Here is an 84010-nt window from a genome sequence, read left to right as displayed (position 1 = left end):
TATCGCAGCGTGCGGCCTGACGATGCCTCGATCCGCGAGGCGATGAAGAAGGTGGCGTCAGAGCGCCGCCGCTTCGGCTATCGCCGTATCCACGTCATGCTCGACCGGCAGGGGATCGTCATGAACCTGAAGAAGCTTCGACGTCTCTATCGGGAGGAAAAGCTGACGGTGCGCAAGCGTGGCGGCCGAAAGCGGGCCTTGGGAACGAGACGTCCTCTGGCTCTGCCGTCGCGTCCGGGCGAGCGCTGGAGCCTGGACTTCGTCAGCGATGCCTTCACCGACGGCCGCCGGTTCCGTGTTCTGGCGGTGGTCGACGACTTCACCCGTGAATGCCTGTGCCTGGTCGCCGACACATCCCTGTCGGGGGCACGGCTTGCCCGCGAACTGGATAGTCTCATCGCCAGACGCGGCAAACCGAGGACCATCGTCTCGGACAACGGCACGGAGATGACCAGCTTGGCCATCCTCAAATGGTGCCAGGAAGCAAAGGTCGACTGGCACTACATCGTGCCGGGCAAGCCGATGCAAAACGGCTTCGTCGAAAGCTTCAACGGCAGCTTCCGTGACGAGTGCCTCAACGAGACCCTGTTCTCGTCGCTCACCCAGGCCAGAGCCGCCATCAACGCATGGAAGGAGGATTACAACAGGAGCAGACCCCACTCGTCGCTGGGCAACATAACCCCCAGCGAGTTTGCAATGAGAATAGCTATGGAAAAACAGGCCGCATGAGGCCAGATTAGAAACCCGAGACTCTCCCGAAAACTGGAGGGAATTTGGGTCTCAGGTCATTCGGGCGAAGCCACGATTTCATCGACGACCGCGGGACGGGCCGAAAGATCCGTCACCAGAATGGGCGTTTTGTTGGGAACGCGGTCGAACAGATCGACGACATCCTGGTTGATCATCCGCACGCAGCCGGATGATACCGATTTTCCGATCGACCACCATTCCGGCGAGCCATGCACGCGATAGAGCGTATCCTCGCCATTCTGGAAAATGTAGAGCGCGCGGGCACCGAGCGGATTGTCGAGCCCCGGCGGCATGCCGCCCATGTCGGAACCATATTTGGCCAATTCCGGCTGCCGGCCGATCATCTCGTCGGGCGGTGTCCAGCGCGGCCATTTGCGCTTGTACTGGATCACGCCGCGTCCCGCCCAGGCAAAGCCCGCCCGCCCGAGGCCGACGCCGTAACGCATCGCCTGGCCACCGGGATAGGTGTAATAGAGGAAATGGCCGCCGGTATCGACGACGAGCGTTCCCGGCGCTTCGCCCGTCGGATCGACGACCATCTGGCGATGGAAGCGGGCAGGGACCTTCTGATAGGGAATGGCCGGCAGCGGGAACTGTTCATCAGGCTTGGCGGCATAGAGGAGAGCAGCTTCCGGATTTTCGGGCATCGACTGCACCACCGGCTTGATTTCAGCCCTGTTCTGGGTCGCGCAGCCGGCAAGCGTCATTGCCGCCGCCCCCGAACCCGCCATCAAAAAACCTCTCCGCGTCAAATACATACCAGCACGCCTTATCCATTTATATGTTGATAACGCGTCTGCCTTGGTTAAGGTTCCGGGCAAAATTGCGGATTGTTTGCAGCAGCCCTTGTTCTTGCACTAAAAACCGCGTGAATGAAACGTGATCGAACGTGCATGGCGGAGGAGGCAGTTTCATGCAGGCAGAACCATTCGACTATATCGTCGTCGGGGCCGGCAGCGCCGGCTGCGTGCTGGCCAACCGCCTCTCGGCCGATGGTCGGGCCCGCGTTCTGCTGCTCGAGGCCGGCGGGCGCGACAATTATCACTGGATCCATATTCCGGTCGGCTATCTCTACTGCATCAACAATCCGCGCACCGACTGGTGCTTCAAGACGGAGGCCGAAGCCGGTCTCAATGGCCGTTCGCTGCTCTATCCGCGCGGCCGCGTGCTGGGCGGCTCGTCCTCCATCAACGGCATGATCTACATGCGCGGCCAGGCGGCAGACTATGACCAGTGGCGCGATCTCGGCTGCACCGGCTGGGGCTGGGACGATGTGTTGCCTTTGTTCCGCAAATCGGAAGATTTCTATCGCGGCGCCAGCGACCTGCATGGCGCCGGCGGCGAATGGCGGGTGGAAAAGGCGCGCGTTCGCTGGGCGGTGCTCGAGGCTTTCCAGGAGGCGGCGGCGCAATTCGGCATTCCGAAGGTCGAGGATTTCAACACCGGGGACAATGAGGGATCGGGCTATTTCGATGTCAACCAGCGCTCCGGCATTCGCTGGAACACTTCCAAGGCCTTCCTCGGACCGGCCAGAAACCGCAAGAACCTGACGATCCTGACAGGCGCGCAGGCAAGGCGGCTGATCATCGAGGGCGGCGAGGTGAAGGGCGTCGCGTTCGATCATCAGGGCAGTGTGCGCCAGGCATTCGCCCGCCGCGAGACGGTTCTGAGCGCCGGCGCCATCGGCTCGCCGCAACTGCTCGAACTGTCGGGCATCGGCCCCGGCGCCGTGCTGCAGAAGGCCGGCATCGAAACGCTCTGCGATGTGCCGGCTGTGGGCGAGAACCTGCAGGATCATCTGCAGCTGCGGCTGGTCTTCAAGGTCACGGGCGTGCCGACCTTGAATGAGAAGGCGAGTTCGCTTTTCGGCAAGGCGGCCATCGGTCTCGAATATCTGCTCAAACGTTCCGGCCCGATGTCGATGGCGCCGAGCCAACTCGGCATCTTCACCCGTTCGGGGCCGGATGTCGAACGGGCCGATCTCGAATTCCATGTCCAGCCGGTATCGCTCGACAAGTTCGGCGATCCCGTCCATCCATTCCCGGCCATGACGGCGAGCGTCTGCAACCTCAGGCCGGAAAGCCGCGGCCATGTGCATGTGAAAAATGCCGATCCGCGCCAGGCGCCCGCCATTTCGCCCAACTATCTCGCGACCGAAGGCGACCGCGCCGTCGCCGTCCGTTCGATCCGCCTGGCGCGCGAGATTGCCAGACAGCCCGCCTTCGCCCGCTTCCAGCCGGAGGAATTCAAGCCCGGCCCAGCCTATGAAAGCGAGGCAGACCTGGTGCGCGCCGCTGGCGAAATCGGCACCACGATCTTCCATCCCACCGGCACGGCCCGCATGGGCTCGGATCGGCAAAGCGTGGTCGATCCGCGATTGAAACTGAGGGCGCTTGGCCGCCTGCGCATTGCCGATGCATCGGTGATGCCGACCATCACATCGGGCAACACCAATTCTCCTACCATCATGATCGCCGAAAAGGCCGCAGAGATGATCATCGTCGACAACCGCTGACCTCTCCCGTTCTTTGGCGGCACGCGCCGATTGAATTTTGATAAAGCGCTTTACAAGGTGAAAATCTCGCCTATCCTAGGCTGGAAATCATCTTGGGGAGCCTGCCTTGTCCTTACCGCCAGACCTTATCCTCAATGCTGCGGACGATTGCACGATCCGGCAGGACCTGACACTCGTCGCGCTCGGCAAGAGCCCGGCGGATCTTGCCATCCGCGTCGGCCGCCTTTTCAATGTCTATAGCCGCACCTGGGATCTCGACCGTGAAATCGTCATCAAGGGCCGCCGTATCGCCTTTGTCGGGCCGGCCGGCTCCTATCGTGGCGAAGTTCTCGAACGGGTCCACTATCCGGATCTCGCCGCCGTGCCGGGTTTCGGCGAAGTCCACAAACATATCGAAAGCTCGCATCTGACGCCGGAATTCGAGGCCGCCATGGTGCTGCCGCGCGGCAATACCTGGACCTGCGAGGCGAGCCACGAATTTGCCAATGTCAATGGCGGTCGCAACAGCGAATTCTGGCAGAGGGCGCGACGGCTCGGCGTCCCGCACAAGATCTTCATCCAGCCGGGTTCGGCGGTACCGCCTTCGGGCTGGGAAACATCCGGCGGCTATTATGGCTATAAGGAGCAGCGCGATTTTCTGGCCGGCGATCTTTCGGTGGTCAGCCTCGATGAGGTGATGGACTGGCCGGCGGTCTGGAATCCGGAGAACCCGTCCTACGAGCGGCTCTGGGGCATGATGCGGGCCACCGTCGAACAGCGCGGCGTCATCGAGGGGCATGGATCGGGTCTGGTCGAAGCGCATGATGCAAGCGCCTATGCCGCAGCAGGCCTCTCCTCCGACCATGAGGTCTGGACGCTCGACGAGGCCTGGGAGAAGCTCAATCGCGGCGTCTTCATCGAGATCCGGCCCTTCAACTATCCCGAAGTGCTGCCGGGCCTCATTGCACGCGGCCTTACCGACTGGTCCAACATCGCCTTCACCACCGATGACCGCAGCGCGTCCGATACGCTGCGCAAGGGGGCCTCCGATTATAATGTGCGGCACGCGATCGAACATGGCGTGCCGGCGGATATCGCCATTCAATGCGCCACCATCAATCCGGCCCGCCATATGCGCATCGATGCCTGGGTCGGGTCGATCACGCCGGGCCGCTATGCCGATATCGTGCTGCTCGATGATGTCGAGACAATCTCGATCGCAGCCGTCTATTCCGACGGCCAGAAAGTCTCGCAGGGCAAGACCTATCTCGGCCCGCTGCCGCGGATCGACTGGCCGGATTGGGCAAGCCGGACGATCAATCTCGGGCGCCGCCTCACGGCTGCCGATTTTTCAATTGCCGCCGCTCCTGGCCGCTCCAGCATGAAGGCAGCTGTGTTGCGTCCTTTCCATTGGAACGAGGAATTCCTCACCATGGATCTGCCTGTGGTCGATGGTGTCGTGGTGCGCGATACGGATCGCAAGATCACCAAATTCTCGGTCGTCGATCGTTATGCGGGTGATGGCAAGCTGGCATCGATGTTCTGGATCGGTTGTGGCCCTGCCGATGAGGAGACGGCGCTGGCCTGTTCGGTGGCGCATGATTCCCACAATATCTGGTCGATCGGCTCTTCCGATGAAGCCATGGCCATGGCAGTCAACCGGCTGGCGGAGACCGGCGGCGGCTGGGTGCTGGTGCATCGGGGCAGGATTGCCGCCGAGGTGCATTTCGAAATCGGCGGCCTGATGACGGCACGGCCGGCCGAAGCCCTCGACAAGGAAATGGGCGCCTTCCTCGAGATCGCCGATCAGGTCGAGTGGATGTACGAACCTTCCGCCAACAAGAACTGGATTCCGGGTTTTCCCGAACATCTCATCTTCGCGACACTGACCTGTGCGCCCTGGCGCTGGGTTCTCGTGGCGCCGCACGAAAAGGCACCGAATGGTTTCGTCAATGTCCAGACCGGACAGACGCATCCGATCGTCTGGTAATCACTCTCTCAAGGACTGAACATGAGCTTGAAAATTCTCCTCGCCGGCGAATCCTGGACATCGCTCGGCCTGCATCTCAAAGGTTTTTCCATCTATACGACCGGTTCCTATGAGGAAGGCGGAAAACCGCTGATCCGGGCCCTGGAAGCGGGCGGCATGGAGGTCACCTACATGCCGAACCATCTGGTGCCCGAACATTTCCCGACCACCGTCGAGGCGCTCAAGGTCTATGACGTGGTGATCCTGTCAGATATCGGTGCCGATACGTTTCTGCTGCACCCCGATACGCTGACGCGGTCGCTCCGGCGACCCAACACGCTCAAGGTCATTGCCGATTATGTCGCCGAAGGCGGCGGCCTGCTGATGGTCGGCGGCTTCATGAGCTTTTCCGGCTTCGGCGGCAATGCCTGCTATCACAACACCGTGCTTGCCGATGTGCTGCCAGTGAAGATGCTGGGACATGACGATCGCGTCGAATGCCCGGAAGGCATCAACCCGATCGTGACGATGGACCATCCGGTACTCGACGGGATCGACCGGCACTGGCCGCATTTCCTCGGCTACCAGCGACTGATCGCCAAGGATGCGTCCGTAACCCTGCTTGAACGCGGCGCCGATCCGTTCCTGGTCCTCGGCCAGCATGGCGGCGGCCGGGTCGCGGCTTTTGCGTCCGATTGCTCGCCGCACTGGGGCTCGCCGGAATTCGTCAACTGGCCCCAGTATGGACAGTTCTGGAGCCAGTTGACCCGTTGGTTGTCAGGAGAGGACTAAGCCAAAATCAGCTTGCCAGACGCCCGAGCTCCGACTTCTGCCGGTAATGGGCACCGAAACGGTTGGCGAGGAATGTGTCGAGGCTGATATCCTCCTGCCGCACGAAGCCCTTCTGCGGCAGGTTGCCCGTGGCCAGCATGTCGAGCACGGCGCAGATCGAGGCAGCCGTGGTGATCTGGATCGCGCTCATCATCTGGCCGGCAACCGGTGCGGCATAGACCTTGTTGGCATAGGTTTCCTGCAACAGTCGTCCATCCTTGCGGCCCGATACGGTCACGAAGATGATGACGACATCCTGCATGGTAGCGGGCAGTGAGTTTTCGAGAATATCTTTCAGAACCTCGCGCCGGTTCCTGAGGCCGAGATCGTTGAGCAGCGCCTTCATGATCGCCGCATGACCCGGGTAGCGGATGGTGCGGTAGTTCAGCGTCCGCACCTTGCCTTCGAGCGTTTCGCACAAAGTGCCAAGACCGCCCGACGTATTGAAGGCCTCGTAGGTAACGCCGTCGAGCGAGAATTCCTCGCGTTCTTCCATCGCCGGCACCTTGACCAGCCGGCCCTCGACGATCGCCTCGCAGGGTTCGATATACTCGTTGATGACGCCGTCGGTGCTCCAGGTGAGATTGTAGTTGAGCGCGTTGGACGGATATTGCGGCAGCGCACCGACCCGCATGCGCACGCTGTCGAGCGCATCGAAATGGCGGGCGAGATCATGGGCAACGATCGAGATGAAGCCGGGGGCAAGACCACATTGCGGAATGAAGGCGGTGCTGGCCGTCTCCGCGAGCGCGCGGACCTGCTGGGTGGAGCGGACATCTTCGGTCAGATCGAGATAATGGACGCCCGCCGATGCTGCGGCTTCGGCAATCGGGACCGTCAGATGGAAGGGAGCCGCACTCAGCACCGCAAACTTGCCGGAAAGGAAAGCACCGAGCGCATCTCTATTTTCGATATCGATTTCCGCCGTGTCGATCCGGCCCGGGCGGGCCACGGACGCCAGTTGTGCCGCGCTGCGATCCGCCACGGTCACATGGTAATCGCCGGTCTCGGCCAGCATTCTTGCAATGGTCGCACCGATCTTTCCGGCGCCGATGACAGCAATCTTTTTCATATTGGTTCCCCGCATGGTGTTGTGAATTGATTATCGCCAGGATGGCTGTTGATTCACAGCGCCAGATTGATAATTCCGCATCATCCGTTTAATCATATTGCCGACAATGGAGAGCAGAATGCCGATATCGGAGAAAGACAAGGATTTGCTGGCGCTCCTGAGCGAGAATGCCCGCATGCCGACGGCGCTGTTGGCCCGCAAGCTCGGCCTGTCGCGCACCACTGTGCAATCGCGCATCGAAAAACTGGAACGGGAAGGCGTGATCGCCGGTTACGGCGTCCGGCTGACCGATGCGTTCGAGAAGAACCTCGTCCGCGCACATGTTTCCATTCAACTGGCGCCGAAAGCGCTCTCCCGCGTCACCCAGGATCTGCATGCGCTGGCCAACGTGCGCTCGCTCCATTCGGTAAGCGGGACGTTCGATCTGATTGCGATCGTGACGGCGGATTCGATCGGCGATCTCGACCTCGTCATCGACCGGATCGGCGAAATCGACGGGGTGGAACGCACCCTGTCCTCGATCATTCTTTCGACCCGGATCAGCCGTTGATGGCCAAAGCCTGTCCTTTTCGGACCGGCGAGAAGGCATCGATCAGGCAGACAGCAAGGCCTTGAGGCGATCTGGTCCGGCCAGGAGATCGGCATCGGACGGCGTCATTCCCTTTGCCAGCAGACGCCGCGCCAGCATGTGGTCGGCGGGTCGGTTGACGCTATCGACGGCGATCAGCCGTCCTTCCGCAAAATGATAGACCGAAAACGCGCCGGCTTCCGGATCGCCGACGGTGAGAAACCGGTCCGGAGAAAAGGAAAGGCCCGCCATCTGCAGCTTCATCGGTCCCTGATCGGACCAGAACCAGGGCGTTTCGCTATAGGGTCCCGGTTCTTTCCCCATGATGATCTTGGCGACATGCTTGGCCTGATCGGAGGCATTCTGCACCGATTCCAGCCGGACTCGCCGACCGGCCTGCGCATGTGGATAGTTGGCGACATCACCGATCGCGAAGATTGCCGGATCGGAGGTCCGCAGTTCCGCATCGACGATAATGCCATTGTCGACGGCAAGCCCGGCATCGCGTGCCAACCCGTCATTGGGAAGGGCGCCGATACCGACCAGGACCAGATCGGCTTCAATCGCACGACCATCGGAAAGCCGCACCGATTTCACGCGGCCCCCTTCGCCCTCGAGTGCCGCAATTGCGGTACGGGTGAGGATTTCGATACCGAGGGCGCGATATTGCCGGTCGACATGGGCCGAAACCACTGGCGACACCGCCCGGCCGAGAATGGCGGGTGCCATTTCGATAACCGTCACGCGCTTGCCGAGCCCGGCGAAAGTGGCCGCTGCTTCAAGGCCGATGAAGCCACCGCCGATCACCACGATGTCCGAGGCTCTATCCATGGCCAGCCGCAACGCTTCGGCATCGGCCCGGTTGCGAATGGAATGGATACCATCAAGATCGTGACCGGGCAGGGAGAGGCGACGGTTTTCCGCACCGGTGGCGATCACCAGATGCGAATAGGAGAGTGCCGAACCGTCCACGAATGTCAGCCGATGCGCGACCGGATCGATCGCCGCCACCCGCCGCCCGAACAGGAGATCGATCCGGCTATCCGCATAGGCCTTCTCCGCCCGCAGGATCTGCGGCTCCTGGGCAGGGTCCTTCAAATAGGCCTTTGACAAGGGCGGCTTGTGATAGGGCAGGTCCGGCTCGTCGCTGACCAGATGAACCGGCCCCTCATAGCCTTCCTGCCGCAGGCTGAAACCAGCCTGGCTGCCGCCATGGCCGGCACCGAGAATGACGACGCCCGGCTCCATGGTCACGCCTCCGCGACGGTGACGGTCAAACCGTCAAGGGCCGCAGAGAGCTTGACCTGGCAGCCCAGCCGGCTGGTGGGACGAACATTGAGCGCCGTGAATTCCAGCGCGTCGGCTTCCATGGAGTCCGGTTCGGGAAGCTTTCCGTCATCATCTTCCGCGACATAGACATGGCAGGTTGCGCACATGCAGGAGCCACCACATTCGCCGATGATGCCATCAACGCCGGCCCGGGTTCCGGCCTGCATCAGGCTTTCGCCGTCAGCAAATTCCACAACGCGACGGGAGCCGTCGCGCTCGACAAAAATCACACTGCTCATCAGTCTGTCCTTCAGAGAAATTGACGGCCGCCATCAACAATCAGGGTCTGGCCGGTCACGAAAGCGGCGTCGCTCGATGCCAGGAACAACACCGCGCCGGCCATGTCCTCCGGCGTCGAGGCCCGCTTGAGGGCGCCGCGATTGACGCCATATTCGGCGGCGTTTTCCATCAGGCCAAGGCTTGCTTCGGTGAGGGTGAAACCCGGCGCGATGGCGTTGACGGTAATGTTATCGCCGCCGAGCTCGCGGGCGAGCGCACGTGTCATGGCAATGATCGCGCCTTTGGAGGAGACATAGTGCAGCCATTCGGGCGATCCGCTCATGACGGTTGCCGAAGAGACATTGACCACCGCCCCGGATTTCTGCGCCCGCATGGTCGGAGCCACGGCACGGGTCGCGAGCCAGGCACCCTTGACGTTGACGGCCATCACACGATCCCATTCGGCATCCGGAATGTCCTCAAATCCGCGCCGCTGAAGTCCGGCATAGATGGCGGCATTGTTGACGAGAACATCGATGCGGCCCTGCCAGCCGGTTGCCGCCGCAACGAGGGCATCGAGCGAGGCGCGGTCCGTCACATCGACAGCCACACCGATGGCGGCCCCGCCTTCGGCATTGATCATCGCCGCCGTCTCTTCGGCGCCGGCCCGGTTGATATCGGCTGCCACGACATTGGCGCCGGCAGCAGCGAAGGCAAGCGCAAAGGTGCGACCGAGACCGCCGCCCGCGCCGGTGATGATCACCGTCTTGCCTGAAAACCGATTATCCGTCATCGCATTGCCTCCACGTGCATCATGTCATCCAGCCAGGCCATGGCCTGGCCCTGCGCCACCAGCGCTTCGGCCATGGCGCGTCCATCCTTGGTCAGCATCTGCGGCAGCACGAAATCCTCAAGCATCGCGACCGTTTCCTTGGGTGGGGTGCCGAACCAACCGCAGATGGTCTTCACACCGTGGCTGGTGAACCGCCACAGCTTGTCGGCTTCCTTAACGATCTCGTCCTCGGGCGAAATCGCCTGCTTGCGCGTGTCATGCCCGTCGATGATGGCGAGAACCGTTTCGACATCGACGCCGGGAACGGCAAGCGCCTGGAGATGTGGCCGCGCAATCGCTACGCCTTCGATTTCATGCACGCGCTGAAGCTCGGGATATTTCGGTTTCGGCCCGACGGAATCGACAAGCTTGTCGGCCGGGATCGCCTTCCAGCCGACATCATGGAAGAGGATGGCCGTCAGCACCGTCGCCTCGTCGACCTCGGGACGCAGCCTCAGGAGCGCCCGCGCCAGCCGGTAGGAGATCAGCGTATGTTCGTCGTTCGACCGCACATCGAGATAGGGGCGGGCGGCACACCAGGTCGCGATATCGCGTGGCAGAAGCGCGCCGGACATCACAGGCCCTCCGCATAGGAGAGATAGATGCTCTTGTATTCAAGATAGGCCTCGATGCCGTAGCGGCCCTTCTCGCGCCCGAAACCGCTTTCCTTCATGCCGCCGAAGGGCATCGTGTGGCTCGAACGGTGGATATTGTTGACCCAGACCGAACCGGCCTCGATCTGTTCGGCCATGGTCAGCGCCGTGGCGAGGTTCTGCGAGAAAACGAACCCTGCCAGCCCATAGCGGGTCTGGTTGGCGAGGCGAAGCGCCTCGCGGCGATCATCAAACGGCATGATACCGAGCACCGGCCCGAAGGTTTCCTCGGTCATGACCAGCATCGAATGATCGGCATCAGCAATCAGCGTCGGTGGGAAGAACCAGCCCTTGTCGTAGAGCCCGCCGGTGAGCCTTTCGCCGCCGGTGAGGATGCGAGCACCCTTCGCGCGGGCATCGTCGCTCTGGCGCTCGGAATTGCGATAGATCTTCTCGTTGACAAGCGGCCCCATGGCGCAGGAAGCATCAAGCCCGTCGCCGACCTTGAGCCGGTCGACATGGGCCTTCAATCGGGTCAGGAAATCCTCATAGACCGGCCGCTCGACATAGCAGCGGTTGACGCGGTAGCAGAACTGGCCGGAATTGGCGAAAGCATGGCGGGCGATGGCCGCACTTGCGACTTCGAGATCGGCATCCGAACAGACGATGGCCGGGCTCTGTCCCCCGAGTTCGAGCGTGAGCCGCTTCATGGTCTGTACGGCGGCGGCGGCAATGGCCTTGCCGGCGGCCGTTCCACCGGTAAACGCAATCTTGCGCGGCACCGGATGTTCGATCATCGCCTTGCCGATGCCGGAACCGCGCCCGGTGACGACGTTGAAGACGCCGTTCGGATAACCGGCCCGGTGAAAAAGCTCGGCCAGCATCAGAGTGGAAAGCGGCGTATCCTCGGCGGGTTTTGCCACCATGGTGCAGCCAGCAATCAGGGCGGCGCCGAGCTTGAAGGTCAGAAGCGTGATCGGATAGTTGAACGGCGTGATCGCAACGACCACGCCCACCGGCTCGCGGGTCACCAGCATCTTCTCGCCGGCAACCGAAGTGATCGGCATTTCGGCGACCAGCCGCAGCCCTTCCTCCGCATAGACATCGAGAAGATCGGCCGAACGTTCGATTTCGGTGATCGCCGCGGCGAGCGGCCGGCCGAGTTCGAGCGTCAACGTGCGGCCGATTGCCGGTGCTTCGGCCCGCATCAGGGCAGCGGCTGCCTTCTGCAGGCGGGCCCGTTCAGCGACTGGTGTCCGCTTCCATGTTTCGAAAGCGCGCGCTGCAGCAGCAATGGCAATTTCCGCATCGGCCGCATCTCCGGTCGGCACCGTGTCGATGACCGCACCGGTGGTGGGGTTGATGACGTTCTGGCGCAAACCGGCCTGCGCCGCAACGAAGCCGCCGTCGATGAACATATCCATTGTGTCGTCCGCTCAGATGAGGTGAAGCATCAGGGCCTGGCGGGTAATCGCCAGTTCCTCGGTCGCCATTTTCAAGCCGGCTTCGGTTTCGAGTTGCGACAGTCCGGTCTTTTCGAGCCGATCGGCATATTGGTGCGGGTTCATCTTGAACCAGTCGCATGCCACCGAAACGCCGGTCACCGTGAAACGCCAGAGCTTGTCGGCATCGCGCACCAGCCGGTCGTTGAGGCTGCGAGGGTCCGGTCGCGTATCATGCCCATCGATAATCTCGCCGACGGCAACGATGACAGCTTCCGGCCAGCCGGTCTTTTCCAGCACCTCGCGCGACAGGCGCACGCCTTCGCTTTCATGCAGGAACCGGACATCCGACTGCATCATGTTGGGACCGAAACCCTTTTCGAAAATGTCGGTCTCGTCGATCGACCACCAGCCGATGTCATGCAACAGGATGGCGAGCGATACGATGTCCTCATCGGCTTCCGGATAGTGATCCAGAAGCTTGCGGGCGAAGGCATAGGAAAGCGGTATATGCACATCGTTCTTGCGCGCCCGCATATAGGGTTCGGAAGCGCGCCAGACGGCATCGTAACGGCCGGTCTTGAGGGAAATGTTCACGGGTTCGTCCTCGCAATCGTGGTCGTTGCGGGCCGGCTTGGTACCGGCCCGCAGGGATAAGCTGGCCTCAGGAGAGAATCTGGACTTCACCCGTGGCACCATCGACCCGGAGCATCTGTCCGGTCTTGATGGTCGAGGATGCGTTGCCGGTGCCGGTGACGGCTGGAAGTCCATATTCACGGCAGACGATCGCCGCATGGCTCATCATGCCGCCGATGTCGGTCACCGTCGCCCGGATCTTGCCGAACACCGGCGCCCAGGACGGGGCTGTGACAGGTGTGACCAGGATTTCGCCTTCCTCGATAAGCCCCAGTTCATCCGCCGAACGGATCACGCGGGCGCGACCTTCGGCGATACCGGGGGAGGCAGCCATACCGACCAGCTTGGACTTGTCCTTGCCGCCATCGAGCCAGCGGGCGATCGATTCCGAGGTGATGCCCCAGAGCATGATCGTGAAAGGCTCGGTTATGACGTCCGGCGGGTTGTTGAGCGCCGGCTGCGGCGGCTGGGTGGCGAGTGCCGAAAGGATTGCCTTGCGCTTGGCAATCACCTCCGGCCAGTAGACCGGGCCGATCGGTTCGCCGCCGACACCCCAGGCATTGCCGTAATCGAACAGCGCATCGCGCACTTCCTGGCGGTTGAGGAAGAACATGTCGTCGGCATTCTCCCAGAAGCCGGCCTGATGCAGGACAGCGCTCAACTGGCGCATCTTGCGCCAGAACACACCCATCGACCAATGTTCGATGTAGAAGTTGTGGTTTTCGACATAGGGGAACACGGTGCGGGCGAGTCCAAGCTTGCCTTCGAACACCGGCCGCAGCTCTTCCGGCAGAAGCTCGGCATATTCGGCTGTGATCCGGTCACGTTCCTTGGCGATCTTGGCGGTCGGCCGGTCGATTTCCTCGCCCTTTTCGAGCTTGCCGATATAGTCGCGGATATAGCCGAGGGGAATATCGAGGTTTTCGTTCCAGTATTTGTCGGTGGAATAGAAGCCGTTGCCGGAGGTGAAGTTGAACCAGGGGTCCTGGGCTTCGGTCCAGGCATCCAGCCATTCCTTGCCGTTGGCGGCAGCGGCGACATTCGCCAGAGCCTCTTCCACCGTTCCACTCTTCAGCGCATCGGCAACGCCGAGCCTGACGGCAAGTTTTGCGAGTTTCTTCAGCTCGTCATCCGGCCGGAAGAGATCAACATCCACGCCCTGAACCATCTTGGCGATCGCCTGGTCGGGAATGGTGGGGAACTGTTCCTTGAGGAAGCCGAAGAAATCGAGATAGGCGGCATAGCCGAGATTCAGGAACTCGAAGTGATACTGCCAGGTCTTGTAGAGAAGCTGGATCGCCCGGTCATAGGTCTCCATCATCTGGTAGGTATTGTCGAGGCCGACGCCGTCCTTGATCCAGTCGAGCGGCACCACATCCGGAAGCGGTTCGAATGTCAGCGCTTCCATGTCCGCGATGTTGGCGCGAACTTTCTTCATCCAGTTGTCGAGCAGCGCATCCCAGTTCTGGAAATAGTGGCCGGCCCGCTCCATGAAATGCGGCACGCGGCCGGCAATCTGGTCGGGCGGGACCGCCAGCGGGCTCATGTAGCAATAGCCATTGTGGATGCGGTAATCGACGCCGTTGGCCGGCGGGATCAGATAGTGCCGGGTATTGTACTGGCCCAGACACTTGACGGCGAATTCGACGGTGACGGTATCGAACGGCTTGAACGGGCTTGGCCAATGCTGGGAATCGCAGAACCAGAACTTGGCCTCCTCCTTGTCGCGGACCTTGTCGTTGAACAGCAGGTAATAGGGGTAAAGGTCCTCCCAACCTTCAGCACCCTCAGGGGCCTTGAGCGAATAGGGACTTGGGAATTTCATATGGCTGGTCACGGATCTCTCCTCCTGAATACCGTGTGAAATTGTCGTCAGTTCTTGGCCGTCAAGGGCGAAAGCAGCGTTCCGAGAACGCCTTCGATGCCCATCGAATAGGTCTTGGATGCGGATGGCGCCTTCTTCTGGCTCCAGACCGTTTCCGGCCGGCTCTGCAGGGCCACGAGGTTTTCGCCGTCCGGCAGGTCGGCGTCGATCGCCCATTCCACGTCCTGCGGGCAGCCCATTTTGCGTTCGAGCGACTTAGCGAGTTGCGCCACCTCGATCACCTGGGCATCCGTCAGCGAAGGCAGCGTGCGGCGTTCCGGCTCGATGACGCGATCGACGGTCTTGCGCAGCGCACGGTCTGCAACCAACTCATGATCCTTTTCGACGATGCGGCGTTTCGTGACCTGCATCATCACCTTCTCGACCACGAAATTGTCGGGCGTGATTTCACCGGAAACCACCGGCTCACCGAGACCGAAGGCGGAGTCGATGACGATCTTGGTGCGGTCGCCATTGATCGGATCGAGCGTCATCGCAACACCCGCGGCCTTGGCGTTGACCATCTTCTGCACGGCGACGCTCATCAGCACATCGAGCTGGCCGAGCTTGTTCTTGACGCGATAGGAAATGGCCCGCGCGTTGAAGAGGCTCGCCCAGCAGGCGCGAACCTGGGTCACGACATCATCGGCGCCGGTCACCCAGAGATAGGTATCCTGCTGGCCGGCAAAGGAGGCATCCGGCAGATCTTCCGCCGTTGCCGAGGATCGCACCGCAACCGGCAGGTCATTGTCCGGCGACATTTCGAGATAGGCAGCGCGGATGGCGGTTTCGATATGGGCCGGCAGCGGCGTCGAGCAGATCCGCTCGCGGATCGCGGCGGCCTTCAGCGCTTCGTCAGCGACATTGTCGACATCGATGCTGGCGATCATGGCGGCAAGGTCATCACGAAGACCCGGCGTTTCGAGAAACTCGCCATAGGCATCGGTCAGCACGGCAAATCCCGAAGGCACCGAAACGCCGGCTGCAATCATGCGGGCGAGGCTGGCGCATTTGCCACCCATGCGAGGATGGTCGGCTTCCGTGGCCTGGTCGAAGGCAAGGATATAGTGATTGTGGTTGGCTGTGGACATTTTCTCTCTCCCGGGGTCGGTACCGTTTGCCCGACCCCCTTATTATACAATTCGCTTCCGGTTTGGTCGGTCGCCTCCTCTTAAGCGACCGGCCACTCCACATGCAGTGCCGTCGGCACGCGGAACGAAATGTTGCGGACAAACTCGAACTTCTGGTCCGGCGACAGGCGCATGTTCGGCAGACGCCGTGTCAGTTCCTCGAGCATGATCGAGAATTCGAGCTTGGCAAGCTGCTGGCCGAGGCAAAAATGGATGCCATAGCCGAACGACAGATGATTGCGGGCATTGGCACGCTGGATGTCGAAATCGTTCGGATGATCGAACACCGTGTCGTCGCGGTTGGCCGATGCCATGATGACCAGCACATTCGAGTTGGCCGGAACCTTCACGCCGCCGATTTCCGTATCCTGGGTGGCGCGACGGCGCCAGGTGACGATCGAGGGGGTGAAGCGCAGGATTTCATCGACAGCGCCCGGGATGAGCGACGGATCGGCCACCATCGCGTCCCAGTTCTTGCGATGGGTCATAAGTTCGCGAACGCCATTGGCCATCAGCGTCGTCGTCGTCTCATGGCCTGCGAAAAGCACGCTATAGAGGACGCCGGCAATCTCCTCGTTGGTGATATCGGCGCCTTCCTGCTTCAACCGCACCAGGTCGCCCGGCAGGTCGTCGGCCGGATTGTCGTAGCGATCGCGCACGAGATCCTGGCAGTAGTTCCAGTATTCGACCATGTTGCGGGCATGCGGCAGCTGTTCTTCGTCGGTCAGATCGGCCCAGGTCAGAAGCGCGCGGCTGACGGCCCAGCGCTTGACCTTCGGCACGTCGCTGTCGGGAATACCGACAAGCTTGAAGAGCACCAATGCCGGCACGTCATAGGCGAATTCGGCAAAGAAATTGGCCTTGCCACGCTCGGCGAAAGCATCGATCGCGCGGGTAACGATTTCACGGATCTTCGGCTCGATCGATTTGAAACGACGCGGCCCGAAGCAGCTCTGGGCGAGCTTGCGGATCCGGGTGTGATCCGGCGGCACCCGTGCCGACAGGCCCGAATAGGCGGTGAACCCGCCCTGGCGCATGATTTCCTTGCCTTCCGCGCACATCGGGCGCAGCGGCGCCTGGGCATTGTCGGAGGCGAAGACCTGCCAGTTCTCGAACGTCGCCTTCACATCGGCATAGCGGGTCACGACATAGTAGCCGAGTTCTTCCGAATAGAAGACCGGGGCTTCCGCACGCGCCCATTCATAGAACGGGAACGGGTTTGATAGGTCGAAAGGGTTGAAATCGGCGGATGCATTCGAATAGGGACAGGTCCGCGCTGCGGTCATCGTCGCTGTCATTGTTTCCTCCCATGACAGAGGCCTCATGGCCAAAGATCATGATCAGAATAGGGGCATTTCTTTGGTTTTTCTTTAGGTCTTTAGGCCTATGTTTTCGTGCGGTTTTTGGCTTTCGTCAGGCCGACTTTCCCGCCTTCAGCGCCTGATAGGTCGCCTTCAGTCCTGCACTTTTCGGACGATCGTCGAAATGCGAAAGCGAGTCGATATAGAGTTTGAACTGGCGGTCGATCGCTTCCTGTCGGCCCTGGGCCGCGAAAATCCGCATCGCCTCTTCGTGCGCGATCTCGCAGAGTGGATCGATCGCAAGCGCCTTCTGGCAGTGGGCGAGGGCGGCGGAATAATCCTGCCGCTGGCGATAGATTGAGGCGGCGTTGCGCTGGACCTTGAAGAACATTTCCCGGAGCCAGTAGCGCTTGGACCAGCACCAGTCGCGCTCGTTGTCATCGGCATATTCGGCCGGAATATCGGCGAAGAGATCGCCGGTATAGAGCCGGTCGGCAGCCTGAAGACAGATCATCGCTTCGTCCGGCGCCCCGGCATTCATGTGGGTGGTCGACTGGCGGCACAATTGCTCGAAGGTGGAAATGTCGAGCCAGCTCTTGTCCGGCGGCACCAGCACGTAACGCGATGAATCGCGGATCAGATAACCGGAGCCCGATTTTTCCGCTCCCTGACCGAGTGCTTCGCGCAGATAGCGCACCGTGTGATAGAGCCGGTTGCGCGCCGCTTCGGCGCTGGCCGCCTCGGGCCAGAGCAGGTCGGCCAGCTCGTCGGCGCTCGCCCCATCGCCCCCCTTCTGCAGAAGATAGGCAAACAGGGTCTTGGTCTTGCGCGTTGCCCCGCCCGGCGTATCCCAGATGATCTGCGACCCGTTGTTGCGATAGACCCGTAATCGTCCGAGACAGCGGATCTTCCAGCGGTCACGGGCCTCAAGCCCGGCAATCGCCGGCTCCTCGGCCGCCCGCCTGAGAAGCCACATCGGGTCGGCACCTTCCGCCGCATGAATCTGGGCCCCATCGCTTCCGGGCGCAAGATCGGGGGAAAGTGCAGTAAGCCAGTGATCGACCTGCTGGCGCAGGGTCCCTCGGGTCAGCAGCATCGGCGGCAGCCAATGCGGGTTCTCGCGGATGCCAGCAGTCGACAGAATGCGGGGATGCCCCCTGAGCGCCGTCAGCATCTGTTCGTCGATCATCAGATTGCGATTGTAGAGCGATAGAACGGCCACCCCGGTCTCCCGGCTCAAGACGTCGACGATCTCCACCCATGTCTCGAAATTGGCTGTTGCCGAGTTGGTGGCCAGCGCCCAGCTCATGTCGATCACGAGCACCTTGGTTCGGCCGCTCTTGTCTTTGCCTGCGGTCGAGACCCAGCTGGAAATGCGGGAATAGACCGTGCGGAAGGAAATCGGCGAATCCAGAAAACCGGCTTCCTGGAAGGAAAGCAACGGCTGGCCGGCGGCCTTGCCGCGGCTGCCTTTCCGGCGAATAGGGCGCCAATGATCGGAGACGGCGAGGATTTCCGGCTCATCGGCAAGATGGCCGATAGCGGTCGTAAGATCTTTCGCCTGGCGTTCGAGCCCAGCCGAAAACATCGCAATATTGCGGTCACGACCGTCAGCCAAGACCCTCTCCCACCCGTGGTTCAATCAAGCGGAACTACTTGAAGCCGAAGATGGTGCTGAACGGCGGCCCGGTCAACAGCAACAAAGATGCATTTCACTCAGGGTCGGCGAGCGGTTCGAGAAGCTCGACATCATAGAGCTGGTCGATTGCAAAGACACGGCAGGCGGAAAGCCGCACGGGAACGACCTCGCCCGACAGATGCCGGACATTTGCCTTCTCACCGACATAGCTGCCGGCCTGAATCAGTCGCTCGAGGCGCCGGAGACGGCCTTCGTCATCGACGACATGCTCGGTCGACACCATTTCCTGCTGCTCGAGATTGTCCCAGTCGTCGCCGACAAGATCAAGATAGGCCCGGTTCACCGCGATGTAACGGGATGTATTGAAGCCGGCCGTTGAAATCGACAATGCCGATGGGTTCGCCTTGAAATAGGCAAACAGGATTTCCTTGATCAGATGTTCCGGACCGTGATCCGGCAAAGCAGCTCCCCCAACCGGAGCCGATCCTGTGCTCGGCTTGGCGCTCCGCCGCAGGCCCGCAAGGTAACGCCCGAACAGAAGAGCGGTCTGGGCATCGATGCGGGCAAAGGGCGTCGCGGCCGCCGACGGAACATCGCAGGCCCGGCCTTCAACGATCTTTCCGAGCGCGGAATGCTCATCAAAAACCAGCGTGATTGCTTCGATCCCCTCGGGCAGTTTTGCCGCGGGATACTCATCGAGAAACACATCGAGTTCGTCTCGATCCAGTACGATGATCCCGTGCATGGCCCCACCCATCTCCGGGCCTAACGATTCTAGGACCCGGCTTCCATATTGCTTCATTGCTTCGGCGAAGCACCCCTGCAGCGCCTGGCCTTATGTACTGCGACAGTCCATAGCCCGCAACAAACTTAAGATAGGGATAATATTGGCGGCCGGCGCGAACGACTGCCGACCGACGCGGCGGCCTCAGGTTGCAACGATATGAACGTTGCGCGGCAGGCCGGAGAGGATTTCCGGTCCATCGGCCCGCAGGATGACGATCTCCTCAAGCCGGATACCGAACCGGCCGGGTAGATAGATCCCGGGCTCGATCGAAAACACCATGCCCTCATCGAGGATGACATCGGATGTCGCGGTAATATAGGGTGGCTCATGGATATCGATCCCCAAGCCATGACCGGTGCGATGGACGAAGTACTCTCCATAGCCAGCGTCGGTGATGACGCCACGTGCCGCATCATCGACCACATGAGCCGGCACGCCGGGCCGCGCTGCCTTGAGCGCCGCCTGCACGGCCTTATCGACGATCGTATGGATTTCGCCATAGCCTTCGGGTGGCATGCCGACAACGGCCATGCGGGTGATGTCGGAGGGGAAGCCCTGCTTGCGGCCGCCAATATCGATGACGATCGCATCCCCCTCCTCGATCACCCGCTCGCTCGCCGAATGATGCGGGAACGCCCCATTGCCACCCGCGCCGACGATCCAGAATTGTGGTTGCGCCCCTTCCGAAGAGAAATGACCCTTTATGATATCGGCGACCTGGTTTTCGGTCATGCCCGGCTTGATACCGGCAAAGGCGGCCTGCATGGCACGGTCGGCGATCGCCGCATTCATCTTGAGTTTCTGATATTCCGCCGCATCCTTGCGCATGCGCAGGCCGCCGAGCGTCTCGGGTGTAAAGCTGCGTCGCGTATCCCCAGGCAGCGCATCGAGAAGCAGCAGCGCGAAATCGGCGCGCATGGTTTCGTCGAGCGCCACCAGACCCGGCGCCGTCGCGTCGATGGCGGAAAGCGCTTCAGATAGCGCCCTGGCTGGCCCTTCGGCATCCGACCAGTTGAAGAAGGCGATATCTGTGAATTCGCGCGTTCCCTCGGCATTGAGCGCCGGCATCAGAAAGGCCTCCTTTTCGGGACCGATCAGCAACAGGCAGGGACGTTCGTCCGGATGCGGATGAAAGCCGAGCACCCAGTCCATATGCGAGCCGGGTGCAATCGCCACCAGACCTGTTCCTGTCGATTTCATGCGTTCGCGCAGGGATTTGAGACGGCGTTCGGTCTGTTCGGACATCGGTGAATTCCTCGAAAAATGGGCTCGCAAAACTTGAACGACCCCCACCCGGATGGGTGGGGATCGCTCCGGGGAGGAAGGATGGATCAGGCGCCGACGCCGTAGATCTCGGCGGCACGCTCGGCGGAAATCAGGCCGTTGCGGATATCGCGATGAACGAGTTCCGGATCGCGGTCCTTGGGATCGCCGAGACCGCCACCATTGGCGGTGATAACACGGATCACGTCGCCCGCATTGACCGTAAGACCGGAGACGAAGGCGTAATCCTCCTCGCTGCCATCGGTCCGGATCACCTTGACATAGTTCGGCGAGCCTTCGCGGGCACCATCCACGGCCCATGGCGGGAACTTCGAGCGGGTATAGCCGGCCGTGAGGAACGAATTGTCGGCCCGGATGCGGTAATCCATCACGATGCCGCGGCCGCCGGTATGCCTGCCTTCGCCACCCGGTTCCATGTTGAGTTCCATACGGTCGACGATCAGCCCGTTGCGTGCCTCGTTGATCTCGGCCGGGCAATTGTAGGTCTCGCCATGGAAGCCGCAGAAGATTGCCGAATTGCCATCGCCCTGGCGGCTCGCGCCCCAGCCGCCGATCTGCGGTTCGATGATCGTGTACTGGCGACCGGTATCGGGATGGGTGCCGCCGATGAAGGTGCCGCAAACGGAAGCGAAATGGCCCGCGGCCAGTCGATCGGGCATATGCGGGGCGAGGCAACGCCACATGATGTCATAAACCCGGAGTTCGATCTCGTAATAGAAGCCGATCGGCGCCGGCTCCTTGGCATGGAAGACCGAACCTTCGCGCGTCAGGAGCTTGATCGGCCGGAACGACCCTTCGTTGGCCGGCGAATAGGGATCGGTCAGCGACTTGAAAATCATCTGGGCCGAAACCATCACGCCGTCGCGGCTTGTATTGACCGGATTGTTCGACTGGTCCGGATTGTCGCGCAGATCGACCTCGAATTCGGTATCGGTGATGCGGATCTTGACGTTGAAGATGCGGCCGTCATCCTGCTCTTCGGAGAGTTCGAACGTGCCTTTCGGCAGTTTCGCCAGCTCGCGCAGCGAAACCTGCTCGCCGTAATCGAGGAACTTCGTCATCGCCCGTTCGAAGGTCGCAACGCCGTATTTGCCGGCGATTTCCACCAGCCGGCGGGCGCCGATGCGGGCCGAGGCGATCGCCGCCCAGACATCGCCCTCGAGCACGTCCGGCATGCGCGAATTGACCTTGATGATCTCCATGACCGAGCGGATCGGCTCGCCCTTCGAGATGATCTTGATTGCCGGCAGCCGGAGCCCTTCCTGGAAGATTTCCGTGGCAAGGCCGGTGAGCGAACCCGGCGCCATGCCGCCGACATCGGAATTATGGGCGATATTGGCCGTCCAGGCGATGATGCGGCCATCGGCAAACACCGGCATGGCGATGACGATGTCGTTGAGATGGGTCACGCCACCGTAATAGGGGTCGTTGGTGGCAAACACATCGCCGGGTTCGATATCGCCCGGCTTGTCGAACTTGTCGACGATGACCTTCACCGCCTTGTCGAGCACGCCGATGAAGGCGGGAATGCCGGCGCCGGAGGAGGCGAGCGCGCCTTTGCCGTCGGTAATGCCGGTGCCCATGTCGAGCACTTCGTAGATGATCGAGCTCATCGCCGTCTTCTTGAAAACCGCGAACATTTCGTCCGCCGTCGCCTGCAGCGAGGCCTGGATGATTTCGAGCGTGATCGGATCGTCTGCAATCTCAGTCATGGATCTCTCCTCAGCCTGCAAGCGTGATGTGAATGTTGTTGTAGCCGTCGATTGCAACCGCGCTGCCCGGATGGATGACCACCGTGGTGCCCGGATCCTCGATCACCGCCGGACCCTTGAACTGCATGCCGGGTTCGAGCTTCGTGCCGTCGTAGATATCGGCTGCATGGACGCCTTCGAGCGCATAGTCGACATCGCGCTTGCCCTTGATCGCCGGGCTGGCATCGTTTGAACCGAGCGGCTTTTCCTGCATGGTCAGCTTGCCGACTTCGGCCGATGCGACCAGATGCATGCCGACCATCTCGACCGGCGCATCGAGCCGGTAGGTATATTCCTTTTCGTAGGCTTCGTGGAACGCCGCCTCGATCTCGCTGAGTTTGGCATCGGTCACCGGAACGTCGGCAATCAGCACCTCGGTCGTATGTTCCTGGTTCTGGTAGCGGAACTTGCCGTAACGCAGGAACTTGACCTTGCTCGCGTCAATGCCTTCCTCGCCGAACTGCTTGAGCGCCAGCGCTTCGGTTTCGGCAAACAGGCTTTCGATCACGGCACCGGCACCGGGCTTGAGGTCGGCGAGCTTGGTGACGAAATAGTCGCGACGCAGGTCGCTCATCATCATGCCCCAGGCCGAGAAGACCGAAGCGCCAGCCGGGATCACCACCTTCTTGACGCCGAGTTCGGCCCCGAGTGCCGCAGCATGCATGGCGCCGCCGCCGCCGAAAGCGACGAGGGTGAACTCGCGCGGATCATGGCCGCGATTGAGCGAAACGAGCTTCAGCGCATTGACCATGTTGTTGTTGGCAATGCGGATGATGCCGCGCGCAGCCTCATCGGTCGACACGCCGAGCTTTGCACCGACGGCTTCAAGCGCCTTTTCGGTCGCGGCCATATCGGCCACCACATCGCCACCGCAGAAGTAATCGCGGTTGATGCGGCCAAGCCAGAGATTGGCATCGGTGGTAGTCGCATTGGTGCCGCCGCGACCATAGGCGGCCGGGCCCGGCTTGGCGCCGGCCGATTGCGGACCGACATGCAATTTGCCGAAATCATCGACCCAGGCGATCGAACCGCCACCATTGCCTATCTCGACGAGATCGACCACCGGAACCATGATCGGATAGCCGGCCGATGTGCGGTCGCGCTCGATCCAGTAATCGGTCATGATCTTGATCTGGCCATCCTCGATCAGCGAGCATTTCGCCGTGGTGCCGCCGATATCGAGCGCCAGCACATTCGGCTCGCCGATCAGCTTGCCGAGTTCGGCCGCGCCCCAGAAGCCGGAAGCCGGACCGCTTTCGACCATGGTGATCGGAATGCGCTTGACCGATTCCAGCGAATCCACGCCGCAGTTGGACTGCATGATGTAGAGGCTCTTGGAAAAGCCGCGTTCGCCGAGGCCGCCGGCAAGCCGCGAGAGATAGCGCTCGGCAGCCGGCTGCACATAGGCCGAGAGCACCGCCGTGTTGGTGCGCTCATATTCACGCCATTCGCGGGTGATCTGGTGGGAGGACACCACCGACACTTCGGGCCACAGGCGATGGACTTCAGCGAGTGCAGCCTGTTCGTGCGCCGGATTGGCATAGGAATGCAGAAACGAAATCGCGATCGCCTCAACCCCGTCCGCCTTGTAATCGGCGACGATCGCCGGCAGGCCCGAAAGGTCGAGCGGCGCCATTTCCTCGCCATGATAGTTCATGCGGCCGGGGACTTCGCGGCGCAGATAGCGCGGAACGAAGGGTTCGGGCTTGCGATAATGCAGGTTGAAGAAGTCGGGCCGGTTGCCGCGGGCGATTTCGAGCGTATCGCGGAAGCCTTCGGTGGTGATGAGACCGACCTTGACGCCCTTGCGTTCGGTCAGCGCGTTGATGACGACCGTGGTGCCATGGGCAAGGAAATCGACCGATTTGGGATCGACGCCACCCTTTTCGAGAACGTTGAGCACGCCCTGTTCGAAGTTCGGCGGCGTCGTGTCCGACTTGGCGGTGATGATCTTCGACACGCCGGTCGCCAGATCGGTTTCGAAGCAGACGAGGTCGGTGAAGGTGCCGCCGACATCGGTGGCCACGCGGATTGTCTTGGAGCTCATGCTCGGTCGTCCCCCTTGAACTTGTCGTGAAGCAGCATGCAGACGAGACCGGGCAGTTTCAGTGCCTCGGCAGCCTCGACGCGGTCGGCGGTGTAGAAATCTCTCTCATGCAGGCAGTTGAGCGTGCCGATGACACGGCCATCGGCAATGATCGGCACATTGATGACGCTTTGGCAGCCGAGCGACAGGATCAGCGGGTGATCATCGAAAACGGTCGCGATATCCTCGATCGTGTTGGCGACGAAGGTGCGCTTCTGGTTGAGCGTGATCTCCGACCAGCGCGACTCGTTATAGGGCTTGGTTCCGGAGACCGGATAGGCCTCCGGCATGTTGGAATAGATCCGCTCGGAAATACGATTGACCGTGTCGGAGGTCATGATGGTGAAGAGCTTGACGCCGACATGGTCGCGAACGAGCGCTTCCAGTGCGGCGAAGGCTTTCTGCGGCTGGCCATCCGCCTCGGCGACAGCCTCGACGAATGTCCGGAAATCAGGCATTTGCATTGCGATCCTCCATGATGCGCGCACGCAACTCCGCCTCATCCCGGCCCACGACGGGCACGGCGGCGATCAATCTGCGTGTGTATTCGTGTTGCGGCGAGGCGAAGATCGCCTCCGTCGAGCCGAGTTCGACCAGACGACCCTTTTCGAAAACGGCCACCCGGTCGGCGATGTTGCGCACGACGCTGAGATCATGCGTGATGAAGATGTAGGTGAGGCCGCGGCTGTCCTTGAGGTCCTTGAGAAGACGCAGCACCCGCGCCTGCACCAGAACATCGAGCGCCGAGGTCGGCTCGTCGAGCACCACGAGTTCGGACTGGCAGGCCAGCGCGCGGGCAATCGCCACGCGCTGGCGCTGACCACCGGACAGCGCCGAGGGATTGCGCGTCCGGAATTCCGCCGGCAGCCCGACCTCTTCGAGCAGTTCGCCCGTCCTCTTCACCCGGCCGGACGGCTCGCCGATCTTGTGGACATCGAGCGCGAGGCGAAGCGAGGCGCCGATCGAACGACGAGGATTGAGCGAGGAGAGCGGGTTCTGCTGCACGAGCTGGATCGCCTGGCGATGCTTCAGCACCCGCTTGGCCGGCAGCGGCTCATCCTTGAACCGCAATTGACCTTCGCTGGCGCCATAGATTCCGAGAATGATGTTGGCGATGGTCGATTTGCCGGAACCGCTTTCGCCAACGATCGCCAGGCACTCGCCCTTTTCGACATCGAAGGAAACGTTGTCGAGCGCCTGCACGCGGCGGCCATTGACCTCGAAACTCTTGGAAACGTTTGAGACGGAAAGAAGCGTGCTCATGCCAGAAGCTCCCGTTCGGAATAGCCGGGATGGGCGACCAGCGGCGCGCGGAAGGCAGCCATGTCCTCATCGAGATCGGGGATGCCGCCGCCGGTGATGCGCGGCACCGCCGAAAGCAGGGCCTTCGTATAGGGATGGAGCGGATTGTCGAAGAGTGCGGCCGTCGGCCCCTGCTCGACGATGTTGCCCTTGTAGATGACATAGACCCGATCGGCGAACTCGCGCACCACGCCGAGATTGTGCGAGATGAACAGAACCGAGGTCCGGTGCTTTTCAACAAGCTCGCTCATCAGTTTCAGGGTCTGCGCCTGCACGGTCACATCGAGCGCCGTGCCCGGCTCGTCGGCCAGAAGCAGGGCGGGATTGTTGGCAAGCGCCATGGCGATCATCACGCGCTGGTTCATGCCGCCTGACAGCTGGAAAGCATAGGAATCGAGCACCCGCTCGGGTTCGGAAATCGCCACATCGGCCAGCGCCACGATCGCTTTTTCGCGCGCCTGTTCGGCGGTGATTGCCGCATCGGCACGCGCCAGCACCTCGCGGAACTGGTCAAAGATCGTATAGACCGGATTGAGCGACGAGGTCGGATCCTGAAAGATCATCGACATCCGCGTTCCGCGCAGCGCATGGCGTGATTTCGGCTTCAGCGATTGCAGATTGATGCCTTCGAACTCGACGGTGCCGTCGATGCGGGCAGTGCGGATCGATTGCAAGAGCCCGAGCACGATGCGGGCAGTGACCGACTTGCCGGAACCGCTTTCGCCGACCAGCGCCACCCGTTCGCCGGGGCGGATATGGAGGGCAATGCCATGCAGTACCTCCACCATGCCTGACCAGGTCTTGAAGCCGAGCCTCAGATTATCGATGCGAAGTGTCGGTGCGCTCATTGGTCGACCCCCAGGATTTCCCGCAGCGCATCGCCGATCAGGTTGAAGCCGAAGACGGCAATCAGAATGGCGAGGCCCGGAAACACGGTCAGCCACCAGCTGTCGGGCAGATATTTGGCGCCTTCGGCGACCATCGAACCGAGATCGGGCGTCGGCGGCTGTACACCAAGGCCGAGGAAGGAAAGCGAAGAGGCAATGAGGATGACGAAGCCGAAATCGAGCGTCATCTTGGTGATGATCGAGGGCACGCAGTTGGGCAGGATCTCACGGAACATGATGTGCAGGCGCGAGGCACCGATCACTTCGGCGGCCAGCACATAGCCCTCTTCCTTCTCGGAGCGGGCGATGTTGTAGACGAGACGCGTGTACCAGGGCCACCACATGGCGGTGACCGCGATCATGCCGTTGGTCAGCGTCGGTTCGAGCAGGCCCATCATCGACATCGCGAGCACGAGCGGCGGGATCGACAGGAACACATCGGTGATCCGCATCAGCACGAATTCGGTCCAGCCGCCGAGATAGCCGGCGGCCAGCCCGATCGCCACGCCGATCGGAACCGCAATCACCAAGACGACGATGCCAAGGATCAGCGAGATCCGGTAGGCATAGATGACGCGCGTGAAGAGATCGCGGCCGACAAGATCGGTGCCGAACAGATAGGGCCATTCCGGCGCCTTGTTGAAATTGGCGAAATCGACCACGGCGCCGGCATGTTCGGGGAAGGGCGTGATCAGGTCGGCGAAGATGGCCGACAGGACCACGATCGCCACGAGGATGAGGCCGATCAGCGACAGCGGATTGCGGGTCAGGATGAGAAGCGTTTTCTTCATGACGCCCTCTGCGACAGGCGGATGCGCGGGTTGATGACCGAGACGAGCAGATCGACGATCAGGTTGACCAGCAGGAACATGGCGGAAATGATCAGCACCGTGCCGACGATGGCGTTGAGATCCTTGCGCAGGATCACCGCAACGCCGTAGCGCGACAGGCCCGGCCAGGCATAGACGGCTTCCACCAGGAAGGCATTGCCGAGCATGGCGGCGAAATCGAGCCCGATGATGGTGAGCGATGGAATGAGCGACGGCCGGAAGGCATAGCGCCAGGCGATACGGCGCGCCGGATAGCCATAGGCTTCCGCCATCTCGATATAGGGCTTGTCGTAGGTCTCGACCATGTTGGAGCGCACGAGCCGCGCCGCCTGGCCGATGCCCGAAAGCGCGAGCGCAAAGGCCGGCAGGATGAGATGGCGCAGCGCATCGACAAAGGCGGCCATGTTACCGGCCAGAAGCGTATCGATGAGCAGGAAACCGCTGACGGAAGGGATGGAATAGCTGTCGGCAATGCGGCCGGCGATCGGGAAGATCGGCAGGAAGAAGGCAAAGACGAGCATCAGGATGACCGCCCAGACAAAGCCGGGAGCCGAAACGCCGAGAAGGGTGATGAGGCGGACGCCATGATCGATCCAGGTGCCGCGATAGCGGGCCGAAAGCACGCCGAGCGGCAGGCCGAACAGAACCATCATGATGCCGGACACGATCACCAGCTCCAGCGTTGCCGGCAGGAACTGGGCGATATCGTCCATCACCGGACGATTGGTATAGAGCGAGATACCAAGATCGCCGCCGAAGAGATCGGCGATGAAATAGCCATACTGGGCGAAGAAGGAATCGTTGAGATGCAGACGCTCCCTGAGGGCCGCGACAGCCTCCGCCGTGGCGTTCGGTCCGAGCGCGATGCGGGCCGGATCGCCGGGAATGACCCGGGCAATGGCGAATATCAGCAGGGATACCCCGATCAGAACGATCAGAGAGGTCCCAAGCCGCTTCGCAAGGAGGCGGACGACAGGGGGCATTTCAAGGTCTTTCTCTCGGTTGCGGGGGGCAAGCCCCGTCCCACCCCCGACAAGGGGCAGGCATAACTTGCTGCAATCGCCGTTGCAGAAATCTGCGCCGGGGCGCCTTGGGCTAGCCCCTCCCCCTCGTGGGGGAGGGGCCTGCGAAACCCGTAACTATTCGTTCATTTCCATCAGGCGGAAGCTGAAGCCGAAGCCGGCGAGCGCGTAAGCCTTGGACGGATCGGCAAAGGCCGGCACCGAGACCCGCTTGGAGGCGGCGAACACAGCCGTCTGGTCCTGGGCATAGATCGATGGCGCCAGGTCCTTGAGCTTCTTGTTCAGTTCCTCGTAGATGGCGGCGCGTTCTGCCTCCGGAGCCACGCGACCCTTTTCGAGCAGCGCATCGACATCCTTGTCCTTGAGATATTCAGGCGACATCCAGGTGCCGGCGGCCGAGGAATGATACATGCCATAGAGCAGCGTATCGGGATCGCCCGTCATGGTGTTGACGAAGACCTGGCTGACGGAGGGTGTGTTTTCCGGCTTGGTGACCATTTCGGTGAACAGCGCCCACGGAACCTTCTTCACTTCCGCCTTGATGCCGATCTCGGCGAAGTTGGCCTGCATCAGGAGTGCGAAACGCTCTTCGAGCGGTACTTCGCCGATCCAGGACAGATCCACCTTCATCTCTTCCGGCTTGTACTTGCACTTGGAGAGATAGTCCTTGGCCTTGTCGATATCCTTCTTGACCGCCTGATCCGCCGGCAGCGAACCGAGCATGCCGACCGGCAGCGCACCGGTGGCCATGCTGCCCTGCGAGACGGTATCGGTGACGGCAACCATCTTGATGCCGGCGTCATAATCGAAGGCATAGGTGACGGCGAGACGGCAATTGACGTCATCGAACGGCGCCTTGGCGGTGTTGAGCTTGATGTAGAATTCGGTCGAGCCCTTTTCGGTCAGAAGCTGGGCGCCATCGCCAGCCAGCGACTTCAAGACTTCCGGCGGCAGCCACTGCGAGGAAATGTCATGCTCGCCCTGCGCGATTAGCGTGCGAACGGTCGCGGCTTCAAGCCCGTAGCGATAACGCACCGTATCGGGCGCCTTGGCCGGCACGCCGAGGAAATAGTCGCCATTCTTGGCCATGACCGTTTCTTCCTGCGGATTGTGCGAGACGAGCTTGTAGGCACCGGTGCCGGCCGAATGGGTCGAAAGCCAGGCCTGGCCCCAATCCTTCATGTCGCCATCGCCTGCACCGAGGTTCGCCATCACGGTCTTCTTGTCGAGGATCGGCAGGCGGGTCAGCGCCGAGATGAAGGGCGCATAGGCTTCCTTGAGGGTGAATTTTACCGTAGCGGCATCGACCGCTTCGGCCTTTTCGACATTGGTGAAGAGATAGGACAGGCCCTGTCCGAGCGCCTTCATGCGATCATAGGAGAAGACGACATCTTCGGCGGTCAGCGCATTGCCGCTCTGGAACTTCACGCCGTCGCGGAGCTTGAACGTGTAGGTCTTGCCATCGCTTTCCCAACCGGACGCGAGCAGCGGTTCGAAACCCGGCTTGCCGGCGGTCGGCGCGACCAGCGCATCGTAAAGGTTGAACATCAGCACCGAGTCCGCATAGTCGGACGCTTTCGCCGGATCGATTTCGCCAACCGGCGATTCATCGAGGCGCAGCACGGTTTCGGCAGCAGCATAGGAATGGATGGAGGCTGCCGCGAGAAGGGCGGCCGCAATCGTCTTGAGAAGCGGTTTCATGTCGAATTCCCCTTGGTTACTTTGGGCTTCTTCGGCGCATTGCGCCTGTTCACAGCCCTGGTCACGACCAGGCTGGTATTGGGATCGCCTTTCGGCTCGCCTTCGCCGAACACATCCATCGTGCAGGTATGGAAGATCGTGGCCGGTTCGGTCGTATGGTTCCAGGTGACATGCACCCGGGTGGATGGAAAATGGGCCGCATCACCGGCTTCAAGAATGGTGCGTTGTCCGTCGAGTTCCAGGGTCAGGGCGCCGGAGACGATGTAGAAAATCTCCTCGCCCTCGTGCGACATCGGCTCGGACCGATAGCCCGGCGGCTCGTGGATCAGCGTCGACCGCAGCACATTGCCGGGGAAGGAAGCCGAAAGCCGCTCGTAGGTTACGCCATGGCCAGGAATGCCGAGCCCGTAGACGGGACGCGTTTCGCGGCGCGTCACCGGATCATCGACCCGCGGCTGCTGGAAGAAGGTGCCGACATCTTCCTTGAGAACCCTGCAGACCGCCACCAGCGAGGTGAGCGAGGGAACCGTGATGCCGCGCTCGATCTGGGAAATGAAGCCGACCGAGAAGCCGGCGCCATCCGCCACGTCCTGCAGCGTCAGCTTCAATGCCTTGCGACGCTGCCGCAACCGTTCGCCGAGCGGCGCGATGGCCGGCGTCACATCATCCTCGTTTTCTGTGATTTGGCTCTTGCTCAAGCCCGGCCCTCTTTTTAGTATTACTTCAATAGAAGCGAGAGGCCTGACAAGAGTCAAGAAAGATTTTTTAGCTATGCTAAAATTTTTTCGCCCGGAAGGGTGACGCCGCAATATCGCAATTCTCAGATGCCGAATGGAGACGTCGGACTTTCCTGCGGTTGCGTGAAAAATACCGGACCATCTTCGCTCATGTAGATATGGTCTTCGAGGCGAATGCCGAATCGACCGGGATAGACCAGCATCGGCTCGTTGGAGAAGCACATGCCGACGGCCAGCGGCTGCCGGTTGCCGCGGACAATATAGGGCTCCTCGTGAATTTGCAGCCCGAGCCCGTGGCCTGCACGGTGTGGCAGGCCGGGCAGAATGTAATCGGGCCCCAGCCCATGCTTCGCCAACAGTGCTCTGGCGGCGTCATCAAGGCTTGAACAAGGGGCGCCGAGCTTGGCTGCATCAAAGACGGCCTGCTGCGCCGCCCGCTCGATCGCCCAGGCATTTTCAAAATCGCGATCGCCCGCCTTGAGCTTGTAGGTCCGCGTCAGGTCGGAATGATAGCCATCGAGCCGGCAACCGGTATCGACGAGAATAACATCGTCCTCTGCGAGAATCTGATCGCCATCCGCACCATGGGGTAGCGATGTGGCGACACCAAAGGAAACAATACAGAAAGTCGAGCCACCATCGGCACCCATGGCGCGATGTTGCTCATCAATGAAGCGCGCCACTTCGGAGGCTCGGATGCCCGGCTTCAGCATCGCATGCGCCCGTTTATGGACCTCGAGCGTCATGCCCATGGCATGTCGGATGAGGGCGATTTCGGCATCGGACTTGCGTGCGCGAAGATCGCGGATCAGGCGCCCGCCATCTTCGAGCCGATCGACTCCCAGCGCACCGGCGAGCTGCGAATGGACGAACAGCGGTAGCTCATCATCGAGTGCCAGGATGCCATTGGGGCCAAGAAGACGAGAGACGAGCGCCGCACTGCTTTCCTCCTCTTCCCAGATGGCGATTTCGGCTGGAAGGCAGGGAAGCGTCTCGAGCCGGCTGCGCTCGAAACCGGGGCAGATATAGACGAGCCTGTCACGCGTCACGAGCGCGCCCACCAGCCGCTCGCTCGGATGCCAGACGAGACCGGTGAAGTAGTTCAGGCTCTCCGTCGAACCGAGCAGCAACCCTTCCACACCGGTTGCCTCCATCGACTGGCGCAGGCGATCGAGCCGTTCCAGCCGTTCGGCATTGGTGATGCGGGGGACGGGATGGTTCCAGGACATGGCGTTTCCTCTCGATACCTTAGCGGCGGTTGCCCATCGCGCTGATGGCGACGGCGGCCACGATGATGAGTCCGGTAGTGAAATCCTTGAAGAAGGGATCGGCGTTCAGGATGTTGAAGCCATTGTTGATCAGCGCCAGCATGATGACGCCGGCGAGCGACCGCCAGATGGCGCCCTTGCCGCCATAGATCGAGGTGCCGCCGATGATGACGGCGGCGATCGCTTCCAGTTCGATGCCGGTGCCGGCGGTTGCCTGACCCATCGAGATCCGCGACACCGCAATTGCCGAGGCGAGGCCGGCCGAAAAACCGGCGATCGCGAAGGTCAGCACCTTGATGCGGTTGGTGCGGATGCCCGAGAGAATGGCGGCTTCCTCGTTGCCGCCGACAGCAAGGATCTTGCGGCCGATGGTGGTGCGGTTGAGCAGCACCATGATGGCGACGGCGAAAATCAGCATGACGATGATCGCGATATAGACCGGGCCGATCCGTTCGCGCCCGAGCCAGGTGAATTCGGGAATGCGGACGGGAATGAGCTTGCCGCCGGTGATCAGGATCGCGATGCCGCGAAACATCAGACCCGTGGCGAGCGTTGCCAGAAAGGAATGGATGCGCAGGCCGGTGATCACCGCGCCATTGACGGTGCCGAGCAGGAGACCGACGAAGGGTGCTGCGATCAGCCCGAGATAGGGATCGACATTGAGCGCCAGCCAGGCCGCCGAAACGCCTGCAACCGCAAAGATCGCGCCGACCGAGAGATCGAAACTGCCGCAGATGATCACCAGCGTCATCGCCGAGGCAACGATCGCCAGCGGCGCGTTCTGGTTGAGGATGTTGATGAGGTTCTGCACCGTCAGGAAGGAGTCGCTCAGGATCGTCAGCGCCACCATCAGGATCAGCACCATCACGGCGATCGCATAGCGCTGCAGGAAGCGCATCGCCGACGCCCAGTTGAAGGGTGCCGTGGCTGAAGTCGTCGTTGGGCCGCTCATGAATGGCTCCTTGCAGTTTTACTCTGTTCGTCGTGGAAGAGGGCCCAGAGGATCTGGTCCATGCCCTGTTCCTCCGGCACGATTTCGCGGAAGGTCCGGCCCTCGCGGACCAGGTAGGCGCGATGGGCCAGCCCCAGAACCTCCTCGATTTCCGATGAGATCAAGAGCACGCCCGCGCCCTTGCGCGCCAGTTCGACGATGAATTCATGGATGCGTCGGCGCGCGCCAAGATCGACGCCGCGGCTCGGCTCATCGAGGATCACCAGCTTCGGTTCCTCCATGATCCATTTGGCGAGCAGCACCTTCTGCTGGTTGCCGCCCGAATAGTGGACCACATCGCCATCGACATGGCGCGGGCTGACACCGAAATAATCGATCAGCGACCGCACCGCATTGCGTTCGGCACCCGTTTTCATGAAGCCACCGGCCGAAAAGATGCCGAGATGCGGCAGCGTCATGTTGGGTCGTACAGTCTGGCTGAGCACGAGCCCCTGCTTGCGCCGATCTTCCGGCACCATGGCAAGACCGCGCGCCACCGATTCCCTTGGAGACCGGTCGTCATAGTCCTTGCCATCAAACATCACCGCGCCTGCGGTCGTCTTGTCGGCGCCGAAGATGGCGCGCGCGATCTCGGTCCGACCGGAGCCGACCAGACCGATAAGGCCGACGATTTCGCCGGGATGGATTTCAAGATCCGCACCCTTGACCCCATTGTCGGACACAAGGCCACGAACGCTCAGAAGCGGGGGCGCACCACGCACCGGCGGCGTCTTGTCGAGATAGGAGACATCGGCGCCCGCATCGCCCAGCATGCCGGCAACGAGGCTTGCCTTGGTTTCTTCGGCAATCGATCCGGTGCGGACCACTGCTCCCTCGCGCATGATCGTCACACGGTCGGCGATCGACAGGACATGATCGAGGAAATGCGAGACATAGATGATCGTGCGGCCCATGGCACGCAGGCGCCGCATCGTCGCATGCAGCCGGTCGGCCTCGTCGGCGGTCAGCGACGAGGTCGGCTCGTCCATGACGATGACCTTGGCATCGCGGGCGATTGCCCGCATGATCTCGATCTTCTGCTGGTCGGCAAGCGACAGCGAACCGGCGCGCGCATTCGGATCGAGCTGGAAGCCACAAACCTCGATGACGGCAGCAAGCCGGGCCGGTTCGTCATTGGTGAGAAAGGAGCCGCGATTGTTCTCGATGCCGAGAAACACATTCTGCGCTACCGTCAGTTCCGGCACCAGTTGCAGTTCCTGATGCATCATGGCGATGCCGCTTTTGAGCGCTGCGGCGGGGTCCCAATGGCTGACCGCCTCGCCGAAAATCTCGAGATCGCCCGACGACCGCGAATAGTAGCCGCCGGCAATCTTGCCGACGGTCGATTTGCCTGCGCCATTCTCGCCGACAAGGGCGTGGATCTCGCCCTTGCGGAAATCGAGGTTGATGTTGCGCAGCACCCGGACGCCGGAGAATTCCTTGCCGACATCGATCAGCCGTACATAGATCTCTTCGTCATTCATCCGGGCAACTTCCTCATCGGGGACGGGCGAGGGTATCAGGCAGCCGTTCGCGGCTTGCTGGCGGCCATATCGACATCCAGCGCATCGGTGAAGGCCACGCCATACTGTGCCAGAGCCTGCTCGCGGGAAACAAGGCCACGGATCACATCGTCGCGAACTTCATCGAAGGGACGTGCGAGCGGATCGCCATAGCCACCGCCGCCACCGGTGCGGGTGATGAAGAGCGTTCCCTTCGGGAAGGGCTTGGCCCGCATCTTGAGCGGCGTTTCCACGGTTCCGTCCGGCAGCACGACCTCGTTGAACGGCCCCTGGCCGGACTGGCCACCGGAAATGCCCCAACCGGGCGTGCGCGACCGTTCGAACCAGAGCGCGCCGAAAGCTTCATCCAGCAAGCGATAGGAACGGACGACGCCGAGGCCGCCGCGCCAGCGGCCGGGACCGCCGGAATCCTTCCGAAGCGAGAATTCCTCGACGCGGACCGGGAATTTGGTCTCGTAAACTTCGGCCGGAATGTTGCGGAAACCGCCATTGACGAGGTTGATGAGCGCGCTTTCGCCATCCGCTCCAACGGTACCGCCCCAGCCGCCGGCAGTCGGTTCCACGGCAATCCACTGGCCCTTTTCCGGGTCCATGTTGAAGAAGGCCGCCACCATGGAATCGCCGTAATGGGCAGCGGTTGCCTTTTCCGGCATCGCTTCGCCGAGGCAGGAAATCATCAGGTCGGCGAGAAGGCCGAGACCGGTGAAATACCATTCGCAGGCATAGGGTTCGCGAGCGTTGAACATGCAATCGTCCGGGATCACCACCTCCATGGTGGAGAAGGAGCCGCCGGTGATGGCGCGTTCCGGGCTGATCATGGTCTTGTAGGCGAGACGCAGCAGCGATTCCGTCTGCACCGCACCGCAATTGATCGAGCCCTGGACCGGCCTGGACGAGCCGGTGAGATCGATGATCATGCGCTCGCCATCGATGGTGATGCGGCAGGCGACCTTGACCGGATCGCTGGTGACACCGTCATTGTCGAGATAGCCTTCGCGATAGTAGCTGCCATCCTTGAGCGCGCCGATCGCGGCCCGGTCGAGCAGGCGCGCCTGTTCGAAGATGTTGGCGCAGGCGGCGCGATAGGTCGCGGGGCCGATGCGGTCGAGCACCTGGCTCAGACGGCGCTCGCCGGTGCGGATCGAGGTGATCTGGGCATTGAGATCGCCAATCGTCATTTCCTTGAGGCGCGTGTTGCGGGTCAGGAGGTCGTACCATTCCGGGATCGGCTTGCCCCTGGTCACGATGCGGGTCGGACCGAGGCGGATGCCTTCGTGATAGATCGAGGTCGAGCCCATGGTCGAGCCGGGATCGATGGCGCCGATATCCTGCCAATGCGCACGGGCGGCGCCGAAACCGACGAGTTCGCCCTTGTAGAACATCGGGCCGACGGCGGTCACGTCGTGCAGATGGGTGCCCTGCAGGTAGCTGTCGTTGAGGATGAAGATATCGCCGGGATGGATATCCTCGCCATAGCGCTCGAGCACCAGCCGGACGCAGGCATCGATGGCGCCGACGAACAAGGGCACGCCGGTGGACTGGCCCAGCATATTGCCCTTTTCATCAAGCAGGGCGACGGCACTGTCGCGACCTTCATAGATGATCGAGGAGAAGGCCGAGCGCCAGAGAGCCGCATTCATGTCCTGGGCGCAGGAGATCACGAAATTGCGGATCACTTCGGTTGTAATCGGATCGGCAGTGGCGACCGTCATGGCTCAGGCCTCCTTCTTCTTGCGGTTCAGGGTCATATGGCCGCCGGTGATGATCTCGGCCTGCCAGTCGTCTGGAACGAGCGTGGTCGCGGTGGCTTCCTCGATGATGGCCGGACCGGAGATGATCGTGCCGATGGCGAGCGTGTCGCGGTCGATGATCGCGGTGTCGAACTCCTTGCCGCCGAAATAGACCTTGCGGCTGCGCGCGGCCGATGCCGGACTGACGGACGGATCGGCAAGACCCGGACGCACAAGGCGACCGACAGCCGCGACCCGGAGATTGGCCACTTCCATCCGCGATTCCGGAGCCGAATGGCCGTACTGGCGATCATAGGCTTCATCGAAAGCCTTGCGCACGCCGAGCATGTCAACCGGATCATTCGTGACCGGAATGGTCAGCACATATTCCTGGCCATGGTAGCGGAAATCCGCATAGCGCTGGAAGCTGATCTCCTTCTCGTCCAGCCCTTCCTTGAGCAGGAAGTCGCGGCCCTTCTGCTCGAGGTCGCCGAAGGCTGCGGCCAGCGCATCCGGCGCGACCTCGTCCCAGTAGCCATAGAAGGTCATCTTGAAATCGTGCCGCACATCGGTCTGCAGCATGCCCCAGGCCGAAAAGGCACCCGGAAGCACCGGAATGATGACTTCGCCGATATCGAGTTGTTCGGCGAGTGCCGCTGCCTGCGCAGGGCCCGCACCGCCATAGGCAACCAGCGCAAAATCGCGCGGATCGATGCCACGGCGGATCGTGATCGTGCGGATGGCATCGGCCATCTTGGCGTTGATGATATCGATGATGCCTTGCGCCATGGCTTCGGTGGAAAGGCCGAAACGGTCGCCGAGCGACTTGACCGCCGTCCGCGCCTTTTCGACATCGAGTGTCATGGTACCGCCGGCGAAATTGGCGGAATCGAGCCGCCCGAGCACCAGATTGGCATCGGAGACCGTCGGCTGCACGCCGCCGCGACCGTAGCAGGCCGGGCCCGGAACCGAACCGGCCGATTGTGGGCCGACGCGCACGGCCCCGGCTTCTTCCCAGGCGATCGAGCCGCCACCGGCGCCGATGACATGGATATCGACCACCGACATCTGGATCGGCAGGCCTTCAAGCTCGGCTTCGTTGGAAAATGAGGGCTGGCCGTCGATGATCAGAGAGGCATCGAAGGAGGTGCCGCCCATATCGACGCAGATGAGGTTTGGGCGGCCCGTGACTTCCGAGAGCGTACGGCCGCCGATCGTGCCGCCGACCGGGCCGGACAAGAGCGTCTGCAGCGGGATTTCCGAAGCAGCAGCGGCTGTCATCGCCCCGCCGTTGGATTTCATCACATGGATCTGGCTGTCGCCGGCCAACCGGCCACTCAGTTCGCCGACCAGCGTATCGAGATAGCGGCGTACGACGGGGGCGGCATAGGCATCCATCACCGTCGTCGAGGTGCGGGCATATTCGCGCCATTCCGGCGAAACGCGGTGGGACAGGGTGATCGAGACACCCGGAAGACGATCGCGCAGATAGGCTTCGGCTGCGAGCTCATGGGCGGGGTTCTTGAAGGAGAACAGGAAGCAGATGGCGATCGCCTCATAGGCGCGCGCCTTGACAGTTTCGATGAAACCATCGAGCTCGGCCGTATCGAGCGCGGTTTCGATCTCGCCCTTGGCGCTGATCCGCTCATCGACGACGAAAGTGTCCGGGATTTCGGCCAGCGGCTTCGGCTTGCGCCAATGGATCGAGAAGATCTCACCGCGGTCATTGCCCTGGATCGTATAGACGTCGCGATAATTCTTGGTGGTCAGGAGCGCGACCTTGGCACCGCGGCGCGTCAGCACCGCGTTGAGACCGACCGTGGTGCCATGAATGAAGAAGGCAGCCTCGGAACCATCGGGAAGCGCCTTGTCGAGCCCTTCGATGACTGCGAGAGCCGGGTTCTTCGGCGTTGAAAGCACCTTGTAGGCAAAGCAGCGGCCGCTTTCGGCCTCCTGGAAAACAAGGTCGGTGAACGTTCCGCCAATATCCGCGGAAACGCGATAGGACGTGCCTGCCACGGGCATACCTCCAGCATCAGATCATGAAAATGTCGGGAAGGGATGGCCGCCGATGGCGGCCATCGGAGCGGGGCTGCTTACTGCGCCCATTCGCCCTTGAAATCGGGGTTCTTGTCGAGAACCGCCTTGTCGATGATTGCCGGCAGCGGGCCGACTTCATCCATGTTCACGAAGCTCGGGCCGGCTTCCTTCTTGAGCGCCTTGACGACAGCTTCAAGCGAGAGGCTGCCCATGGTCACGGGATAGGATGCGAGCGTGTTGTCCCAGCGGCCTTCGCGGATCGCCTCGATCGCGATCGAGGCAGCGCCGCCGCCCGAGAGGAAAAGATCGGGCACATTGATGCCGGCATTGTTGAGCGCGATTTCGGCGCCAACGAGATGCTGGTCGGCATTGGAGAGCACGACATGGATATCCTTGTTGGCCTGCAGGATATCCTGCATCACCGTCAGCGACTTGTCCGGATCGTAATTGCCTTCGCCGGTTGCCACGACCTTGATGTTCTTCTGTGCATTGAGCACTTCGAGATAGGATTCGTAACGCAGATTGTCGAACGGATAGATCTTCTGGCCGATCAGGATGACGACATTGCAGGGATCCTTGTCCTTGCAGAATTCGACGACCTTTTCAGCCTGCGCCTTGGCGCCAACGGCCGGCGGGCTTGCGACCGTCACAGTGACGCCCGGTACCTGCGGCTCGAGCTTGGCAAGATCGGGACCGATCGGGAATAGGGCGGTTGCGAGCGGCTTGCCGGCCTTGCCGACTTCCTCGACCGCTCCGGCGATACCGACGGTGTCGTTCGGCACCACGATAAAGGCGTCGAACTTGTTGCCGGCCAGCACATCCTCGATCTGGCTGTACTGCAGGGCGGCATCGAACTGACCGTCATAGATGGAGACTTCGACGCCGAGTTCCTTGGCCTTCTTCTCGATGCCTTCATAGATAGCCTGGTTGAAGCCGTTCTGCGCCGACGATGCGAAGAAAGCGACTTTGTAATCAGCGGCATAGGCAGCGCTCGCTGCGGAAATTCCGGCCACCGCGACAGCTGCGGACGCCAAGAAATGACTAACCTTCCTGTTCATTGAACTGCTCCTTAATTCCGCGCCGATTTTTTTCGGCTTCCCTCTGGACGATTGATCCTAGGCATAATACAAACTTTATGCAACATGTATTTTTGTGTTGGAAATGAGCGTTGAAATACGCATTCGCGACACTTAAAAGCATGCGTCCGGAACAGGGGCCGGACGGATTTCGGAGAGCCATAATGGTCAAGGCAGGCAAGCGCAGTCGTGTTGGCAAAACACCGGTCGACGACACCGAGGATGCAGGTGCGGGAAAGCGCCGCGGCCGCGGCTCAACCGCTGTCTATGAGGATCTCCGCGAGGATATTCTGTCGCTGCGGATCGAACAGGGTTCGGCGCTGGACGAGGTGGCACTTGCCGAACGGTTCGGACTGTCGCGCACACCGGTGCGTGAAGCGCTGTTGATGCTGGCCGGCGAGGATCTCGTGACCTTCCTGCCGGGCCGCAGCGCCATTGTGACCCCGCATACGATGAGCAATTCGCACGAATATATGGACACGCTGATGCTGCTGTCGCGCGCGATCGCCCGGCTCGCCGCCGAGACGCGCAACACGGAATCGCTCGCTGAAATCGAGCGCCAGCGGCTGGCTTACGAAACGGCAGCGGCAACCGGCGATATCACCGCCATCAATGTCGCCGATCTTGCCTTCCACAGGGCCGTATCGTTCGCCTCGGGCAATGCCTTCCTTGGCAAATTCTACCGCCTGTCGCTCGATTACGGCCGGCGCATGCACCTCCTTCATTACTACCCGATCTTCGGCGAGGCCGAGAAACAGGATTGCATCCGCCAGCATGCAGCGCTGACCGCAGCCATTGCCGCCGGAGACGGCGACCGCGCAGAAGAACTCGCCGGCGAACATGTGATGGCGGAACTTCGGGTGGTGCAGCGCTCTCTCGAACCGAAGGTCGGAACCCGTTTTGCGCTCGCGCCTTCGGCGCGGGTCTGATTGGCATGAAAAAGGACGACGCATCATGAGCGTACAGGACAGGACCGGCGTCATTGCCGAAGGCACCCAGGCTATTCTGGAACAGATCGCCGAACGCCTGAAACAATCGCCGGGCTATGATCTCTTTACGGTACTTGCGCCGCATGAGAGCGGCAACCGTCTGGAACGGCTCTATTCCACCAATCAGGAACAGTATCCGCTCGGCCCCGCCGACGAGGTGAAGGACGATGTCTGGTTCCGCCAACTGTTCCGGAACCAGGAGCCGATCGTTGCCAACACGATGGAAGAGATCAGCGTCTGGCTTCCGGTCGACTACCAGATCTTCATCGAACAGAACTATTATTCGCTCCTGAACCTGCCGGTGGTGTTTGCGGGCCAGACGATCGGGCTCATCAACATGATGGGGGCTGCACACCATTTCGATCCGGAAAGCCTGCGTCAGATCCGTGAGGAAGTGCCTCTGGCCGCACTCGCCATTCTCGGTTCGATCAGCTCACCGCCGCCGAACATTCGGCTGTCCTGACTCTTCTTTCAAACCAGCTGTTTGACCGATTTTCGCTCGATCAACTCGACCGGAAGCAGAATGACCGGATTATCGGTCATTCCATTCAGCCGGTCACGCAATACCTCGAACGCCTTGCGCCCCATCTCTTCGATCGGCTGGCGAACAGCCGTGATCGGCGGATCGAGGAAGGCCAGCGGTCCGGCATCGTCATAGGTGATGATCGAGAGGTCATCGCCGACCGACAGGCCGCTTTCGCGCATCACATCCAGCACGCCGTAAAGAATCTCGTCGCTGGCTACGAAAAGTGCGGTAATGCCTTCCTGCTCGGCAAGGAAGCGGCGTGCCGCCTCGCGGCCGAAGGCGATCGAATAGGAGCCGAAATACTCTGCCGCAACCGTGGCACCGCCGGCAATCGCAGTCTCGCGGAAGCCGGCCGATCGCTCGCGCGTGCTCATGATCGTCTGCGGCCCGCCGATGAAAGCCATCCTCCTGTGGCCATGAGCAAGAAGATGCTCCGCCGCCAGTCGCCCGCCTTCGCGATTGTCCGAAAACACTTTCGGCGCAACGAGCCCGTCGACATCCTCATCGACGATCACCACGTTGGAATTGGCGCCGATGGCGCGAACCAGCTCACCCGTATCGACATGGTTGGTGGCAAACAGGAGCCCATCGACGAAATTGCGACGCAACCGTTCGATGTAATGCAGTTCGCGTTCCTTGCGGTTGAGACTGGAACAGAGCATCAGCGCCAGCCCCGTGGCATCGGCCTGGCGCTCGATGGCGGCGGCCAGCTTGGCGAAAAACGGATTGTCGATCTCGGGAATCACCAGCCCGATCGTATCCGACCGGCCCCGACTGAGGCTGCGCGCATGCGGATTGGGCTGATACCGGAGCTCGGCAATCGCCCGATCGATGCGCGCCGACGTATCGGCCGGCAGGGCCAGAGACCCGTTCAGATAGCGCGATACGGTTGCCGGCGACAGGTTGGCGGCTCGCGCAACATCCTGCAATGATGGTGGTTTGCTCATGCCCCCTCCGAAGTCCGATCGCGCTCACCAGACGATCGGATGCACCTGTCCGTTCTGGACATTGACGAAACCTTCCGGCGCCCGCGGCCCCGGTGCGACGAGCACCCAGCGCCAGGGTGCGCAGGTCAAGGTTGCAAAGGCAAGCCTTTCGGGGAATCCCGGCCACCATCGCGGCGAAAAGGTCGGCTCATACATCCATTCGATCTTTTCGCCCGCTTTGTAGAGGTTCAGCATCTCGGCGTGAAGGGCCTCGGCCGGGCGGCAGGTCATCAGGCCACCAACCTCGTAGCGAACGGTCGCGGTCACCACCCCGCGATCGACCAGCGCCCAGCCACCCTGATTGTCGATCAGCGCATTGACGGCCATGGCCATTGCGGAATCCGAGGAGCCGACGACCCAGATATTGTGCTTGTCATGCCCCATCGAGCAGGCAAGCGCGCAATCCTCGGTCGCGGGTCCCGTGCCGAGCCAGAACATTTTTGCCGTCCGCCCCTCGCCGGAGAACCGGTCGACGATGGCGAATTTCGTGATGTTGCGGCTGCTGTCGCGCTGGACGCAGCCGTTTTCGACAGGCAGCTCCGCGGTGATGAATTCGTCCGACCAGTGGAAGGGCCGCAAAAGGGCTGCCTGCATCGTCTTGCGGCCGGGTGCGGCGGCAATCGCAAAATCCTCGGCCACCATGCGGCGCTGGATATTGACCGTTTTCGTCGCCCAGTCCGGCCAGTCGATCGTCGGCACCGGCGGCAGATAGGTCTTGCCCTCCGAGACCGGCTTGCCATCGGCCCAGACCGACGCGATCGAGAGCGTGGCGATATCATCGAGCAGCACGAAGTCGGCAAACCGTCCCGGTGCGATCGAACCGACCCAGGGCGTGAGCCGCATATGACGGGCCGGGTTGATCGTGACGCACTGGATGGCGATTTCCTGCGCCAGCCCGTTTTCGATCGCCAGACGCGCATTATAGTCGGTGGCGCCAAGCTTCAGCGTATCCGAGCAGGAACGGTCATCGGTGGTGAAGGCGATCTGAGACCAGTCCTGCAGACCGGACGCCAGCAGCGCCTTGATGATATCGGGCAGCGAATGCGGGCGGATTTCGATGAAGATACCGCGCCGCAGCTTGTCGAACACTTCTTCCGGCGTCCAGGCTTCGTGATCGGACGCGAGCCCGGCAGCGGCAAAGGCATTGATCTCGTGGGCTTCGCGCAGGCCGGCGCCATGCCCCTCCACCACACCCCGTTGCGCGAAGGTGGCGCCGATCATGCCCCAGAGCCGGTCATGCGAGGGATTGTCGGGATTCCAGACCGACGGCCAGTCCATCACCTCGTCAAGGCCCGCCACCATCAGCGAGGATTTGAGGAAGGAGGCCTGCTCGTCATGGCCGAAATAGCCGCCGCCCCATTCATAGGCGGTCGGGGGCACCGCCGAGCCGGGCAGCGGGAAGATCTTGAGCGGCGAGCCATGTTTGCGGGCCGTCAGCCAGAATTCGAGATTGTTCGGTCCATCGACATTGGAAAATTCGTGGCTCGCCTCGCAGGTCCAGGTATTGCCGCGCGGCAGCACCAGCGAGGCTTCCCATTCGGGCGTCAGATGCGAGCTCTCGATATGCTTGTGCACCTCGCCGAAACCGGGAACGGCGGCCAGATGCGGCAGATGCACCCGTTCTTCGACCGCGCCCGTGTAGCTGCCTGCCGGTCCCGTATAGGCAATGCGGCGGCCACGGATGACGATCTCCTGATCCTCGAGCCAGGTGCGCGTATGGACATCGAGAAGGCGTCCGACGCGGACCAGCCGGTCGGCCGGACGTTTGCCGAGTGCGACGAGGACGAGATCCTGGCGGATTGCCACCTCATCGGCGCCATTGATGAACAGATCCTCGGGCAGCGGCTTGGTTTCGGGCAGGGTCAAACGGTCATCTCCCTCTCTGCGATGCCATGGTTCTTGCGGAAGGCAGCGATGGCCCGACGGCTCTGTTCGGTGATCCGGGCGAGGAAGATCTCGCCTTTTTCAGCGGTCGCCGGACGTGGATCGCCGAACACCCCGCTTTCGTTGAAGCTTGAAAGCTCGATCGGCTCCTGGCCGAAGGTGGCTGGAAAGACCGGATATTCCGGCGCAGCGAGTTCCATCCGCACTGTCTCGGGGGCCAGCGCAAGCATGAAGGCGGTCTCCACCTCGTCAGCATGGTAGAAATGCGGGGCGGCCGGCTTGCTGTCACAGATCTCTTCTGCCGTTTCCACAAGCCCCGGATAGTCGAGGCAGAGAACCGGCAAGCCGTGTTCCGAGAAAAGCGCGCGCGCCGCAAGCCCGATCGGTTCGCGATTGCCGAAATGGCCGTTGACCAGCACAAGCCCGGCGACGCCCGTCCGCTTCAGACTGCGGCCGATATCGAGCACCAGCGCTTTCAGGGTCTGGGGCGAAATCGAAATCGTTCCCGGGAAACTCTCGGTCGTCCAGCATTCGCCAAACGCGAGCGGTGGCAGCAGGAAACCAGCTTCCGCTTCGGCAAGACGGCGGGCGACGCCATTTGCCATCACCGTGTCGGTCAGAAGCGGGAGATGGGCGCCATGCTGTTCGACCGCGCCGACCGCGAGAAAGGCAAGCACCGGCCGGGAGGCGACAGCATCCCGGATATCGAGCCAGCTGCATTTGGCGGCGTCGAGCATGATCAATCCTTCCAGAAATGGCTTGCGAACCGTGCTTGCGGCGCAAAGGCTTCCGCCAGAAGCACAGCACGCCGCGCATGGCTTACAGGCCGATCGCGCCGCTCGGCAAGATGGATCTCGACAACATCGTCACCCTTGCCCCCGAGAGCGACGAGATTGATGATCGCGACCTCGAGCGGGTCCATCGACGGATTATAGGCAACGCTTTCGATCGCCGCTCCGCTGATGATCCGCCCATCGGCCAGCCGGAGTGCGGCTGCAGCCGGGTTTTTCGTATAGGGCGCATGGGCGAGCCGGCCGGCTGCAAGAAGTTCCGCCCGGCAGGCGATTCCATCCGCCAGAACGAGGTCTGGCCAGCAGATGCGCCCGGCCACAGCCCCTTCGTCGCCGAGATAGGCAGGATCGAATGGCCAGGGCAGCAAATCGGCGAGGGCAAGGTCATGGCCAAGGGGATCGATGAGCCGCAAGGAAGGTGCGCCGGCAAATTCCGACAGGAACTGCCGGCAATGGCCGCAGGGATGCGCCTCGCCCAGCGCGATTGCTACAAGCGTCGTGCCCCGGCTGAAGGCGCGCGCTGCAAGACAGGTCTCGCCATGGATCGTCAGCCTGAGATGGGTGCCGGAAAATTCCATGTTGCCGCCAAGAAGCAGGCTGCCCGTTTCGCGTTCGAGACCTACGGCACCAACCTCGAAACCCGAGATGACAGGACGCGCATAGCGGCGTGCGAGTTGCGGCAAAAGTCGCATCAGCTCGATCTTGTCTTCAAGGCCGAATTCATCGATGAGGTGGGTGCAATCCGCCGCCGAAATCACGCCATCGGCGAAGGCCATCGCACCGGCTCTTTCGAACAGGGCGGGCGAAGATTGGGACAGGATTTCCTCGCATCTACGCGCGATCCTTTTATCGGCGGCAAAGGGATTGGCACTCATGGCAAAGCTCTCACGTTACCTCCTGCCCAGTTTTTCACCGACCATGAGAGGCGCAATATTTTTGTGCAGATTACAGCCTGAAGCCAGTTGACAGCTGTCATCCTGCTATAGTCTAGTACGAGCGCAACGGATTTGTAAATCGCTTTACTTGGCTATTTGAATGGCTTCCACGCTGATTTATGGCGCAACGATCATGACGGTCGACAGCAGGGATCGCATCCTTGACGGCGGCTGGTTGTCCTTTGAAGACGGGCGGATCACCGGCCTCGGGGAGGCAGTCGACTGCCCGCCGCGCGGCGATTTCGACGCTGCGCTGGACATGGCCGGCAAGCTTCTGATGCCGGGTCTCGTCAATGCCCATACCCATTCGGCGATGATCCTGTTTCGCGGCCATGCGGAAGGCCAGAGCCTGCTGACGATGGATGGCTGGTACAATGCCATCCGGGAACCGGAACTGGCCATGGTTGCCGACGACATGGCGCCCGCCGTGGCCCTATCCTGCGCCGAGATGGCGCTTTCGGGCACCACGACCTTCTGCGACCAGTATTTCTTTGCCGAGGAGATTGCCGAAGCCGCCGCGCAATCCGGCCTTCGCGCCGTCATCGCCTATGGCATCGTGCAGTTGGGCGACGAGGAAAAGGGAGTCGAGGAACTCGCAAAGGCGACCGCCTTTCTTGAGCGCCAGCGCTCGGCGGATGGCCGCATCATTCCCTGGTTCGGACCGCATGCGCCCTATGTCGACAATAGCGAGGCTTTGCTGAAGGCCGAGACGGAAATTGCACTCGCCTATGGTTCGGGCCTGCACCTGCATATGGCGGCCGGGCCCGAGGACAATGAAGAAACCATGGCCCGTTACGGGTTGACCGCGACCGAAGCGCTGGAGCGCGACGGTTTCTTCAAGGCGAGGGTTCATGCCGCCCATTGTCTTGATCTCTCCGACAATGACATCGCCATTTTCGCCCGCTCGCCCGCGGCCTCCGTCGCCCATTGCGCCAGTGCGTCGCTGCGGTCGGGCAAACCGGGCATCTGCCCGGTTCACGATCTGCGCAAGGCGGGCGTGACGGTTTCGCTCGGCACTGACAATGTCGCCGCCAACAATTCCTATGACATGATCGCCGAAATGCGCATCGCGGGCCTGCTTGCCACGCACCGCGAAGGCGTGGCACAGGTCATTTCGAGCCGTGAACTGGTGCGGATGGCAACCATCGACGGCGCCCGCGCGCTTGGGCTCGACCATGACATCGGTTCGCTCGAGATCGGCAAGGCGGCCGACCTGATTACACTGGATCTCTCCGGTCCCGGCTATTCGGATTGTCCGGATCTCGCAGCATTGCTGGTCTATTCCGGCAGCGGACGCGATGTGCGCGACGTCTGGGTCGCCGGCGAACGGCTGGTCATCAATCGCCAACTGGTCCGCCAGCCCTATCATGAAATCCGTAACCGCTATTCGGAAGCCTATCGCAGCTTCTGGTCGCGCGTTAAAGCCAGGAAGGCCGCAGCATGAGCATGAACCGCAACCGATTGATCGTCGATACGGATGGCGGCGTCGATGATGCGCAGGCGCTCGTGATGCTGATCGGCAATGGCTGGGTTCCGGCGGCGATCACCACCGTGTTCGGAAATGTCTCGCTTCAGAGCGCAACCGACAACATCCTTGCCATTCTCGCCACGCTCAAGGCATCGGTTCCCGTCTATCGCGGCGCTGACCGGCCCCTGATCGGCGATGCGATCGACGCAAAATATGTCCATGGCGACGATGGGCTTGGTGGCGCACCGCGACCCGAGAGGCAGGATGAACCGCAAGCGATGCATGCGGTTGATTTCCTGCGCACTGAACTCGCGCAAGCCACCCGGACTGAACCGGTCGATCTCCTGATGATCGGGCCGCTCACCAATCTGGCGCTGGCTCTCAGGCTCGATCCCGATTGCGCCAAAGGTATCGGCACGCTCTACATCATGGGCGGCACCGTCAAGGGTCGCGGCAATGTGACACCGGCGGCGGAATTCAACTTCTATGCCGATCCGGAAAGCGCCAGCATTGTGCTCTCGGCGGGCATTGCCACCGTTCTGGTGCCCTGGGAAAGCTGCACCGAGCATATGATGACGGGCACTGAGCTCGATGATGCCTTTGCGGGCCTTCCGACCATCGGCGCACCGGGCTTTTCGCTGGCGCTGTCGCAGCATCTGCGCCGCAACGCGCAGTCGCGGGGCAGGGGTGACGTGATGCTGTTCGTCGACCCGCTTGCCTCTGCCGTGATGCTCGATCCGTCCATGATCGAGACCGCAACCGATGCCGCAATCGAGATCGAGCTCTCGGCCGGTCCGGCGCGCGGCATGTCGATCATCGATCCGGCGGGCCGCATCCGGGCCTCGAACGTCCGAATCGTCGAATCGGTGGATAACCGAAAACTGGCGGAGCTTTTCCGGCGTTCGATCGCCTATGCTCCCTGAAAACCAGATAAATTAGCATGAAAAACAACCCCCACAGGAGAACCACAATGTCCCGCATCAGCCTTCTGAAATCCGCCACGGCAGCCGTGGCCTTCGTGGCCTTTACCGGTGCTGCGACCCTTCCGGGCTTCGCTGCCGACTATTCCAAGGACAATCCGTTGAAGGTCGCGCTGGTGCTGCACGGCACGCTCGGCGACAAGAGCTTTTTCGATTCGGCTGCCGCCGGCATGAAGCTCGCCGAAGTGAAGCTGCCGGTGACCGTCAAGATCATCGAGGCAGGCTACCAGAAGGACCGCTGGCAGCCAGCACTCGCCGATGCCGCCGACAGCGACTACGACGTGATCATCGCCGGCACCTTCGAAATGACCGGCTTCGTTTCCGAAATGGCGAAGGACTATTCCGACAAGAAGTTCATCGTGTTCGATGACGCTCCGGATTACTCGACCGGCTGCTGCGCCAACGTTCTCGGCATCCAGTATCTGACCTCGACCGCCGGCTACCTCGCCGGCTACGCATCTGCCAAGCTTTCGACCACCGGAACGCTTGGCGAAATCCTCGGCATGGAATTCAAGACCGTGACCGATTTCGCTGTCGGCTTCGACCAGGGTGCGAAGGCCGCCAAGCCGGATATCAAGATCCTGAAGGCCGTGGCCAACACCTTCTCCGACCCGGCCAAGGGCAAGGAACTCGCACTCGCCCAGATGGGCCAGGGCGCTGACGTGATTTTCCCGATCGCCGGCGGCACCGGCATCGGTGCGCTCCAGGCCGTCCGCGATGCCAAGAAGCTCGCCGTCGGCGTCGATTCCGACCAGGCAACCATCTTCGCGCCGACCGATGCCGCCCAGGCCGATGTGATCTTCACCTCGGTGGAAAAGAAGGTCGGCCAGTCGCTCTATACCGCGCTCGAACAGACGATCGACGGCAAGGCTCCCTATGGCACGGCCCTTCTGCTCGGCCTCAAGGATGGCGCCGTCGGCATCTCCAAGAATGCCTACTACGAAAAGCTGGTCCCGGCTGATGTGCGCGCCGAAGTCGATGCGATCGAAAAGAAGATCGTGGATGGCGAAATCGCCGTCGATACGTCGATGAAGTAAGCATCCGGGCCGCCGGGCGTGTGCGTCCGGCGGCCTTTGTTTTGACTGCTCAATGAACGGGGACTTCATGGCAGCCTTGCTGGAAGCGCGCGGGATATCCAAGATCTATCCGGGCGGAACCGTCGCCAACGACGGCGTCAATCTCATCGTCCAGCCGGGCGAAGTGCATGCCGTGGTGGGCGAAAACGGTGCCGGAAAATCGACGCTGATGAAGATCCTGTTCGGGATAGAACAGCCCAATGCCGGCGAACTGATACTCGATGGCAAGCCGGTTGAGTTTCCCAATCCGAAAGCGGCGATTTCCGCAGGCATCGGCATGGTGTTCCAGCATTTCTCGCTGGTGCCGTCCTTCTCCGTCTATGAAAATGTCGTGATGGGTTCGGAGCCAAAATCCGGCATTCGCTTCGATCGCAAGCGGGCGATCGAGGAGGTGCGGGCGCTGTCGGAAAAATTCCGCCTGTTCGTCGATCCGATGCCTTCGGTCGCCTCCATTCCGGTCGGCCAGCAGCAGCGTGTCGAAATCCTCAAAGCGCTCTATCGCGACGCGCGCATTCTCATTCTGGATGAGCCGACTGCGGTGCTGGCGCCGCAGGAAGTCGAGGAACTGTTCGTGGCCGTCCGCTCGCTGGTGGCGCAGGGCCGTACGGTGATCTTCATCGCCCATAAGCTGCCCGAAGTGCTGGAAATCTCGGATTCGATCACGGTCATGCGCGGCGGCAAGACGGTCGGTCAGGTGCGGTCGAAGGATGTGACCGAACATTCGCTCGCGACCATGATGGTCGGTCGCGAAGTGGCGCTGAAGGTCGATCGGGCGCCAACCGACAAGTCGAAGGTCATGCTCGAAGTGGCCGATGTTTCGGTCAACAAGGAGAATGGCAAACCAGCCTGCCACAATGTCGATTTCCGGCTGCGCGCCGGCGAAATCGTTGGTCTCGTCGGCGTCGAAGGCAATGGCCAGCAGGAACTGATGGAAGCGATCGCCGGCATGCGCACCGCCCAGTCGGGCAGCGCGCTTCTCGATGGCGACGATATCCTGCCCCTGCCGGTGCTGGCGCGCCGCGAGGCGGGGCTCGCCAATATTCCGCAGGACCGTATCGCCGAAGGTCTGGCGGTCGGCGCACCGCTTTCCGAAAACATGGCCGCGACCCGGCTTTCGGACCCGAGCTTCGTGCGCCACGGCATTCTCGATCTCAAGGCCATGAGCCGGAATGCACAGGCGCTGATCGACAAGTTCGCGATCCGCGCCGCCGGGCCGCAGGCGGCAGCCGGCACCCTTTCGGGCGGCAACATGCAGAAAGTGGTGGTCGCACGCGAACTGTCCGAACAGCCGAAAGTGCTCCTGGTATCGCAGCCCACCCGAGGTGTTGACCTTGGCGCCACGCAGTTCATCTGGAAGACGATCACCGAGGCGCGCGATGCCGGTGCTGCGGTTCTCCTGAGTTCCGCCGATCTTTCCGAACTGATGGCGCTTTCGGATCGCTTTCTGGTTTTTTATCACGGAGAAATCGTTGCGGCGCTCGATAATGACGCAGCCGTGACGCCATCGCAACTCGGCGCCTACATGCTCGGGCTTGATCGCCAGAGCCCGGAACAGATCAAGGCAGGGTCCCTATGAGCACGCGCAGCAGCGAACGTTGGAAAATGCTCCGCACCGAAGGCGCCCGCGCATTGACGGCCCTGGCCATCGCGCTCGTCGTGGCCTTTGCGATCGTGCTCGCAACCTCCAAAACGCCATTCGAAACTTTCACGACGCTTCTGAGCGGGCCCCTGACCTCCAAACGAACGGTCGGGCTCTGGATCGATGATGTCGCGAAACTGACGATCACCGGTCTCGCCTTCAGCCTTGTCTTCCAGGCAAGGCAATTTGCCATGGGCGTGCAGGGGCAGGTCTATATGGGCGGGCTCTTTTCCGCACTGGTGGCGCTGTCGCCGGTCGGCAGCACCTGGCTCGGCATGCCGCTGGCGGTTCTTGCCGGCATGGCGGCGGGCGCCTTCTACGGCTTCATTCCCGGTTATGCCAAAGCTCGTCTCGGTGCCAATGAAATCGTCTCCTCGCTGATGCTGAACTATATCGCCATCAACCTCGTGACCTATCTGGTGCGCGAGCCGCTGGTGGCCGGACCGGGCCTGCTGGCGACACCCAACTTTCCGCCCAACGTGATCTTCCCGGCGCTTGTCCCCCGCACGCGCATCGATCTCGGCCTCATTCTCGCCGCCGTTGCCGTCATTGCCACCTGGTTTGCGCTTTACCGCACCAGCTGGGGGCTCAAGCTTCGGCTGGTTGGCCATAATGCCCGTTTTGCCGAATATGCCGGCATCAAGGCCACCTTCATCATGGTCTCGGCCATGACGGCATCGGGCGCCCTTGGCGGCCTGCTGGGTGCCATGTTCGTGCAGGGCCAGTCCTACGGCAAGCTGATCGTGATGTTCGAAGGCAACCTCGCCTTCGAAGGCATCCTGATCGCCATCGTTGCCAAGGCGCGGCCGCTCGCAGTTCCGGTTGTCGCCTTCTTCTACGGCTATCTGAGGCAGGGTGCGCTCATCATGGGCATCCGCACCGATGTGCCGACCGAGGTGATCTCGGTGGTGCAGGCGGTCATCATCCTGCTTGTGGCCTCCTCCTTCTCCTTCGGCGGCAAGAAGCTTCTCGCCCGTCTGTTCGGGCCATCGGACACATCCGGTACGGTTGCGGAGGCCCGCACATGATCGATCTCCTCGACGCGGTCTTCTCCTTCGCCTTTTTCGTCACCATCGTTCGGGCGACGACACCGCTGCTGTTCGCAACGCTGGGCGGCCTGATCTCCGATCTCTCCGGCGCCCTCAATGTCGCGCTCGAAGGCATGATGCTGATCGCCGCCCTGACAGCGGTCATCGTCTCGGTCTACACACCCTGGTATATCGCCGTTTTGGCGGCAGTCCTGATGGGCTCGCTTTTCGGTGCGGCGATCGCCTTCTTCCACCTGAAGCTTAAGGCGGACATCATCCTCGCCGGTTTTGCCATCAACATTCTGGCCGCCGGCGGCACGGTGTTCGTGCTGTCGCTCGCCACCGGTGGCGACAAGGGCACCTCGATCAACCTCGCTTCAAAGGCGGTGCCGGTTCTGGATCTTTCCTTCCTCAGCGCCATTCCATTGATCGGACCCTTCCTGTCCGGTCTTCTCTCCGGCCATTCGATCCTGAGCTGGCTTGCGGTACTGACGGTCATCGGCATCTGGTTTTTCCTCTACCATACGCCGCAGGGTCTCTGGCTGCGCGGCGTCGGCGAATATCCGGCCGCTCCGGAAGCTGCCGGCATTCCGGTCGGCAAGATCCGGGTTTGGGCGCTTGTCGCCTCCGGCGGACTAGCCGGTCTCGGCGGCGCCCAGCTTGCGATGTTCAACTATATCGGCTTTACCCGCGACATGACGGCGGGGCGCGGCTTCATCGCGCTCGGTGCCGTTTTGCTGGGCGCGCGCCATCCGGTCGGCGCCATGCTGGCAGCGCTCCTGTTCGGCGTCTTCGAAGCTTTGTCGATCGTCATGCCCGGCCTGTTTGCCTGGATCCCGGCCGAAATGATCGTCTCGATCCCGTTCGTGGTGACGGTGCTGGCGCTCTTCCTGTTCAGCTACCGGGCGATGCGGGCCCGACGGCTGGTCGCGGCGGATTAAACGCCGCGACCGGATTGCTGATCGTCACCGGTTCTTGAATTCCGGCTTGCGCTTCTCGACGAAGGCGGCGCGGCCTTCCTTCTGGTCTTCGAGCGCGAAGAGCGAATGGAAGACGCGGCGTTCGAAGAGCAGCCCTTCGCTGAGGCCGACTTCGTTGCAACGATGGACCGCTTCCTTGGCGAGGAGCACGGCGGGCAGCGACATGGAGGCGATCGTCTCGGCCGTCTTCAGCGCTTCGGCCAGCAGTTCGGCAGCTGGCACGATGCGGGCGACGAGACCGGACCGTTCGGCTTCCACCGCGTCCATCATGCGGCCGGTCAGGCACATGTCCATCGCCTTCGCCGTCCCGATCAGGCGGGTTAGACGCTGGGTGCCGCCCATGCCGGGAATGAGGCCGAGCTTGATTTCCGGCTGTCCGAAACGGGCATTGTCACCGGCAAGAATGAAATCGCACATCATGGCAAGCTCGCAGCCGCCACCGAGCGCATAACCGCTGACGGCGGCGATCATCGGCTTGCGCACCGAAAGCATCCGGTCCCAGGGCGAGAACTTGTTGGTGATGAGATTGGAAAGATAGCTGTCAGCCTCCATCTCCTTGATGTCGGCACCGGCGGCAAAGGCCTTTTCCGACCCGGTGATGACGATGGCGCCGATCGCTTCGTCGGCATCGAAGGCCTCGACGGCTGCGATCAGTTCGCGCGTCAGCTGGGCATTGATGGCATTGAGCGCATCGGGCCGGTTGAGGCGGACGAGGCCGACGCGGCCATGGGTTTCGGTGAGAATGGTTGGCTCGGTCATGTCAGGCAGCCTTGTCGCGGAAGAATTTGATGATGGCGGAGAAATCTTCGCCGCCATGGCCGAGCTTGTCAAACAGGCCGTAAAGCTGGGCGGCCTCGGCGCCGAGCGGCGTAGAGGCACCGCTGGCCAGTGCTGCTTCCTGTGCCAGACGCAGGTCCTTCAGCATCAGCGCGGTGGCAAAGCCCGGCTTGTAGTCATTGTTGGCGGGCGAGGTGGGAACCGGTCCCGGCACCGGGCAATAGCTGTTGATCGACCAGCATTGACCCGACGAGGTCGAGGCGACATCGAACAGAGCCTGATGCGAAAGGCCGAGCCGCTCACCAAGCGCAAAAGCCTCGCCGACGGCGGCCATTGTGACGCCGAGGATCATGTTGTTGCAGATCTTGGCCGCCTGACCCGATCCCGCATCGCCGCAATGGACGATTTTGCGCCCCATCGCTTCGAGAATCGGCTGTGCCTGGGCGAAACTGTCCGCCGAGCCGCCTACCATGAAGGTCAGCGTGCCGGCAGCCGCGCCGCCGATGCCGCCGGAGACCGGTGCATCGACCGATTTGCAGCCATTGTCTGCCGCCATCTGATGCGCCTTGCGAGCACTTTCGACATCAATGGTGGAACTGTCGATCAAAAGCGTGCCCGGCTTCACGAGCGCCATCAGCTCCGTCCAGACCGAAAGAACATGGCGACCGGCCGGCAGCATAGTGACGACGATACCGGCGCCTGCGACCGCGTCAGCGAGGCTGGTGACCGGCTTGACACCCTGTGCGGCCGCCGCCGACCGGCTTGCCTCCGACAGGTCGAAACCAGAAACGGCATGGCCGGCCTTGACGAGGTTTGCCGCCATGGGACCGCCCATATTGCCCAAACCGATGAATGCGATTGTCTCAGTCATGGATCCCTCCCGGATCAGATGGCGCCGAATGGCGGTGCCTTGTGCGGTCTGAAGAAGCGCTCGAGGTCGGATGCGGCCACCTCGGCGAGCGAGGCTGGCGACCAGCGCGGATTGCGATCCTTGTCGATGACCGCTGCGCGCACACCCTCATAGAAATCGGCGAGCGTCAGGATCATCGCTGCTCCCGCGAATTCGCGATTGAGGCAGGTTTCGAGATCCTGGCTCGCGCGGGCCTCTCGCAGCATGCGCAACGCGATCATGAGCGCTGTCGGCGATTTGGATTTGAGTGTTTGCAGCGTCTGGGCGGCAAAGTCACCGCCTTCGCCCGCAAGCGCCTCAAAGATCGCCTCGACAGTATCATGCGCGAAGGCTCGGTCGATCACGGACCGATGCGCGGCAAGCGACGGAGCGGATGTTTCGAACCGATGCTCCGCGATTACGCTCGTGACAGCCTCGGCATCTGCCCCGGCACTCAGCGCAGCGAGCGCGGCAATCAGCTCGGGCAGCCGGGTCGATTCGACCGCAACATCGGCGAGATTGGCAAGGATCGCATCTGCCGCACCGACAATCGCGCCCGTCAGGCCGAGATAGGTTCCGAGTTCACCCGGCGCATGGGCCAGAAGCCAGGTGGCACCGACATCCGGGAAAAAGCCGATGCCGGTTTCGGGCATGGCAAGCCGCAAACGTTCGGTGGTGATGCGATGGCTGCCATGGGCCGAAAGCCCCACGCCGCCCCCCATGGTGATCCCATCCATGATGGCGATATAGGGTTTGGCATAGTGGGCGATGCGGGCATTCAGCCGATATTCCTCGCGCCAGAACGTCTCACCCATACCATCGCCGGCCTTGCCGCTGTCATGCACCATGCGGATATCGCCGCCGGCGCACAGGCCGCGATCGCCAGCACCCTGCAGAAGCACCGCAGCGATTGCCGGATCGGCCGCAAAATCATCAAGAGCCGCATCGATGATGCGCACCATCCCGAGCGTCAGGCTGTTGAGGGCACGCGGCCGGTTGAGCGTCAGTATGCCAAGGGCGCCCCTGCGCTCGACCAGCACTTCGGCCTCGTTGTTCGTCAAATCTGTCATGATGTCCTTCCGGGGTCAGCGTCCGACAATGCTCCGGGCGATGATCAGTCGCATGATTTCGTTGGTGCCTTCGAGGATCTGGTGAACCCGGAGGTCGCGCACGATCTTCTCAAGCCCGTATTCGGCAAGATAGCCGTAGCCGCCATGCAATTGCAGCGCCTGATTGGCCACCTCAAAGCAGGAATCAGTCACGACCCGCTTGGCCATGGCGCAGAGCCGCGTCGCATCAGCCGAACCCGCATCGAGCGCGGTGGCGGCCCGCCAGAGAAAGGTGCGAGCAACTTCGAGATCCGTCGCCATATCCGCCAGGCGAAATTGCAGCGCCTGGAAAGCATCGAGCCGCTGGCCGAACGCCTTGCGATCCGCCATGTAGGCGACGGCCTTGTCGAAAGCACTCTGAGCGCCGCCGAGCGAGGCAGCAGCGATGTTGAGACGGCCGCCATCAAGCCCGGTCATGGCAATCTTGAAGCCCTGACCTTCGCTGCCGAGAAGATTTTCCACCGGAACGCGGGCATTTTCAAACATCACGGTACGGGTAGGCTGGGCATTCCAGCCCATCTTGCGCTCATTGGCTCCGAAGGAGAGGCCCTCGGTGTCGCGCGGCACGATCAACGTCGAAATACCGGACGGGCCGGGACCGCCGGTCCGCACCATGACGAGATAAAGCTCGGACGCGCCGGCTCCGGAAATGAACTGTTTCTGACCATTGAGGACATAAAAGTCGCCCTGGCGCTCGGCCCTCGTTGCAAGCGCTGCCGCATCCGAGCCCGAACCCGGTTCTGTGAGGCAGTAGCTCGCGAGCGTCTGCATCGAAACCAGATCCGGCAGGTAGCGCTTTCGCTGTGCGTCAGAGCCGAATTTGTCGATCATGCCGGCGCACATATTGTGGATCGAGACGAAGGACGCGATCGACGGGCAGCCGGTTGCCAGACCCTCGATGATCAGCGCCGTCTCAAGCCGCCCGAGGGCCGATCCGCCCATATCTTCCCGCACATAGATCGCGCCCATGCCGAGTGCTGCGGCACGCTTCAGCACATCCACCGGGAAATGCTTGGTCTGGTCCCAGTCGAGCGCATGGGGGGCAATTTCATCGGCCGCAAAGGCGCGCGCCATATCATAGATCGCCGCCTGTTCCTCGTTCAGTTCGAAATCCATTTTTCCTCCCGGACCATTTCGGCCCTGTCTGAATTCATGGTTGCACGAAATTTCGCACCGGGATACGGGTAATTTTCCACTTTGGCTGTGCAGAAATTCGCATGCAAAAGACAATCGACTGGGATTTGCTCCGCTCGTTTCTGGCCGTCGCCCGTGCAGGCAAGCTGACGATTGCTGCGCGACGGCTGAAGATCAACCATGCGACCTTGAGCCGCCGCATCCAGGCGCTGGAAACGGCACTCGACACCAAGCTGTTCGACCGGCTGCTCTCCGGATATGTGCTGACGGTGCAGGGCGAACGGTTGCTGGCGCGCGCCGAGGATATGGAAAGCAGCGTCTTCGGCATCCAGACGGATGTCGCTTCGGAAGGCAGTGACGTTTCCGGCACCGTGCGCGTCGGATCGCCCGATGGTTTCGGGACCGCCTTTCTCGCTCCCAGGATCGGTGCGCTCGCGGAGGCCCATCCCGATCTGGATATCGAACTGGTTGCCATGCCGCGCAGTTTCAGCCTGTCGAAACGCGAAGCCGATATCGCAATCGGGCTTTCGCCACCGCAACAGGGAAGGCTGCATGCCCGCAAGCTCACCGACTATGAGCTCGGCGTCTATGGCGCCGCTTCGAAATCGGAACACTGGTCCGCAATCCGGTCTGCGGATGATTTGGCCCGTCATCCGTTCATCAGCTACATCGATGATCTCATCTTCGCGCCGGAACTGGATTATCTGCCGACGATCGCGCGTTCGATCGTGCCGCATATCCGCTCTTCGAGCCTGATTGCCCAGTTGGAGGCAGCCGCAACCGGTGCCGGACTGTGTGTGCTGCCCTGCTTTCTAGCGGGCCGGGATGCACGCCTTGTTCGCATATTGCCAGAAGAGGTGAGACTGGTGCGTACATTCTGGATGATCATCCATTCCGACATGCGCAGCCTGCCGCGCATCAGCGCCACCAGCGCCTTCATTCTCAGGCAGGTGCAGCAGGCCGGCAACCTGTTTCTGCCGGACCGGCGACCGGGTACGGGACTTTAGTTTTATCAAATCGGCATCTTGACTTTTAATTTACACTTGTAAATTATTTTGCCATCGATTGCGTCGTTTCGCCGGCAGGGGCCGTCAAGTCAAGGCGCGGATGGGGTCCACTATGATCAAACGGTTTTTGTCGGCGCCGATACTGGCAATGACGCTGCTCGCCGCCGGCTGCGGCGAGCAGGCGCCGCCGGCCGCACGTGCGCCGGTGCGGGTGAACTATGAAACGGTTTCATTGACCGAGCATATCCACAAGGCCGCTCTCACAGGGGTCATTGCCGCCCGCAGTGCCAGCAACCTCTCCTTCCGCATCGGTGGCCGGGTGACGGAACGGCTGATCGATGTCGGCCAGCATGTGAAGACCGGAGACGTGCTGGCGAAAATCGACAGCAAGACGCTGGAATCTGACGTCGTTGCCGCCCGTGCGAACGTTTCTGCAGCCGAGGCACAGCTGACCGAAGCGACAGCGACGCTCGAGCGGCAGAAGGCGCTGCTCGACAAGGGTTTCACCACCCGCCGCCAATATGACCAGGCCGAGCAGGGCTTCTCGGTCGCCAAAAGCAATGTCGATGCGACCCGCTCCATGCTCGCCAATGCGGAGCAGAACCTGTCCTTCTCCACACTCCGCGCCACATCTTCCGGCATCGTGACCGCCGTCCAGGCGGAAGTCGGCCAGGTGGTACAGGCTGCCCAGACGATCGTGACGGTGGCTGACGACGGAGATCGCGATGCGATCTTCAACGTGCAGGAAGCCGTCATGGCCGAAAAAACCGTTTCGCCCGACATCGCGATCGCCCTTCTGTCTGATCCTTCCGTCTCGGCGCAGGGACATATCCGGGAAATCTCGCCGGTCGTCGAACAACAGACCGGCTCTATCCGCGTCAAGGTCGAGGTCAAGAATACGCCCGCAGCCATGCCTCTCGGTTCGACGGTAATCGGCACGGTCAGCGGCCACGCAGAAAAGGCGGTGGTCTTGCCCTGGTCCGCCCTGACCGCCAAGGGCGACAAGCCGGCAGTCTGGGTGATCGACCCCCATTCGAAAACGGTATCGCTGCGCGAGGTGCGGATCAGTGCCTACGAGACAGATACGATCGTTGTTTCTTCAGGCCTGGTGCCCGGGGATCTCGTCGTGACGTCCGGAGTGCAGATGCTTGGTAACGGCACGGCAGTCGAACTTGCGGAGGAAGGTGCATGATGCGGAACGCTGCCCTGGCCATACTTCTGGCCACAACCTTCATCCGCCCCGCTTTCGCCGAGGATGCCGAACCCAAGCCCGAACCGGTCCGGCCGGTCCTGTCGATGATCGTGGCACCGAAGGCTAATGCGACCGATTCGTTCGCCGGCGTGATCGAGCCCCGGTTCAGCGCCGGTCTCGCTTTCCGGGTTCTGGGCCGTATTACCGCCCGTAACGTTGATATCGGTGACATGATCCAGAGAGGGGCCACGATTGCCACCCTCGATCCGACCGCACTGACGCTGGCTGTGCAGGCAGCCCGCGCCGATGCCGCTGCGGCCGATGCGCAGATGGCCAATGCCACGGCGAGCGAAGAACGCATGCGCCAGCTGCTGGCCGGCAACACGATTTCGCAGGCGACTTACGATTCCGTGCAGCAGGGGCTGGAGACCGCCAAAGCCAATTCCGAACGCGCCCATGCCGAACTGACGAAGGCTGAAGAACAGCTGGGCTACGCCCGGCTCTTTTCGGATTTCGACGGCATCGTCGTCGGCGTCTCGGCCGAAGTCGGCCAGACCGTATCACCGGGACAAACCGTCGTCACAGTCGCCAAGACCGACCAGCGCGAAGCGGTTCTGGACGTGCCCGATACGCTGGTGGCAGACCTTGCCATCGGCACCGAGTTCGATGTGACGCTGCAATCGCTACCGTCGCTGAAGATTCGCGGCGTGCTGCGCGAAGTGGCGCCGCAATCCGAAGGCACCACGCGGACGCGCCGTGTGCGTCTGACGCTCGAAAATCCGACGGATGCTTTCCGCATCGGCTCGACGATCACCGCATGGCGGGTGATTACCCGGCCTCCGACAATCGAACTGCCGGCCTCCGCCTTGCTTGAATCCGAAAAGGGAGCGCAGGTCTGGATCGTCGATCCGGGTTCGCGCACCGTCAAGGCCCAGCCCGTGACCGTAGTCGCCAAGGCCGGCGACATCGTCACGGTCGATGGACTGAAGCCGGGGACCCGCGTTGTCACAGCCGGCGTTCACAGTCTTGCCGAAGGGCAGAAAATCCGTTTCCTCAAGGGAGCTGCGCAGTGAAGGACTTCAATCTCTCCGACTGGGCGCTCGAGCATCGCTCGCTGGTCTGGTACTTCATGCTGATCTTCATGGTCGCAGGCGTCATGTCCTACGTCAATCTGGGCCGCGAGGAAGACCCGGCCTTCACCATCAAGACAATGGTTGTCCAGGCCAACTGGCCGGGTGCTTCTGTGGATGAAACATTGAAGCAGGTGACCGACCGCATCGAGAAGAAACTCGAGGAACTCGATGCGCTCGATTTCACCCGCTCCGTTACAACAGCCGGAAAGACAATCGTCTTCGTCAACCTCAAGGCCTCCACGAAGGCCTCCGAAGTGACCGACAACTGGACGCAGGTGCGCAACATGCTCGATGACATCCGGACACAGTTTCCGGATGGCGTGCGTGGCCCGTTCTTCAATGACCGCTTCGGAGATGTGTTCGGCAATGTCTATGCCTTCACCTCCGATGGGCTTTCTCATCGGCAATTGCGCGACTATGTCGAGGATGTGCGCGCGCGCGTGCTGACCGTGCCCAATGCAGGCCGCGTCGAGATCATCGGAGCCCAGGACGAGGTGATCTATCTCGAATTCTCGACCCGGCAAGTGTCTGCAATGGGTCTCAACCAGCAGGCGATCGTCGCTAGTCTCCAGGCGCAGAACGCCATCACGCCTTCAGGCGTCATCGAGACCGGCCCGGAGCGGGTCAGCATCCGTGTTACCGGTCAGTTCACCTCGGAAGAGAGCCTCAAGGCGGTCAATCTCCGGGTCAACGGCCGCTTCTTCCGTCTGAGCGATGTCGCCACGATCCGCCGCGGCTATAGCGACCCACCCTCGAGCCTGTTCCGTTACAATGGCCAGGAAGCGATCGCGCTCGCAATCGGCATGAAACCGAAGGGCAACCTCCTGGAATTCGGCCATGCGCTGGAAGCCGAGATGGAAAAGGTCGTAGCAGACCTTCCCGTCGGTGTTGGTATCCATCTTGTGGCCGACCAGCCGGTCATCGTCGAGGAGGCCGTTTCAGGCTTCACCAAGGCCCTGTTCGAAGCCGTGGCAATCGTTCTTGCCGTCTCCTTCGTCAGCCTCGGCATGCGCGCAGGTCTTGTCGTTGCGCTGTCGATTCCGCTGGTTCTCGCCATCACCTTTGTGGTGATGCTTTACGCCGATATTTCCTTGCAACGCATTTCGCTGGGGGCTCTAATCATCGCACTCGGGCTTCTGGTCGATGACGCCATGATCGCGGTGGAAATGATGGTCGCACGGCTCGAACTGGGCGACAGTCTCCGCAAGGCCGCAACCTATGTCTATACCTCGACCGCCTTCCCGATGCTGACAGGCACTCTGGTAACGGTCGCCGGCTTCATCCCGATCGGCCTCAACAACAGCGCCGCCGGCGAATACACCTTCACCCTGTTCGTCGTGATCGGGGTTTCGCTGACAGTCTCCTGGCTGGTCGCCGTACTTTTTGCCCCTCTGCTCGGTGTGGCGATCCTGCCAGCTCAGATCAAGGGCCACCATCATGGTCCCAGCAAGCTGATGTTGGCGTTGCGCAGTATCATTCTGGCTGCCATGCGGCATCGCTGGATCACCATCTTTACGACGATCCTGCTGTTCGCCACCTCTGTCTTCGGCATGCAATTTGTGCAGCAACAGTTCTTTCCTCCGTCGGATCGGCCGGAACTGGTGATCGACTGGAGCTTGCCGCAGAATTCCTCGATCAAGGAGACGCGTGACACGATTGCCCGATTTGAGAGGCAGGCGCTTGAAGGCAACCCGGATATCGCCCACTGGAGTTCCTATGCGGGACGCGGCGCCGTTCGTTTCGTGCTGACCTTTGACGTTCAGCCCGAAAATCCCTATTTCGGCCAGACGATCATCGTCACCAAGAGCGTGGAAGCCCGCGACCGCGTGAAGGCACAACTTGAGCAGATATTGCGCAAGGATTACGTCGGCCTCGACGCTTTCGTGAAACTGCTCGAACTTGGCCCGCCGGTTGGTCGACCGCTGCAGTACCGTGTCAGCGGACCCGATCCCGAACAGGTCCGCACGCTCGCGCTCGATTTCTCGCAGGTCATATCGGCCAATCCCAAAGTGGGTTCGCCGACCTTTGACTGGAACGAACCCCAGCGCGTGGTTCGCGTCGATGTCCTGCAGGACAAGGCGCGCCAGCTGGGTGTGACGTCGCAGGACATTTCCAATGCCCTGAATGGCATCGTCGGTGGTGTCGCCATCACTCAAGTGCGTGATGCGACCTATCTGATCAATGTCGTGGCGCGTTCGGAGAAGAGCGAACGCGGTTCTGTGGAAACTCTGCGCAACATGCAGATTCCCACCGGCAACGGTGAGTCCACCCCGCTCGCGAGCCTGGCCAACATCGACTATACGCTCGAACAACCAACAGTTTGGCGGCGCGGACGCCTTCCGACCATTACCGTTCGCGCGGGCATCGTCGACAGCAGTCTGCCGGCGACCGTCGTCAAGGAACTGAAGCCTTCGGTGGATGCATTCATTGCCAAGTTTCCCGATGGCTATCAGGTCTTCACCGCAGGTGCGGCGGAAGAAAGCGCCAAGAGTCAGGCACCGATCTTTGCTGTCATGCCGCTGATGTTGCTCACGATGACGACGATCCTGATGTTCCAGCTGCAGAGCTTCCAGCGCCTTTTCCTGGTAGTAGCGGTGGCTCCGCTCGGATTGATCGGCGTCGTTGCGGCTCTGCTGCCGAGCGGTGCGCCGCTGGGCTTCGTGGCTTTGCTCGGTGTTCTTGCGCTGATCGGCATTCTGATCCGCAACTCGGTCATCCTGATCGTGCAGATCGAGGATCTGATCCGGGAAGGCAAGGCGCGGTGGGATGCCGTGCTTGAAGCAACAGAGGGCAGAACAAGGCCGATTGCGCTGACAGCGGCGGCGGCCAGCCTGGCACTGATTCCGATTGCCCGCGAAGTGTTCTGGGGCCCGATGGCCTATGCCATGATGGGCGGCATCATTGCCGGCACAGCGATCACGCTGCTCTTCCTTCCGGCGCTCTACATCGCCTGGTTCCGGATCAAGGAACCGGAAAAGGGTGGCGATGGGACGCAAGACGACCTGACGCCCGGCGCAATCCCGGCAGCAGAAACGCCGGCGCATGGCTGACCGCAGTCCAGATGCGCGGCTCATTCGCACACGAGCCGCGCTCGTCGATGCAATAACCGGGCTTCTGGACGAACGTCCGGTGAGCGAGATCACCATTTCGGATCTGGTTCGGCGCGCCCAGGTGACGCGCCCGACCTTCTACCAGCATTTTCCGGATATCAACGCCGCCGCCCGCGCAGCTTTGATCGAACGATTGCAATCCTCGTTTCCGGCACAGCATGAAATCCGTGAATGGGAAGAACTGGATCCTTCCGGATGGGAACTTGAACAGACGATCACCGGAATCCTCAGCCACATCGTTCTTCACAGCGCGTTCTATCGCCGGGTGCTGCATGGTGCCGGCTCTTTTCCGCTCTATGATGACCTTTGCGATTTCATCGAAGCGGAGCTTATGACCCGCTCGCCAATCCGCCACAAAATCCGTGAGGCGGCGCTCTCAGGGCGAATCGACCCTGCTTTCATCGCGGGCGGTTTCGTGACCCTGGTCGTCCGCTGGCTGAAATCGGATTTCACCGGACCGAATGCCGTGAACGTCTTTGCGCCACGACTGGCGAAGAACATGGTCCTGATCTTTCAGTCGGTGATCCTGCCGCGATCCTGAGCGGGAGATTCTCCTCCAGAACTGAAAAAGCCTGCCGCGGGAGGAGGTGCGGCAGGCTTTTCCGAAAGAACCGAACAGCAGCTGGGAGGAGGAGTGCTACTGTTCCCGCAGAGGGTTTGGGAGGAGGAGTAACCCGTCTGCAAATCCGAAGCTCCGCGGGAGGAGGTGCAGTGCTTCGATGAATCTGACTATACATTAATCACGCCCATATTCTAGGCAGATTTCTGCAGGCCAGCTATGCGCTGAGCGGGTAGCTTCCTTTTTCAGCCGAAAAGCGCCGGCGCCATCTGCAGATGCCGGTCGATATAGTCGTTGAAATGGACGAGCGTTGACTGCTCGTCGGCCAGCACCACCGCATATTGCGCCGGTCCTTCAAGCCGCTTCTGTTCGCCGCCAACGCTTTCGAGATGCAGCGAGACATTGTAGTGACTGCCGGCTAGCGTGGTGAACGGAATGCCGTGCCAGACGCCGGTGGTGGTGATGTGCACATGACCCGCGATCACCTGGCGAATGTCCGGATGGGTCTTGAGAACGGCGAGGAACCGCTCTGCCTCTTCGAGCTTGATCACATCGACCGGCAGTGCAAGATCATTGGCGTGATGATGCAGCACGACAATGACCGGACGATCGGAAGCTTCGGCAAGCCGTGCCTTCAACCAGTCGAGACGCTTGTCGCAGAGAATGCCGGAAACCTTGCCGGGCTCGGAACTGTCGAGCAGGATCACCCGATAGCCCTTCGCATCGATCACCTTGTTGATGAAGCCGTTTTCATCAGCCTCGTCGGTCCCGAACACATCGAGAAACACCGGCCGGTTGTCATGGTTGCCGAGTGTGATGTGATGCGGCACGCCAAGAGGTGCAAGAATCGTCTGCAGCCGACGATAGGCATCGGCTTCGCCGCGGTCAGCGAGATCGCCGGCCAGGAGGCAGAAGTCGGCATCGGCATGATCACGGTTGATGCTTTCGATGGCGAGCGCAAGACGCTCTGCCGTATCGAGACCATTGGACACGCGCCCTTCCGGCACGAGGTGGAGATCGCTCAGAACAATGAATTTCAACATGTCTTTTCCAGTTTGAAAGGGCGGCGGGCGAACCCGCCGCCGGCGGGGTTATTCGGCAGCCAGCGCCCGCTGGCCATTGTTGATCTCGATGAGACGACGGGCACGTTCGAGGCTAGCAGGCTGTTCGCTGCGATAGCGCGCACCGATTTCCATCATCAGAACGGTCTCGGGCAGGAAGGTCAGTTCGGCAAAGATCTCTTCCCAGGCAATATCGCCCCAGCCGAGCGGCATATGGAGATCGCCGACGCCCATGGCTGTATTTTCCTGCGGATGGAAGCCGCGATAGAAACCCTGCGGCCGACCGAAGGAATCATGCACATGCAGATGACCTGCGACCGGCGCCATGGCGCGCAGCTGCTCGAGGAAATCGAGCCCGCGATAGGTCGATTCGATATAGGCGTGGCTGAAATCGATCAGGGCCACGATGTTGGGGTGGTTGACCGCCTTGACAGTCTCCGCCACTTCGGCTGGGGTCTGGCGATATTGGCCCGGTTCGGTGGTGAAGATGTTTTCGAGCGCGATGCGGACACCATAGGGACGGGCAAAATCGCCGAGTTCCACCAACGCTTCCCGTTCGCGGGCATCGGTCTCGGCACGATCGAAGATCTGGTCGGCACGCAGGCAGCCGCCATGCTGGACGAGGATGCGGGCGTCGATGCGGTCGCAGATTTCGACCAGCGCCTTGGCGGCATCGATCTGGTAACGCTGGGTAACCGGATCCATGAAATTCGACGAGACGAGGCCGTGGACCGTGTAGCGGAAATCGAACTGCTTCAGCATCGGCACGAGACGCGAGGCGCGCTCTTCGATGATGCGGCCGCCAGAGATCAGATCGACCGTGGTGATGCCGAGTTCGACCGTGTCGCAGCCGATATCGGCGAGTGCACGCAGATCGGCTTCAAGGCTGGCGATTTCGCCATCGGCCGAAGCGGCATTGAAGCCGGTTCCGATGATATTGCTCATTGAGTGTCTCCAGTATGGGTCTTGTTGACGGGGGCGTGGACATCGATGCGCTTGCCGTCCTCGATCGAGAAGGCATGCAAGGCATCGTCAAGCGTGAGATGAATAGGCGTACCGGAGGCCAGTTCGCGGCCTTCGGTATCGAGCGCGACGAGGCGGCTGCCGGCGACATCGGCATGAATGAGGCGAGCGGAGCCGAGCTCTTCCACATAGTCGACCACGCCGGGGATGGCGCCTTCGGTGGCCTCGTTGGTGCGCCGGACCGATTCCGGTCGGATACCGAGCACGATCTTGCGGCCGGGCACGCGCTGGCCGTTGAGCGACGAGACGGCAATGCGACCGCCCGCGCCGTGAACGAAATGGCCATTCTCGTCGAACGTGCCTTCGAGCAGGTTCATCGCCGGCGATCCGATGAAATCGGCAACGAAACGGCTGACGGGACGATCATAGATATCGGCCGGGCGGCCAACCTGTTCGACATGGCCGCCATTCATGATTACGAGCCGATCGGCGAGCGTCATGGCTTCGACCTGGTCATGCGTCACGAAGATGGAGGTGACGCCGAGCTGGCGATGCAGGCGGCGCACTTCCGCCCGCATGGCGACGCGCAGCTTGGCATCGAGGTTGGAGAAAGGTTCATCAAACAGGAAGACCTTCGGCTCGCGCACCATGGCGCGCGCCATCGCCACGCGCTGGCGCTGACCGCCGGAAAGGGCCGCCGGGCGACGGTCGAGATAATCGCCGAGGCCGACAGATTGGGCGACTTTCTGTACACGCTCGTCGCGCTCGGCCTTCGGAACGCCGGCCACCTTGAGTGAATAGCCGATATTGGCGGCCACCGTCATATGCGGATAGAGCGCATAATTCTGGAACACCATGGCGCAGCCGCGCTCGCGCGGCTCGAGCTTGTTGACGACACGGTCGCCGATGGCGATCTCGCCGCCGGAGATTTCTTCAAGGCCGGCGATCATGCGCAGGAGCGTGGATTTTCCGCAGCCCGACGGGCCGAGAATGACGATGAATTCTCCGGCCTCGATCTCGAGATCGACGCCATGGATGATGTCGTTCTTGCCGTAACGCTTGCGAACATTTCTGAGACTGATGGCTGACATGGGTTCCCCCGTTCACTTGTCTTTCGAAATCAGGCCGCGCACGAACCAGCGTTGCATGAAGGCAACGACGAGGAGCGGCGGCAGCATGACGATGAGGGCGCCCGCCATGGTGACGTTCCATTCGGGCATACCGTTCTGCGCGGGGATGAGGCTTTTCAGTTCCATCATCACCGTGCCGTAATTGGGCCGGTCGGTAGTCACGAGCAGCGGCCAGAGATACTGGTTCCAGGAGGAGACGAACATGATGGTGGCGAGCGCCAGCATGTTGGTACGCGAGAGCGGAATGAGCACGTCGAAGAAGAAACGCATCGGCCCCGACCCGTCCATCTTGGAAGCTTCCACCAGCTCATCCGGTACCGTCATGAAGAACTGGCGGTAAAGGAAGGTACCCGTAGCGGTGGCCACCAGCGGCAGGATAAGGCCGGAATAGGAATTCAGAAGGTTCCAGTTCATCGCGATGCGGATGCCGGACACAGTTTCGACGAGGCCCGTGATGCCGAGCCAGTCCAGAATGGACTGGAACGGCTGCAGCGCATTGGCCGCGATCGAATAGGTCGGCACGATGCGGACTTCGAGCGGCAGCATGAGCGTGATGAAGATGAGCCAGAACACCACCATCCGAGAACGGTAGTTGAAGAAGACGATCGAAAAGGCCGTAAACGCGGCGATCGTGATCTTGCCGATCGTCACGCAGGTGGCGACGATCAGCGTATTGATGAGCTTGGGTCCGAGATCGGCCCGCGTCCAGGCCTTGGTGAGATTTTCCCACAGATGGTCCGAGGGCCAGAGAGCCATCGGCACCCGCGAGACTTCCGGCAGCGACAGCGATGCGCCGACGAAGACGATCCAGAACGGCATGACGATGATGACGAGGCCGAGGATCATGACCCCGTAGGTGATGTAGTCAAAGAGCGGCGAACGTTCGATCATGACGATCCTCACGCATAATGGATGCGGCGCTCGACCCATTTGAACTGGACGAAGGTCAGCGCGATGACAATGAGCATGAGCACGATCGACTGGGCAGCCGCGCCCGAATAATCGAGGCCCTTGAAGCCGTTTTCATAGATTTTGTAGACCATGACCTCCGTCGAGCCGATCGGCCCGCCTTCCGTCATCGTGTCGATGAGGGCGAAACTGTCGGTGAAGGTGGAGATGATGTTCATGATCAGCAGGAAGAAGGTCGTCGGTGCGATCAGCGGCAATTGCAGATCAAGCATGCGACGGGCGGGGCGAGCACCATCCATGGCACCTGCTTCCGAGATCGAGCGCGGGATCATCTGCAGGCCGGCCAGAAAGAACACGAAATTGTAGCCGATCGACAGCCAGGCATGGCAGATGATGACCATGATCAGCGCATGCGTGCCGTTGGTCGCCGGGTCCCAGATGCCGGGCCAGACCAGATTGACTGCGCCCACCATCCCGGCTTCGGGCGAGAGGATGAAGCGGAAGGCGACGCCAACGACCGGCGCGGCGAGTGCATAGGGCCAGATGAAAACAGACTGGAACAGCTTGGTTCCACGCAGACCGCGATCGACGAACAGCGCCAGCGTCAGCGCGATCACCATCGAGATTGCGGTTGCCGACACGCCATAGACGGCGGAGCGCACGACGGTGGCCCAATAGCGGCTGTCGGAAAAGACGGCTGAGAAATTGTCGAAACCGACCCATTCGTTGCCGCCACCCCAGGGCTGTTCGAGCGTGAAGGCCCAGTAGAGCGCCTGCGATGTCGGCCAGTAGAAGAACACCAGGACCAGAAGCAGCTGGGGAGCAACCAGCAGCCAGGGCAGGACCCGGTTGCGATAGTAAGCGCGCCGTTCCATGAATTTATGCCAATCTTGAAAAAGGGAAACGGGCAGCCCGAAGGCTGCCCGAAAGACGGTGCGATCAGTTCAGGGCCTTGCCCTGATAGGTCTTTTCGAAACGACGCAGGATTTCGTTCGAGCGGGCAGCGGCTTCGTCAAGCGCCTGCTGGACCGGCTTGTTGTTGAACACCACTTCCTGCATGGCATTGGCGATTTCCTTGCGGATGGCATTGAAATTGCCGAGACGCACGCCGCGGGTATATTCGGTCGGCGGGGTGGCGGTCAGGCTGGCGATGGCCAGTTCGCGGCCCTTGTAGGGAGCCTTGTCGTAGAAGCCCTTGGCCTTCATGGCTTCGAAACCGCTGTTGGTCACCGGGATGTAGCCGGTCACGGTTGACCACCATTCAGCCTGTTCCGGCTTGGCGAGGAAGGCGTAGAAGGCGGCAGCGCCCTTGTATTCTTCTTCCGACTTGCCCTTCAGCGTCCAGAGCGAAGCGCCGCCCACGAGCGAGTTGGTACGGGTGAAGCCATCGAGGAGCGGTAGCATGGAGACGTCCCAATGCATGCCTTCCTTGGCCTGCTTGCCGAACGTGCCGTGATCGGCGATCGACGACGAGGTGATCTGGCACTTGGCATTGACGAAGGCATCGTTGGCGGTTTCGCCGACGGCCTTGCTCTTGTGGACGAAGAGACCTTCGTCATACATCTTCTTGATCCAGGTCAGCTGGTCGACGAACTTGGTCTTGTTGAAGGTGACTTCGGCATCGAGACCTTCGTAACCGTTGCCCTTGGTAGCGATCGGCTGGTTGTGGATCGCCGAGAACTGTTCGAACCACTGCCAGACACCGGTCGGGTCGAACGCAACCGGGCATTCGTAGCCCTTGGCCTTCATGGCGCGGGCAACGGTCTCGACTTCGCTCCAGGTCTTCGGCAGGCCTTCAAAGCCCACGGCCTTCAGCGCGTCGGTGTTGTAATAGATCATTGCGGTCGAGGAGTTGAACGGCATCGAGAGCAGTTCGCCCGACGGCGAGGAATAGTACGAGGCGATACCGGAGAAATAGTTCTTCCAGTCGATCTGGTAGCCGTTCTTTTCCATCAGCTCGCGCACCGGAACATAGGCGCCGGAGAGCATGAGGTCGAGCGTGCCGCCATCGGAGATCTGCGTCACGGTCGGATGCTTCTGGGCGCGGAAGGCAGCGATCGTGTTCTGCAGGTTGTTCTCATAGGTTTCCTGGCTGACGCAGACGATCTCGTAGTCTGCCTGCGAGTCGTTAAAGGTCTTGCACATGTCCTGGATGCGCTCGCTCAGGTCGCCGCTGAGGCCGTACCAGAATTCGAACTTCGTGCGGGCTTCGCCGCTCGTTGCACCGAGGGCGAGGGCGCCGATCGTCAGCGCGGTGGAAAGCAGCCATTTTCTGTTCATCATAGTCTCCCGAAGGTTGGCGTGGCTTGGTTCGCGGAGCTACCTAAGGAGATCAGATGACAGGCGCATGTCTTTGGGATGACCGTTCGATGATAGCAGAGGCCCGCATTTTGTCATCGAACGCGAAAAGCTATGAACACCAAAGCCTTGCATGCTTTTTAGGCCCAGGGGTTGCTTGACACCTTTTTGGGCACTGCTATGGTTTTTGAACCAAAAGGTAAAAAAGGGGAACTGCACAATGACCAAGGAATTCCTGATTTCCCGCCGCACCGTTCTCGCCTCCGGCCTGGCGCTGGGTGTGAGCGGTCTGGCGCCGTTCGCGCGCGCCGCAACGCCGATGAAGGTCGCCGGCATTCATGCCTCGCCGGTCGAAAATGCGTGGAATTCCTGTCTCCACAAGGCGCTGCAGGATGCTGCAGCCGAAGGTGTGATCGAGTATGTCTTTTCCGAAGGCGTTTCCGGCACCGATTATCCCCGCGCCATGCGCGAATATGCCGAACAGGGCAACAAGCTGATCATCGGCGAAGCCTATGCGGTCGAGAAGGAAGCCCGCCAGGTTGCCGCCGACTATCCGGACACTGCCTTCGTTCTCGGCTCGAGCGGCAATGAGGAAGGCTCCAATTTCGGCGTCTTCGGCACCTGGAACCATGACGGGGCCTATCTCGCCGGCATGCTGGCCGGCAAGATGACCAAGTCGAACATCGTCGGCTCGGTCGGTGCGATCCCGATTCCGGAAGTCAACATGCTGATCAATGCCTTTGCGGCCGGCGTGAAGGCCGTTAATCCGGATGCCAAGCATCTCGTTTCCTTCATCGGCACCTTTTTCGATCCGCCGAAGGCCCGCGAAGCAGGCCTGGCGCAGATCGATGCGGGCGCCGACATTCTGTTCGGCGAGCGTATCGGCACGGCCGATGCCGCCAAGGAGCGCGGCATCAAGGCAGTCGGCTCGCTGATCGATTATTCTCCGCGTTATCCGGACACCGTATTTGCCAATGCGCTCTGGGGCTTCCGCCCAATCCTGAACGCCGCGATCGCCGATGTCGCCGCCGGCAAGCCGGTCGGCCGCAACTACACCGCCTATGGCCTGATGAAGGAAGGCGGCAGCGATATCGCTTATGTGAAGGGCGTTGCCCCCGCCGATGCGGAAGCGGCGATGGAAAAGGTGCGTGCCGACATCAAGTCGGGTGCCTTCGAAGTGCCGAAGATGATGGAAGAGCCGAAGTAACCTGCCGCCATCATGCAGCAGGATGCAACGGAACTCGCACAGGCGATCCGGACGGGTCGCCTGACATCGCTTGAGGCCATGGAGGCCTCGCTGGCCGCGATCGACAGGCGTGCCGATCTCGGCGCTGTTACCTATTGCGATCCCGAGCTCGGCCGGGCGGGCGCGAGCGCCATGGATTTGGAACGCGCACGCGAACCGGACAGTTTTGCCCAGCGCCCTTTCGGCGGCGTGCCGACACTCGCCAAGGATCTCGGCGGACCGTTCCGAGGGCTGCCGGTGGCCGCAGGTTCCCGCATGATCGACCGCCAGAGCGGGCTACCCGATTCGGAACTCGCGCAACGTTTTCGCGATTCGGGCCTCATTCCCTTTGGCCTCACCACCGTGCCTGAACTCGGACTGTCGCTGGCGAGCGAACCGATGGCGGGACCGATCTGCCGCAATCCGCTCGATCCGTCACGCACGCCCGGTGGTTCGTCGGGCGGTTCGGCGGCCGCCGTGGCAGCTGGCCTGGTGGCGATCGCGCATGCGACCGATGCCGGCGGTTCGATCCGGGTGCCGGCTGCCTGCTGCGGACTGGTCGGCCTCAAACCCAGCCGCGGCATCATGCCGGGCGGCCCCAATTTCGGTAATCATCTGGGCGGCATCGCCAGCGAACTTGCCGTCACCCGGAGCGTGCGCGATGCGGCGACCGCTTTCGCCTGCCTTGCCGGAAACGTTCAGGGGCCGGGGCCTGAACCGTCACTCATTTCGATGCCGGACGGTGTGCTCAAGATCGGGCTCCTGTGCGAAACCGGCACGGATTTTCCCACCGAATCGCAGCGCAGCGAAGCCGTTCTGGCCGCCGCCCGCAGCCTCGAGGCGGCCGGCCATCGGCTGACACCGCTCGACTGGTCGCAATTTGCGGCGATGCAATCTGCTTCGGGCCGGATCTTCGGCGATATCATCGCCGCCAATCTTGCGCTCGCGCTGAAAAGCCCGGCCCTCGACGAGACGCTTGCCGAGCCGCTGACACGCGCTTTTCTTGAGCGGGGCAGGGCGCTTTCCGCCGCGATGCTGTGGAATTCCCTCAATGCTGCCGTGCTGGTGAGCCGCGATCTCTGGCAGCTGTTCCAGTCCGTCGATGTCATCCTGGCGCCGATGCTGTCGGGACCGCCCTTGCCGATCGGCTCGTTTCCGTCCGACCATGCCGATCCCGAGCTGCAACTGAAGCGCATGAGCGCTTTTGCGCCGCTCGCGGCACTCGCCAACATTGCCGGTTTCCCCGCCATCACGCTTCCCTTCGGGGCTGATGCCGATGGATTGCCGCTGCCGGTGCAGATGATTGCGCCCTTCGGCCACGAACCGCTGCTCTTGGCGCTTGCCGAGCGGCTGGAGCGCGAAGAGCGCTGGCAGCATCCCTTTCCGATCGCGGGGTTAGACGCATGACGCAGCCAGTGCTCGAGATTTCCGGCATCAGCAAACGGTTCGGCGACAATCTCGCCAATGACGATATCTCGCTCACCCTCGCCAAGGGCGAGATCATGGCACTGCTCGGTGAGAACGGCGCCGGCAAGACGACGCTGATGAGCATCCTGTTCGGCCATTACATGCCGGATACCGGCCATATCCGCATCGAGGGGCAGGATCTGCCGCCGGGCAAGCCGCGCGCGGCCATTCGCGCCGGCATCGGCATGGTGCATCAGCATTTCTCGCTGGCGCCCAATCTGACCGTGCTCGAAAGTGTCATGACCGGCACCGAAAGCCTCTGGTCGCTGAAATCGGATACGGTGCGCGCCCGCGCCAAGCTATTGACGATCGCCGAACGGTTCGGCCTCCGAGTCGATCCGGATGCACGGCTGGGCGATCTGTCGGTTGGCGAGCAGCAGCGGGTGGAAATCCTCAAGGCGCTCTACAATGACGCCCGCATTCTGATCCTCGACGAGCCAACGGCGGTCTTGACCAATATCGAGGCGGAAAAGCTGTTTGCAACGCTGAAGGAAATGGCGCGGCAGGGTCTGTCGCTGATCTTCATTTCCCACAAGCTCGATGAGGTCATGTCGGCTGCCGATCGCATCATCGTCCTGCGCGGCGGCAAACTGGTAGCCGAACGCAAAGTCGCCGAAACCAGCAAGGCCGATCTCGCCGAACTGATGGTCGGCCGCCGCGTTGCCCGACCGGTGCGCGAGGCCTCTACCCCCGGCGCCGTGGTTCTGGAAGCCGCCAACATCACCGTGCATCAGGCCGGTGTCGACCGGCTGAAGGCCATCAACTTTCGCCTCCATGCCGGCGAAGTGCTCGGCATTATCGGCGTTTCCGGCAATGGGCAGGCGGTGCTTGCGCATCTCCTGTCGGGAACAATCGCCCGCACTTCCGGCGATCTGCTGCTGTTCGGCGAAGCAGTTGGCGATCTTTCGGTGGCCGAGGTTGTCGAAGCCGGTATCGGCCGCATTCCGGAAGACCGCAACCATGAGGGCGCAATCGGCGACATGGCGCTGTGGGAAAATGCAGTGCTGGAGCGGATCGCCTCACCGCGCTTTGCCCGCAACGGTATCGTCGATCGCAAGGCCGGCATGGATTTCACCCGCGAAATCATTGAAGAATTCGATGTCCGCGGCGGCGGGCCGGCCACCCGTACGCGGCTTCTTTCCGGCGGCAACATGCAGAAGCTCATTCTTGGGCGCAACCTGCATGACCGGCCGAAGATCCTGATTGCGGCCCAGCCTGCGCGCGGGCTCGACGAGGGGGCTGTCGCAGCCGTGCATGAACGGATTCTCGCCGCCCGCAAGGCGGGAACCGCCGTGCTTTTGATTTCGGAAGATCTCGATGAGGTGATCGCGCTGTCCGATCGTATCCAGGCTATTGTCGGGGGGCGCCTGTCACCGCCGGTGGCAACCGAAACCGCCGATGCGCGACGACTGGGATTGATGATGGCTGGCGACTGGCATGAGGGGGAGACCGCCCATGCGGTTTGAACGTCGGGAACATCGCTCGCTGGCGCTACTGGTGCTGACACCGCTGATCGCGGTGATCGCTGCATTGCTGATCGCCGGCATCCTGATTGCCATTGCCGGTGCTCCCGTTTTCGAGGCCTATGGCAAGATCATCACCGGCGCGTTCGGGTCGCGCCTGTCGGCGACCGAAACCCTGACCCGCGCCACGCCGCTGATGCTGACCGGACTGGCCGCCGCCGTCGCCTTCCGGGCCCGGCTGTGGAACATCGGTGCCGAAGGCCAGTTCTATCTCGGCGCGATAGCGGTCGCCGCTGTCGGCTCGCAGGTCCTCAATGGCGTTCCGGGCTATCTGTCGATCCCGATCCTGTTCGTGGTCGGCGCCATCGCCGGCATGGTGCTGATCCTCATTCCGCTGTGGCTCAGGCTGAAATTCTCGGTCGACGAGGTCGTCACGAGCCTGTTGATGAATTTCGTCGCGGTCCTGATCGTTTCGATGCTGATCGATGGGGTGCTGAAGGACCCGCTCGCCTTCGGCTGGCCGCAATCGCAATCGGTCCCGGATGCGGCAATGCTGCCGAAACTCATTGAACGGTCGCGGCTGCATATCGGGCTCGCGATTGCGGTCATCATCGCCATCCTCGTCCATCTCGTGCAGTCGCGCACCGTCTTCGGCCTGCAGTCGCGCGCAGCGGGGCTCAATCCGGGGGCGGCGGTCTTCGCCGGGGTCCCGCTCGCCTCCACCCTCATCAAGGTCGCCTGCATTTCGGGTGGTCTTGCCGGCCTTGCCGGTGCCGTCGAGGTGATGGGGGTCAAGGGCTATGTCACCACCGATCTTTCGCCCGGCTTCGGCTATTCCGGCATCGTGGTCGCGATGCTTGCCAATCTCAATCCGCTCGGCGTCATTCTTGCCGCCCTTTTCACGGCCACCATGTTCGTCGGTGCCGATGGCATGAGCCGCTCGATGGGCATTCCCACCTACATTGCCGATGTGACCGTGGCGCTGTCGCTGATCACCATGCTGGTGGCACTGTTCTTCGCCCAATACAGGATCCGCCGATGAGCACGCTGATCGATATCCTAGCCTCCGTCGGCCTCTGGGCAGCCGTCCTGCGCATCGCCACGCCATTGATTTTCGGCACGCTGGGCGCGCTTCTGTGCGAACGGGCGGGCGTTCTCAATCTCGGTATCGAAGGCATCATGACCTTTGGCGCCATGATCGGCTGGCTCGCGGTATTCCATGGCGCCGATCTCTGGACCGGACTGGCCGTCGCCGCCCTCTCCGGCGCGATCTTCGGGTTATTGCATGCAGCATTGACTGTCACGCTCGGCCTGTCGCAGCATGTCTCCGGCCTTGGCGTGACGCTGTTTGCCTCGAGCTTCAGCTATTATGTGTTCCGGCTCATCGTGCCGGTGGCCGGAACGCCGCCGACTATCGAGCCGTTTCAGCCGATCGCCATTCCAGGCCTTTCCGATCTGCCCTTCATCGGGCCGGCGCTCTTTACCCAGACCATGCCGACCTATCTGGCGATCCTCCTTGCGGTTCTGATGGCCTATATCCTGTTTCGGACACCGCTCGGGCTCGCCGTCCGGATGACGGGCGAAAATCCGCATGCGGCAGAAGCCCAGGGTGTCAATCCGATGGTCGTGCGCTATGGCGCGGTGCTCGCAGGCTCGGCGCTGATGGCCATGGGCGGCGCCTTCCTGACGTTGTCGGCCTTCAACTCCTTCTTTCCGACCATGGTGCAGGGTCGCGGCTGGATCTGCATCGCGCTCGTCGTCTTCGCCTCCTGGAGGCCGGGTCGCGCCCTGTTCGGCGCGCTTCTGTTCGCCTTCTTCGATGCTTTCCAGCTCCGGCTTCAAACCGCCATCGAGGGCGTGCCCTACCAGATCTTCCTGATGACGCCCTACATTCTCTCGATTGCAGCTCTTGCCATCATGGCCCGCCGGGCCCGGGTGCCGCAGGCGCTGATGCAACCCTATCGCCGCGGCGAACGCTGACCGAAAGGAACCCACCATGTTCGATCTCATCCTCAAGAACGGCAACCTGCCGGATGGTCGCAAGGGCGTCGATATCGCCATCCGCAACGGGATAATCGAAGCGATCGAGGCCAACATCACCGCCGAAGCGGCCGAGACGATCGATGCGACCGGCAGGCTCGTCTCGACCTCCTTCGTCGATCCGCATTTTCATATGGATGCGACGCTCTCGCTTGGCTTGCCGCGCATGAATGTCTCCGGCACGCTTCTCGAAGGCATCGCACTCTGGGGCGAACTGCGTCCGATCGTAACGAAGGAAGAACTGGTCGAGCGGGCGCTGCGTTATTGCGATCTCGCAGTCACCCAGGGCCTTCTGCATATCCGCAGCCATGTCGATACGTCCGATCCGCGACTGGTGACGGTCGAAGCGATGATCGAGGTACGCGAGAAGGTCAAACCCTATATCGACCTGCAGCTCGTCGCCTTCCCGCAAGACGGCTATTATCGCGCCGCCGATGGGGTCGCATCACTGGAACGTGCACTCGACATGGGCGTCGACATTGTCGGCGGCATTCCCCATTTCGAACGCACGATGGAGGATGGGCGGCTGTCGGTCGAAGCGCTCTGCCGCATCGCCGCCGATCGCGGCCTGCCGGTCGACATGCATTGCGACGAGACCGACGATCCGATGTCGCGCCATATCGAAACGCTCGCCGCCCAGACGATCCGCTTCGGTCTTCAAGGCCGCGTGGCGGGCTCGCATCTCACTTCGATGCATTCGATGGACAATTATTATGTCTCGAAGCTCATTCCGCTGATGGCGGAAGCCGAGATCAATGTGATTCCCAATCCGCTGATCAACATCATGCTGCAGGGCCGCCACGACACCTATCCCAAGCGGCGCGGCATGACGCGGGTGAAGGAACTGATGGCGGCAGGCCTCAACGTCTCCTTCGGCCATGACTGCGTGATGGACCCCTGGTATTCGATGGGATCGGGCGACATGCTGGAAGTCGGCCATATGGCGATCCATGTTGCACAGATGGCCGGGCTTGAGGACAAACGGAAGATCTTCGATGCACTGACGGTCAACTCGGCCAGGACGATGGGGCTTGAGAATTATGGTCTCGCCAAGGGCTGCAACGCCGATCTTGTGATCCTGCAAGCTGAAGATGTCTATGAAGCGCTGCGGCTGAAGCCGAACCGGCTCGCCGTGATCCGCCGTGGCAAGGTGATTGCCCGCACAGCACCCAGGATCGGCGAACTCTTTCTTGATGGACGCCCCTCTTCGATCGATGGCGGCCGCGATTTCGTACCGCTCTACGAGGGCCGGCCGCGCTGAAAGGCGCGGCTCGAATTCGACAGCATGGCTGACCGAAAGACACAAAAAAGCCCGGTGCGGGAGGAGGATGCACCGGGCTTTTGATATTGACCAACGGCTGGGAGGAGGAGTGCCGGTGGTCGCCAGAAGCCGATTGGGAGGAGGAGTATCGACTTCTTGACGTCATTTATATTGCTGCATCGCACATAACGCAAATGCGCTTTTTGCAAAGCAGCATCAACGATAGCGCAAGGCTGGTTTCCAAATCGTAAAGGCGATGCATGACCGCCGGCTTGCCATTGCCGTTTCCGATAGCCGCTATCTTTGAAAAGGCCTTTGTTGGCCGCCTCTTGCCGCCTAATGAAAGGAAAAGGGAGGAAGATATGATCGACAGCACACCAATCCCGTTCGTCCTGGGCATGTTCACCGTCAGCGGCAGCCCGGCCTTTCCGGCCATTGTTCTCGATGATGAAGCCGCCATCTCCATCGAGGCGATCGCCACTCTGGCCGCACGTCTTGGCCTGGCGCTTACGGGCAAGGAATCCCTGTTCGGCCTGTTGCAGAACTGGGATCATAATTTCCGTGCACTTTGCGCCACCGTTGCCGCCCTCGATGATGCCGAAGCGGGTAAATATTTCCGCAGCGCCTTTACGGCGATCGAGTTTCTGACACCGGTCGCGCCGCTTGAAACACCACGCCAGGTTCTGTGCGAAGTGACCAATGCCGGTGAGAAACCAGGTCTGTTCGTGAACAAGCTTGCCTCCACGGTGGTCGGCCCAAAAGCGAAGATCCATTTGCCGTCGCGCGACGGAAAGGTCGTCGGCGAAGTCAAGGTCGGCGCCGTCATCGCCCATCCGAGCTATGAACTGGACCCGGCACAGGCCGTCAATGCCATAGCGGGCTATATGACCGTCACGGATCTTTCCCTAATCGATGGCACGGAAAGTGTCGACTGGCTCAAGGCAAAATCGCAGCCGGCATTCCTTCCGACCGGTCCCTATTTCGTCCCGGCCGCCTTTGCCGACGCGATTGATGCAGTCGATACCAACATCGCCTTCAATGGCGAAACCAACCTGAAAGCGAACCTCGCATCGCGGAGCGAGACGATTGCCGCGACCGTTGCCCGGTTGACGCACGATTTCCATCTCTTCCCTGGCGATCTTGTCTGCTGCGGCACCGATTCAGGCCCGGTCTTGTCCGATCGGCCAGCACTGGGCGATGGCGACATCATCGAAGCAGCCGTGCGGGGTCTTGGCCAGCAGACCCTCAACGCGATGCGGACAAGCCTCGAAGCCAGCCGCAAAGGCTGATTTGACGATAGTCATGTATTGGTGCAGGTGATAAATCCTATCTCAGCAATCCATTTTTCAGATTGTTTGGGCGCTTGTATAAACAAGATGAGGCGGGAGGAAATCGCCGCACCACCATTGAACTGCCACCTTCCTTGCGAGGGATGGCTGACGTGACTTTCGAGGAAAGGCGGCCCCATGGCTATCATCGGCATCGAGACCCTGCTGTTCGGCGTTGAGGATCTCTCGCTTTGCACCCGTTTCTTTGACGATTTCGGCCTCGTGCAGAAATCGGCCGGCAACGACCATACCCACTATCGCCTCGATGAAGGCTCCAACGTCATCCTGCGTTATCTCGACGATCCGCTGGTGCCGAAGTCGCCCTATATCGGCAAGGGCGTCAAGGAAGTGATCTGGGGCGTCGACACTGCTGAAAATCTCGAGGCCCTGGTGGCGCGTGTGTCGCAGACCCAGGAGGTTCGCAGGACCGAGGATGGCACTGTCCATTTCGCCACCTGTTCGGGCCTTCCCATCGGGCTCAAGGTCTTCAATCGCAAGAAGGTCACCTATGCTCCGGATCCGCTGAATGCGCCCGGGCACGTCAACCGGCTCAATACGCCGCGCAAATGGAAGACACGCGCCAAGCCGAAGACGATCACCCACACCGTGTTTGCCGTTCCCGATCCGCGCGCCGAATATGAATGGTACCGCGATGTCCTCGATTTCCGGATGTCGGAAGAGCAGCTCGGCATGGGCTTCTATCTGAGGGCCGATGGAGCGAACGAGCATCACAACCTGTTTCTGATCAACATGAAGTTTCCGGCGCTGCCGGGTTACCCTGTCTATCACCACACCAATTTCGGCGTCGAAGACATCGATGAGCTGATGATCGGCACCAACTACATGACCCGCCGCGGCTGGAACACGGGTCCGCTCGGTTCGGGCCGGCACCGCATTGCATCGGCACTCTTTTCCTATCTCGAATGCCCCGCCGGCGGTGAAGCCGAATATGGCGCCGATTCAGACTATATCGATGACAACTGGATCCCGCGCGAATGGAACCAGGTGTTCGGCACCTATAGCTGGATGCACAAGATTCCTGCCTTTCTCGGCACTTCGCAGAAATGGGAGTTCCGTCTGCATCCGGAATTCGTGCCGAAGGACGACACAAAGGCGGATGCCGGCTGGGATTGAGGCAGGCGGCAACCGTTCCCGATCGGGTTCCGATCGGGCGCATGAGATCTTTTGAAGGAGTGCGGACCATTCAGTCCGCGGGAGGGAATATCGTGTCCAACGAGAATGTGCGAAAGCTGGCCGGCAGGGTCCTGATCGTCGGTGGCGGCGTGGGCGGCATGGCGGTTGCAATCCGCCTGGCGGAAGCCGGTGTGACCGGGATCGACCTGATCGACAGCGATCCGAAATGGGGTGTCTATGGCACCGGGATCACCCTTTCGATGCTGACGCTCCGCGCCTTTGGCGATCTCGGATTTGCGCCGCAACTGATGACGGAAGGCAATTGCTATGATGGCATCTTCCTTTGCGACAACAAGGGCAATCTTCTGCGCGACATCGCGGCACCAAGGCTGTTTTCGCCTGATGTTCCCGGCGAAGGCGGTGTGTTGCGCCCCGTGTTGCATGCGATGATGAAAAAAAAGGTCACGGATCTCGGCATCAAGGCCCGTCTTGGGATTACGATAGAGAGCTACGCACAGGATGAAAGCGGCGTCGATGTCGTCTTTTCGGACGGATCGCAGGGTCGCTACGATCTCGTCATCGGTGCCGACGGGCTGTTTTCGAAGACGCGCGCGTTGACATTCCCGGATGCGCCCAAGCCGCGTTTCACCGGCCAGGCCTGCTGGCGCGTGCTCTTCGATATCCCGGAAGGCTGGGAAAAGGGCCGCATGTTCCTGGGCGAGAAGGTCAAGGTCGGCTTCAGCCTCTGTTCGCCGAACAAGATGTATATGTATCTGCTCGAACATGTGCCGGATAATCCGTGGCGCAACGAGAGCGAATTCCCCGCCATTCTGCGACGCCTCATGGACGATTTCCAAGGACCGGTTGCCGAACTGCGCGACCAGATCAACGACAAGAGCCATATCGTCTATCGCCCGCTCGAAGCCCTCCTTTTGACCGACACCTGGACCAAGGGCCGCGTGGCGCTTCTGGGCGATGCCGCCCACGCGACAACGCCGCATCTCGGCTCCGGCGCAGGAGCAGCCGTCGAAGATGCGATCGTTCTCGTCGAGGAACTCGGTCGTGCCGGTTCGATCGATGAAGCTTTCGAGGCCTACAACAGGCGCCGCATTCCGCGTGCCTCGGTGGTTGTCAACAATTCGCTCCGGCTCGGTGAACTGGAAATGGCCAGTGCGCCGATGAGCGAACAGGCAGCCATCATGGGCGCTTCGCTGGCAGCTATTGCCGAGCCCTATCGCTGAGCCCTAGGGTCAAGAATCAATCAGGTTTCGGGCGTGGCGCGAGACGGATTTTGGATCGGAACAGGAGAAAAGCCTGCCGTGGAGCCCAACTCCACAAAGGGTTTTCGACGCATTCCGAGCGAAAATCCGCCGCGTCCCGAAGGGATATGGTGAAAATCGCCCGGTTTGGCGGCGCAGATTCTCGATGGATGTTCGATCCATCTTCGAATCTGCTTCTAAAACCGAACGATTTTCCCACATACCACGCTCCAAATCCTGATTGAGTTTTGACCCTAAGCCGAACCATGGCATCGATTTGACCGGACCGATCAGGTCCGGTCGATCCGGTAAACGGTGCCGGAACCCGCATCGCGGATGAAATCCACCATCTGCCCGTTCCAGTGATAATCAAGATGGCGACCCTGACGCGGAGCCGATGCCAGATTGGGCCGGAACAGGGCGGCGCAATCACCCCCCTCATAACGCTGGCTCGGATAGACGATACCTTCCGCCTGTTTCTGGCGCAGCCCGCGCGCAAACGCCTGTGCGGCCCTATAATCGTCCCTATGCAGAAGATCGGTGGCTTCCACCTGTCTGAGGTCGACGAGACTGGCGGTTACCGTGAGCAGGATTTCACGAAACTGCGATGTCCAGCCCGGCTTTTCTTCGGTAGCGAGCATGAACCGTTCATGATGGTGGATCGTTTCCATCAGCGCCACTTCGAACCGGTCACCGACATAGAGAACGCCAAAGGTCCCGTCCGAAAAGCGGCTCGGGCGATCGGTGCTGATATGGGTGAAGGGTGCCATGAGATAGCTGGCCCCTAACCCGCCGACGCGATTTTCGGGTGCGACGAGATCGAGATTGCCGATCGTTTCCATCAGGCGCGGATTGGTCTTCTGTTCGGCAGAGAGAAGCAGGGCCCAATCCGCCGGATCGGCAATATCCTCGAACAGGTCGATCGGCGGATAAAGGCTGCGGATGATACGAACAGCCGAAGGCCATTCGACGGAGGCAGTCGGAAAGTCACCAGCCGCCACGTACGGCATCCAGATAGCGGCGCACACGCATGAGATCGCTAAGTTCGCCGCCGAGCATGACGTTCAGCGCCGACTGGCCGCCAAAAGCCGCGTTGTTCGCCCGCACCCAGTCATAGCCGCGCTGCGCTTCACGAAAGATCAGCCGGAGGGCCTTGTGGATGCCGAGAATGTTCGACAGCCTCGCCTTGCCGTCCCGTCCCATCCGGCCGGGCCCTTCTGCCTTCCATCGCCGGAAGGATCGCACCGGCATGTCGAGAAGAATGGCAGCCTGCTCATCGGTCAGGTCCCAAAGCCGGAAGAGATTGATGGCGGCACGGAACATAGCCGCCGCCTCTTCGTCGGTGATCGGCGAAGGTACGAACCGTTCGCTTTCAGTATGCACCGGGGTCAGAACAATCACAGCATTCTCCTTTTGGCCTAAAATAGTTCAATTGATGCCAAATGGCAAGAAGAAGCGCAAAAAGAACGCCGCGACCAGGGCGGCGTTCATCGCTTACGGAAGCGAAGGATCAGGCCTTGACCACCTTCTGATGGATGGCACCGAACAGAACCGAGCCATCACCATTGCGTGCTTCCATCCGCACCGTTTCGCCGAATGTCATGAAGGGCGTGGTAGGGGTGCCAGTATCGAGCTTTTCGATGCCGCGACGCTCGGCGATGCAGCTCGAGCCGATCTCGCGATAGTTCTTGTTCGAAACCGTGCCCGAACCGATGACCGTGCCGGCCACCAGATCACGCGAATAGGCGGCATGCGAGACGAGATCGTCGAAGCCGCAGCTCATGTGATAGCCATTGGCGCCGCCGAATTTCGCATCGTTCCAGTAAACGGAAAGTTCGAGATCCACCCGGCCGTCGCGCCAGTTCGCCCCCAGTTCGTCCGGGGTCACGGCAACAGGCGCCATCGAGCAGGGCGGCTTGGCCTGTACCCAGCCGAAACCCGTCTTCATTTCGATCGGCGCCAGCCGTCGCAGCGACCAGTCGTTGATCTGCACGAGAAGCCTGATGTGCTTCATCGCCGTCGCCTTGTCGGTACCCATCGGCACGCGATCGGTGATGATGCCGAATTCGCCTTCGAAATCGATGTCATCCGCCTCGCTCATGAAGCGTGCATCTTCGGTCGGGCCATAGAACTTGTCGGATACGCCCTGATACATCAGCGGCCGGCCGGTCTTTTCCTTCTTGATGCCGAGGATGGCATCCATGAGTTCGCCATGGCTGTCGAAAGCCGAACCATCAAGCCACTGCCAGGCGCGCGGCAACGGCGCCAGAGCCTTGGCCGGATCGAAATTGATCAGGCCCTCGGCGGTTCCGGCATTGACCGCGTCATGTTCGGCCTTGAGACCGGCCTCGAGGCCTTCCCAGTTTTCCATCGCGGCCTGAAGCGTTGCCGCCGCCTTTGCCGGCGCGGCTTTGGTCAGGTCTCGCGACACGACATGCAGGCGTCCGTCCGGAGTGCCATTGGCAAGCGTAGCAAGTTTCATTCTTGATCCTCCACATGGATTGTTGTCGGCAACTCAGGCTACCGATCGGTGTTTCAGGAAAAGGCGCGCGCGACAAGCGCATCGGCATCGGCGTCGCGCTGGAAGCCCAACCGG

The 84010-nt window shown here is 61.4% G+C and carries 74 protein-coding genes (1 of these 74 only partly in view); 27 read left to right on the top strand and 47 right to left on the bottom strand.

The genetic code is table 11. The features are described from left to right. The coding region (locus tag Q4481_RS21005) for an IS3 family transposase (protein ID WP_304378362.1) at positions 1 to 729 on the top strand (729 nt) is incomplete at its 5' end. A 56-nt stretch (positions 730 to 785) separates the two neighbouring features. Here the strand turns inward: Q4481_RS21005 and Q4481_RS21000 are convergent. Beyond that, positions 786 to 1481, bottom strand: a complete 696-nt coding sequence (locus tag Q4481_RS21000) for a L,D-transpeptidase (RefSeq protein ID WP_304378361.1) — start codon at positions 1479 to 1481, stop codon at positions 786 to 788. A 182-nt stretch (positions 1482 to 1663) separates the two neighbouring features. On the opposite strand from Q4481_RS21000, the gene Q4481_RS20995 reads away from it, so the two are divergent. The 3 genes from Q4481_RS20995 to Q4481_RS20985 all read left to right on the top strand — a co-directional run bounded on the left by Q4481_RS20995 (position 1664) and on the right by Q4481_RS20985 (position 6005). Then, positions 1664 to 3265 (top strand): GMC family oxidoreductase, encoded by a 1602-nt coding sequence (locus tag Q4481_RS20995; protein ID WP_304378360.1) that lies wholly within the window; start codon positions 1664 to 1666, stop codon positions 3263 to 3265. 106 nt (positions 3266 to 3371) lie between these two features. After that, positions 3372 to 5234 (top strand): adenine deaminase, encoded by a 1863-nt coding sequence (locus Q4481_RS20990; protein WP_304378359.1) that lies wholly within the window; start codon positions 3372 to 3374, stop codon positions 5232 to 5234. A 21-nt stretch (positions 5235 to 5255) separates the two neighbouring features. Next, on the top strand, positions 5256 to 6005 hold the full coding sequence (locus tag Q4481_RS20985; RefSeq protein ID WP_304378358.1) for a glutamine amidotransferase: 750 nt from the start codon (positions 5256 to 5258) through the stop codon (positions 6003 to 6005). Positions 6006 to 6012: 7 nt separating this feature from the next. Here Q4481_RS20985 and Q4481_RS20980 read toward each other — a convergent pair whose 3' ends face one another. After that, positions 6013 to 7116 (bottom strand): saccharopine dehydrogenase family protein, encoded by a 1104-nt coding sequence (locus Q4481_RS20980; RefSeq protein WP_304378357.1) that lies wholly within the window; start codon positions 7114 to 7116, stop codon positions 6013 to 6015. Between the two features lie 118 nt (positions 7117 to 7234). Here Q4481_RS20980 and Q4481_RS20975 point away from each other — a divergent pair, with 118 nt between their 5' ends. Beyond that, complete coding sequence (locus tag Q4481_RS20975; protein WP_304378356.1) at positions 7235 to 7666, top strand: Lrp/AsnC family transcriptional regulator; 432 nt, start codon at positions 7235 to 7237, stop codon at positions 7664 to 7666. Between the two features lie 42 nt (positions 7667 to 7708). Here Q4481_RS20975 and Q4481_RS20970 read toward each other — a convergent pair whose 3' ends face one another. From Q4481_RS20970 to Q4481_RS20840, 27 genes are all read right to left on the bottom strand, one after another. Then, complete coding sequence (locus Q4481_RS20970) at positions 7709 to 8932, bottom strand: NAD(P)/FAD-dependent oxidoreductase (protein WP_304378355.1); 1224 nt, start codon at positions 8930 to 8932, stop codon at positions 7709 to 7711. Positions 8933 to 8934: 2 nt separating this feature from the next. Next, positions 8935 to 9252, bottom strand: a complete 318-nt coding sequence (locus Q4481_RS20965) for a 2Fe-2S iron-sulfur cluster-binding protein (RefSeq protein ID WP_304378354.1) — start codon at positions 9250 to 9252, stop codon at positions 8935 to 8937. A gap of 11 nt (positions 9253 to 9263) precedes the next feature. Next, the gene (locus tag Q4481_RS20960; RefSeq protein ID WP_304378353.1) at positions 9264 to 10025 is read right to left on the bottom strand and encodes an SDR family NAD(P)-dependent oxidoreductase; all 762 of its coding nucleotides are present in this window, start codon (positions 10023 to 10025) and stop codon (positions 9264 to 9266) included. After that, a complete protein-coding gene (locus tag Q4481_RS20955; protein ID WP_304378352.1) occupies positions 10022 to 10639 on the bottom strand; it encodes an HD domain-containing protein in 618 nt (205 codons plus the stop codon). The genes Q4481_RS20960 and Q4481_RS20955 overlap by 4 nt, the downstream gene beginning before the upstream one ends. Further along, positions 10639 to 12081 (bottom strand): aldehyde dehydrogenase family protein, encoded by a 1443-nt coding sequence (locus Q4481_RS20950; protein ID WP_304378351.1) that lies wholly within the window; start codon positions 12079 to 12081, stop codon positions 10639 to 10641. Before Q4481_RS20950 ends, Q4481_RS20955 begins: the two co-directional genes overlap by 1 nt. Positions 12082 to 12093: 12 nt before the next feature. Further along, positions 12094 to 12696, bottom strand: coding sequence for an HD domain-containing protein (locus tag Q4481_RS20945; RefSeq protein ID WP_304378349.1), 603 nt, complete (start codon positions 12694 to 12696; stop codon positions 12094 to 12096). Between the two features lie 67 nt (positions 12697 to 12763). Beyond that, entirely contained in the window at positions 12764 to 14572 is a 1809-nt protein-coding gene (locus Q4481_RS20940) for a PEP-utilizing enzyme (protein ID WP_304378348.1), read from the bottom strand. Between the two features lie 35 nt (positions 14573 to 14607). Then, positions 14608 to 15690: a PEP/pyruvate-binding domain-containing protein gene (locus Q4481_RS20935; RefSeq protein ID WP_304378347.1), complete on the bottom strand. Its 1083-nt coding sequence runs from the start codon at positions 15688 to 15690 to the stop codon at positions 14608 to 14610. An 80-nt stretch (positions 15691 to 15770) separates the two neighbouring features. Further along, the gene (locus Q4481_RS20930; protein ID WP_304378346.1) at positions 15771 to 17027 is read right to left on the bottom strand and encodes a cytochrome P450; all 1257 of its coding nucleotides are present in this window, start codon (positions 17025 to 17027) and stop codon (positions 15771 to 15773) included. Between the two features lie 115 nt (positions 17028 to 17142). After that, a complete protein-coding gene (locus Q4481_RS20925) occupies positions 17143 to 18648 on the bottom strand; it encodes an AfsR/SARP family transcriptional regulator (protein ID WP_304378345.1) in 1506 nt (501 codons plus the stop codon). A gap of 94 nt (positions 18649 to 18742) precedes the next feature. Then, positions 18743 to 19414 carry a hypothetical protein gene (locus tag Q4481_RS20920; protein ID WP_304378344.1) on the bottom strand — a complete coding sequence of 224 codons (672 nt, stop codon included), beginning with the start codon at positions 19412 to 19414 and terminating at the stop codon, positions 18743 to 18745. A gap of 183 nt (positions 19415 to 19597) precedes the next feature. Then, a complete protein-coding gene (locus Q4481_RS20915; protein WP_304378343.1) occupies positions 19598 to 20701 on the bottom strand; it encodes a M24 family metallopeptidase in 1104 nt (367 codons plus the stop codon). Between the two features lie 86 nt (positions 20702 to 20787). Next, positions 20788 to 22452, bottom strand: a complete 1665-nt coding sequence (locus tag Q4481_RS20910; RefSeq protein WP_304378342.1) for a hydantoinase B/oxoprolinase family protein — start codon at positions 22450 to 22452, stop codon at positions 20788 to 20790. A 10-nt stretch (positions 22453 to 22462) separates the two neighbouring features. Next, positions 22463 to 24538, bottom strand: a complete 2076-nt coding sequence (locus Q4481_RS20905; RefSeq protein ID WP_304378341.1) for a hydantoinase/oxoprolinase family protein — start codon at positions 24536 to 24538, stop codon at positions 22463 to 22465. Next, positions 24535 to 25041 carry a GAF domain-containing protein gene (locus Q4481_RS20900; RefSeq protein ID WP_304378340.1) on the bottom strand — a complete coding sequence of 169 codons (507 nt, stop codon included), beginning with the start codon at positions 25039 to 25041 and terminating at the stop codon, positions 24535 to 24537. Before Q4481_RS20900 ends, Q4481_RS20905 begins: the two co-directional genes overlap by 4 nt. Next, positions 25028 to 25840 (bottom strand): ABC transporter ATP-binding protein, encoded by an 813-nt coding sequence (locus tag Q4481_RS20895; RefSeq protein ID WP_304378339.1) that lies wholly within the window; start codon positions 25838 to 25840, stop codon positions 25028 to 25030. The genes Q4481_RS20900 and Q4481_RS20895 overlap by 14 nt, the downstream gene beginning before the upstream one ends. Further along, positions 25837 to 26727: an ABC transporter ATP-binding protein gene (locus Q4481_RS20890; RefSeq protein WP_304378338.1), complete on the bottom strand. Its 891-nt coding sequence runs from the start codon at positions 26725 to 26727 to the stop codon at positions 25837 to 25839. The genes Q4481_RS20895 and Q4481_RS20890 overlap by 4 nt, the downstream gene beginning before the upstream one ends. After that, the gene (locus tag Q4481_RS20885) at positions 26724 to 27557 is read right to left on the bottom strand and encodes an ABC transporter permease (protein ID WP_304378337.1); all 834 of its coding nucleotides are present in this window, start codon (positions 27555 to 27557) and stop codon (positions 26724 to 26726) included. The genes Q4481_RS20890 and Q4481_RS20885 overlap by 4 nt, the downstream gene beginning before the upstream one ends. Further along, the gene (locus Q4481_RS20880; RefSeq protein WP_304378336.1) at positions 27554 to 28579 is read right to left on the bottom strand and encodes an ABC transporter permease; all 1026 of its coding nucleotides are present in this window, start codon (positions 28577 to 28579) and stop codon (positions 27554 to 27556) included. The genes Q4481_RS20885 and Q4481_RS20880 overlap by 4 nt, the downstream gene beginning before the upstream one ends. Before the next feature lie 156 nt (positions 28580 to 28735). Then, positions 28736 to 30319 carry an ABC transporter substrate-binding protein gene (locus Q4481_RS20875; RefSeq protein ID WP_304378335.1) on the bottom strand — a complete coding sequence of 528 codons (1584 nt, stop codon included), beginning with the start codon at positions 30317 to 30319 and terminating at the stop codon, positions 28736 to 28738. Continuing rightward, the gene (locus Q4481_RS20870; protein WP_304378334.1) at positions 30316 to 31017 is read right to left on the bottom strand and encodes a helix-turn-helix domain-containing protein; all 702 of its coding nucleotides are present in this window, start codon (positions 31015 to 31017) and stop codon (positions 30316 to 30318) included. The genes Q4481_RS20875 and Q4481_RS20870 overlap by 4 nt, the downstream gene beginning before the upstream one ends. 122 nt (positions 31018 to 31139) lie before the next feature. Then, the gene (locus Q4481_RS20865) at positions 31140 to 32285 is read right to left on the bottom strand and encodes a M24 family metallopeptidase (protein WP_304378333.1); all 1146 of its coding nucleotides are present in this window, start codon (positions 32283 to 32285) and stop codon (positions 31140 to 31142) included. A 19-nt stretch (positions 32286 to 32304) separates the two neighbouring features. Beyond that, positions 32305 to 33276: an ABC transporter permease gene (locus Q4481_RS20860; protein WP_304378332.1), complete on the bottom strand. Its 972-nt coding sequence runs from the start codon at positions 33274 to 33276 to the stop codon at positions 32305 to 32307. Beyond that, positions 33273 to 34799, bottom strand: coding sequence for a sugar ABC transporter ATP-binding protein (locus Q4481_RS20855; RefSeq protein WP_304378331.1), 1527 nt, complete (start codon positions 34797 to 34799; stop codon positions 33273 to 33275). The genes Q4481_RS20860 and Q4481_RS20855 overlap by 4 nt, the downstream gene beginning before the upstream one ends. A gap of 35 nt (positions 34800 to 34834) precedes the next feature. Next, complete coding sequence (locus Q4481_RS20850) at positions 34835 to 36550, bottom strand: hydantoinase B/oxoprolinase family protein (RefSeq protein ID WP_304378330.1); 1716 nt, start codon at positions 36548 to 36550, stop codon at positions 34835 to 34837. Between the two features lie 3 nt (positions 36551 to 36553). Then, the gene (locus Q4481_RS20845) at positions 36554 to 38587 is read right to left on the bottom strand and encodes a hydantoinase/oxoprolinase family protein (RefSeq protein ID WP_304378329.1); all 2034 of its coding nucleotides are present in this window, start codon (positions 38585 to 38587) and stop codon (positions 36554 to 36556) included. A 77-nt stretch (positions 38588 to 38664) separates the two neighbouring features. Further along, the gene (locus Q4481_RS20840; RefSeq protein WP_304378328.1) at positions 38665 to 39666 is read right to left on the bottom strand and encodes a sugar ABC transporter substrate-binding protein; all 1002 of its coding nucleotides are present in this window, start codon (positions 39664 to 39666) and stop codon (positions 38665 to 38667) included. A 182-nt stretch (positions 39667 to 39848) separates the two neighbouring features. On the opposite strand from Q4481_RS20840, the gene Q4481_RS20835 reads away from it, so the two are divergent. Both Q4481_RS20835 and Q4481_RS20830 read left to right on the top strand, forming a co-directional pair. Beyond that, positions 39849 to 40613: a GntR family transcriptional regulator gene (locus Q4481_RS20835; RefSeq protein WP_304378327.1), complete on the top strand. Its 765-nt coding sequence runs from the start codon at positions 39849 to 39851 to the stop codon at positions 40611 to 40613. A gap of 25 nt (positions 40614 to 40638) precedes the next feature. Beyond that, positions 40639 to 41136, top strand: a complete 498-nt coding sequence (locus Q4481_RS20830) for a GAF domain-containing protein (protein ID WP_304378326.1) — start codon at positions 40639 to 40641, stop codon at positions 41134 to 41136. A gap of 8 nt (positions 41137 to 41144) precedes the next feature. On the opposite strand, the gene Q4481_RS20825 is transcribed toward Q4481_RS20830, so the two are convergent. From Q4481_RS20825 to cdd, 4 genes are read right to left on the bottom strand one after another with little or no spacing between them, the layout of a single operon-like run. Beyond that, entirely contained in the window at positions 41145 to 42146 is a 1002-nt protein-coding gene (locus Q4481_RS20825; RefSeq protein ID WP_304378325.1) for a LacI family DNA-binding transcriptional regulator, read from the bottom strand. A 24-nt stretch (positions 42147 to 42170) separates the two neighbouring features. Next, a complete protein-coding gene (locus Q4481_RS20820) occupies positions 42171 to 44051 on the bottom strand; it encodes an adenine deaminase (protein WP_377354115.1) in 1881 nt (626 codons plus the stop codon). After that, positions 44048 to 44806, bottom strand: a complete 759-nt coding sequence (locus Q4481_RS20815) for a creatininase family protein (RefSeq protein ID WP_304378324.1) — start codon at positions 44804 to 44806, stop codon at positions 44048 to 44050. Before Q4481_RS20815 ends, Q4481_RS20820 begins: the two co-directional genes overlap by 4 nt. A gap of 2 nt (positions 44807 to 44808) precedes the next feature. Further along, positions 44809 to 45735: a cytidine deaminase gene (gene cdd / locus Q4481_RS20810; RefSeq protein ID WP_304378323.1), complete on the bottom strand. Its 927-nt coding sequence runs from the start codon at positions 45733 to 45735 to the stop codon at positions 44809 to 44811. Positions 45736 to 45895: 160 nt separating this feature from the next. On the opposite strand from cdd, the gene Q4481_RS20805 reads away from it, so the two are divergent. The 6 genes from Q4481_RS20805 (at position 45896) to Q4481_RS20780 (ending at position 52927) form a co-directional block, all read left to right on the top strand. Continuing rightward, positions 45896 to 47239 (top strand): amidohydrolase family protein, encoded by a 1344-nt coding sequence (locus Q4481_RS20805; RefSeq protein WP_304378322.1) that lies wholly within the window; start codon positions 45896 to 45898, stop codon positions 47237 to 47239. Then, complete coding sequence (locus Q4481_RS20800; RefSeq protein WP_304378321.1) at positions 47236 to 48186, top strand: nucleoside hydrolase; 951 nt, start codon at positions 47236 to 47238, stop codon at positions 48184 to 48186. Before Q4481_RS20805 ends, Q4481_RS20800 begins: the two co-directional genes overlap by 4 nt. A 47-nt stretch (positions 48187 to 48233) precedes the next feature. Then, positions 48234 to 49280: a BMP family lipoprotein gene (locus Q4481_RS20795; protein WP_304378320.1), complete on the top strand. Its 1047-nt coding sequence runs from the start codon at positions 48234 to 48236 to the stop codon at positions 49278 to 49280. Between the two features lie 67 nt (positions 49281 to 49347). After that, positions 49348 to 50895, top strand: coding sequence for an ABC transporter ATP-binding protein (locus Q4481_RS20790; RefSeq protein ID WP_304378319.1), 1548 nt, complete (start codon positions 49348 to 49350; stop codon positions 50893 to 50895). Beyond that, the gene (locus tag Q4481_RS20785) at positions 50892 to 51986 is read left to right on the top strand and encodes an ABC transporter permease (protein WP_304378318.1); all 1095 of its coding nucleotides are present in this window, start codon (positions 50892 to 50894) and stop codon (positions 51984 to 51986) included. The genes Q4481_RS20790 and Q4481_RS20785 overlap by 4 nt, the downstream gene beginning before the upstream one ends. Then, complete coding sequence (locus Q4481_RS20780) at positions 51983 to 52927, top strand: ABC transporter permease (RefSeq protein ID WP_304378317.1); 945 nt, start codon at positions 51983 to 51985, stop codon at positions 52925 to 52927. Before Q4481_RS20785 ends, Q4481_RS20780 begins: the two co-directional genes overlap by 4 nt. Positions 52928 to 52951: 24 nt before the next feature. Here the strand turns inward: Q4481_RS20780 and Q4481_RS20775 are convergent, their stop codons facing one another. Genes Q4481_RS20775 through Q4481_RS20760 form a run of 4 tightly spaced genes read right to left on the bottom strand, consistent with a single transcriptional unit; the run spans position 52952 to position 56857 of the window. Then, complete coding sequence (locus tag Q4481_RS20775) at positions 52952 to 53725, bottom strand: enoyl-CoA hydratase (RefSeq protein ID WP_304378316.1); 774 nt, start codon at positions 53723 to 53725, stop codon at positions 52952 to 52954. A gap of 1 nt (position 53726) precedes the next feature. Then, positions 53727 to 54614 (bottom strand): 3-hydroxyisobutyrate dehydrogenase, encoded by an 888-nt coding sequence (mmsB, locus tag Q4481_RS20770; protein ID WP_304378315.1) that lies wholly within the window; start codon positions 54612 to 54614, stop codon positions 53727 to 53729. A gap of 14 nt (positions 54615 to 54628) precedes the next feature. Beyond that, entirely contained in the window at positions 54629 to 55702 is a 1074-nt protein-coding gene (locus Q4481_RS20765) for an enoyl-CoA hydratase/isomerase family protein (protein ID WP_304378314.1), read from the bottom strand. Between the two features lie 15 nt (positions 55703 to 55717). Continuing rightward, positions 55718 to 56857, bottom strand: a complete 1140-nt coding sequence (locus Q4481_RS20760; protein WP_304378313.1) for an isobutyryl-CoA dehydrogenase — start codon at positions 56855 to 56857, stop codon at positions 55718 to 55720. Positions 56858 to 56958: 101 nt separating this feature from the next. Here Q4481_RS20760 and Q4481_RS20755 point away from each other — a divergent pair, with 101 nt between their 5' ends. From Q4481_RS20755 to Q4481_RS20735, 5 genes are all read left to right on the top strand, one after another. After that, entirely contained in the window at positions 56959 to 57882 is a 924-nt protein-coding gene (locus tag Q4481_RS20755) for a LysR family transcriptional regulator (protein WP_304378312.1), read from the top strand. Positions 57883 to 57994: 112 nt separating this feature from the next. Further along, positions 57995 to 59074 (top strand): efflux RND transporter periplasmic adaptor subunit, encoded by a 1080-nt coding sequence (locus Q4481_RS20750; protein WP_304378311.1) that lies wholly within the window; start codon positions 57995 to 57997, stop codon positions 59072 to 59074. After that, positions 59071 to 60147, top strand: a complete 1077-nt coding sequence (locus Q4481_RS20745) for an efflux RND transporter periplasmic adaptor subunit (RefSeq protein ID WP_304378310.1) — start codon at positions 59071 to 59073, stop codon at positions 60145 to 60147. The genes Q4481_RS20750 and Q4481_RS20745 overlap by 4 nt, the downstream gene beginning before the upstream one ends. Beyond that, complete coding sequence (locus Q4481_RS20740; protein ID WP_304378309.1) at positions 60144 to 63257, top strand: efflux RND transporter permease subunit; 3114 nt, start codon at positions 60144 to 60146, stop codon at positions 63255 to 63257. Before Q4481_RS20745 ends, Q4481_RS20740 begins: the two co-directional genes overlap by 4 nt. After that, a complete protein-coding gene (locus Q4481_RS20735) occupies positions 63250 to 63858 on the top strand; it encodes a TetR/AcrR family transcriptional regulator (protein ID WP_304378308.1) in 609 nt (202 codons plus the stop codon). The genes Q4481_RS20740 and Q4481_RS20735 overlap by 8 nt, the downstream gene beginning before the upstream one ends. 263 nt (positions 63859 to 64121) lie before the next feature. Here Q4481_RS20735 and Q4481_RS20730 read toward each other — a convergent pair whose 3' ends face one another. From Q4481_RS20730 to Q4481_RS20705, 6 genes are all read right to left on the bottom strand, one after another. Then, complete coding sequence (locus Q4481_RS20730) at positions 64122 to 64919, bottom strand: phosphodiesterase (RefSeq protein ID WP_304378307.1); 798 nt, start codon at positions 64917 to 64919, stop codon at positions 64122 to 64124. A 48-nt stretch (positions 64920 to 64967) separates the two neighbouring features. Next, on the bottom strand, positions 64968 to 65882 hold the full coding sequence (locus tag Q4481_RS20725; RefSeq protein WP_304378306.1) for a TIM barrel protein: 915 nt from the start codon (positions 65880 to 65882) through the stop codon (positions 64968 to 64970). Then, a complete protein-coding gene (locus tag Q4481_RS20720) occupies positions 65879 to 66991 on the bottom strand; it encodes an ABC transporter ATP-binding protein (RefSeq protein WP_304378305.1) in 1113 nt (370 codons plus the stop codon). Before Q4481_RS20720 ends, Q4481_RS20725 begins: the two co-directional genes overlap by 4 nt. A gap of 12 nt (positions 66992 to 67003) precedes the next feature. Beyond that, the gene (locus Q4481_RS20715) at positions 67004 to 67921 is read right to left on the bottom strand and encodes an ABC transporter permease subunit (protein ID WP_304378304.1); all 918 of its coding nucleotides are present in this window, start codon (positions 67919 to 67921) and stop codon (positions 67004 to 67006) included. Positions 67922 to 67929: 8 nt separating this feature from the next. Continuing rightward, positions 67930 to 68814 (bottom strand): carbohydrate ABC transporter permease, encoded by an 885-nt coding sequence (locus Q4481_RS20710; protein WP_304378303.1) that lies wholly within the window; start codon positions 68812 to 68814, stop codon positions 67930 to 67932. A 64-nt stretch (positions 68815 to 68878) separates the two neighbouring features. Continuing rightward, positions 68879 to 70222 carry an extracellular solute-binding protein gene (locus Q4481_RS20705; protein ID WP_304378302.1) on the bottom strand — a complete coding sequence of 448 codons (1344 nt, stop codon included), beginning with the start codon at positions 70220 to 70222 and terminating at the stop codon, positions 68879 to 68881. A gap of 235 nt (positions 70223 to 70457) precedes the next feature. Between Q4481_RS20705 and Q4481_RS20700 the strand changes: the two genes are divergently transcribed. The 9 genes from Q4481_RS20700 (at position 70458) to Q4481_RS20660 (ending at position 81396) form a co-directional block, all read left to right on the top strand. Beyond that, on the top strand, positions 70458 to 71444 hold the full coding sequence (locus Q4481_RS20700; RefSeq protein WP_304378301.1) for a BMP family protein: 987 nt from the start codon (positions 70458 to 70460) through the stop codon (positions 71442 to 71444). A 12-nt stretch (positions 71445 to 71456) separates the two neighbouring features. Beyond that, positions 71457 to 72869: an amidase gene (locus Q4481_RS20695; RefSeq protein ID WP_304378300.1), complete on the top strand. Its 1413-nt coding sequence runs from the start codon at positions 71457 to 71459 to the stop codon at positions 72867 to 72869. Beyond that, a complete protein-coding gene (locus Q4481_RS20690) occupies positions 72866 to 74395 on the top strand; it encodes an ABC transporter ATP-binding protein (protein ID WP_304378299.1) in 1530 nt (509 codons plus the stop codon). Before Q4481_RS20695 ends, Q4481_RS20690 begins: the two co-directional genes overlap by 4 nt. Then, positions 74385 to 75434: an ABC transporter permease gene (locus Q4481_RS20685; protein ID WP_304378298.1), complete on the top strand. Its 1050-nt coding sequence runs from the start codon at positions 74385 to 74387 to the stop codon at positions 75432 to 75434. The genes Q4481_RS20690 and Q4481_RS20685 overlap by 11 nt, the downstream gene beginning before the upstream one ends. After that, positions 75431 to 76372 carry an ABC transporter permease gene (locus Q4481_RS20680; RefSeq protein ID WP_304378297.1) on the top strand — a complete coding sequence of 314 codons (942 nt, stop codon included), beginning with the start codon at positions 75431 to 75433 and terminating at the stop codon, positions 76370 to 76372. The genes Q4481_RS20685 and Q4481_RS20680 overlap by 4 nt, the downstream gene beginning before the upstream one ends. A gap of 16 nt (positions 76373 to 76388) precedes the next feature. Then, a complete protein-coding gene (locus Q4481_RS20675; RefSeq protein ID WP_304378296.1) occupies positions 76389 to 77693 on the top strand; it encodes an amidohydrolase family protein in 1305 nt (434 codons plus the stop codon). Positions 77694 to 78055: 362 nt separating this feature from the next. Continuing rightward, positions 78056 to 78982, top strand: coding sequence for a fumarylacetoacetate hydrolase family protein (locus Q4481_RS20670; protein WP_304378295.1), 927 nt, complete (start codon positions 78056 to 78058; stop codon positions 78980 to 78982). A gap of 177 nt (positions 78983 to 79159) precedes the next feature. Next, positions 79160 to 80155: a VOC family protein gene (locus Q4481_RS20665; RefSeq protein WP_304378294.1), complete on the top strand. Its 996-nt coding sequence runs from the start codon at positions 79160 to 79162 to the stop codon at positions 80153 to 80155. A gap of 92 nt (positions 80156 to 80247) precedes the next feature. Beyond that, a complete protein-coding gene (locus tag Q4481_RS20660; RefSeq protein WP_304378293.1) occupies positions 80248 to 81396 on the top strand; it encodes an FAD-dependent monooxygenase in 1149 nt (382 codons plus the stop codon). A gap of 308 nt (positions 81397 to 81704) precedes the next feature. Here Q4481_RS20660 and Q4481_RS20655 read toward each other — a convergent pair whose 3' ends face one another. From Q4481_RS20655 to Q4481_RS20640, 4 genes are all read right to left on the bottom strand, one after another. Then, positions 81705 to 82415 carry an RES family NAD+ phosphorylase gene (locus Q4481_RS20655; protein ID WP_304378292.1) on the bottom strand — a complete coding sequence of 237 codons (711 nt, stop codon included), beginning with the start codon at positions 82413 to 82415 and terminating at the stop codon, positions 81705 to 81707. Then, positions 82402 to 82815, bottom strand: coding sequence for an MbcA/ParS/Xre antitoxin family protein (locus Q4481_RS20650; RefSeq protein WP_354542336.1), 414 nt, complete (start codon positions 82813 to 82815; stop codon positions 82402 to 82404). The genes Q4481_RS20655 and Q4481_RS20650 overlap by 14 nt, the downstream gene beginning before the upstream one ends. Positions 82816 to 82924: 109 nt before the next feature. After that, positions 82925 to 83896 carry a fumarylacetoacetate hydrolase family protein gene (locus Q4481_RS20645; protein ID WP_304378291.1) on the bottom strand — a complete coding sequence of 324 codons (972 nt, stop codon included), beginning with the start codon at positions 83894 to 83896 and terminating at the stop codon, positions 82925 to 82927. Between the two features lie 53 nt (positions 83897 to 83949). Beyond that, on the bottom strand, positions 83950 to 84010 hold the 3' end of the coding sequence (locus tag Q4481_RS20640; protein WP_304378290.1) for an NAD-dependent epimerase/dehydratase family protein. Its footprint extends 863 nt past the window's final position; only the last 61 of its 924 coding nucleotides appear in the window; its start codon lies off the right edge, out of view; the stop codon is at positions 83950 to 83952.

This window comes from Fluviirhizobium alvei (assembly GCF_030551875.1).
Taxonomy (GTDB): Bacteria; Pseudomonadota; Alphaproteobacteria; order Rhizobiales; family Rhizobiaceae; genus Rhizobium_E; species Rhizobium_E alvei.
Note: the sequence above shows the minus strand (reverse complement) of the source record. Positions and strands in the feature narration are given on the sequence as shown.

Bases quoted from the DNA above. Each gene is read 5' to 3' on its own strand.
- mmsB (WP_304378315.1), bottom strand. From the start codon at position 54,614: ATGACTGAGACAATCGCATTCATCGGTTTGGGCAATATGGGCGGTCCC.
- Q4481_RS20730 (WP_304378307.1), bottom strand. From the start codon at position 64,919: ATGTTGAAATTCATTGTTCTGAGCGATCTCCACCTCGTGCCGGAAGGG.
- Q4481_RS20840 (WP_304378328.1), bottom strand. From the start codon at position 39,666: ATGAACAGGAAGGTTAGTCATTTCTTGGCGTCCGCAGCTGTCGCGGTG.
- Q4481_RS20735 (WP_304378308.1), top strand. From the start codon at position 63,250: ATGGCTGACCGCAGTCCAGATGCGCGGCTCATTCGCACACGAGCCGCG.
- Q4481_RS20665 (WP_304378294.1), top strand. From the start codon at position 79,160: ATGGCTATCATCGGCATCGAGACCCTGCTGTTCGGCGTTGAGGATCTC.
- Q4481_RS20750 (WP_304378311.1), top strand. From the start codon at position 57,995: ATGATCAAACGGTTTTTGTCGGCGCCGATACTGGCAATGACGCTGCTC.
- Q4481_RS20895 (WP_304378339.1), bottom strand. From the start codon at position 25,840: ATGAGCACGCTTCTTTCCGTCTCAAACGTTTCCAAGAGTTTCGAGGTC.
- Q4481_RS20900 (WP_304378340.1), bottom strand. From the start codon at position 25,041: ATGCAAATGCCTGATTTCCGGACATTCGTCGAGGCTGTCGCCGAGGCG.
- Q4481_RS20745 (WP_304378310.1), top strand. From the start codon at position 59,071: ATGATGCGGAACGCTGCCCTGGCCATACTTCTGGCCACAACCTTCATC.
- Q4481_RS20905 (WP_304378341.1), bottom strand. From the start codon at position 24,538: ATGAGCTCCAAGACAATCCGCGTGGCCACCGATGTCGGCGGCACCTTC.
- Q4481_RS21000 (WP_304378361.1), bottom strand. From the start codon at position 1,481: ATGGCGGGTTCGGGGGCGGCGGCAATGACGCTTGCCGGCTGCGCGACC.
- Q4481_RS20885 (WP_304378337.1), bottom strand. From the start codon at position 27,557: ATGAAGAAAACGCTTCTCATCCTGACCCGCAATCCGCTGTCGCTGATC.
- Q4481_RS20680 (WP_304378297.1), top strand. From the start codon at position 75,431: ATGAGCACGCTGATCGATATCCTAGCCTCCGTCGGCCTCTGGGCAGCC.
- Q4481_RS20790 (WP_304378319.1), top strand. From the start codon at position 49,348: ATGGCAGCCTTGCTGGAAGCGCGCGGGATATCCAAGATCTATCCGGGC.
- Q4481_RS20910 (WP_304378342.1), bottom strand. From the start codon at position 22,452: ATGACTGAGATTGCAGACGATCCGATCACGCTCGAAATCATCCAGGCC.
- Q4481_RS20880 (WP_304378336.1), bottom strand. From the start codon at position 28,579: ATGCCCCCTGTCGTCCGCCTCCTTGCGAAGCGGCTTGGGACCTCTCTG.
- Q4481_RS20675 (WP_304378296.1), top strand. From the start codon at position 76,389: ATGTTCGATCTCATCCTCAAGAACGGCAACCTGCCGGATGGTCGCAAG.
- Q4481_RS20960 (WP_304378353.1), bottom strand. From the start codon at position 10,025: ATGACGGATAATCGGTTTTCAGGCAAGACGGTGATCATCACCGGCGCG.
- Q4481_RS20825 (WP_304378325.1), bottom strand. From the start codon at position 42,146: ATGAGCAAACCACCATCATTGCAGGATGTTGCGCGAGCCGCCAACCTG.
- Q4481_RS20850 (WP_304378330.1), bottom strand. From the start codon at position 36,550: ATGACGGTCGCCACTGCCGATCCGATTACAACCGAAGTGATCCGCAAT.
- cdd (WP_304378323.1), bottom strand. From the start codon at position 45,735: ATGAGTGCCAATCCCTTTGCCGCCGATAAAAGGATCGCGCGTAGATGC.
- Q4481_RS20890 (WP_304378338.1), bottom strand. From the start codon at position 26,727: ATGAGCGCACCGACACTTCGCATCGATAATCTGAGGCTCGGCTTCAAG.
- Q4481_RS20800 (WP_304378321.1), top strand. From the start codon at position 47,236: ATGAGCATGAACCGCAACCGATTGATCGTCGATACGGATGGCGGCGTC.
- Q4481_RS20930 (WP_304378346.1), bottom strand. From the start codon at position 17,027: ATGACAGCGACGATGACCGCAGCGCGGACCTGTCCCTATTCGAATGCA.
- Q4481_RS20760 (WP_304378313.1), bottom strand. From the start codon at position 56,857: ATGGATTTCGAACTGAACGAGGAACAGGCGGCGATCTATGATATGGCG.
- Q4481_RS20785 (WP_304378318.1), top strand. From the start codon at position 50,892: ATGAGCACGCGCAGCAGCGAACGTTGGAAAATGCTCCGCACCGAAGGC.
- Q4481_RS20795 (WP_304378320.1), top strand. From the start codon at position 48,234: ATGTCCCGCATCAGCCTTCTGAAATCCGCCACGGCAGCCGTGGCCTTC.
- Q4481_RS20875 (WP_304378335.1), bottom strand. From the start codon at position 30,319: ATGAAACCGCTTCTCAAGACGATTGCGGCCGCCCTTCTCGCGGCAGCC.
- Q4481_RS20965 (WP_304378354.1), bottom strand. From the start codon at position 9,252: ATGAGCAGTGTGATTTTTGTCGAGCGCGACGGCTCCCGTCGCGTTGTG.
- Q4481_RS20720 (WP_304378305.1), bottom strand. From the start codon at position 66,991: ATGTCAGCCATCAGTCTCAGAAATGTTCGCAAGCGTTACGGCAAGAAC.
- Q4481_RS20725 (WP_304378306.1), bottom strand. From the start codon at position 65,882: ATGAGCAATATCATCGGAACCGGCTTCAATGCCGCTTCGGCCGATGGC.
- Q4481_RS20670 (WP_304378295.1), top strand. From the start codon at position 78,056: ATGATCGACAGCACACCAATCCCGTTCGTCCTGGGCATGTTCACCGTC.
- Q4481_RS20690 (WP_304378299.1), top strand. From the start codon at position 72,866: ATGACGCAGCCAGTGCTCGAGATTTCCGGCATCAGCAAACGGTTCGGC.
- Q4481_RS20985 (WP_304378358.1), top strand. From the start codon at position 5,256: ATGAGCTTGAAAATTCTCCTCGCCGGCGAATCCTGGACATCGCTCGGC.
- Q4481_RS20700 (WP_304378301.1), top strand. From the start codon at position 70,458: ATGACCAAGGAATTCCTGATTTCCCGCCGCACCGTTCTCGCCTCCGGC.
- Q4481_RS20995 (WP_304378360.1), top strand. From the start codon at position 1,664: ATGCAGGCAGAACCATTCGACTATATCGTCGTCGGGGCCGGCAGCGCC.
- Q4481_RS20835 (WP_304378327.1), top strand. From the start codon at position 39,849: ATGGTCAAGGCAGGCAAGCGCAGTCGTGTTGGCAAAACACCGGTCGAC.
- Q4481_RS20780 (WP_304378317.1), top strand. From the start codon at position 51,983: ATGATCGATCTCCTCGACGCGGTCTTCTCCTTCGCCTTTTTCGTCACC.
- Q4481_RS20715 (WP_304378304.1), bottom strand. From the start codon at position 67,921: ATGATCGAACGTTCGCCGCTCTTTGACTACATCACCTACGGGGTCATG.
- Q4481_RS20980 (WP_304378357.1), bottom strand. From the start codon at position 7,116: ATGAAAAAGATTGCTGTCATCGGCGCCGGAAAGATCGGTGCGACCATT.
- Q4481_RS20950 (WP_304378351.1), bottom strand. From the start codon at position 12,081: ATGGATATGTTCATCGACGGCGGCTTCGTTGCGGCGCAGGCCGGTTTG.
- Q4481_RS20920 (WP_304378344.1), bottom strand. From the start codon at position 19,414: ATGCACGGGATCATCGTACTGGATCGAGACGAACTCGATGTGTTTCTC.
- Q4481_RS20645 (WP_304378291.1), bottom strand. From the start codon at position 83,896: ATGAAACTTGCTACGCTTGCCAATGGCACTCCGGACGGACGCCTGCAT.
- Q4481_RS20805 (WP_304378322.1), top strand. From the start codon at position 45,896: ATGGCTTCCACGCTGATTTATGGCGCAACGATCATGACGGTCGACAGC.
- Q4481_RS20765 (WP_304378314.1), bottom strand. From the start codon at position 55,702: ATGACAGATTTGACGAACAACGAGGCCGAAGTGCTGGTCGAGCGCAGG.
- Q4481_RS20830 (WP_304378326.1), top strand. From the start codon at position 40,639: ATGAGCGTACAGGACAGGACCGGCGTCATTGCCGAAGGCACCCAGGCT.
- Q4481_RS20755 (WP_304378312.1), top strand. From the start codon at position 56,959: ATGCAAAAGACAATCGACTGGGATTTGCTCCGCTCGTTTCTGGCCGTC.
- Q4481_RS20865 (WP_304378333.1), bottom strand. From the start codon at position 32,285: ATGTCCTGGAACCATCCCGTCCCCCGCATCACCAATGCCGAACGGCTG.
- Q4481_RS20695 (WP_304378300.1), top strand. From the start codon at position 71,457: ATGCAGCAGGATGCAACGGAACTCGCACAGGCGATCCGGACGGGTCGC.
- Q4481_RS20915 (WP_304378343.1), bottom strand. From the start codon at position 20,701: ATGTCCGAACAGACCGAACGCCGTCTCAAATCCCTGCGCGAACGCATG.
- Q4481_RS20705 (WP_304378302.1), bottom strand. From the start codon at position 70,222: ATGATGAACAGAAAATGGCTGCTTTCCACCGCGCTGACGATCGGCGCC.
- Q4481_RS20935 (WP_304378347.1), bottom strand. From the start codon at position 15,690: ATGTCCACAGCCAACCACAATCACTATATCCTTGCCTTCGACCAGGCC.
- Q4481_RS20710 (WP_304378303.1), bottom strand. From the start codon at position 68,814: ATGGAACGGCGCGCTTACTATCGCAACCGGGTCCTGCCCTGGCTGCTG.
- Q4481_RS20970 (WP_304378355.1), bottom strand. From the start codon at position 8,932: ATGGAGCCGGGCGTCGTCATTCTCGGTGCCGGCCATGGCGGCAGCCAG.
- Q4481_RS20815 (WP_304378324.1), bottom strand. From the start codon at position 44,806: ATGCTCGACGCCGCCAAATGCAGCTGGCTCGATATCCGGGATGCTGTC.
- Q4481_RS20855 (WP_304378331.1), bottom strand. From the start codon at position 34,799: ATGAATGACGAAGAGATCTATGTACGGCTGATCGATGTCGGCAAGGAA.
- Q4481_RS20955 (WP_304378352.1), bottom strand. From the start codon at position 10,639: ATGTCCGGCGCGCTTCTGCCACGCGATATCGCGACCTGGTGTGCCGCC.
- Q4481_RS20860 (WP_304378332.1), bottom strand. From the start codon at position 33,276: ATGAGCGGCCCAACGACGACTTCAGCCACGGCACCCTTCAACTGGGCG.
- Q4481_RS20685 (WP_304378298.1), top strand. From the start codon at position 74,385: ATGCGGTTTGAACGTCGGGAACATCGCTCGCTGGCGCTACTGGTGCTG.
- Q4481_RS20775 (WP_304378316.1), bottom strand. From the start codon at position 53,725: ATGACCGAGCCAACCATTCTCACCGAAACCCATGGCCGCGTCGGCCTC.
- Q4481_RS20975 (WP_304378356.1), top strand. From the start codon at position 7,235: ATGCCGATATCGGAGAAAGACAAGGATTTGCTGGCGCTCCTGAGCGAG.